This is a genomic window from Chitinophaga filiformis (genome assembly GCF_900102545.1).
Lineage (GTDB): Bacteria > Bacteroidota > Bacteroidia > Chitinophagales > Chitinophagaceae > Chitinophaga > Chitinophaga filiformis.
Genome location: NZ_FNBN01000003.1, coordinates 775,817 through 891,159 on the forward strand (window position 1 = coordinate 775,817; position 115,343 = coordinate 891,159).

The 115,343-nt window shown below is 43.3% G+C and carries 89 protein-coding genes, 1 tRNA gene and 2 pseudogenes (1 of these 92 cut by a window edge); 49 read left to right on the plus strand and 43 right to left on the minus strand.

Annotated elements, in window-relative coordinates:
• The 3 genes from BLR32_RS15335 to BLR32_RS15345 all read left to right on the plus strand — a co-directional run.
• On the plus strand, window positions 1–38 hold the 3' portion of the coding sequence (locus tag BLR32_RS15335; protein ID WP_143011482.1) for a hypothetical protein. 946 nt of this gene lie to the left of the window's left edge; only the last 38 of its 984 coding nucleotides appear in the window; its start codon lies off the left edge, out of view; the stop codon is at window positions 36–38.
• 114 nt (window positions 39–152) lie between these two features.
• Entirely contained in the window at window positions 153–944 is a 792-nt protein-coding gene (locus tag BLR32_RS15340) for a hypothetical protein (protein ID WP_089833259.1), read from the plus strand.
• Between the two features lie 94 nt (window positions 945–1,038).
• Window positions 1,039–1,404, plus strand: a complete 366-nt coding sequence (locus BLR32_RS15345; protein WP_089833260.1) for a SnoaL-like domain-containing protein — start codon at window positions 1,039–1,041, stop codon at window positions 1,402–1,404.
• 216 nt (window positions 1,405–1,620) lie between these two features.
• Here BLR32_RS15345 and BLR32_RS15350 read toward each other — a convergent pair whose 3' ends face one another.
• The 4 genes from BLR32_RS15350 to BLR32_RS15365 all read right to left on the minus strand — a co-directional run bounded on the left by BLR32_RS15350 (window position 1,621) and on the right by BLR32_RS15365 (window position 8,668).
• Window positions 1,621–3,336, minus strand: a complete 1,716-nt coding sequence (locus BLR32_RS15350) for a RagB/SusD family nutrient uptake outer membrane protein (RefSeq protein WP_089833261.1) — start codon at window positions 3,334–3,336, stop codon at window positions 1,621–1,623.
• A gap of 18 nt (window positions 3,337–3,354) precedes the next feature.
• A complete protein-coding gene (locus BLR32_RS15355) occupies window positions 3,355–6,630 on the minus strand; it encodes a SusC/RagA family TonB-linked outer membrane protein (protein ID WP_245705438.1) in 3,276 nt (1,091 codons plus the stop codon).
• Window positions 6,631–6,831: 201 nt separating this feature from the next.
• Window positions 6,832–7,989: a FecR family protein gene (locus BLR32_RS15360; protein WP_089833262.1), complete on the minus strand. Its 1,158-nt coding sequence runs from the start codon at window positions 7,987–7,989 to the stop codon at window positions 6,832–6,834.
• 70 nt (window positions 7,990–8,059) lie between these two features.
• Window positions 8,060–8,668, minus strand: coding sequence for an RNA polymerase sigma factor (locus BLR32_RS15365; protein ID WP_089833263.1), 609 nt, complete (start codon window positions 8,666–8,668; stop codon window positions 8,060–8,062).
• A 236-nt stretch (window positions 8,669–8,904) separates the two neighbouring features.
• On the opposite strand from BLR32_RS15365, the gene BLR32_RS15370 reads away from it, so the two are divergent.
• Window positions 8,905–9,444, plus strand: coding sequence for a DinB family protein (locus BLR32_RS15370; RefSeq protein ID WP_089833264.1), 540 nt, complete (start codon window positions 8,905–8,907; stop codon window positions 9,442–9,444).
• 51 nt (window positions 9,445–9,495) lie between these two features.
• Here BLR32_RS15370 and BLR32_RS15375 read toward each other — a convergent pair whose 3' ends face one another.
• Complete coding sequence (locus BLR32_RS15375) at window positions 9,496–10,836, minus strand: SGNH/GDSL hydrolase family protein (protein ID WP_089833265.1); 1,341 nt, start codon at window positions 10,834–10,836, stop codon at window positions 9,496–9,498.
• An 838-nt stretch (window positions 10,837–11,674) separates the two neighbouring features.
• On the opposite strand from BLR32_RS15375, the gene BLR32_RS15380 reads away from it, so the two are divergent.
• Window positions 11,675–13,102, plus strand: coding sequence for an alpha-L-fucosidase (locus tag BLR32_RS15380; RefSeq protein WP_089833266.1), 1,428 nt, complete (start codon window positions 11,675–11,677; stop codon window positions 13,100–13,102).
• Window positions 13,103–13,167: 65 nt separating this feature from the next.
• Here BLR32_RS15380 and BLR32_RS15385 read toward each other — a convergent pair whose 3' ends face one another.
• Window positions 13,168–13,434, minus strand: a complete 267-nt coding sequence (locus BLR32_RS15385) for a YciI family protein (protein ID WP_089833267.1) — start codon at window positions 13,432–13,434, stop codon at window positions 13,168–13,170.
• A 194-nt stretch (window positions 13,435–13,628) separates the two neighbouring features.
• On the opposite strand from BLR32_RS15385, the gene BLR32_RS34045 reads away from it, so the two are divergent.
• The 4 genes from BLR32_RS34045 to BLR32_RS15400 all read left to right on the plus strand — a co-directional run bounded on the left by BLR32_RS34045 (window position 13,629) and on the right by BLR32_RS15400 (window position 16,527).
• A complete protein-coding gene (locus BLR32_RS34045) occupies window positions 13,629–13,784 on the plus strand; it encodes a chryseobasin-related MNIO class RiPP peptide (protein WP_176842297.1) in 156 nt (51 codons plus the stop codon).
• A 38-nt stretch (window positions 13,785–13,822) separates the two neighbouring features.
• Window positions 13,823–14,947, plus strand: a complete 1,125-nt coding sequence (locus BLR32_RS15390; RefSeq protein ID WP_245705439.1) for a multinuclear nonheme iron-dependent oxidase — start codon at window positions 13,823–13,825, stop codon at window positions 14,945–14,947.
• 108 nt (window positions 14,948–15,055) lie between these two features.
• Complete coding sequence (locus tag BLR32_RS15395) at window positions 15,056–15,823, plus strand: SDR family oxidoreductase (protein ID WP_089833271.1); 768 nt, start codon at window positions 15,056–15,058, stop codon at window positions 15,821–15,823.
• Window positions 15,824–15,942: 119 nt separating this feature from the next.
• The gene (locus tag BLR32_RS15400) at window positions 15,943–16,527 is read left to right on the plus strand and encodes a Crp/Fnr family transcriptional regulator (protein WP_089833273.1); all 585 of its coding nucleotides are present in this window, start codon (window positions 15,943–15,945) and stop codon (window positions 16,525–16,527) included.
• An 81-nt stretch (window positions 16,528–16,608) separates the two neighbouring features.
• Here BLR32_RS15400 and BLR32_RS15405 read toward each other — a convergent pair whose 3' ends face one another.
• Window positions 16,609–17,232 carry a hypothetical protein gene (locus tag BLR32_RS15405; RefSeq protein WP_143011483.1) on the minus strand — a complete coding sequence of 208 codons (624 nt, stop codon included), beginning with the start codon at window positions 17,230–17,232 and terminating at the stop codon, window positions 16,609–16,611.
• Between the two features lie 362 nt (window positions 17,233–17,594).
• Between BLR32_RS15405 and BLR32_RS15410 the strand changes: the two genes are divergently transcribed.
• From BLR32_RS15410 to BLR32_RS34050, 14 genes are all read left to right on the plus strand, one after another.
• On the plus strand, window positions 17,595–19,958 hold the full coding sequence (locus tag BLR32_RS15410; RefSeq protein ID WP_176842298.1) for a TonB-dependent receptor: 2,364 nt from the start codon (window positions 17,595–17,597) through the stop codon (window positions 19,956–19,958).
• Between the two features lie 73 nt (window positions 19,959–20,031).
• Window positions 20,032–20,217, plus strand: a complete 186-nt coding sequence (locus tag BLR32_RS15415; RefSeq protein ID WP_089833279.1) for a hypothetical protein — start codon at window positions 20,032–20,034, stop codon at window positions 20,215–20,217.
• Between the two features lie 163 nt (window positions 20,218–20,380).
• Complete coding sequence (locus tag BLR32_RS15420; protein WP_089833281.1) at window positions 20,381–20,563, plus strand: hypothetical protein; 183 nt, start codon at window positions 20,381–20,383, stop codon at window positions 20,561–20,563.
• 156 nt (window positions 20,564–20,719) lie between these two features.
• Window positions 20,720–20,911 carry a hypothetical protein gene (locus tag BLR32_RS15425; RefSeq protein WP_089833283.1) on the plus strand — a complete coding sequence of 64 codons (192 nt, stop codon included), beginning with the start codon at window positions 20,720–20,722 and terminating at the stop codon, window positions 20,909–20,911.
• Between the two features lie 173 nt (window positions 20,912–21,084).
• The gene (locus BLR32_RS15430; RefSeq protein ID WP_089833285.1) at window positions 21,085–22,410 is read left to right on the plus strand and encodes a radical SAM/SPASM domain-containing protein; all 1,326 of its coding nucleotides are present in this window, start codon (window positions 21,085–21,087) and stop codon (window positions 22,408–22,410) included.
• The gene (locus tag BLR32_RS15435; protein WP_089833287.1) at window positions 22,391–23,233 is read left to right on the plus strand and encodes a hypothetical protein; all 843 of its coding nucleotides are present in this window, start codon (window positions 22,391–22,393) and stop codon (window positions 23,231–23,233) included. Before BLR32_RS15430 ends, BLR32_RS15435 begins: the two co-directional genes overlap by 20 nt.
• Before the next feature lie 35 nt (window positions 23,234–23,268).
• Complete coding sequence (locus BLR32_RS15440) at window positions 23,269–23,472, plus strand: hypothetical protein (protein ID WP_089833289.1); 204 nt, start codon at window positions 23,269–23,271, stop codon at window positions 23,470–23,472.
• A 6-nt stretch (window positions 23,473–23,478) separates the two neighbouring features.
• Window positions 23,479–23,694 carry a hypothetical protein gene (locus BLR32_RS15445; RefSeq protein WP_089833291.1) on the plus strand — a complete coding sequence of 72 codons (216 nt, stop codon included), beginning with the start codon at window positions 23,479–23,481 and terminating at the stop codon, window positions 23,692–23,694.
• A 42-nt stretch (window positions 23,695–23,736) separates the two neighbouring features.
• Window positions 23,737–26,037, plus strand: coding sequence for a peptidase domain-containing ABC transporter (locus BLR32_RS15450; protein ID WP_089833293.1), 2,301 nt, complete (start codon window positions 23,737–23,739; stop codon window positions 26,035–26,037).
• 12 nt (window positions 26,038–26,049) lie between these two features.
• On the plus strand, window positions 26,050–26,781 hold the full coding sequence (locus BLR32_RS15455; protein ID WP_089833296.1) for a putative HlyD family type I secretion protein: 732 nt from the start codon (window positions 26,050–26,052) through the stop codon (window positions 26,779–26,781).
• Window positions 26,782–26,888: 107 nt separating this feature from the next.
• On the plus strand, window positions 26,889–29,963 hold the full coding sequence (locus BLR32_RS15460; protein WP_089833297.1) for a lantibiotic dehydratase: 3,075 nt from the start codon (window positions 26,889–26,891) through the stop codon (window positions 29,961–29,963).
• Window positions 29,964–30,249: 286 nt separating this feature from the next.
• Window positions 30,250–31,053 (plus strand): sensor histidine kinase, encoded by an 804-nt coding sequence (locus BLR32_RS15465; protein WP_176842299.1) that lies wholly within the window; start codon window positions 30,250–30,252, stop codon window positions 31,051–31,053.
• 24 nt (window positions 31,054–31,077) lie between these two features.
• Entirely contained in the window at window positions 31,078–31,806 is a 729-nt protein-coding gene (locus BLR32_RS15470) for a LytR/AlgR family response regulator transcription factor (RefSeq protein WP_089833301.1), read from the plus strand.
• Window positions 31,807–31,936: 130 nt separating this feature from the next.
• Window positions 31,937–32,086, plus strand: a complete 150-nt coding sequence (locus BLR32_RS34050) for a hypothetical protein (RefSeq protein WP_176842300.1) — start codon at window positions 31,937–31,939, stop codon at window positions 32,084–32,086.
• A gap of 170 nt (window positions 32,087–32,256) precedes the next feature.
• Here BLR32_RS34050 and BLR32_RS15475 read toward each other — a convergent pair whose 3' ends face one another.
• From BLR32_RS15475 to BLR32_RS15505, 7 genes are all read right to left on the minus strand, one after another.
• Window positions 32,257–33,855, minus strand: a complete 1,599-nt coding sequence (locus tag BLR32_RS15475) for a T9SS type B sorting domain-containing protein (protein WP_089833303.1) — start codon at window positions 33,853–33,855, stop codon at window positions 32,257–32,259.
• Window positions 33,856–34,023: 168 nt separating this feature from the next.
• Entirely contained in the window at window positions 34,024–34,335 is a 312-nt protein-coding gene (gene ppnP, locus BLR32_RS15480; protein WP_089833304.1) for a pyrimidine/purine nucleoside phosphorylase, read from the minus strand.
• Window positions 34,336–34,401: 66 nt separating this feature from the next.
• Window positions 34,402–35,268, minus strand: a complete 867-nt coding sequence (locus BLR32_RS15485; protein ID WP_089833306.1) for a DUF2911 domain-containing protein — start codon at window positions 35,266–35,268, stop codon at window positions 34,402–34,404.
• Between the two features lie 133 nt (window positions 35,269–35,401).
• Window positions 35,402–35,971, minus strand: coding sequence for an HD domain-containing protein (locus tag BLR32_RS15490; protein ID WP_089833308.1), 570 nt, complete (start codon window positions 35,969–35,971; stop codon window positions 35,402–35,404).
• Between the two features lie 214 nt (window positions 35,972–36,185).
• Window positions 36,186–36,752, minus strand: a complete 567-nt coding sequence (locus BLR32_RS15495; RefSeq protein ID WP_089833310.1) for a dihydrofolate reductase family protein — start codon at window positions 36,750–36,752, stop codon at window positions 36,186–36,188.
• A gap of 208 nt (window positions 36,753–36,960) precedes the next feature.
• Complete coding sequence (locus BLR32_RS15500) at window positions 36,961–38,424, minus strand: serine hydrolase (RefSeq protein ID WP_089833312.1); 1,464 nt, start codon at window positions 38,422–38,424, stop codon at window positions 36,961–36,963.
• Window positions 38,425–39,193: 769 nt separating this feature from the next.
• Window positions 39,194–39,910, minus strand: a complete 717-nt coding sequence (locus BLR32_RS15505; protein WP_176842301.1) for a glycine-rich domain-containing protein — start codon at window positions 39,908–39,910, stop codon at window positions 39,194–39,196.
• A 113-nt stretch (window positions 39,911–40,023) separates the two neighbouring features.
• On the opposite strand from BLR32_RS15505, the gene BLR32_RS15510 reads away from it, so the two are divergent.
• Complete coding sequence (locus BLR32_RS15510) at window positions 40,024–40,908, plus strand: hypothetical protein (RefSeq protein WP_143011484.1); 885 nt, start codon at window positions 40,024–40,026, stop codon at window positions 40,906–40,908.
• A 233-nt stretch (window positions 40,909–41,141) separates the two neighbouring features.
• The gene (locus BLR32_RS15515; protein WP_218124198.1) at window positions 41,142–42,188 is read left to right on the plus strand and encodes a DUF2167 domain-containing protein; all 1,047 of its coding nucleotides are present in this window, start codon (window positions 41,142–41,144) and stop codon (window positions 42,186–42,188) included.
• 138 nt (window positions 42,189–42,326) lie between these two features.
• On the opposite strand, the gene BLR32_RS15520 is transcribed toward BLR32_RS15515, so the two are convergent.
• The 3 genes from BLR32_RS15520 to BLR32_RS15530 all read right to left on the minus strand — a co-directional run bounded on the left by BLR32_RS15520 (window position 42,327) and on the right by BLR32_RS15530 (window position 43,899).
• Window positions 42,327–42,554, minus strand: coding sequence for a helix-turn-helix domain-containing protein (locus BLR32_RS15520; RefSeq protein ID WP_089833321.1), 228 nt, complete (start codon window positions 42,552–42,554; stop codon window positions 42,327–42,329).
• A gap of 3 nt (window positions 42,555–42,557) precedes the next feature.
• Complete coding sequence (locus BLR32_RS15525) at window positions 42,558–43,037, minus strand: DUF2975 domain-containing protein (RefSeq protein WP_089833323.1); 480 nt, start codon at window positions 43,035–43,037, stop codon at window positions 42,558–42,560.
• A 163-nt stretch (window positions 43,038–43,200) separates the two neighbouring features.
• Window positions 43,201–43,899, minus strand: coding sequence for a DUF1826 domain-containing protein (locus BLR32_RS15530; RefSeq protein ID WP_089833326.1), 699 nt, complete (start codon window positions 43,897–43,899; stop codon window positions 43,201–43,203).
• A gap of 134 nt (window positions 43,900–44,033) precedes the next feature.
• On the opposite strand from BLR32_RS15530, the gene BLR32_RS15535 reads away from it, so the two are divergent.
• Window positions 44,034–44,396: a VOC family protein gene (locus BLR32_RS15535; protein ID WP_089833329.1), complete on the plus strand. Its 363-nt coding sequence runs from the start codon at window positions 44,034–44,036 to the stop codon at window positions 44,394–44,396.
• Window positions 44,397–44,483: 87 nt separating this feature from the next.
• Window positions 44,484–44,948 (plus strand): MarR family winged helix-turn-helix transcriptional regulator, encoded by a 465-nt coding sequence (locus tag BLR32_RS15545; RefSeq protein WP_089833331.1) that lies wholly within the window; start codon window positions 44,484–44,486, stop codon window positions 44,946–44,948.
• Between the two features lie 137 nt (window positions 44,949–45,085).
• Here the strand turns inward: BLR32_RS15545 and BLR32_RS15550 are convergent, their stop codons facing one another.
• Window positions 45,086–46,903 (minus strand): glycoside hydrolase family 2 protein, encoded by a 1,818-nt coding sequence (locus tag BLR32_RS15550; protein ID WP_089833333.1) that lies wholly within the window; start codon window positions 46,901–46,903, stop codon window positions 45,086–45,088.
• Window positions 46,904–47,264: 361 nt separating this feature from the next.
• Here BLR32_RS15550 and BLR32_RS15555 point away from each other — a divergent pair, with 361 nt between their 5' ends.
• From BLR32_RS15555 to BLR32_RS15565, 3 genes are all read left to right on the plus strand, one after another.
• Window positions 47,265–47,984, plus strand: coding sequence for a helix-turn-helix domain-containing protein (locus BLR32_RS15555; protein ID WP_245705441.1), 720 nt, complete (start codon window positions 47,265–47,267; stop codon window positions 47,982–47,984).
• Between the two features lie 79 nt (window positions 47,985–48,063).
• Entirely contained in the window at window positions 48,064–48,483 is a 420-nt protein-coding gene (locus BLR32_RS15560) for a DoxX family protein (protein ID WP_089833335.1), read from the plus strand.
• A gap of 10 nt (window positions 48,484–48,493) precedes the next feature.
• Window positions 48,494–48,865, plus strand: a complete 372-nt coding sequence (locus BLR32_RS15565; RefSeq protein ID WP_218124199.1) for a dimethylsulfonioproprionate lyase family protein — start codon at window positions 48,494–48,496, stop codon at window positions 48,863–48,865.
• A gap of 412 nt (window positions 48,866–49,277) precedes the next feature.
• Here BLR32_RS15565 and BLR32_RS15570 read toward each other — a convergent pair whose 3' ends face one another.
• Window positions 49,278–51,713, minus strand: a complete 2,436-nt coding sequence (locus BLR32_RS15570; RefSeq protein WP_176842302.1) for a M4 family metallopeptidase — start codon at window positions 51,711–51,713, stop codon at window positions 49,278–49,280.
• 458 nt (window positions 51,714–52,171) lie between these two features.
• Between BLR32_RS15570 and BLR32_RS15575 the strand changes: the two genes are divergently transcribed.
• The gene (locus tag BLR32_RS15575) at window positions 52,172–53,218 is read left to right on the plus strand and encodes a WD40/YVTN/BNR-like repeat-containing protein (protein ID WP_089833340.1); all 1,047 of its coding nucleotides are present in this window, start codon (window positions 52,172–52,174) and stop codon (window positions 53,216–53,218) included.
• A 145-nt stretch (window positions 53,219–53,363) separates the two neighbouring features.
• Here BLR32_RS15575 and BLR32_RS15580 read toward each other — a convergent pair whose 3' ends face one another.
• The 5 genes from BLR32_RS15580 to BLR32_RS15605 all read right to left on the minus strand — a co-directional run bounded on the left by BLR32_RS15580 (window position 53,364) and on the right by BLR32_RS15605 (window position 62,897).
• Window positions 53,364–56,549: a T9SS type A sorting domain-containing protein gene (locus BLR32_RS15580; RefSeq protein WP_089833342.1), complete on the minus strand. Its 3,186-nt coding sequence runs from the start codon at window positions 56,547–56,549 to the stop codon at window positions 53,364–53,366.
• A gap of 567 nt (window positions 56,550–57,116) precedes the next feature.
• Window positions 57,117–58,394 (minus strand): hypothetical protein, encoded by a 1,278-nt coding sequence (locus tag BLR32_RS15590; protein WP_089833346.1) that lies wholly within the window; start codon window positions 58,392–58,394, stop codon window positions 57,117–57,119.
• Window positions 58,395–58,787: 393 nt separating this feature from the next.
• A complete protein-coding gene (locus BLR32_RS15595) occupies window positions 58,788–59,537 on the minus strand; it encodes a phosphatase PAP2 family protein (RefSeq protein WP_089833348.1) in 750 nt (249 codons plus the stop codon).
• A gap of 133 nt (window positions 59,538–59,670) precedes the next feature.
• Entirely contained in the window at window positions 59,671–60,492 is an 822-nt protein-coding gene (locus BLR32_RS15600) for a DUF4249 domain-containing protein (protein ID WP_089833350.1), read from the minus strand.
• A 29-nt stretch (window positions 60,493–60,521) separates the two neighbouring features.
• The gene (locus tag BLR32_RS15605; protein ID WP_089833352.1) at window positions 60,522–62,897 is read right to left on the minus strand and encodes a TonB-dependent receptor; all 2,376 of its coding nucleotides are present in this window, start codon (window positions 62,895–62,897) and stop codon (window positions 60,522–60,524) included.
• A gap of 398 nt (window positions 62,898–63,295) precedes the next feature.
• On the opposite strand from BLR32_RS15605, the gene BLR32_RS15610 reads away from it, so the two are divergent.
• Window positions 63,296–64,342 carry a sensor histidine kinase gene (locus BLR32_RS15610; protein ID WP_089833354.1) on the plus strand — a complete coding sequence of 349 codons (1,047 nt, stop codon included), beginning with the start codon at window positions 63,296–63,298 and terminating at the stop codon, window positions 64,340–64,342.
• A 1-nt stretch (window position 64,343) separates the two neighbouring features.
• On the plus strand, window positions 64,344–65,066 hold the full coding sequence (locus BLR32_RS15615; protein ID WP_089833356.1) for a LytR/AlgR family response regulator transcription factor: 723 nt from the start codon (window positions 64,344–64,346) through the stop codon (window positions 65,064–65,066).
• A 253-nt stretch (window positions 65,067–65,319) separates the two neighbouring features.
• Here the strand turns inward: BLR32_RS15615 and BLR32_RS15620 are convergent, their stop codons facing one another.
• Window positions 65,320–65,670, minus strand: coding sequence for an EthD domain-containing protein (locus BLR32_RS15620; RefSeq protein WP_089833358.1), 351 nt, complete (start codon window positions 65,668–65,670; stop codon window positions 65,320–65,322).
• Window positions 65,671–65,779: 109 nt separating this feature from the next.
• On the opposite strand from BLR32_RS15620, the gene BLR32_RS15625 reads away from it, so the two are divergent.
• From BLR32_RS15625 to BLR32_RS15640, 3 genes are all read left to right on the plus strand, one after another.
• A complete protein-coding gene (locus BLR32_RS15625) occupies window positions 65,780–66,151 on the plus strand; it encodes a winged helix-turn-helix transcriptional regulator (RefSeq protein ID WP_089833360.1) in 372 nt (123 codons plus the stop codon).
• A gap of 155 nt (window positions 66,152–66,306) precedes the next feature.
• A complete protein-coding gene (locus tag BLR32_RS15630) occupies window positions 66,307–66,579 on the plus strand; it encodes a hypothetical protein (RefSeq protein ID WP_089833362.1) in 273 nt (90 codons plus the stop codon).
• Window positions 66,580–67,157: 578 nt separating this feature from the next.
• Window positions 67,158–67,676 carry a hypothetical protein gene (locus BLR32_RS15640; protein ID WP_089833366.1) on the plus strand — a complete coding sequence of 173 codons (519 nt, stop codon included), beginning with the start codon at window positions 67,158–67,160 and terminating at the stop codon, window positions 67,674–67,676.
• A 396-nt stretch (window positions 67,677–68,072) separates the two neighbouring features.
• Here BLR32_RS15640 and BLR32_RS15645 read toward each other — a convergent pair whose 3' ends face one another.
• A complete protein-coding gene (locus tag BLR32_RS15645; RefSeq protein ID WP_089833368.1) occupies window positions 68,073–71,171 on the minus strand; it encodes an error-prone DNA polymerase in 3,099 nt (1,032 codons plus the stop codon).
• A 755-nt stretch (window positions 71,172–71,926) separates the two neighbouring features.
• On the opposite strand from BLR32_RS15645, the gene BLR32_RS15650 reads away from it, so the two are divergent.
• Window positions 71,927–72,733: a sigma-70 family RNA polymerase sigma factor gene (locus BLR32_RS15650; protein WP_089833369.1), complete on the plus strand. Its 807-nt coding sequence runs from the start codon at window positions 71,927–71,929 to the stop codon at window positions 72,731–72,733.
• Window positions 72,734–72,807: 74 nt separating this feature from the next.
• A complete protein-coding gene (locus tag BLR32_RS15655) occupies window positions 72,808–73,632 on the plus strand; it encodes a toll/interleukin-1 receptor domain-containing protein (protein ID WP_089833371.1) in 825 nt (274 codons plus the stop codon).
• A gap of 339 nt (window positions 73,633–73,971) precedes the next feature.
• Here the strand turns inward: BLR32_RS15655 and BLR32_RS15660 are convergent.
• From BLR32_RS15660 to treZ, 5 genes and pseudogenes are all read right to left on the minus strand, one after another.
• Window positions 73,972–74,746, minus strand: a pseudogene (locus BLR32_RS15660) (ISAon1 family transposase).
• 126 nt (window positions 74,747–74,872) lie between these two features.
• Window positions 74,873–75,163: pseudogene (locus BLR32_RS34720) on the minus strand (ISAon1 family transposase N-terminal region protein); the annotation flags it as partial.
• Between the two features lie 95 nt (window positions 75,164–75,258).
• A tRNA-Leu gene (locus BLR32_RS15670) sits at window positions 75,259–75,342 on the minus strand.
• Window positions 75,343–75,404: 62 nt separating this feature from the next.
• Complete coding sequence (gene treY / locus BLR32_RS15675) at window positions 75,405–78,041, minus strand: malto-oligosyltrehalose synthase (protein ID WP_089833373.1); 2,637 nt, start codon at window positions 78,039–78,041, stop codon at window positions 75,405–75,407.
• Window positions 78,028–79,854 (minus strand): malto-oligosyltrehalose trehalohydrolase, encoded by a 1,827-nt coding sequence (gene treZ / locus BLR32_RS15680; protein WP_089833375.1) that lies wholly within the window; start codon window positions 79,852–79,854, stop codon window positions 78,028–78,030. The genes treY and treZ overlap by 14 nt, the downstream gene beginning before the upstream one ends.
• 209 nt (window positions 79,855–80,063) lie before the next feature.
• Here treZ and BLR32_RS15690 point away from each other — a divergent pair, with 209 nt between their 5' ends.
• Window positions 80,064–81,881, plus strand: a complete 1,818-nt coding sequence (locus tag BLR32_RS15690; protein WP_089833379.1) for a glycoside hydrolase family 13 protein — start codon at window positions 80,064–80,066, stop codon at window positions 81,879–81,881.
• Window positions 81,882–81,958: 77 nt separating this feature from the next.
• Window positions 81,959–84,091, plus strand: coding sequence for a glycogen debranching protein GlgX (gene glgX / locus BLR32_RS15695; protein ID WP_089833382.1), 2,133 nt, complete (start codon window positions 81,959–81,961; stop codon window positions 84,089–84,091).
• 8 nt (window positions 84,092–84,099) lie between these two features.
• Here the strand turns inward: glgX and BLR32_RS15700 are convergent, their stop codons facing one another.
• Entirely contained in the window at window positions 84,100–84,603 is a 504-nt protein-coding gene (locus BLR32_RS15700) for a GNAT family N-acetyltransferase (protein ID WP_089833384.1), read from the minus strand.
• 62 nt (window positions 84,604–84,665) lie between these two features.
• Here BLR32_RS15700 and BLR32_RS15705 point away from each other — a divergent pair, with 62 nt between their 5' ends.
• The 5 genes from BLR32_RS15705 to BLR32_RS15730 all read left to right on the plus strand — a co-directional run bounded on the left by BLR32_RS15705 (window position 84,666) and on the right by BLR32_RS15730 (window position 91,867).
• Complete coding sequence (locus tag BLR32_RS15705; RefSeq protein ID WP_089833386.1) at window positions 84,666–85,172, plus strand: YdeI/OmpD-associated family protein; 507 nt, start codon at window positions 84,666–84,668, stop codon at window positions 85,170–85,172.
• Between the two features lie 30 nt (window positions 85,173–85,202).
• Entirely contained in the window at window positions 85,203–86,036 is an 834-nt protein-coding gene (locus BLR32_RS15710; RefSeq protein ID WP_089833389.1) for a CvfB family protein, read from the plus strand.
• A 588-nt stretch (window positions 86,037–86,624) separates the two neighbouring features.
• Window positions 86,625–89,954, plus strand: coding sequence for a glycosyl hydrolase family 18 protein (locus tag BLR32_RS34240; protein WP_218124200.1), 3,330 nt, complete (start codon window positions 86,625–86,627; stop codon window positions 89,952–89,954).
• Window positions 89,955–90,038: 84 nt separating this feature from the next.
• Window positions 90,039–90,374 (plus strand): T9SS type A sorting domain-containing protein, encoded by a 336-nt coding sequence (locus BLR32_RS15725; RefSeq protein ID WP_245705442.1) that lies wholly within the window; start codon window positions 90,039–90,041, stop codon window positions 90,372–90,374.
• A 71-nt stretch (window positions 90,375–90,445) separates the two neighbouring features.
• Window positions 90,446–91,867 (plus strand): T9SS type A sorting domain-containing protein, encoded by a 1,422-nt coding sequence (locus tag BLR32_RS15730; protein ID WP_089833394.1) that lies wholly within the window; start codon window positions 90,446–90,448, stop codon window positions 91,865–91,867.
• 74 nt (window positions 91,868–91,941) lie between these two features.
• On the opposite strand, the gene BLR32_RS15735 is transcribed toward BLR32_RS15730, so the two are convergent.
• The 8 genes from BLR32_RS15735 to BLR32_RS15770 all read right to left on the minus strand — a co-directional run bounded on the left by BLR32_RS15735 (window position 91,942) and on the right by BLR32_RS15770 (window position 106,192).
• The gene (locus tag BLR32_RS15735; protein WP_245705443.1) at window positions 91,942–93,069 is read right to left on the minus strand and encodes an efflux RND transporter periplasmic adaptor subunit; all 1,128 of its coding nucleotides are present in this window, start codon (window positions 93,067–93,069) and stop codon (window positions 91,942–91,944) included.
• A gap of 1 nt (window position 93,070) precedes the next feature.
• Window positions 93,071–96,286: an efflux RND transporter permease subunit gene (locus tag BLR32_RS15740; protein ID WP_089833398.1), complete on the minus strand. Its 3,216-nt coding sequence runs from the start codon at window positions 96,284–96,286 to the stop codon at window positions 93,071–93,073.
• Window positions 96,287–96,290: 4 nt separating this feature from the next.
• Window positions 96,291–97,691, minus strand: coding sequence for a TolC family protein (locus BLR32_RS15745; RefSeq protein WP_089833399.1), 1,401 nt, complete (start codon window positions 97,689–97,691; stop codon window positions 96,291–96,293).
• Window positions 97,692–98,227: 536 nt separating this feature from the next.
• Window positions 98,228–99,037 (minus strand): SDR family oxidoreductase, encoded by an 810-nt coding sequence (locus BLR32_RS15750; RefSeq protein WP_089833400.1) that lies wholly within the window; start codon window positions 99,035–99,037, stop codon window positions 98,228–98,230.
• A 356-nt stretch (window positions 99,038–99,393) separates the two neighbouring features.
• Complete coding sequence (locus BLR32_RS15755) at window positions 99,394–101,352, minus strand: Ig-like domain-containing protein (protein ID WP_089833402.1); 1,959 nt, start codon at window positions 101,350–101,352, stop codon at window positions 99,394–99,396.
• 32 nt (window positions 101,353–101,384) lie between these two features.
• The gene (locus tag BLR32_RS15760) at window positions 101,385–103,829 is read right to left on the minus strand and encodes a T9SS type B sorting domain-containing protein (protein ID WP_089833404.1); all 2,445 of its coding nucleotides are present in this window, start codon (window positions 103,827–103,829) and stop codon (window positions 101,385–101,387) included.
• A 282-nt stretch (window positions 103,830–104,111) separates the two neighbouring features.
• Window positions 104,112–104,411: a protease inhibitor I42 family protein gene (locus BLR32_RS15765; protein WP_089833405.1), complete on the minus strand. Its 300-nt coding sequence runs from the start codon at window positions 104,409–104,411 to the stop codon at window positions 104,112–104,114.
• Between the two features lie 110 nt (window positions 104,412–104,521).
• The gene (locus BLR32_RS15770) at window positions 104,522–106,192 is read right to left on the minus strand and encodes a DUF8189 domain-containing protein (protein ID WP_089833408.1); all 1,671 of its coding nucleotides are present in this window, start codon (window positions 106,190–106,192) and stop codon (window positions 104,522–104,524) included.
• A 631-nt stretch (window positions 106,193–106,823) separates the two neighbouring features.
• Between BLR32_RS15770 and BLR32_RS15775 the strand changes: the two genes are divergently transcribed.
• The 3 genes from BLR32_RS15775 to BLR32_RS15785 all read left to right on the plus strand — a co-directional run bounded on the left by BLR32_RS15775 (window position 106,824) and on the right by BLR32_RS15785 (window position 109,411).
• On the plus strand, window positions 106,824–107,174 hold the full coding sequence (locus BLR32_RS15775) for a hypothetical protein (RefSeq protein WP_089833410.1): 351 nt from the start codon (window positions 106,824–106,826) through the stop codon (window positions 107,172–107,174).
• 93 nt (window positions 107,175–107,267) lie between these two features.
• The gene (locus BLR32_RS15780) at window positions 107,268–108,245 is read left to right on the plus strand and encodes a DUF2157 domain-containing protein (protein WP_089833412.1); all 978 of its coding nucleotides are present in this window, start codon (window positions 107,268–107,270) and stop codon (window positions 108,243–108,245) included.
• Window positions 108,242–109,411, plus strand: coding sequence for a hypothetical protein (locus BLR32_RS15785; RefSeq protein WP_089833414.1), 1,170 nt, complete (start codon window positions 108,242–108,244; stop codon window positions 109,409–109,411). The genes BLR32_RS15780 and BLR32_RS15785 overlap by 4 nt, the downstream gene beginning before the upstream one ends.
• A gap of 49 nt (window positions 109,412–109,460) precedes the next feature.
• On the opposite strand, the gene BLR32_RS15790 is transcribed toward BLR32_RS15785, so the two are convergent.
• The 3 genes from BLR32_RS15790 to BLR32_RS15800 all read right to left on the minus strand — a co-directional run bounded on the left by BLR32_RS15790 (window position 109,461) and on the right by BLR32_RS15800 (window position 113,471).
• Window positions 109,461–111,134 (minus strand): C25 family cysteine peptidase, encoded by a 1,674-nt coding sequence (locus tag BLR32_RS15790; RefSeq protein WP_089833416.1) that lies wholly within the window; start codon window positions 111,132–111,134, stop codon window positions 109,461–109,463.
• Between the two features lie 355 nt (window positions 111,135–111,489).
• Complete coding sequence (locus tag BLR32_RS15795; RefSeq protein WP_089833418.1) at window positions 111,490–112,500, minus strand: fatty acid desaturase family protein; 1,011 nt, start codon at window positions 112,498–112,500, stop codon at window positions 111,490–111,492.
• 62 nt (window positions 112,501–112,562) lie between these two features.
• Window positions 112,563–113,471 (minus strand): lysophospholipid acyltransferase family protein, encoded by a 909-nt coding sequence (locus tag BLR32_RS15800; protein WP_089833420.1) that lies wholly within the window; start codon window positions 113,469–113,471, stop codon window positions 112,563–112,565.
• 209 nt (window positions 113,472–113,680) lie between these two features.
• Here BLR32_RS15800 and BLR32_RS15805 point away from each other — a divergent pair, with 209 nt between their 5' ends.
• Entirely contained in the window at window positions 113,681–115,024 is a 1,344-nt protein-coding gene (locus tag BLR32_RS15805; protein WP_089833422.1) for an alpha-L-fucosidase, read from the plus strand.
• Window positions 115,025–115,343: the final 319 nt, after the last annotated feature.

Below are 115,343 nucleotides of genomic sequence, written 5' to 3' on the forward strand. Positions count from 1 at the left end.
TGCAAAAAACGGCTACTATAAACCTTTATGGGGAATAATCCAGGTGTAGTCTTAAATAATAGAAAAGAAGACCGTCTCAAATAGTTCTGAGACGGTCTTCTTTTTTAAGCTAATACCAGTTAACATCAGGAGCCGATTTTTAAACGAAAAGTATGGAAATGCAGCTTTTCTGCATCTGGTTTATAAACTGCCTCATGGATTTCCTGTTTATTCTGCTGTTATCCCTTCGGAGCTATGCTCCACCAGTCACTATTCACGTAGTGGTAGCATTATGCGACAACAAATACCAGGGCATCGTACCCGTGCCTGCTAAGATCGGAAATGGACAGGATCCTGCGAATAATCTTTATTGGGGATGTGGTTATGGTGTCAAAACATTCCTGAAAAAACAGCCGGACTGGCAACTGGTAAAACTGATCAAACAGCCAGCGGCATACATTCACGAACGCCTCATCTTCAAACATCGCAGCTCAGGTGTTTACCTCGTTGCTGATGCTTATGACGGCGCCCGCATGAAGGAAGCTATCACCAATTTCCTGCGTTATGCAGCAGGGCGGGATTGTACCCCCATTCCGGTAGATAATGATACGGTGCCCGCAGGTGGTGATGCCCGCTTGATCTGTTTCGTGGGGCATAACGGGCTGATGGATCTGACACTGCCGGCTTATCCCGTAAAAGCAGATAGCCGCCCCCGTGATGTAGCTGTCTTCGCTTGCTACAGTAAATCCTACTTCTCAGAGCCTATTCGCAAAACGGGCGCAAATCCGCTGATCTGGACTACACATCTCATGTCTCCCGAAGCCTATACGCTGGATGCAATGATAGACAGCTGGTTACAAAAGGAAAAGTCTGGACTCATCCAGGAAAAGGTGGCCCGGACTTATAATCAATATCAGCACTGCGGATTGACAGGGGCAAGGAGACTCTTTTCCACAGGATGGTAAACTAAATAAAATTTTCCCCTGCCGTCAACCCTACTGACATAGGGTTGTCACTCCTGTCATTCAACTTTGTCCTAAATACTAAAAACGGACATATATGACTACACAGGAAATTGCAGACAAATATTATGAGCTGGCTTGTCAGAATAAATACGTCGAAATACAGGATGAGTACTATGGCGACAATGTAATATCCGTAGAACCGGAACATGCGGCCTTAAAAGGAATGCAGATCGTTACAAAAGGGAAACCAGCGGTTGTTGCCAAAGGCGTAGCTTTTCGTGAATTAAGAGAAGAGCTTCATAGTCAATCTTGTAGTGAGCCCCTGGTTGGAGGAGATTTCTTCAGTGTGATACTGAAGAGGGACATCACTTTTAAGAATAAGTCCCGTGTACAACTCGAGGAGATCGGTATATTCCAGGTTAGCGAAGGCAAGATTATATTGGAACAATTCTTTTATTAATCGTAGGGTCTATTATAAACAAAGGCTTCATGTCTGATGATATGAAGCCTTTATCTTATTCAATTTTGTGACACCGGTAGCTAAGCCACCCAATAAAGGCCGGCAGAGAGGGTAATAAAAAAAGGCCGGAGAAATTCTCCGACCTTGGACCAGTGTACCTGGTAACGTGGGTTGAAACCTGCCAGATATGAAACCTGTAACAAAGCTATTTAGCGCTTAGTAGCCGGGATTCTGTTTTAATATCCGCGAAGCGTTCAGCACATTCTGACCTAGAGGGAATATTGTCGTATGATCATCTGCATCCGGTTTTTTATCCCACCATGTGCCTGAATGAAAAACACCCCAGCGTACCAGGTCTGTTCTTCTTCTGCCTTCTACAAGGAACTCACGGCCCCATTCATCCAACATTTCCTGATCTGTCAGCTGACTGCCATCGGCTTTGTACAGGCTGGGTGAACCAGCAGGATAGTTACGTGTTCGTACTGCGTTCAGCAAGGCGGCTGCACCTGCCCTGTCTTCAGCCCTGTATTTACATTCGGCATAAGAGTAATAGATTTCTGCCAGCCTTATTTCTGCGTAGGCAGAACTTATTTTATTATCATCATTATTGGGATAGTAAGGATATTTTATTGGAAATACGCCTGAGTTATGGTCGCCATGGTTCATATTGGACTCTTTATCGCTGATCTTGGTACCCGGCGGTGTGTTCAGGAACATACCTACCTGATCACGTAAGAACAACGGATAGGGCCCTTTATTACCTCTCACGGTGTCTGTATGCCCATCTGCGTTTACGTAAGGCAGATAACCATACAGGAACATACCTTCGCGCTTGCTGTTGCCCAGGTTTTTGTATTTTTTAAGACGGTAATCGTCAGGATAGCGCTGGAACTTTATGAACGGTTTACCCATTGTGAAAGTATACTCTACACTGTCCACATCCCGGCCTGGCTGTAAAGCATACTTAGGGTTTGCTTCGCCGAAATCTGTAAAGCCAAGATAGCGGGTGGCCTGATAAGGCATCATCCAGAAGTACATATCACTAGAATACTGCCAGTGTGTGAGTCCGAAACTTCCAGGGAAGCCAAAGAGGGTTTCTGCAGATTGACTGTTGTTATAATCAAACGGAGCGTCCCATCTGCTTTCCAGGGCATAACTACCATATTTGCCGTCAATGATATCCTGGCATACAGTTGCGCAGTCAGAGAACCTTTCCTTGCCGGTATATACTTTGGCATTGAGATAGAGGCGAACTAACAATGCAGCCGCACCTCCTTTTGTCCACCGGCCGATAGCGTTTGTACCCAGGTCCTGTCGGGTAGGCAGGGCAGGAATAGCATCCTTCAGTTCCTTTTCAATGAAATCAAAAGCTTCCTGCGGTGTTACCTGTGGTCCGGATTGTGTTTCTCCTTTTACCTTGGTAACAATCACCATGTTCCTGTAAAGATCAAGTACGCGGATATTGAGCCATGCCCGCAACGTTTTCAGTTCTGCAATGTAATCATCCAGTTCTGCCTGGGTAAGGTTGAACTTACCCGGATTCTGAATGCCCTGCAGATCTTCCAGGGAGTTGGTGGCCAGGTTGATGCCCTGATAGAGCGCATTCCAGGCGTCGCTGGTATAATTGTCGTTGGGAGTCCAGGTATGATAGTGTACCCGCTGATATTGCGCGCCGTCATACCAGTCGCCCTGCCTGTTGAGCGTCATCAGCTCATCTGTGCTGTTCTCCTGCAGCATGAAGGTAGAGCCACCCTGTATGCTCCAGTAAGAGTGTTCAAAGGGGCGGAGAAAGTCGCGTATCACATCCGCTTTCGTTTGCAGAAAGTTATCGGAGGTGATCCTGTCGTATAGTTTTTCATCGAGATTAGTACAGCTGCCGCTTAGCAGTAAACCTGCCAGCAGAATAGAACAGCTTTTTATATTGCGTAGCATTTTCAGACGGATTAGACTTTAGAAATTAAGTTGAAGACCAAAGAGCAGCTGCGTAGTAGCTGGATAGTAATTCAAACTGCTGTTGACCCCTGGATACAAACCATTCACCGGAATAAGATCAGGATCTCCGCCGGTAAATTTCGAGAAGGTATACAGGTTCCTGGCTGTCAGGTATACACGCAGGGTGCTGAGATACCTGAACCGTACAGGCTGTGTATATCCCAGTGACACGTTATCTATCTTCACAAAGCTGCCGGATTCCAGGAAGTAGTCAGACAGGGCTGAACTGGTGGATGCGCTGGTCAGCTTTGAATATTTGCTGCCATCATAGGCGGTGGTCAGCACGTTGGCGTCCGACTGCGTTGCAGGCGTACCAAGATAGAATGCCACCGTGTTGAATACCTTGTATCCAAAAGAGCCACGCAGGAAGATGTTCAGGTCCCAGTGTTTGTACGTAAACGTATTGCCCATGCTGGCAGTGAATTGTGGCAGCCCATTGCCTACAAACTGTTTGTCGTCATTATTGGCCTTATCTGCCGTGATAATCTCTCCTTTTTTATTGTATACCAGCAGTGCACCATTGTCATTTACTCCGGCTGATTTCAGTGCATAGAAACTACCAATGCGTTTGTCTTCCTGTAAACGCTGCAGGTTACCAGGACTACCTGGTGCTGGCATGCCTACTACATCTATGTATTTCTGTCCCTTAAAAAGATCGTTGGAAAAGGAAACGAATTTATTGCTGTTGCTGGCGCCTGCAAAGGAAAGGTTGTAGGCGAAGTCCTTTTTCTTTATCACGCTGGCATTCAACTGTAACTCTATGCCGGAGTTTTTCATAGTACCCACATTGGCATAGGTCTGACCCTGGATGTTGGGCGGATTGGACACTGCGTAATATCCCAGCAGGTCTTTATTCGTGCGTATATAGTAGTTGAGGCTACCGGTAATGCGGCTATCCAGCACTTCGAAATCCATGCCCAGGTTAAAGTTCAGCGCTTTCTCCCAGTGCAGGTCGTAGTTGGTATTCTGGCTGGGGCCCCATACCTGGTAGGTAACGCCGTTGAATATGTAGTATCCGTAACCACTATAGGTATCCAGCGACAGATAATTATCGAAGTCCTGGTTGCCGGTTTCTCCATAATCGGCCCTGAGCTTCAGTTCATTCAACCAGGAAATGCCCTGCATGAATTTTTCCTGGCTGATCCGCCATGCAGCTGATACAGCCGGGAAATATCCCCATTTGTTATTGCGTCCGAATTTGGAAGAACCTTCCCTTCTGACGCTGGCAGCTAAGAAATATTTCTGATCCAGGTCATAGTTCAAACGGCCAAAGAAAGCTACCAACCTGGAGTCGTTCTTGTACGAGCCAACATTGTTCTGACCTTCTTCCAGGTTCCACAGACCAGAGCCCAGGTTATTCCAGGTCAATACATCAGACGGGAAATTTTCATTAGAGCCAGACAGGCCGGAATAGGTAAACTGCTGGAAGGAATAACCGCCGAGCAACCTGATAGCATGTCTGTCAAAATTCAGGGAATAGTTGCCAATCCACTCAAAGCTCTTCTGGTCACTCTCATCATATTTCTGTGAACCGGTATTCCTGCCAGTTCCGCCATTGATAGGAGCTACGTTGGTATTGGTGCTGGGCGTAAAATGCATTTCGCGGAAAACGGAGTTCACCTGACCTACCGTGAGGATAGTATTCAGGTTCTTCAACAGGTTTATTTTGAAGGATCCATTGATGTCCAGGTATTTGATATCCTGTTGCGCTAATACCGTTTTGGCTGCCTCCAATGGGTTGTTGGAGAAGAAGCCGGTTCTGATGTACGCGTATTTACCTGTACTGTCATAGGGAGACAGCGTAGGGTTTAGCGTCAGCGCATAATTGAAGCCTGAATAATCCGCCATATTGGTTTTGGCCATTCTGGGGGCAACATTCAGGTTCACGCTGTACAGACCATTGGCTGAACTGTGGTTCAGGTTGACGCGTGCGCCATATTCCTCTTTGGAAGAGCGGTAGTCAATACCATTGGCCTTCCGGTAATCGACAGACGCCATAAAATTGGTACGATCTGAGCCACCGGAAAACTGTAAGGTATGTTTCTGTGACAGGGTAGGGTTCCTGCTTACCGTCTTCAGCCAGTCGGTATTACCACCATGATCCACACCGCGGTTGTGTGCCAGGAACTCATCCCTGGAAAGCACAGACAATTTATTGGTGATGAAATCCAGGCCCATATATCCATCATAGAACAGACGGGAGTCGCCGGTACCTTTTTTAGTTGTGATAACGATTACGCCGTTGCTGCCACGTGTACCATATATGGCGGAAGCTGCACCGCCTTTCAGCACATCTATGGACTCGATATCGTTCTGGTTCAGGTTATCTATATTTCCGCCGGGAACGCCATTGATGACATACAAAGGTCCCAGACCTGCATTCCGGGAGGAAACGCCGCGCAATTGCACACTGGGGGTAGAGTTAGGATCTGCTGCAGCGCTATTGGCGATTGTAAGACCGGCCACTTTACCCTGCATGGACATCAGTGCGCCGTTGCCACCAACTGACAACAACTCTTTGGATGAGAGATGGGTAATGGCGCTGGATACTTCTTTTTTGTTTAGCGTACCATAACCCACACTTACCACATTCACGCCACCGAGGGTTGTACCGGACGCGGAAAGGGCTACCGTGATCTGGTTCCGGTTGCCTACTGCAATAGATCTTTCGGTATACCCGATATATGACACCAGTATTGTAATATTAGCGGCTGCATGTTGCAGGGTAAATTCCCCCTTGTCATTGGTAATGGCGCCATTGGTTGTGCCTTTGATGGCAACAGTAGCTCCGACCAGCGGAGCGCCGTCTTCATCAGTTACTTTTCCGCGGAGGAGGAAACTGGCAGGGGCTGTCGTGTCCCGCTGCTGCTGGCGGGCAGCTTCAATCAGCACCACTTTTTCCTTGATAGTATAGGTAACCGGCAGCCCTTTCAGGCTTTCATTCAGTGCAGTTGTAAGCGTGGCATCTTTAATATCTATGCTGATAACCGTGGATTTATCCAGCACAGTTTCGTTCCATAGAAACGAATAATCAGTACGGGCCTCAATATACCTGAATACCTTTTCAAGTGTGATCCTTTTGGATGATATGGTCAGGTTTTGAGAATAGCCGGTAGCACATACGTGCAATGAGCCTAAAATTAGCAGAACAGCAGTAATTCTCATAATCAATAGCAGTTTGGCAGGCAAACGCCTTCCCCTGGCAGCTACTTTGCCGCAAGCGAGTAGTTCCATACTTTTGTGAAAGTGGATTTAAAAGTTAAACAGTCAATTCAAGCAATCTTGGTTGGATAACGGAAAATCCATCCCGGCGGGTCCTGACGGCAATCGGGATCCGCTTTTCTATTGTTCTCCGTTCGTGGATAAAAAGTCGGCTAATACTCCATACGTGGTTCGGTTTAATTGTGGAAAAAATATGTTCGTGGAAATGGACCCTTAAGGCAGTATTGTTATAGTTTTATCGCTGATATTATAGTGTACCCCATTCGCTCCTAAAAATTCCATTACTATTGATAAATTAACGTTCCTGTGGAGAGAGCCTCCGATATGGATATCAGGGACTGTTCCCTTATAAACTACGTCTACATCATACCACCTGGATATCTGCCGCATCAGGTCAGCAAAATTGGTATTGTCGAAAGACAACCTGCCCCTTGTCCATGCGGTGATCTGGTCTGTATCTACAGTTTTGGCAGACAGGTGGCCGTTGTTTCTTTCCATACGTACCTGTTGTCCCGGCCTGAGCACCATTTCCTGCGCAACGGTGCGAAGCTTTACAGCGCCTGTGAGCAGTGTGGTCCTGGAATTATCTTCATCGCTGTAGTCGGTCACATTAAATTGAGTACCCAGTACGACCACTTCTGATTTGTTAAGCTGTATCACAAATGGCATCTCCGCCGTTTGCGATACTTCCAGGTAGGCCTCGCCGGATATCTCTACTCTTCTTTCCGTACCTGCGAACACAGTAGGGAACCTGATGCTGCTGCCGGCATTCAGCAACACCTGTGTGCCGTCAGACAATACCAGTTTAAACTGCCGGCCCCGTGGTGTGGTCACCATATTATATACAGGTACCGCGTTTCCTGCAGTGCCATTCTTATGATAATTGAGTCGTCCTTCTTCTTTCAACAGACGGGCATTGCCTTGTTGTGCCAGCACCCCATTGGCAGAGCTATCCAGCAGTATCTGGTTGCCATTGGCGAGTGTCAGTACAGCTCCATTTTTTCCGGGAGGGGCATCAAAATGAGGGGCCGCCGTTACATTGATGGGCACAGGCTTATCACGCTGCAGCGAAATGGTCACCAATAGCAGGATTACTGCCGCTGCTGCAGTTACCGCCGCTGCTTTCCACCAGCCAAATACTCGCTTCTTCTTGTCCAGCCTGTTTTCCAATAAGGCAAATACAGCTGCAGGATCATATTCCCTGGTATGAACGGCATACGCCGGATCCTGGAATGTCTCATCCAGCCATTGGTCTATGACTTCAGGATAGCCGCCTTCATCGATGTACGCGTACAGCTTTTCCAGTTCCCCGTCCTGCAGGGTATCGTCCCGGTATCGTTTCAATAACTGTTCAAATTCGGCCTTATTCATTGTAGTATGTCACAGGACATGCCCGTTATCTGTAATAGACGGATGAGCAGTAAAAAGGAAAACATGGTTTTCAAAAAAAATAAAAAAAAGTACGGCTGAGGTGTAATAGTGCAAGGATCAATAAGCTGCCGGTCTCCTTCATGAGTGATTTTCTTAATATCAGTAAGGCGCGTACCATATAGGTTTTGGAGGAAAGGGGCGATATTTTCAGGCGCCCGGCAATTTCTTTGTGGCTCAGTCCTTCCAGCTGACTAAGGGTGAATACCTGCTGCAATTTTGGTGGCAGGCTGCCGATGGCGGCTTTCATTTTTTCGCTAAGTTGCTTCTCCTCCAGAATTTCCTGAGGGGAGATGCCTTTGGTGGAAAAATAGTGCTGCAGGAATTCACGGTTGGATTCCCGGAATATGGTGGTTCTCAGTTGATCGCGCACCAGGTTGCGGGCAATTGTATATAGATAACTATCAAAATTTCTGACAGCTGGCAGCTTTTGCCGGTGGTCCCAGATCTTTAGAAAAATGTCCTGGGTCAGATCTTTAGCCTGCTCCGGAGATTTTGTCAGATGCAGGCAGGCGCCGAATACCTGGTTCCAATAAGTTTCAAATAAGTACTGATAGGCCTGCCTGTCGCCATCCGCCACAAGCTGCAACAATTCCTGATCTATATAATTATTATTGTCCAATAGTTAGCACCCAAAATTAGGCACTATATAGGGCTTTTTTTTGCATTTGGCAAGTGGAGAGAGACCAAAACCTGAAATCACCAATATTGGTTTATTATACTTTAATACTTCTGCAGCTTCTATAAGGGCCTTTGCCATTGATGAAAAAAGGGTGTCTTCGTTTTTTTCAGCATGGTACAGTTCATTGGTGTCAAGTATCTATATTTGCTACAACTTCAACCCTAAAAACCTCACTTATGTACAGACTTATTCTCCTACTTAGCTGCTTATACTTCCAGCAAGCCGTTGCTCAGGTGAAGGAAGCCAAGGCACCAGCTACTCTGAAATCTGTCTTATTAGCGCAATTTAAAACCACCTGGAACCAGCAGGAATGGTTTGTGCCGGTTGCCAAAGGAATAGAAGGTATTACAGCGGAACAGGCCTCCTGGAAACCTTCAGATTCCAGTCATTCGGTTGGTGAGCTGGCATATCATCTGCTGTTCTGGAATAAGCGTTTACTCAATGAGTTCAATGGAAAAGACAAGGGCGCATTCAGCGGCAACAATAATGAGACCTTCGATGCCTTTACAGAAGCTTCCTGGAATGCTACCGTTGAGCAATTGAGGGAAGTGATGGAAGGTTGGGAAAAGGCAATTGCAGCAGCTGATGACGCAAAGCTTCAGGAGTGGTATGCTAATATTGCGAACATGAATGTGCATAATGCTTATCATACGGGACAGATTCTCTATATCCGTAAGCAGGCGGGGAATTGGAATGCGGAGAAGGGAGTTAAGTAAATAGCAGAAGGGAACTGTTATCCCCTTCCGCTATTATTTAAATTACCACAATTACTGCACTCGCACCGATGACACCAGATCATTCGCATTGGGGCTTAGCGTCGTAAAATTAGGCGTATCGCCCGTTCTTGTCCATGACGTACCGCTAAAGTTATCATCTGCATACATAATCAGGGTTCGCCCTGCAGGCACTTTTACAGAAGAAGCCCAATCATTCGGCATACCTCTCGCAGCTAGTTGTGCCAGGGTGTAATTGCCTACAGGCAGCACCTGACTGGCAGCACCACCATAGTTAATGTCCTGATAAAATGTAACGCCGCTGTTCGCTGTACCGGTCACGTAAGGTTGCAGGATAGGCTGTAGCAGATTAGCCGCTTTGATATTGCCCGCTACGCTGGGATGCAGGCCGTCTGTGTAATCAGCATTCGTCAACCAGCCATTGGTATCAATGTAATGTACTTTATTGTCGCCAGCAGCAATGCGGGCATTTACAGCAGCTACTGTAGGGGTAACAAGGTAGCCGTTGAAGGTGCGCATTACAAAGATCTCCACATTCGGGAACTTTGTACGAATATTAGTCAGGAAGGTGATATAGCTGTCACGGAACTGATTTTCCGGTACGTGGCCGTTATCATTGGTGCCCAGGTTAATAACGATCACTTTAGGTGTATATCGTGTGAAATCCCAGGCTGGCGCAGTATTAAAAGATGGATTCTGCAACTTGAAATACTGTACGTCCATACCCGGACCATTATCACCGCTTACCAGCCGTATACCTGGGTAAGCGATCTGTGTGTGTTCGGTATGTAAGAGCTGTTCAGAGCATACCCAACCATAGCCGGACACGTTAGCCTGTTCGTCTGTATAGCCGCAGGTGATAGAGTCGCCGATCCATTCAATCAGTTCGGTGAATGTAGAAGGTGCGCTGGTGGTAGCGCCGGCATCCAGTACCAGCCCCTGGAATTTGAAGACATAGTCATAGTCTTTGCCTTGTGCCACGCTGAGCGTATGGGTACCATTGCTCAATGGTGTGGGCGTAAGATTGATGGTGCCGGAAGCATTGTAGTAACTTATCCAGGGACCATTGTCAATCTTTGCATAATAGTGCGTAGGATACCCCACTTTGATCTTCACGGTAGTGCCGGTAAAGTTTACACGGAAGTAGGCGCCGCCCCAGTAGCTTGCATATTCTGCCGGGTTATTGAAATCCCAGCGGCCGAAGTAGTTGATATTACCATCAGTTGGGTCACCGGCAAGAGCAGCAGCATTTGATGTAAGCTTTGCCTTTAAATTATCGCTGCCGTTTGAAGTAGGTTCCGCGAACTGGGTTTTTACACAACCAAAGTGGAATAATACCAGGATGGCCAGGCTAAATTGTCTTAGCGTTTTCATTGGAAGGAGGTTTTCTTTTTTGATAATGGAGATGGTTTTTCTAAAGGACGTGAAATTACAATTTAGCGTTGCGATATCAGTGCTGAGTTAAGTCAAAGTAGAACAGACCAGAACAGATACAGCTGTGATGGGTTATAGCTGTGGATTTATACAGTTAAATGACGCGGAATACCGGTAAATCTAATCCGGTTAACCCGTAGCAGGAAGGCAGGTGTCCTGGTGCAGAAAAGCGTTACAGTCTTATTATAGCCGCTCTGGGTTGACAGTTCAGGCACAAAGGATTTTATGCTGCTTTTTTGTTAAAAAACAATCATCCTTTGTGAAAATTGAATATTTAATATCATGGATTTATCCATAATTTCAATTTCTATAGTCCACGTTTTTTTTGAAATGTTATGCTAACGTTTGCATAAATAACGTCAACTCTCAAAACCCGGAGAATTTTTCAGCGCATTATGAATGAAAGAATAGAAAGAAAAGCAGGAATAACCAGCAGAAAGGAATGCGCGTAATCCGTTTAAGGCAGTATCTAACAGGTTCCAGCGAGGCCATTATCTTGATGTGATCATTAAAGATATTACTCTGCTGCAGGGGAATGTTTTGTCCTCCTGGCAACCGGTATCAACAATCTCAATCATTTTCCAGTATCAGATAAACAGCAGCTGGATAAATATTGACTGTTGTCATAACGGTTTCAGGTCATACGGTTAATTTTCCCTAAAGGCTCTGTCTGAAATAAAGCGTGGTTTTAACCATTTGATGCTGTATGCAAGTATCAACAATGCAACAAAGCGAAAATTCTGAGTAACCTATATTAATCAATCGTAGAAAATTTAAAATGAAAAAACTTGCTATCCTTTTATTCGCACTATCTCTGACACCAATGCTGCTTTCTGCTCAGCAGGATGCTGGCCATGATAAAAAAATGCAATGGTGGCGCGAGGCGCGTTTTGGTATGTTTGTCCATTGGGGGGTATACGCTGTTCCGGCCGGTACTTATAAAGGCCAGCGCATCAACCGTATTGGTGAATGGATTATGAACCGGGGTAAAATACCGGTGGCCGATTACCAGGAATTTGCCAAACAGTTCAATCCTGTGAAATATGACCCCGATGCATGGGTAAGGATGGCCAAAGATGCTGGTATGAAATACATTGTCATTACAGCCAAACATCATGATGGGTTTGCGCTGTTCGATTCAAAAGCCAGCACCTGGGATATTGCAGATGCCACACCTTATCATAAGGACCTGCTGAAGCCATTAGCTGAAGCCTGTCGCAAATATGGTATCAAACTCGGTTTCTATTATTCACAGGCACAGGACTGGAATAACCCTGGGGGAGCAGCTTCACGCAAGGTAACATCAGAAGGTTGGGCCAATCCTGATTCTGCGCGCATCGATGCTTATACTGCAGCTAATAACGGCCATTGGGATCCTGCGCAAACAACTAAAACTATGTCGCAGTACATCAATGAGGTGGCAGTACCTCAGGTAAAGGAACTGTTGACCAATTACGGTGATGTAGCCGTTCTCTGGTGGGATACGCCTACCAACATGACTGATGAATACGCAGAAAAGTTTAATGAACTTTTAAAGTTGCAACCTAATATTATTACAAACGACCGTCTTAAACGACCTAACTATCCGGGTGATTACAAAACACCTGAACAAAGAATACCGAACCTGAACGAACTGGATGGAAAAGACTGGGAGACCTGCATGACGATGAATGAAACCTGGGGATACAAGAGCTATGCAAACAATTGGAAGAGCTCCGAAACGCTGGTGCGTAACCTGGTGGATATTGCTTCTAAAGGCGGTAACTATTTGTTAAATGTAGGTCCTAAGGCAGACGGTACTTTTCCGCAGGAGAGCATTGACCTGCTCAAACAGGTAGGCGACTGGATGAAGGTAAACGGTGAAGCCATCTATGATACCGAAGCCAGTCCCTTTGGTTTGTTTGCCTGGGGGCGTTGTACCAAAAAGGAGAATGCCGGCAATACCACACTTTACTTTTCGGTATTCGACTGGCCGAAAGATGGAAAGTTGGTGATACCCGGTTTGAAGAGTAAAGTGACGTCGGCTAAATTACTCGCTGGTAACAAAGCACTCAAAACCAGTACAGGCAATGATGAACTGGCGATCGAAGTGCCTGCTGATGCTTTAGATAAGATTGCAACGGTGATAAAAGTGGAAGTAAAGGGAAAAGTAGCAAGCACATTGCCGCAGCAAAAGGAGAAAATGAAAGCAGGAGCGATTGATTAATCAAGCGTGTTCAGCATCATCTTTATCCTGCCGGAAAGTTATCTCTGGCAGGATAAAGATGAACTTCAGCCCGGTAGCATTTCATCCATCCAGTCCCTGATCACGAACGATTTCACCATTCCTTCAAGAATAAACGGATCCTCCTTCACAAACTGTTCTGCCGCTGCCCTGGTCTTGAATATTGCCATGTTTCCTCTGTCGGCGAACGGCCCTACGCCAATTACCTCACCACTCTCGATATACTTGTCCAGCACAGCCTTGTGTCTGGGATAAATGCTCATAATCGTCTCCATAGAGGCTCCGGAGGATTCCCCGATTACTACTGTTTTCATGTCTGGTATTTTTCACAATATAAAACAAAGACAGGATACAGGGGCTGCTGGCTGGATGTTGATAAAATGCCCGGGTCCCTGTAACCTTTTTTTTGTTGCATCGTTTAACAGTTGACAATTCCCAAGACCTATAATGACTGGTAGCCGTAGATGGGACAATAACCTATTTCCTCATTCATCTTAAAATAAAAGAAATGAAGCTATCAAAATCTCTACTGGGCGCCATCCTGATTGGCATTGCTATTGAAACAACTGTCGTTTCCTGTGGAAAAGACGACCAGCCGAAGCCCAAAGAAAAGCCCAAGCAAGATCAACCGCTGGCAAACTGCCCTTTCTGTGGTATGGGTTGATCACTGAAATCTGACATTTACGCTGTAATTTCAAAAAGGTGCCTAAAGTATTATCAGCCGTTGCCTGTAATCTGGACGCGAACGTTCTAGCAGCATGTTTGCCTTTGATGGAGGAATCCAGGGTAGAAGCCATAGAATGGTCTTTTGATGCATTATATAAGGTAAAAGAAGTGCCTTCCTGGTTCCGGGAGCTACTGACAGCCTTTAGCCAGGAGAAGCGGCTAATCGGCCATGGTATCTTCTTTTCTCTATTTTCGGGTAAGTGGTTGCCTGAGCAGGAAAACTGGCTAAAGCATCTGGCGCAGACCGCCGCCGAGTTCCAGTTTGATCACATTACAGAACACTTCGGGTTCATGACAGGTAAGGATTTCCATCATGGCGCGCCCCTGAATATTCCTTATACTACTACTACGCTCAATATTGGCAGGGACAGGTTGAAGCGGATCTACGAAGCCTGCGGGCGACCGGTAGGTCTGGAGAACCTGGCCTTTTCATATTCACTGGATGAAGTAAAACGGCATGGCGCCTTTTTGGAACAGCTGCTTGAACCGGTAAACGGATTTATTATCCTCGATCTTCACAATCTCTACTGCCAGCTCCGGAACTTTGATATCTCATTTGATGAGATGATTGCCTTGTATCCATTGGAAAGAGTCCGGGAGATCCATATCTCAGGTGGCAGCTGGGACGATTCTAACGCTGACCCAAAGCGCAGCATAAGGAGGGATACGCACGATGATGCCGTGCCTCCTGAAGTATTCCAATTACTCGAAATGACCATCGCACGATGCCCACATCTTAAATACGTTGTGCTGGAACAACTGGGCAATGGACTGGCAACAGAAGAAAGCAGACGTTGCTTTTACAATGATTTTTTGCAGATGGAGGAGATCGTTCGGCGGAATAACAACGAGAATGGTACAGATGCCTCCGATCCCTTTATTCCGCTATTCCCCCTATCAACAGGTACCGTTGTTGAAGATATGACACTATATCAACAGCAGTTGGAACTTTCTTCTATCCTTGAATCATCTGCCTCTTACACAGAGGCTATATACGCACTCACGCAGTCCTCCCTGGCTAATTCTGACTGGAGAATAGAACAATGGGAACCTTATATGATTGAAACCGCAGTTAAGATTGCACAGAAGTGGAAGAAGTAGGGAGCGCCATAGAGAGATAGTGACATTTATCACGTATGTTATTTGAGAAATGTCCTTGGAGGCGGCGCCTATACTACCTGAACTTTGCCGTGATAAAAAAACAATATCATGAAGTTAAAGAATAAGGTAGCAGTGATTACAGGAGGCAATAGTGGCATCGGATTTGGTATCGCAGCAGCATTTGAAAAGGAAGGCGCCCTGGGCTCAATCGTAGGCAGAAAACAAGCAGCATTAGACCAGTCGGTAGCAAGCCTGGGCAGCAATTTTATTGGGATCAATGCTGATGTGACAAAAATGAAAGACCTTGACCGGGTATTCAAAGATACTTCCAGCAAATTTGGCAAGATAGATACCATTGTTGTAAATGCGGGAGGTGTGGTAGAAGGTGCGGAGCTTGGCTCCATTGCTGTTATCACAGAATCGGACTTTGACCGTTATATGAACCTCAACTTAAAGAGTGTATACTTCACCATTCAAAAAGCATTACCCTACATGAGAGACGGTGCGTCTATTGTGCTGATTGGTTCTATAGCCGGGCATCGCGCCTTTCCCGGTCAAACGGTATATGCCGCGGCTAAAGCTGCCGTTATCTCTTTTGCCCGCGGAATATCGTTGGATCTATTAGATAGAAAGATAAGGGTAAATGTACTCTCTCCCGGAACTATTGATACTCCTGTCTTTGGGAAATTTTTACCTGCTGAACAGGTGGATCCAGTTAAAAATATGTGGGTCGATTTAATTCCTATCGGTAGGATAGGGCAACCATCAGATATAGGAAATGCAGCTGTGTTCCTGGCTTCGGATGAATCATCTTTTGTGGTGGGTACTGAAATTATAGCGGATGGTGGTGTATTAAACATGACAATCCTGAAATAAATTACTAATACCTGCACAGTTCAGAAGCCCTGTACGTAACGGAGTTTCTTTATATAAACCTCCAGCCAGGTATGGCATTTGTGCCAATTATTCTATTTTTGCCACAAATCTGCCTGTAAATGTTTGACGTCCTGGTGAAATATCTAAGGGAAAAAGGCTCTCTTACTAATGATGAAATTGAGCAGTTTCGTGCCAGTTCAATAACAAGAAGATTTCGTAAAAGACAATACCTGCTACAGGAAGGAGATATTTGTCATTACAATTCTTTTGTTGCAAAGGGGTGTATGCGTATGTATCGCGTGGGCGATAATGGAGCTGAGCACATGCTAAGGTTTGCTATCGAAACCTGGTGGATGGCTGACTATGAAAGCTATAATTCAGGAAATTCATCAAAGAATAATATCGATGCTTTGGAGGATACTGACTTAATAATGATCAAAAAGAATGATTTTGACGCGTTGGTAAATGCAATCCCTAACTTTCGGATTTTCAAGGAAAAGCTTGAAACAAGGAGCTATGATGCGAGCCAAAACCGCATATTAAGTAACATTAGTGATACCGCAGAAAAGCGATACGAAAATTTCATCCAAAAATATCCTGACATTTATAACCGTGTGCCACTCCACATGATAGCATCCTATCTGGGGCTGACACGGGAAACGTTAAGCCGGATCAGAAAGCAATATGCAAAAACAGATAAGTAAATTATATCCGGTACTAAAGAACGCATTATTTGTGTAGGTAACAGAGGCGCTGAGTTCAGGTTGCTATAATGGGGGGACTAGTTATAAACCCTCTTTTTTCGCCAGCACTACACTATAGTCTAACATCCAACCCGATATTGAGCTGTTCTCCGAAGGACGCAGCCAGAACTTTTCGATATAGTTTTTATGAGTTAACTCGAAGGTTTTCCTGCCTTTAAAGTCAGGTGGGAGACAAGGAAAATATTTTGTAGTCAAAAAATTCATTATTTCCATTCCGGATGTATCAGCCAGTTCTGCGTCGATAATCCACTGACAATCTAACCTGAATATCCTTCCTTGTTTGTCAGCAGAAAAGTATAGCGCCCCAAGTATCGAACCAGTGGACAGGGTAACATCATAGTAATCGTCCAACGACAAGTAATCTTTAATGATTGGAAAATACCTGTCGTATTTCCCATTTGGATCATAGCGATAGGAAAAGGTTGTATCGAATTGCTTTACGTTCCCTCCAATGGTCAGTAAGGGTTTGCCTTTATATTGTAAGCAAACGGGATCCGTGTAAGTAATTGTTGTGTCGAAACCTTCTGCTAAAAAGATACTGTCCAAAAGGGTTGGCTTTGCTTTTGGGGTGCTGGCATGTTTGCTGGTATGGTTGCCGGTACATGAAACTGCCAGCATACAAATTGCGAGTAATAACTTTTTCATTAAAATGGGTTGTAGTGCTTTCGGACTTATTTCCATTCAGAAATACGGCTAAACGCCCAAATATACACAACTCATATAAAATATTACAATAAACTGTTCCCCTTTTGTCGGTGCCCGGCAAAGCGTCTGGTACCCGTAGTAGCTTCGAACATTCGGCTTTTCGACCGAAGTTTTATCCCCCAAAAAATCAGCTTCATCGAATTATTACCCCCTCCTCGTCGAAAAGCCACATATACTCATCGAAGTCGTTTTCTATTCCTGGGAATGTTTTAGAAATTCAGTTCAGATAAGGATAACTGCTTCAAATGACATGGTCATTTCAATTTTTACTTATGAAAAGTATCGTCTTTTATTTAGTGAGTATGTTTTTTGCTATAGGGGTTAGTGCCCAGGCAGTTTCTGTTGGGGGAAGAATTATTGATGAAACCGGACAGCCGGTTGCATTTGCCTCTGTTGCTATACTAAAAGGCGCTTCGATCGTTGGCCAGAAAATAGCTTCCGAAGATGGCAGTTTTAAGTTAATGATTGACAGTGTAGGCAGGTATGAAATAAAAATCAGACATGCGTCATACGTAGAGTTTTCGAAGGAAATACAGCTGCAGTCATCACTGGATTCAGAAGTACTTGTTTTAAAGAAAAGTGAAAAACAGCTACGGGAGGTAACAGTAACCGCCAATAAACCCTTCGTAACGAGAAAGATAGATCGTGTTGTAATGAATGTGCAGGATAATGCCATTGCAACGGGAAAATCTTCTATGGATCTATTCCGTCTGGCTCCGGGCGTCTTCGTAAATAATGGCAATATCTCTATTAATGGTGTATGGGGAACCCGCGTAATGGTTAATGGAAGAATGCTTAACCTAAAGGGAGATGATTTAAAGAACTACCTGGCGAATTTGAAATCAAACGATATTAAATCCATTGAGATTATTGCCCATCCTCCGGCAGAATATGATGCAGAAGGTAGTGGCGGTATTATTAATATCGTGCTGAAGAAAAACCTGAATAGTGGCTTGAATGGTTATATAGGTGCTGATTATTCTATCGGTATAGGAAAATACCCTGCCTATCAGCCTTATCTGAGTCTGAACTACAGAAAGAAGAAAGTTGGTTTAAGTGGAAGTTATTCCTATGGACGGGAGAAGAACTTTCAGGACATTACCCAGGACAGGAGTTTCACCGATAATGGACAATACCATTCTACTACATCTTCAACCGGGTGGCGAAATTCGAATAACGTCAAACTCGGCGTCACCTACGATATTAGCAATAGGGAATACCTGGCTATTGACTATACCGGTCAGTTTGGATGGTATAAGGATACTACTCATTCAGTAACAACTATAAACTATCCGGTTCAGCAGAATAATACCCTTTCTGATGGGATCTTTCCTTCCTATACAAAAACAAAGTTTTCGAATATAGGCCTGAACTATGGCATCACAACAGATTCTCTGGGCTCTAAATTTACCCTTGTTTCAGACTATACCTATAATGATAGGAATGGGATCAGTGGCACCTATAGCAAAACATTTGATTTCAATAAGGCCGTAATTGCGGACACTGTGTTTAATTTTCTATATCCCAGTATTGCGAAAATATTCACGGCAGATGTGAAGTATAACAAAGTGTTTAAGGGAGGAAAGAGCCTTTCTTTCGGAGGAAAAGCTACTGTTACTGACATTGATAATGATAATGCCTATGAGAATTATTATAATGGTGAATGGGGCCATATTCCCGGTCTTGGATTTAATTATAAATACAGCGAAAAGATCTATGCAGGCTTTGTCAATTTTAGCGGAAGTGTAGCGGGTATAGATTATAAACTGGGACTCCGGGGTGAAAACAGCGATATTTCCGGTACCTTAAAGGGAGGAGGACAGGATACCGTTGTAGCACGTAATTATTTTAACCTTTTCCCATCCCTCTTTTTAAAGAAGAATCTTAATAAAGACGAAAGCAATTCGCTTACGCTTTCCTATAACAGGCGAATTAAACGTCCTTCTTACTTTGAATTGAACCCATATAAATATTTTATTGATAACTATACCGTACAAACAGGTAATCCATTTTTGAATCCGCAATTCACCGACGCTGTTGAACTGGGCTATACTTTTAAAAGTCAATATTATATCGGCGTAAGTTATTCTCATACAAAGGATGTTATTAACCAGGTAATTGAGAATGACCCCGCTCTCAAGCAAATGACAATACTACGGAAGAATACAGGTAGCAATACCGTATATACCGGCACATTCAGTATTCCTGTTAAAATAACTGATTGGTGGAATACCAGTAACAACCTGTTGTTGACCTATACAGCATCTGTTGCACCTGAGTTTTCTATTAAAAAGGGATCCCTGGTACTGCAAACAGAGCAGGATATCATGCTTGGAAATGGATTTGGCGTAAATCTGAATGGGTTTTATACGCCGAGGGTTGTTACCGGCAATATTGTCACCGGACGTATCGCAAGTATTGATTTTGGTATACAGAAGAAGCTCCTGAATAATAAGCTCACTTTAAAAGCATCTATTAGCGATATTTTTTACACCAATAACTTCAAGGCGACCAGCTACTATAACGAATCGGTTATCAGGATAAGACAGAAAGAGCAAAGCCGTGTGCTTTCAATTACATCAGTATACAACTTCAACCTGGGGAAAGCCTTCAAATCAAAAGAGATAAAAAGTAGCAATGCTGATGAAAAAAGCAGGCTAAAATAAAATATTGGTTGCAACAATATGGGGATGCCGAAAACCATTACAAAGAGTAGGCACAACTCTCAAATTTAAAACTATGTCTACAGAAAAAAAATCAGCTGTTGATAAAGCTGCTGAATCCCTTGAAGTTGAAAAATTGACTGAAAGTGAAGCAGGCAAGTTAGAAGGAGGTTTTTCAGATGCTGTTTCTGAAAGTGATGAGAGTGGGGGAGGACTAAATATTTCCAAATGTTATTGCACTGGCACGCCTACAACAACGTGAGCATAACAATTTTAGGCTGGTAGAAGCCTTCAACTCAAAAAAGCAACAAAAAAGTAGCAATGCTGATGAAAAAAAGCAGGCTAAAATAAAATATTGGTTGCAACAATATGGGGAAGCCGAAAACCATTACAAAGAGTAGGCGCAACACTCAAAATTTAAAACAATGTCTACAGAAAAAAAATCAGCTGTCGAGAAAGCTCTCGAATTCGAAAAATTGAGTGAAAATGAAGCAGGTCAGTTAGCCGGAGGATTTTCAGAAGCTCTTTCTGAAAGTGATTCCGATGACGGCGGATTTGAAATTAATATCTCAAAATGCCACTGTACTTCTACGCCTGAAACAACATGAGGATATCAGCTTTAACCTGGTAGAAGTCTTTAATTCAAAAGCGACAAGAAGTGGCTGTGCTGAAAAGAAGGCAGGCTAATTGATATGCTTGTTGCAACAATATGGGGTCGCCGAAAACCATTATAAAGAGTAGGCTTAACCTTCAAATCTTACGTTATGTCCACAAAAAAAGAATCAGCTATTGAAAAAGCTGTTAAATCCCTTGATGTTGAAAGACTGACTGAAAACGAAGCCGGTCAGTTAGCCGGTGGGTTTTCAGAAGCAGTGGATGCTGAAAGCCTCAGTTCAGGAGATATCAATATTTCAAAATGCCATTGTACTACTAACCCAACGAAACCCACAGAATAGATCTCTATGGCGTGAAGCTGTTAGTATAGATTTCTGCAAGGCATTCCTTACACTTATAAATGAATAGCCTGTCAGACTATGAGAAGATAGGCTATTCATTTTAAGCTACAATCTGCTATTGTTCGGCTACTGATCATCTTGTTTTGTTTTTTATTATACTTAAATGATGTATTATGAAGAAAAGTCAGTTTAACACCAGTCTGGTTTATGAAAATAAAAATTATATCTATAATGCATTCAGCAATAAATTCATTGCCATAGATCCGACCATTTCTGACATTCTAGACGCTATCAGAACGCCGGAGCATATAGAGGAGCTTTCAGAATATCATCCAACATTGTATAGTTCTCTTTGCAAAAATGGATTTTTTGTAGGGGATGAAGTGGATGAAATTCAAAAGGTGAAGGATTTAAGTGCTAAAGTCGATAAGAACGACACGCATTTCGAATTGATCGTTAACCCTACCATGAACTGTAATTTTAAATGCTGGTATTGTTACGAATCGCACGTGAAAGGGTCGAAGATGAATAAAGAAACGGTTAATAAAACCTGTTCTTTAATTGCAAATATCATTGAATCTAATCCCAACCTCAAATCTTTCCATATTGCATGGTTTGGTGGAGAGCCGCTAATGTATTACCGTGATGTGATTGAACCTATCATGGATTTTGCGGAAGACTTCTGTGCCCTGCATAATATTTATCTTTCCTGCCATTTTACAACCAACGGATTCCTGCTTACAGATGATATTATCCAATCATTAAAGAAATATACAATTACCGGTCTCCAGATTACACTGGATGGTAATAAAGAAACACATAATACCGTAAGGTATGTAAGTGCCACCAGGGGATCGTATGACACTATTATTGAAAATATAGTGAAGTTGTGTGAGAACGACTTTCACGTGGGGATAAGGGTGAATTATACCAGCACTAATATGGATGGTTTTGAAGAGGTCTTTGACGATCTGTGCACTATCTCTAATGAGAAAAGGCATAATGCTACCATATCATTTCATAAAGTCTGGCAGGTGAGCGATGACAAAGCTATGTCTGACAGGGTGCTAAGTCTGATCAGGCTGGTGAGAGATATCGGATTCGTAGCAGCAGAAGGGGCTATCCCTGATAGTGTAAGACACTCCTGTTATGCTGATAAAGTAAATAACGCAACAATTAATTATAACGGTGATGTGTATAAGTGCACGGCGCGAAACTTTTCACCAGATGCTAAGGAAGGTGTACTGACTGAGGATGGCAAGATCGAATGGAATTCAAAGTTCCATACTAGGATGGATATTAAATTTAAAAATAAGCCCTGCCTGGAATGCCCTATTATGCCATTGTGTAATGGAGGTTGCTCACAGCATGCTATGGAGAACGCAGGGAAAGATTACTGTGTATACGATTTTGATGAGAATAAAAAGAAGGATATAGTAGTGAAGAAACTGATGAATATCATTGATAAAAGGAATAGTAATGAATACAGCCACTATTAATATAGCGAGTGAGGACTTTTTCTCTAACATATATTCCAGGGAAATCCTGGCAAAGGTGGCGTGCGGAGAAGAATTATCAGGATATAATTACTATGAATCAGTTTTTCAAAATGCTTTAAACCTTGCCAAAAGTAAGCAGTTAGAAGAGAGTATCCGTGTTTTTGAAGAGGGAGAGAAGCGGCTTGCAAATGAAAAGAAAGGATCAGATCTGAACGCTGTTCTGTCTGACTGTTTGTACCCTAAGAAAGCTTATCTATACTATAAGTTAAAACGTATGTCGCTTGCCCGGCTGCTGACTTATAAGTCAATAATTACAAATCAGGGGCTGAAGATATCCAGGGGATTTGGTTTCCTTGTGTTTATCCAGATTCAACAATACCATAACCTTGCCAGGATATTTTTTGCTGAATCAAAGCCTAAAGATGGCATTCAGTTGAGCTACCGGCTGATATGGTTTCTTCTAACCAAAGAATCGGCTGGCGTGAAATACCTGGATAAAATAGAGCATCCTGTACAGGAAGAAGAGTCGCAGTTGAGGTGTGCTATGACTTACCAGGTGCTGTTTGAATTATTACGTGTGCTGGCGAAAATGAAGAATGATGTAGCCCTTTATGTGAAATCGCTGATAGTTTTCCTGAAAGAGCTCATTCAGCAATTTACTGCAAGCAACGACATGGAGCATACGCTGCGGAATTTTTTAATTGTATTCTCCGGCATAGACCTTCAGGACCGGAGCCGCTATATTAATGCTGCCAATCATTTTTTACAAACGTCAAAAGACATGTTCCCTAATACTGAAAAGGTGATTAAATTATTCTATTGATTGGGAGTAGTATTTAACCCAGTAAATCTGTTAAAATGAAGAAGCTAAAAGATTTATTTAGTAGAAATACCAAACCTGGATTGGAGCAGTGCACGGCTTTCGAGATAAAGAAAGAAGAGTCGGATGCATTGTATGGAGGGTTTAAAGAATATAAGCCTCCTATTTATGAACAGGATGATGCCGCTAATCAGTCATTCAAAACTACCGATTTGTTAATTGATATTAATCAAACTAAATAACGTGTCATGTCACAGAAGAAAAAAAACAAAAAAGACAAACCCAAAGACAAGAAAGGCAATATCGTGGATATTGATAAACTGAAGTCATTTGGAATTATTAAAGGCAAAGGTGAGGGTGAAGGTGATGGCGATATAGAGGAGATCGATGGCGGTGATATTTCGGGTGGAAAGAATGATGATGATACTACTGTCGATACACACTGGCCTACCACAGGGGAGTAATAAATGGCTGAATACGGCAACTGATTTTTAAACTCCAATGCAATGGCTTTATTTAGTAAAAAATACAAGTTTTATAAACAGTTGGACTACATGGATTGTGGTCCAACCTGTTTACGTATGATTGCTGCCTATTATGGGGAAGAGTATTCACTGGATTACCTGAGGGCGAATTCATATATCACTAAGAATGGTGTTAGCTTATTGGGATTAAGTGAGGCTGCAGAGAAAATAGGGTTCAAAACGCTGTCGGCGAAATTGACCTACGAGCAGCTTACACAACAAATCCCTCTTCCGTGCGTATTGCATTGGAACCAGGAACATTATGTAGTGTTATATGGAGTGGAGAAGAAGAATCTTTTCCGTCCGGTGGAACGGTTAGTGATTGCAGATCCCGGCCATAACCTGGTAAGGGTGGAAAGGGATGTGTTTGAAAAGTGCTGGGTTAGTTCGGCCGACAAGAAGGGAATTGCTTTGCTGATAGAACCTACTCCTGAATTCTATCGAATGGGAGAGGAGGCGCCAACTGTGAAGAGCGGATTCGGTTTCCTTGTGGGGTATCTGAGGCCCTATAAGCGATATTTTGTTCAGTTGATCCTGGGAATGCTGCTCGCGAGTCTTATTAGTATGTGTTTCCCGTTCCTTACGCAAAGCCTGGTTGATTTTGGGGTAAGTCGTAAGAATATGAACTTTATATATCTGATCCTGCTTTCCCAGTTACTGCTTTTCCTTGGTGGGATAGCGGTTGATCTTATCAGGAACTGGATACTGTTGCATATAAGTACGCGTATTAGTATCAGTATTATCTCCAATTTTTTGATCAAGCTGATGAAACTGCCCATCAACTTTTTTGAATCAAAGAATGTGGGCGATATTACGCAGCGTATCAATGATCATAAGAGAATTGAGTCTTTCCTGACAGGATCAACACTCAGTACATTGTTTTCTATCATTAACCTCTTTGTTTTCTCATTTGTACTATCCATTTATAATACAAAATTATTGGTGGTCTTTGCACTTGGTAGTGCGCTATCCATCTTTTGGATTTCTATCTTTCTGAAAAGAAGGAAGAATATTGACTATAATCGTTTTCAAAGAGCCAGGGAAAATCAGAACAGCTTGTTTGAGATTATCACCGGCATGCAGGAAATTAAGCTTTATAATAGCCAGAAAGCAAGGAGGTGGGAGTGGGAGCGTATTCAGGCTAAATTATTCAAGGTCAATATTAAAAGCCTGGCATTGGAGCAATACCAGGGGATAGGCGCCTCGTTCTTTACCCAGCTTAAAAATATTGTGATAAGCTATCTGGCGGCTAAACTGGTGATCGAACAACAGATCACCCTCGGTGTAATGCTCAGTATTTCTTACATCGTGGGGCAGATGAACAGCCCCCTGGACCAGATTATTTTATTTATAAAGAACGTCCAGGATGCAAAGATAAGTCTTGACAGGCTTAACGAAATCCACAGCAAACCTGAAGAAGAGACAAGCGAAGATCTTATCGGGTATAACGAGAATAAGTGGCCAAGGGAACCTGAAAATAGTTCAGATGCTTTGTATTTAAGCCATGAGCTGTTTACCAAAAGCATCCGGAGAAACACCGGCGATGGCATTACTATTTCTAATCTTTCTTTTAGATATGGATCGCCTAAAAGTCCGCTTGTGCTGAAGAATATCAGCATGCATATTCCCAAGGGAAAAGTGACTGCCATAGTGGGCGCCAGCGGAAGTGGGAAAACCACTTTACTGAAATTATTATTGAAGTTTTATCCGCCTGCTGAAGGGCAGATCTTAGTAGATGAAGTGAATCTACAGGATATATCTGCTCAGTTGTGGCGTAATAACGTTGGAACTGTAATGCAGGATGGGTTTGTTTTTTCCGACTCCATCGCAAGGAATATTGCTGTGGACGGAGAAAGAATTAATGAGGAAAGATTATACGAAGCAGTTAGGATTGCCAATATGCATGAGTTTATTGCGAAACTGCCTTTGGGATTCACTACGCGGATCGGCAATTCCGGATCTGGTTTAAGTGGTGGCCAGAAGCAGCGTTTATTCATAGCCCGGGCTGTATATAAAGATGCAAAGTATTTGTTCTTTGATGAAGCTACCAGTGCACTTGATGCAAATAATGAGAAAGTGATCATGGAAAACCTGAACCAGTTTTATAAAGGAAGAACGGTCGTGGTAATAGCGCATAGGTTAAGTACGGTGAAAAATGCTGATCAGATCATTGTGATGAAAGATGGAGAGATTGTGGAAGAAGGGCATCATAGTGAATTGACAAAAAGCAGAGGGTATTATTTTGAGTTAGTTAAGAATCAATTAGAATTAGGTGCAGCATAAAAAAGTAAAAGTATGCCAGAGAATAACCAATCTTTAGAAATCAGGAGTAATGAAATGGAAGAGGTAGTTGGGAATATCCCCACCTGGATCGTCCGTTGGGGGATCACTGTTTTATTTGCAGTGGGCATATTGGGTTTAATGATTGCTAACCTGATTCGTTTCCCGGATATACTTCATGGAACGGTGCTGATGCAGAGTGAAAACCAACCTGGGAAAGTCACTATAAGAAGGACGGATGAAAATTCCAATTTCAGGTTTAACTACCTTGTAAAAAATGGAGATCAGGTTGCTCCCGGTGATACATTGCTGACACGTTACGATCCAAAGGAAGGGAAAAATTATTATACCATTACTCCAATGGCAGGTAAAATTTATATCACTAAGGGGATAGATGAAAAGAATACATTGGATCAGATTATATGGGTAGTACCTAAATCGTCCAAGGCTGAAATAAAGGTGAAGTACAACAGCAAGCGTGCCGGTAACGTAAAAGTAGGGCAATCTGTTAAAATTGAACTGGCAGACTTCCCAAGTAATGAATATGGATTTTTGGAGGGAACTGTTTCTTCCATTCTTCCTGTACAGATGGATGGCGAGCACCTTGCTTATGTTGAGCTGAAGCAGCAGAAGATCATCACCTCTGAAAAAAAGGAGATACCCATATTACCGGTGATGGAAGGAAGTGCTGAGATAGTGTTAAGTGACAGAAGTATTTTTCAGAGAATTTTTGGAAGTATATTTTAATTGATCCGCGTAGAACCTGTTTGAGGAATTGTAATTTTTGCATATATTGTTTTTGGTAGCCCATTTCTACGTATACATTATCTGCAATCCAGTACTTAACGAATAATATGCAGGACGGATCCTTTAAAGACTATGGTAAGGTTGTTATAAGAACGCCCCTATACTCTTATGCTTGTTTATTTGATCAGCAGAATAAAACACTCGATCTTGACAAGGTTGTTTTTAGCATGCTGGGAGACCCTGTATTTGTTGAAGGCCTTTACTGGAGTTCTCCGCAACTTTATGAAACGGTACTGGAATTTAAAAACGGAAATCTCGATACTTCGAAGCACCATAAACTGATGCATACTTTAAAAAAGTATGCTATTCGTGCAAGTACACGGTCCACTCCTTATGGCATTTATGCAGGATGCACTTTAGTTGATATAGATGGTTGTGGAGAGCGGGCTGATAAGATCAGTGAACGGAAGGTACGCATTGACATGGGCTTATTGCAGCAGATCATAAAAAAGGTAGAGAAACATCCTGCCTTATGGGTTCATCTGCGGTACCAGGTAAATGACTCTTTATATCATATCGCAGGACAATACCGTTTTATAGAGACCATCGTTGAGGATGGTAAATATCAGCATCAAATCAGTTCTATTGATCACACAGACTTGCTGGAAAGGATTATTGCACTGATACGTCAGCATAAAGCTGTTACTATTGCCCATATGTATGCTGCACTTGGCGAGGATAACACTTATGAAGAGTTTGAGGCATTTGCAGGAGAGTTGGTAGAAACGCAGTTCCTGGTGAGTGAATTACAGTTGGGATTGACTATTGGAAATGAGTTGGAACGTATCCATAGCGTGCTGGAAAGATTAATGAAACTGCCTGTTGCAGCAGTAGCGCCCTTTCTTAATTTGTTTGAAGAAATCCAGCAAGTACTGAGGAAATTTGAAGACCTCCCTCTTGGCGTTTTGCCGGTCGATGATATAGGTCATTTGGAAACGATACTTAAGGGCCTGGATATTGAGGTGACGCAACGTCATATTTTTCATGCTGACCTGAAGCAACCAGCACCTGCCCGATTTGTGTTCCCCAGGTCGGACCTAAAGGAAATGGGGAAAGCAATTGCCATATTAAGTAAACTGTCTCATACCGTATCTCCGGTGGAAGTGCAGGTAGACCGGTTTAAGAAGAGGTTTACTGAAAAATATGAAACCCAGGAGGTTTCATTGGCGGAGGTATTGGATCCCGAGTTTGGTATTGGATTTCCAGCTACTGACAATATTGGTAATGTGGCGCACAACTCATTAGCGGAAAAAATGAATTTGCCTGCTAAAAAAAAAGTAGGCAGAAAAACCAGTGAATGTAATGCCTGGCTGCAGGATAGAATAGAATCCTGGGATAGGAGTACCTTGAGAAAGGGAATCCAACTCCAGGACAAAGATTTTGAGAAGCTGGAGGATAAATCAGACCAGCTTGCCAATTATTTTACTGTAATGGGCGCCTGTCTTCCTTCGGGAGATATGTTGTTGCAGCATATTGGGGGCGCACATGCCAATATATTATTAGGCAGGTTTGCGCATCTGGAAGAGGAAATGAATGCTTTTTGCAGGGAACTTGCCGACGATGAGATGAAAGCAAATAAACACATCGCTTTTGCTGAGATCATACATATTCCTGAAGGCAGGGTAAGTAATATTGCAAGAAGGGAACGGTTTTACGACTATGAAATTCCTTTCCTGGGAGCCAGTGCATTGGCTGGTGAAGGGCAATTGACCATTGAGGATATGATGGTTTCTATTCAACGGGACGAGATTATTCTCCGCTCACGCAAATGGAATAAACGTGTCATTCCAAGGCTATCAAATGCTCATAATTACGCAAACAGTTCTATTGCGGTATATAAATTCTTAGCGTCACTGCAGCATCAGGGAAAGTCGGGTTTTGAAATTAATTGGGGATCCCTGGCGCAGTATAAGCGGTTTTTACCACGTATCAGTTACAAGCATTTCATCTTACATCGTGCTACCTGGTTTCTGCGGGAATCTGACATGCAGGATATTATGCAGGCTGATGATCAGCTGGCAGCACTCAGACTTTTTTTATCCAGGTGGGAAGTGGCAAAATTGGTATGTTTCTGCGAAGGTGATAATGAACTATTCATTGACACAGAGAATGAGACTTATTTGCAGGTGCTGCTAAAAGAGATGAAGGGATGTAGTACGGTAAAACTGGTGGAATGGTTATGGGATAACAATATGCCTGATGAAGGCAAGAACAGAGAGCCATTTGTGCAGCAGTTTATTCTTCCCTTAGCTAAGCAGAAGCCAGTGAAGATACATTCAATTGCAAAGGAAGAGGAGGGGAAAACTCAGCGTGTTTTTGAGCCTGGTAGCGAGTGGGTATATTTCAAAATATTCTGTGGTGCAAAAGCGTCAGATACCATCCTGTTAAAGGTGGTAAAGCCTGTTATCGATTTTCTCGTGAAGAAGAAAATGATCGATCGGGCCTTCTTCATTCGCTATACAGATCCGCATTACCACATCAGGTTCCGGTTGCATTTAGTCGATAACGGAGTGGGGGAGCAGTATGCTGCAGTCACAAAGTATATTTATGATATATTGCATCCATATTTGGAGGATAAGCTGGTTTGGAAGGTACAGCAGGATACCTACCAGAGGGAAATTGAACGTTACGGCGATGAGTATATGTTACTAACAGAAGAGATATTTTTTCATGACAGCCTTTCATTGCTTGCCTGTCTGGAAGAGGAAGACTTTGAAGATGATGAGCAGATAAGATTTTTGACTTCCGTTAAAAATATGGATAACTGGCTATCTTTGTATGGACTGTCATTGGAGGAAAGAATTGCTTTCTGTACGGAGATGTCTGATGCTTTCGCCCGTGAATTTGGACGTGATATAAAGCGGCAGGTAAATGCGCAATACCAGGAATGGAGAAGGCCGGTTGCAGATTTTTTGAATAGCGAGCGATTTAATTACATCTTTGCCGAAAGGACCGTTAAGTTAGCGTGTATGGGATTGCCTTTAGACAATATTTCAAGCTACATACACATGAGCATGAACAGGTGGTTTACTACAGAACAGCGTTTTATGGAATATATGGCATATTCCTTTTGTGGAAAGTATTATAATCAAATAGTGCATCAGAAAAATGGAGCGAAGTAACGAGTTTTCTATATATCCTAATGAGTCAGCGAAGCGGTTGTTGCATATTTTGTACTGGGTGATGATGTTGTTTTTTATCATGGCAATCACATCATACTCTTTCAAGGCCAGTGTCTTTAATACTAAAAGCGCACTCTTTTCGACTGGCGTATTGTTCAATACTATCCTGATTCACTACTTTGTATGTTATTTTGGTTTTCAGCATATAAGGAAAAGAAGGTGGGTCTTAATGATACTGGATATCCTGGCCATTTACTTAGTATCATTATTGATAACAACCAGTTCTTTGAACCTGTTAAAGTATCTGTTTCCTGAAGACGCAGTTATTACCAGGTTATACCAGAATTTTGCGGTGAATAGTTTCAGGAAGGCTTTTAATGGGGAGCTGCTCCTTTGGATACTATCCTTAATAATATGGTTTAATACCTTCGGGATCATTATAAAAATAGGTAAAGATTTCCATGAAAGTTCCCTTGAAAAGCTAGCTATTGCCCAGGAAAAGAATTCCATGGAAATAAGCTTTCTGCGGGCACAGATACAGCCACATTTCTTATTCAATACACTAAACAGCATATATGGGCTGATCATTCATAACGAGGAAGCGAGCAAAGTGGTTATTCAATTGTCCAATTTACTACGCTTTTCTTTATATGATAGTGCAAAAGAACACATTACGCTTAAAGAGGAAATAGAATTTTTGACTAATTACCTGCTTCTTGAAAAAATGCGGTACAAGGAAAGTCGGGTGCAGATAGAGTATGATTTTGAACAGGTTGAAAACAAAGAAAAAATTATTAAACCCCTAATTTTAATTAACTTTATCGAGAACGCCTTTAAACATGGGATAAATGCTACTATCAGGAGCGCATGGATTAAATTGTCTATGACAGAGAAAGATGGCATTTTGACTTTCCATTCTGCAAATAATAAACCCGTTGCAGCCACAGGCAAAAGGAATAATGAATCAACAGGTGGTCTTGGTCTTAAAAATGTAAGACGCAGGCTTGAGTTGGAATATCAAACGCGCTACAGTCTGGACATAAAAGAAACAGACGACGTTTATGAAGTGGCGCTGATATTAAAACTATAACCTATACCCTAACCCAATTTTACAATGAAAGTTCTGATAGTTGATGATGAACCCATTGCCCAGCAGATCCTGGAAAATCTATCCAGGAAAGTAAGTTATTTAAACATTGTGGGTATTTGTGACAATGCGATAATGGCATTGGAATCAATACAGGAAACGCAGCCGGATTTAATTTTTCTGGATATACAGATGCCGGAAATGACCGGATTGGAAATGTTGCGTATTCTTCGTCAGAAGAATATCCTGGTGATTTTTACCACTGCATTCCATGAATATGCCCTCGAGAGTTATGAGCTGGATGCGGTAGATTATCTGTTGAAACCTGTTGCTTTTGAGCGCTTCCTCAAAGCAGTTACCAAGGCAAATGAACTTTTTAAATTGAAGCAAATACAGCATTCTTCCGTCGCTGCCCCTAAAAGTGGCGAGACAAAGAACTATGTATGGGCTAAAGAAGGGCGTAAGCGGGTGCAGATATGTATAGAAGATATTATCCTGGTGCAGGCGTTAAAAGACTATATGGAATTACAAATGCCAACCGGGAAAGTTATTTTGAACATTACCATGAATAAAATAGAGGAATTGCTGCCTCCCCCTTTTTTTTTACGTGTTAATCGTTCCTGTATCGTTCGTAAAAGCGCTATTAAATATATCCAGGACATGCACATTGAAATTAACCTGCCTACGGTTAAAAGGATCCCTATTGGCCCCACCTATTGGGAAGACGTGAAAAAACATATAGTTGAATTGTTTTAATATATTATAATGGGTAGCGGTCCCATCTCTGTCGAAGAATAGATGTGTTTGGTCGAAAGAATTATGCGTCTTTTTTATAAAAGACAAACTTAGGATAGTCTAATTAATCCTAAATCCTAAATCAAGTTCTATGTCGACCAAAAAACTCCAAATCAAAAAACGTGTCGTTTGCAAATGCAAAATCGAAGAACGACCTGTAGTTGTTAAAAATGGCCGTGACGCTAAAACGGCTCCTGACACCACCGTTACCATTCCTCCTACTGGTTTTACTACTATTTGATTGCTGGTGAGGCTGATATTTGCCTGATTATTAGATGATTATTTTCAACGGTGGACAGTCATACTTTTTCCCCTATATTCTATCGCCTACCTTAAAATGAAAGAACTAAAAACTGAAACGCCGGAGATATTGTCTTCGGCGTTTTGTCATAATGCTATGCTCTCTTTCCCTTATAGGATCATCATCAGCACACCTGTTTGTTTGATTGGTTGCCTGCTACTGTTAGTGTAGGTGATGGACCAGACATAACTGCCGGCCGGAAGCGGCATTTCTTTCAATTTGCCATTCCAGCTGGAGTGAGGATCGTTGCTTTCGTAAACCAGTTGGCCCCAACGACCGAATACCGAAAGTTTATAATCAGTGATCGCGTCTTGCAGTTTGATGCGGAATACGTCGTTATTACCGTCTCCATTTGGGCTGAAAGCAGTTGGTACATAAACTGCACAGTCTCTTAGGTTTCTATCGATGTAGGCCTGCCCGTCAACAGTACAAAGATGGCTGTCAGTTACTGTATACTGGTATGTTCCATCATCCAGGTTAGTGAAAATACTGTCGGATACGGAACGCCCGGAATTGATTGAATAGCTATAAGGATATGTTCCTCCGGTAGGAGTGAGGATGATCTGACCATCTGAGGCAGTGGTGCATATAATAGCTTTGGTTTGTACATTCTGTAACTGTAAGGGTGCTGGTTCAGGCACATTCACGCTTACCTGTGTAACGCATCGTTGATCCTCTAACTGCACGATGTGAAGGCCTGCACGCAGGTTGTTAAATACGCCGGAAGTATTGGAAGTCTGATTATCAAGAGTGTAGGTGTATGGAGCCTGTCCGTTGCTGGCAGTTATCTCTATCGATGCGTCACTCATACCGTAGCAGCTGGCGCCTGTAACGCTTTGTACCGTTGTAAAATCCAGTGATGGAATAACAACTTCTCTCTTGGAGACAGTTCCCGACGATTTTCCCGTTACAGTCAGTTGATAGGTTCCGGCAGATAGATTGCTTACACTGGAGGTCGTATAGTCTCCCGGTGTCCACAGAAAATCATAGTTTTCCGTCTGATTGCGCATGTTCACACTGGCAAACCCGTTGGAGTCATCCGGGCATGCGCCCCCGGTGGTAATATCCAGCTGCAGTGTCTCAGTGATTGGTGACAGATTGTCAATAAATGTAACAACATTCACCGTGTCATTTCCCACCTGTGCAGAAGTAATACGGATATACTGAAGATCTTTTGAAGGAGTGAAGAAGGCAGTAAATCTTTTCCAGTCATCATTATAGATCCTTCCCGAGGCATAAAGAAGTTCTTCTTCTGCTCTCCTGGCGGCACTGCCCCAGATTACCAGTGACCCATAGGCTACTTCCTCATGCAGTTTTTCTTTAACTGGCATGCGAAGGTCAAATGAAAGCATATATGTCTTACCTGCATACAAGGTCCCTGCCAATTGTTGTCCTATAGCCTGCGAGTAAAATTCCAGTTGATTTTCCGGAACAGAATACATGTTATATCCATACCTGCAGTACATTTCTATCCAATGTCTGCCATGGCTGGCCGGTCTGGAAGGTTCGTAGCCGGATCCGGGCCCGGTATTAGGAAATGGTTTATCGCTGTCCCAGTCTACTGCAAGAACGGTGGCCATATCGTCTTCTGCCTCAAGTGATGGATTTTTCAATTCAATGACTTGCTGGGCATAAGTGGTAAAGGATAGCAGGAATAAGAAGATAATATACAAGGCATGTTTGTACCAGATGTTATTTACACGGTCCATTTTTATCAGGCATAGGTCTTATAGGTCAAATATAATGATGAATATACTTAATTTAAGTAGTTTCATTCATTTTAATGAACCAGAAATAGGTATCTGATACTAAGGTTAACAGAGGATTAGTGCGAACAAGGTTGTATTTTCCCAGGTTTAACTGGTTGTCCTGGGTCGCTAATTATAGTAGCAGATATATGCTACATCAGCATCACATATTACTTCAAATGACGTGTGTGCAGCAATTTCAAAACTATCGCCCTTTTTATGACTAAGCCAGTCCCCACCGCTCACCTTTGTACTCATGTTACCTTCAATAATTACCATCGTTTCCGGCGAGGCAGTATTAAATACATAGGTTCCCTTTTTCATAACTCCGACGGTTGCTTTCCCTTTCCCTGTCTCGATACCAAGGCTTTGCACTTTTCCATCAAAATATACGTTATGCGAAACTTTATCTGTGCCTGAAGAATTGTTTGGACTGCTCATAGTATTATTTGTTAACCGTCATTATTTTTTTGATACGCTAAATTAATTTATCGCCTTCTTATCTGTCTATTTTTTTAGTTTGCTTGTAAAAAACTCAATTCGCTTCTTATATTCTTCTTCACTTTGTTGCTTTGTCTTTAAATCCCAGTCGTTTCGTTTTTGGTCAACTGAGATAGCAAGATTTGCACAGTCAATTGCTTCCTGATATTTCATTTGTTTCTCCAGGATGTCAATTTTTTGCCTATAGTACCAGGATTCATTTCTCTTTCTAATAGCTTTATTAATGAGAAGTAGTGCTTTGTCCAAATCTTTGTTCAGGTAGAAATAATACTCAGCAGCCGCTGCATACTCGTCCGGATCCTTTGACTTATCTGTTAATAAGTTTTGTTGTATAAAGTCGTTCGCTACTTTATCCGATTCTGTTTCTACCTGAAATGAAATTTGGGTCTTTTCCCATGCTATGTAAACAACAGCATTGTTTGGAATCACGTCAATGTCTATTGTCAATGATTCGTAATACCGGTCTGTCAATTGAGGCTTTACCTTGAAACGAAGTAAATCCTTTTTTTCGTTATAAGATGCTACTCCATATAGCGTTGTATCTGTGTTCAGTATTACAGTCCATTCATTTGTAGCAGGAATCGTAAATACCGAGTAAGTTCCTTTGTTTATTTTTTTATTATCAATAATAACTGGTTTGCTGAATGTGATTTTGGTACAATTCCCCGCCCCGGTCCTCCATAATTTTTCATTTTTGACTAATTCACCAAATATTTTGCGCCCCCGGGCTGCGGGACGTTCATAATCAACAGCAATGTTTGTCATTCCAATTGTTTGTTCGATTCTTCCCTTCGGACTTAAACTCGGAAAGATTGACTGGGAAAAGGAATTGGTTACCGTTATTAGAAAAGCTAGTGTTAAAAGTGTTTTCATGTTGTGTTTTTGAGAACATGATCTTAATGGTATCCTACCACGATAGAATTTCTGCTATTATACTTTTTTTTAGTAAGCACAAACAAAGAAGCCGGGAAATTTATGTCCCACCTTTGCCATCGTACCAGGACTGTTACATGTTCGAATCAGAAAGATACGTTTTATACTGCTCGATCTTATCGAGTAGTCTGTTAGCGAGATATGGATTCGCTTCTTGGAGTTGAGCGTGTATCTCCTGTGCTTCCGCTATGTATCTCATTTTCCTCTCATTATCCCAATAATATGGCGGTTTATATAAGTTACAGATCCTGTCAGCCATTTTAACCGCCCATACTTCTTTGGGCTGTTGCCGGATACGTTGAAGGCTATCTTGCATCTGTTGTTCTTTGGGCAAAGTGTTGTTTTTTGTTAAAGCAAGTACACCGGCAGCTACGCGTTTGCCATAAATTTCAGTCAGTGCTTCCTCTGTAAACTCCGTATCTTCTACTGTATCATGTAGGAGGGCACAGGTAATAGTCAACTCTCCGTCAAATGTGTCTGTTTGCTGTAATGCATAAAAGACTTCAAATACCACGCTGCCAATGTGATTAATATATTCAATCTTAAGGTCTTTTTCATGTCCCCCGTATGTTTGTCCGTGATGCAAAAGGGTAACCTTTTCCCATATAGACTGTAGATCGTCGATCGAGATAGTTGTTTTCATGTAGTAACAGTTGTTTGTAAATATATGAATAAGTCTCACAACAGAGAAGGGAATGGGCATGAACAGTTTTAAGCTCTCTACAAAAAGCTGTTCTGTATCTGAAGATTCCAGCAATTGATAGATGACCGGGCAAAAATTGTTATCGGCCTGCTATTAAATTTAATGATCAGACGCCCCGGGTTAATTTCGAGGCAGCTTCTTTTATAAAGGACCTTTAAGCCTTCATATAATGCACACATACTACCCCGTTAGCGAAGGACTTTGAGCTTACCAGTGTGAGCTGTGTTGTCTCTGGAACATTTTTAAAAAGTGGTATCCCCTTGGTTAATATAACCGGGTTTACAAACAGCCAGAATTCATCTATTAAATCATATTGCAATAATGAGTGTGTTGCTGAAGGACTACCAAATATAAGTATCTCCTTACCGTTCTGCCGCTTTATTGCTTTTATGCGCTGTTCAACATCTTCACTAATGAAAACAGTATTTGGCAACTGCTCGTTCTGCCTGCTTTTAGACAATACAATTTTTTCTGCTTTCTTATACCAGGCGGCATGCTCTATGTCGTGCTTGCTGGCGCCGGGTTGGTCAGCAGCTGTTGGCCAATAACCTTCCATCATTTGCCAGGTAACGCGGCCATACAATGCGGTATCACTATCGTTGACGCGGTCACCAACATGGTCGAATATCTCTTCGTCAACTTTTATCCAATCCATTTCGCCGTTAGGACCGGCTACATATCCATCCAAAGAAACATGAAAAAACGAAACAAGTTTACGCATACGCTCCGGGTTTAAGTTTAATTATTGTAAGCAAACTTACGACGGGCAGCCGACTTCGACAATGGCCAATTGGGACAATCATCAGGGCTGTTCCCGCCATGAAATTTGCTAAACAATAAACCCGCTCATAGAGCAGGTTTATTGTTTTCTATTGCCTACTACCGGTATGTTTTCGAACCAGGTGGTATTGATTATTGAATACTTTCCTCTATTTCCCAGATCTAAGCAGCTTTAAATGTTGATCTGCATTTTTGTTTTGAGGATTTAATTTTAGTGATTGATCATAATTTTTTATAGCTAATTCTGTATTACCTAAGATTTCATAAATCTCGCCCAGGCTATCATATGCATTAGCACTGTCAGGATATAAATAGACATTCAACTTGAATATCTCCAATGCATCCTGGATCCTTTTTTGTGAGAGCAGTTTATACCCCAGGCTATTTATTTCTTTCTCTGCAGCAGTAAAACCACTTTTTGTTTTCTTCAGCTTCTTTACTTCTTCTATTGCATTTTTATAACCCGATTGATCTAATGAAATTTTCAAATTTTTCAGTGAAGGAGACAGTCCAAAGCCATTCGCTTCTTTCATATCTGGAATAAACAGGCCCGCCAGTTCATCAATGAATACATCCGGGGAACCACCTGACAGGTTTGTAAGCACAATAATTGAAAGATCATCATTTGGGTAAACAAATAACGCCGAACGGTTACCGCCAACAGGCGCCAGCGCGGGATGATCAGTTCTTTTTATAACCGGCCAGCCTGCAGCATAACCATTTAATAATCTGCTAAAGCCACGAGTTTCACCATTATTCAGTAGGGCAGGTGTCCAAAGTGCCTTAAAGCTGGCGGGTTGTTTCAATAATTGCATGCTTTGTAAGGCTATAACCCAGTTTGCCAGTTCTCCCGCTGTGGAACTCATACCTGCTGCTGTCTGTAAAACAGGAGGAAGCGAAAAGAACATGTTTGTTAGTTTCCCTTTTTGATACTGGTAACCGCCAGCTGCATGCATTACAATGTCTTTTGTGGCACCAAAACCTGCTTGTATGGTCTTTGGCATACCTACTTTTTCCAATTGCTCTTTTCTAATAAACTCCTGGAACGACATGCCGCTTAATTTTTCAATAATGCGACCGAGCAGCAAATAATTGGTTTGGTTATAACTGAATTTTTCTCCAGGTTTAAAGTCGTTGGGCATTTGAATGACCTTGCTCCATGCTTCCTCAGGATTGCTGGCTATTAAAACTGATTCCTCTTCGTCTATAATGTCCGGAATACCTGAAATATGCGATAAGAGTTGCTGGACGGTTACCGGCTTCCACGTATCGGGTATGTCAGTAAGGTATTGGGAAACAGGTGCATCCATTCTTATTTTTCCGGCTTCCAGTAATTGCACGATTGCGACGCCTGTAAATGCTTTGGTGATTGAATTAATGGTAAAAACAGTCTTATCACTTACCGGAATTGAATCCTGCAGATTGGCCAGTCCGTAATTGCCTGTTTTAATAATTTTTCCATGTCTTACAATTGCCAGTTGTAAGCCTGGTATTTTGCGTTGTTGCATTTGGTTCTGCACAAAAAGATCAATACTGTCTGCTTGTCCAAAAACACTGCTGGCAAGAAAGAACATCATCACTGTAATAAATCCTCTTTTCAAGGAAAAAGTCATAGAGTAAAATTTGAATAAAGATGAAAAATTAGTTCTCACTACTACAATAGGCGCCGGTGAGAATATGTTGCGCATAGTTTATTAAGGCCCGACTTACATTGCTGTTTTTAGGTATAAATCATCAGATGAATGATTACAAGAAGCAACTACCGGGCAATAGCAGTAAAGGGATTTTATTAAATAGTTGGAGGTTAAAAGCGAATAAATTGTGCGTCATGTAACGGTTTTGATATTTATCTAAATAGACGCATATTTTTTCACAAATGCAAATTGTATAGTATAAATTGATTGCAGGGCGTTAATATAAGATTCACCACTTGAGGAATCGAACCTGTTATGGCCTGAAAAATAGAAGTTTAGCATCTTCTTCTTTCGGGTCGGCATAGCATCAATTTTTTTTATTCCATAAACGCAGTAGGAGCACATTAAGCACAGTGAGCAAGCATAAATATAAGATGGGTTTATGATGATACAGGCCCTGGCAGATCCGGCTTAGGGATATCAGAACGGTTATCCATAAGAAGACGAAAGATAAATTATCTACCTTGGTCGAGCTATATCTGCCGGCAAGATACAGGAGCAAATGGCCACTTACCATGTGAACAACGTACCAGGCAAGAAACTGTTTGCCTGCGAGATGATATGGGAACCAACTGGTTAAGAACATGCCGCCATATAAACAAGGTAATAAGAGATAGCCTGCTATAGCCAGTAGGTAGTCTGTTTTATTCATTGGTACTACATTTCTTTGTTTCATAAGTCTGTTTAATCAACTTCCACATCCTCCGCATCCACCACCGCACCCGCTACCACATCCACTGCTGCAGCTACTTCCGCAACTACTGCCACAACTGCTACCGCCGCTCTCATTCTTTTTTCCTTTGTTTTCTCCTGAACCCACTATAATCGTCCCGATGACTATCACAAAACCCAGAATAAGAGGAACAAACACGGTAGATGCCTCATTGCAGGCGGTAAGAAAGAAGAGTGGCAGTAGGAGTGGAAGGAAGAATGCTTTTTTAAGTAACCGGAGGAGAAAGTTAGAGTTGGAGTATTTGTCATCCCAGCATTCAGGTGGTGGTTCCGTGTGAAATGTGTTGCGGTAAAGCTCAAGCGTATCTGTCCGCCAGTTTTCATGTTTGTTTCTTTCCTGTGGTCCGCCTGCCGAGGGATGGTGATGGATATTACGATGCAAGGTTTTTCCGCAAAATTCTTCCCAGTAGCTCTTTGTGTAGATCAGGTGCAGATGCCATACCTCATCGATCACTTTGGAAGGGGAGGCTCCCTGTGGCGAGATGCAACAGAGGAAGATGAACTTCCGGTATTCTTCAATGGCTTTCAAACCGAAATTGTAGTCCCATTTGTTCTCCCGGGCAAGCCTACGTGAAAAGGGAAGCCGGGCATCAGGGGCATCAAGGGGAAAGGATAAGATCCTTTGCCATAGCAGCTCCTGTTCTTCGGGCGTAAGTGCTGCTGTTTGATTCATAACTGTTTGTTTCATTTGTTTGTTTTTTCACTGATACAAAGCTCGCCCTGTTCGGGAAGACGGGCGTATTGGAATTATCCTTTTGGGACTTATTTTCGTATTAAAATCGTATTATGACAACAGACGAACTGGTGCATCTCGAACGGCTAATGAATTACATTGCCCACCATTTTATCAGGAAGAGCAGCTGGGAGGATGTGTCAAAGGCGGAATGGCTTTATATCTCAGCCGAATTCAACAAGTTAATACAAAAAGGTAAGCAGCTGCAGGAAGAAGCAGCCTTCCTGGGGGACAACTATTTTTATGAGCACCTCATCATTAAAAGGCTGAAAGCTGCAAAGACAGGAAAAGCATTGGCCGGCATCAGCAGTCCTAATTTCGGGAAAATGAATACCATAGCCGGAATTCTGGGCTATGACAGTTATATGGATTTCCTCCGGAATGCCGCTACCGTTTTCAGTTTCCACGAGCTCAGGATCAATATTCCATTGGGAGTGGTCAACACTGCATTATTGGACCACCTTACAGGATATTGGTATTGCTATAACAGTAATCTCCCACTGACGGGCCCCGGTGCTAAAGAGGAAAGAGTAAGGCGTTCGGCCATGGAGATTTACAAATCAGGTGATGAATACCTGGTGGAGCGCAGTGGTAAGGACAATCATATGTATTACGGCAAGATCACCGCCTATGCCGACTACATTTTCATTATCATGAACAGTACTACTTTCATCCGCCAGAGGCATTTTATTGGCCGGGTAAAAGATGCTACCCGTAAACTGAAGCAGAAGGATTTCAGTGTGAACCAGATGAATTTTGTAAGTACCTGTGTTAGTTTCAGTGAAGATCCGGTAGCGCTGAACGAAATATTTGACCGTGTACCCGCAGGAGATTTTGAGAAGTTATCCGTTGATTTACCCCTAAGCAGCCCGGATTTGCCGGCTCATATCCTGCAACAGCTTAAGAATAAAGGCCTGCACCAGATCTCGGATTATTGATTGTGAACTTAAGACATATACGGAGATTGAAATTGAAGTCTTCCCCGAGCACTTTGTTGTAGCAGATAGGGTATACCTGTTTATTCATACAACATTGCAAATTATTTCCCTATATTTGTCCCCGTTTGAGGACAATAACGTTTAATATTCAGGTTTACCCCTTTAAAGAAATTATCGTAAACAAATCCCTTTATCGAACTATAACCGAACACTACATGCTAAAAACTTTGTACATGACTGTACTGTTGCTGGGTGCATTGACCCTGAATGCAGCAGTCCCCACTAAAGATTCTACCGAGATCTATAAGGAACAAATAGAACACTACGTTGATTCTGTCAGAAAAGCGCAGAAATTTGAAACCGGCCTTATTAACCTTCCAGGCGGTAAAGCCACCGTTGACGTACCCAAAGGATTCAAATTCCTCAATCAGGAACAGAGTAAATGGGTGTTGACAGAACTTTGGGGCAATCCTCCTTCCAATGCGGAGAACGTACTGGGTATGATATTTCCGGAAGACGCCGATCCTTTTACAGACGGCTCTTATGCTTTCGTTGTTGAATACGAAGACATGGGGTTCGTAAAAGATGATGATGCAGAGAAAATTGACTACGACGACATGCTGAAGAGCATGCAGGCTGATGAAAAGGAAACCAACGAAGCGCGTACAAAGGAGGGGTATCCTACCCTTCATATCGTTGGATGGGCACAGAAGCCCTATTACGACAAGGAAAAGAAAGTGCTGCACTGGGCCAAGGAAATCAAATTTGGCGGCCACGAAGGTGCTAATACGCTCAATTACGACGTACGTGTATTGGGACGTCATGGTATTCTTTCCCTGAAGGCCGTTTGCACTATGGATGAATTGCCACTCGTTAAAGCCAACATCGACAAGGTATTGAATATGTCATCCTTCACCAGCGGTAATGCCTATAGCGATTTTGATCCGAAGATTGATAAGATAGCGGTATGGACCATTGGCGGACTGGTAGCAGGTAAGGTACTTGCGAAAGCCGGTTTATTCGCTGTTTTACTGAAGTTCCTGGCGGCAGGCTGGAAATTCATCGCTATCGGTTTTGTTGCCTTTATCGGCTTCCTGAAAAACCTTTTCAGCCGTAAGAAGAAAGAGAAAGGCATTGATACCAGTGACCTGGCTCCTAACGATGAACAGCAGCATGGAGTTGCTGTGGAGGAAGAAGCACAGGCTGCGGAAGGTCTTGCAGCAGATCATACCCCTGCTCCGGAAGCAGGTAATAATGATGTAACATCTAACAATGTATAATTGAAGTTAATCCTTATACAAGCCCCCATAAAGCTGACTTTATGGGGGCTTGCTATTGAGTGGGCTTTATTGTTTGTCAGCGCAAGAACGTTTGGAGTCAACCAGTATCAGTTTCACCTGCTGTTGCAAAACCGTTTGTCAGGGATTCGTTGTTTCCTTTTCAGTATTTACAAATTCCAGGATGTCGCCTGGTTGGCAGTCTAATGCCTTACAGATTGCGTCTAATGTGGTAAAGCGAATTGCTTTTGCCTTCCCCGTCTTTAAGATAGAAAGGTTAGATAATGTTAAATCAACTCTTTCAGAAAGTTCATTTAGAGAAATTTTTCGCTTTGCCATCATCACGTCTAGGTTTACAATAATTGGCATAGCTTAAATTGTTAAGTCGTTTTCAGATTTCATATCTATGGCATTTTGCAATATTTTCTCAAATATTGCTGCGGCGGTTGCAACTACGGCAGAAACAAAAGTAGTTACGATGCACATGGCAATAAAGCCCGCAGGATCGTCATCTTTATTATGGGCTATCCTTATGTATATTCCTGCCGCCACAATTAAAACACTCAGTACGATTGCACAATACTTTATGCTCCTTAAAGCCTTGACTGAGCTGGATGAGAATACTTTATTCTGTCCGATATATCCCAGTAATCTGAACGCCTTGTATAACGCAACAAAAAAAGCGATAGATGCTGCGTATCCGTATAAGATGAGCGGGTCAGTGTAAATGCTAAACAAGTCTAAGTTTGTGGCTCTTCCTTCGGTTAAGGGAAGCCGGATCAGAATGGCAAGTGCCACGATAGCGATAAGCACGATGACTGCCTGAAGAAATATTATTGAAATTCTTTTCATAGTGATGGTAGGAATTTTAGATTACACTCCAAAAATAATAAATAATTATCGATAAACAATAAATATTTAGTGTTTTTTGGAAAATAAGGGAAAGGAATGTCTTTGTCCTGTCAACTGATTGACAAATTCAGCATTTGAAAGGCAGCACTATTAAGGGGTTATGTCAACAGATCAGCAACAACCTGTTTTGTCCAGGTTTTTCTTTTGGTGCACGGTGAATACAAGGAGGAACCTGGCTGTCAGGATGATCAACTGCCAACCTCCATAGGTGACCAAGGCCTAAGCTTATCGGGTGGGCACCTGGTTTAGCCTGATAGTGCAGATCAAAGAAATGTTCACTTAAGAACGATTCAAAACCTTCGTCCGCTCCATGATATAGTTTTTTGAGTTCATCACGTATTTCTGGAATAAGCACTTTCTTTTCGCCTTGTGAATTGGGCAATATTTCACTCGACGCGCCATAGTAAGTGCATAAAAAGGTATCGGTTGGTATAGGTGAGCGATCTACGTGAAAAGAATAAACATCGGTTGGAAAGAAGGGGTAAGTATCATCACGATCATAATATTTGATCACATTAAGGATGGGCGATGCACCATGAGCTTCCAATAGTTGCCAGTCATTTAAAAGAATTTCACGGGCCAGTTGCCCTTGTTCACTCAACTGAAGTGCACGAAGTTCCTCTTGTTCAATTGTCGTTATATTTCCGCTTGGCACTACCTTTTCAACAATTTCACCAAAATCACCTGTTAACTTACGCGTCCAGCATATCGCATTAATTTGTCCATTAAATGGCGTAGCAACAAGGTCCTGGAAATTCGTGACGCAGTGAATTTGATTCTCAGCATAAGATAAATCTATCATGCCATAAATATACAATCATTTGACAATGAAGGATGAGGATAGCTATCGGTAAAGCCCAGGAACGGATAATTTGAAAATAATTAGAATATTGTTGTCGCGTATACTATATTTGCGACAACAAAAAGATACACAAGATGAGAAAATTAGAATTTGCATCACTTCAGGTAAGGGACCTTGCAACCTCAAAAGAATTTTACACCACGAAACTAGGGTTTGAGGAAGCAGGGATACCCAATCCAGAGGCCTGCATTTTTAGATACAACAAAGGGGAGGCAAGTTTTGCCATTAGAACACCTATCGCCAACCTGGAAGGAAAGGAACTGGGTATCGGCACTTCGCTCTGGTTCGCAATCGACGAGGAAATAGAAGATCTGCAGGCCCGGTTATTAGCAAAGGATGTGACACTGTTGGGGCCAGTCAGGGAAACACCTTTCGGGAAAATCCTTGTTGCCAAAGACCCCGACGGATACAACATCACCTTTCTGAAGTCAAACTAATTATGGGCTATCCATTCCGTTTTGGTTTCTTCGAGATCAACCGGCATGACTTTGGACTGATTTCTTCACAGATGCTACAAAAAGAATATGCCGAAGAAAATTGAATTTCATTTTAAAAAGCCGGAAGATAGCCCCGGGTATCTTTTGGGGCAGCTGACCATGTTATGGCAGCGGAAACAAAAGCGTGTCTTAGATCCTTTGGACCTGACACATACCCAGTTCGTCCTGCTCTGTGCACTAGCCTGGTTATCCCGGGAAAGTGATACGGTTACGCAGGTTGATATCGCCAATCTGGGTAATGTGGACAGAATGATGGTATCAAAGGTATTAAGGACGCTGGAAGAGAAGAAATTCATCACCCGGCATGAGCACCCGACAGATACCAGGGCGAAGACTATCAAACTGACGCCGGATGGAGAAAAGGTACTGCAAAAAGCCATTGTCAGTGTAGAAACTGTCGATCTGGAGTTTTTTAACAAGCTGGGAAAAGATCTAACGACTTTTAATGCAACAATGGCTGCGCTGATTGAACAGAATAACAAAGAAGTATAGGTGGATATCACGATCGGTGGCTAGTGCGACGATGACTGTGAATCTCGGAATAACAGCGTATGGCTTTCTAATTTGGATAGCCATATGCTGTTATTTATCTTTTTCTCCTTCGGGCCGTTTGTTGAATAATTTATTAATCATTTCCTATTTAGCTCATTCCCTGCATTTATCACTGCCTCATTCACTGCTTTTACCCTTTTTATATCCATTTTCTCTACAGCCCTGTCATAGGTCAATATACCATTCACCTCATGTTCAACATCTGTCGTCTGCGTGTATACTGCAATACTTAAGCCCTGATATCGCATCAGCTGCTCCACCTGATCCATCAGGAGTACATACCTGTCGGTCAGTCTGTCGCTGGTAGCCTCATAGTCATAAGCGTTATTCTCTACCGGCCACATATGTCCCCGTACAAACAAGCCGACACCACCAAACTCGCCAAGCGATGCAGCGCGTTTGCCGTCGGGCTTTGATGCTCCATATGGACCGACATAAATGTGCGTATCGACAAAATCCCCATTCCCAGGATCTCCAGCTGCCTTTTGATAACCAGGATTATTATTAAATCCTGAATTGCCGTTTACCAGTCTTGAGGGATCGAGCTGTTTCAGCCAGTCAGTAATCTCTTTTACATCAAAAGCGCCCCAGTTCTCATTGAATGGCACCCAGGTAATGATAGAAGGTGAATTATAGAGATCATCGATCATGGCATGTAATTCCTTCCGGAAAGCGCTTCTTACCTTTGCAGTGTCCTCATGCTGATACCAGATAGCCGGCATATCCTGCCATACCAGCAGACCAAGTTTATCCGCCCAATAATAAAAGCGTTTGGGCTCAGTCTTCATATGTTTTCTGATTAAATTGAACCCCGCCTTTTTGGTAAATGCTATGTCGTACTTTAATGCCTCCTCTGTAGGTGCCGTGAGAATACCGTCAGGCCAGTATCCCTGATCGAGTAATCCAACCTGCATTACAAACTTATTGTTTAACAACGGTCTTATTACGCCGTTCAGACTACCAAGTTTAATATCGCGCATACCAAAGTAGCTCCTGACCTCGTCAGTGACATTCCCCTTGTTATCCATCAGGGTGATGTTAAGATCATACAGAAATGGGTTATCCGGCGACCACAACTTAGGATCCTTTATCGGAATATATAATTTGGTTCCGGAGCGTCCTGAGACCTGAGACACCATTTTTGTTTCATCAAATGCAGCAGCCCGCACCTGTGTTGCATCAGCATCTACAAACACTTCAAGTCTGTTGTTGACCAGATCAGGCAATAGCCGGATGTTTTTAATGTAATGTTCATCTACCGGCTCCAGCCATACACTTTGCCAGATGCCTGAAGTAAAAGTATAATCTCCCCGTGGGCCATTCTTACCGGAGGGTGTCCTGCCATCATTGGCATCATATGCTGCAACGACGATTGTATTGGTGCCTGCTTTTAAAAATTTCGTGATATTTATATGAAAAGAACTATAGCCACCGGAATGCGATCCTGCGTTTTCACCATTGACGAATAAGGTTGCGTCATGATCAACTGCATCAAAATTCATAATAATCTGTTTGCCTTTCCATGCAGTAGGAATTTCAAATGTCCGGCGATACCACATATTTATCTCCTGGGTACGCTCAATGCCTGAAAGCACTGATTCCGGACAATAAGGAACCAGTATCTTTTCAGTTTTATCATTAAAACTCGCTGGCTTAACGGGATTCAAAGCGCTGGCAACATGTTTACCACCAATATAATCCCATTTCCCATTTAGATTCATCCACTCCTTGCGTTCCAACTGAGGACGAGGATATTCCGGAAAAGGAGCTGTGGATTCCATTGCCGCCTTAGTCCACTGAGTAGAAAGTTTGGGTTGCTGCGCTAAAGAAGGTTGAACAAGGATACCGTGGAATAGTATGAGTCCCCAAAAAAGCAGGCAGTTTTTTACTGTCATTATAAAATATATTAGGTCAATGTTACTCTTGAAACAAAATACATTTTTTTCTTAAACATCAGGATACTTTTACTGGCATTTCCGAACTGGCCAAGCCTGATTGTCAGTGGGTTATATGGATCATGAGAATGATTGACAGTTATTTAGGCTGCAACACTCACTGCATGACCAGTATTACATGTTGTTCTTCAGTTGCTATCTTGACAAGTTGGATTCGGTGATATTGATTATATTTGAACGAAGCTGGTTAAACCCTGCGACAAGCGACTATCAATGGTCCACCGCTAACTATAAACATATCGGGATGGTTAATATAAAGGATTTCGACAGTATTCCTGATCTGCTAAATCCAAGACGCGTCATGAAATATCTGCTCGTGTATTGTGAGACCGGTCAGGTAAATATGACAGTTGATGAAAAGGATTTTTCTTTAAATAGCGGTCAGATCATTACAATCACTTCCGGACAAATTCACAGATTTAAAGATCCCTCATTCGCAAAAGGCTTCATACTTGAGTTTACGTTAGACTATTTTGGGAAAGACGATAATGACATTGAACTCATTTTTCATAATGGACTATTCTGTCATTTTGCTATGAACGAGGTGATTACGGTCGACAACAATGTTATCGAACAGGAACTTCGTCTTATACAAGCTGAGCTAAATGAACAGCCCTATCAATATCTTATTTCAGTTCATTCGCGTATTAAATTAATACTGGTATCTATCAACAGGGCGAAGGTTGATCGGGGCGACGAGATCTGGAAACCCAATGCTTTGTTCCTGAAATTCCTGGAAGCCGTAAGAGATAATTTTGAGCATAATTACCCTGTTTCAAGATTTGCCCAAATACTCGGCACCACGGAAATGAAATTGAACGAGCTTTCGAAGATCCATGCCGGCAAGACAGCACAAAATGTTATTTATGGCCTGATCACTTCCGAGGCCAAAAGACTCCTGACATATGAAGACCTGACTGTAAAGGAGGTCGCCTATAAACTCGGCTTTAACGATCCGTTTTATTTCTCCAACTTTTTTAAAAAACAAACAGGTATCTCTCCCAGCCAATATCCTTTATAAATATTACATGCTTTTCCCAGGATTCTCTATTCTTTAGTCCTCCTCCGGATGCCATCTTTGTAGTGTTAAATTATTCATCATGAAGATTCTACAAGACATTGCATCCTTATCGTTACGATGTGCATTATCGGCTGGTTTTTTGTCGGCAGTTGCAGGCAGGTTGGGATTATGGGGCAGGCATTCCTCGGGCTGGAACAAGTTTTTGGACTATACAGCACAGGTGAATTCTTTTGCACCTCACAGCCTGATTCCACTACTCGCAATTACAAGTACCGTTTTGGAGCTCACATTGGGCGTCATGCTGCTCATTGGCTTTAAAACAAATTATGCCGCACTGGGCGCCGCCATATTAACGTTCTTATTTGCACTTGCCATGACCCTGTCATATGGTATTAAAGAACCGCTGGATTATTCTGTATTTGTATTTAGCGCAGGTGCATTCCTGCTGGCGACTATTCCATATTACAAATTGAGCATTGACCAATTACTGATTAAATAAATATCCAATTATGAAAAATACCGCTATCAGTACTGATATTAACGATTATGTTGTAAGAAAAGAACAAAAAGAATGGCAACCGTTGGTTGAAAAAGGTATCCATTATAAGGGCATTTCAGTAATATCCCTTCATTACGATCAGCTGAAGGAACGATCAACGACTATTCTGTTAAGGTTTGAACCAGGAGCTTCCTATCCGTATCATAACCATCCGGCAGGGGAGGAAGTGTATGTATTAAGTGGAACCGCCATTTTTGAAAATGTTGAATTATCGGAAGGGGATTATTTATATACTCCGCCTGGCTTCAGGCATTCCGTTACAACAACAACAGGTTGCACTTTGCTGTTTATTGTTCCGGAGGAGGTGGAGATATTAGTGTAGTGTCAGGCTCCAGTTTGTTTATTTTGAAGAATTTATTTGCTGATACGGTTACTGATATATTAGAAAGGTGTGAAGGGAGACTGCAAGTTTATAGTTATTATTTACGTCCAGCGAAGTATGGAGGCGCTATTCCAAAGGCGGCGCCGCTATTTTTTGCTATATTAGTACTTAGTATTTTACAAACAATCGCACACTTAAAGCGAAACTATAAATTATTGCACCGGCGCCAATGTGGAGCAAAAGCAAGTACATGGATTTTAAAGCAGGGATAAGTAAAATTGATGACCACCTAAGACAGTTCCATCGCGGGCTCAAACGATAATAAACAAAAACGCCGGAGATTTAATCTCCGGCGTTTGTCATCGTGCCCGGTAGCGATAAGTTTTTAAGCCGATTATATTCGATTACACTATTATTGACCAATAATTAGCTGCTGTCTTTCTTTAGTTTTATCGTAATCTATTTCTAAATAATAAACGCCTATTCTCAGTCCACCGACATTAAGCTGAGCATTATTTACATTAGCGTATTTCTGTTTTCTTAACAAATTCCCCATTTGATCGTAAATACTGATGCTGGTGATCTGCGGAGCCACTGTTGCTTTTTGAGCCATTGGATCTGTATTCGATTTCGGCTGTATATTCACAGTACTGACTGCAGGATTAGGTGATACTGTAAAAACCAGGGAACGCGGACAGGAACTGTAAACTGTTACACCATCACGTACTGTCTCACCACAGGCGTTAGTAGCTGTAATATTGACGCCACCGCCACCATATACACTCACATAGGAGGATGGAGAGCTACTGCTATATATATTAATTGAGCTGCCGGATGTAGGTGTGGAGGTCCATGAATAATTACTAAGAGGCATATTGGGAGAGCAGTTGACCATCCAGCCCTGCCATGCACCATTACATGGTCCGCTCTGGGTAGAGGTAATATTCATCCTTGATACTGTACTTACAGCCTTTGTAGCAAAAATACAGTTCGGCAAGCTGGCGGTAAGCGTAAAATTGCCTGGGGAAGTCTTCGTTAAGGTCACGGAATTACCTGAGGCATTAAGGGTAACGTACCCGGCAGGTGCAACAGTCCATGTAACTGTTTGTCCGGCTGGTACACCGCTTACTGTATAAGTGGAGGATGAACAGAAGGCTGCTACGCCGGAAATTACCAGATTCGCATTAGGTGGCGCGGCACCTATACCAACAGCATACCAGGCATCGGTGACTGCTTTCACCTGACAACTACCGGCGCCATATAACTCGGTAGCGGCATTGATGGTAGCTGTTCGTGCGTCAGCATACTGGCTTTGCGACTGGAGTTTACCAGTAGATTCTGCGTTCCATATAATATCAGCAGCAATTGAGATTCCCTGACCTGTTACGGAATAGCTATTCCCAAGGTCATTGGTGCCACTGCCACCCTGACTTAAAAGATAAAACCAGTGACTGAGTACAGTACTGTTTTTATGCGGTTCATTATTATAGTCCCAGTAGGTGCCATGGTAGGTATCAGGATAAGATAATGAATTGGGATCAATCATAGAGCGAAGGCAGGGTTGTCCGTTTTTCATGATTTCATCTCCTATCAGCCAGGTTTGTTTATAAGGTGTTGCATAGTATTCTATTACCGCACCCCATATGTCGCTGAGGCCTTCATTCATTGCCCCTTGTTCGCTGAAACCACCTGGAAGAGCGGCAGTAAACTGACAGATGCCATGTCCTATTTCATGGGCGATTACATCAAGCGAGGTGACTGCTTTAAATTGAGTAGTTCCATCCCCGTAAGTCATACTATGCATGGTAGGGTCCCAGAATGCATTGTCATTGTTGGAAAACTGGGAGTTTATTCCGTGCAGATCTGCATGTACATAACCAAATAATGTACCGCCCAGATTATCATAACTATTCCGGCCCCTCACAGAGGCCCAGTAGTCAAACACTTTCTCCGTACCCCAGTGAACATCATGACCGGCATTGGCGGTGGTCCAGCCGGTACCTCCATTACTAAAGTCTGCCGCTGCCGAATAGTTGCTTCCGTTTTGCATGTCCAGTGTCTGTATCTGTGCACTGAGTGAACCAACAGTTCTGGTTTCTCTAAGACGGTAACCTCCGGTGTAGGAGTCGAGGGTAACACTTTGCCAACCATTGTACAAGGTCGTGACAAATCCGGGGGTATTCGCGTCCATGATTAGTTGCTCCTTTCCAATCACATTTCCGGTAATAGCATCTACATATACGTTGTTGTCACTCAACGGCGCTACCGCATAGATGTGAAATTTGTAAGCCAGCCGGAACGAGTGGGTGATACTGTCATCCTTGATGATTACCAGTTCTCCTTTAGGGTAAAGGGTTGCTTTGGGATCTTTAGCTACTTCCTGATACCTTTTTTGAGTGAATTCATCTTCCCATCCGTAGGTCCTGGCATGAATAAAACCCAGTGCATTTTTCAGGGCAGTTTTTTCATCCACCTTCACCTGCACTGAGGGTTTGCCGATGTCCTGAAAGAAGCCATTAGCTGATTCAATGATACCATTCTGTGAATGTACAGCATAGGTACCGGTGGGTACTTTGTACCCCTTATAATACTGCTGATAAAGGCGATGATCACGGTCTTTATCTGTAATCACCTTATCAAGTCGCAGACTATCGCCTAATGACATCTTCAGGGTTTGTTTCATGAAATCCTGTGCGTTCGCAACTGGTTGAGGGCGTTTTTTTGTGTCCAGGCGCATAAATTTCACCTTACCGTTGCTGGCGGTATCCATTTGCAGGATACCCTGTTGCGCCCATAAACTTGTCTGTAATAGCATGAGGCATGCGATGAGTGTAAATTTGCTCTTCATAAGTGGAATATTCATTGAGGGTTAAAAATAAGGTCCTTAAGGCTTCGTAATAGGTATAACAACAATCGCTAACGTGGCATAACGTAACTAATATAACGAATAAATCGGAATTACAATTTATTTCAAGATATTTTTGTATGCCATTCATAGTGATTTCAAGAACCAGGCTGCATTATTATACTCCATACTAAAAGCCACGCGGACCAGAGAGATAAACAAGGTTAGTATCAACCCGAACAGGCATTTGCGTTCCCAGGGAGGAGGTTTCGGCTACCAAACACAGTATTTACAGTTTATTTACAAAGGTTACATTTTTATTTACAATCCAATTCCCATCAGCCGAAAAATATCAAAGTAGTTTTGCTGAATCAACTTTGATAGCATATGAAAAATAACTGCCCTACCTGCTATTTTATGTTGATTATTAATCACTATGTTTTACTCTAAATTTTAAAAAAATGAAAAGATTATTTGTGTTTGTCCCGGCTGGGCTTCTGGTATTATTTCTATTAAATTCTTTTGTGCTAAAAGAAAGGGATGCGGCCAAAGTAATTAGAAATAAATCAGCGCTTGTAAATATCGTTTTCAAATCTACCGATGGAGGACAAACATGGCAGGACATCAGCAAAGGGCTGCCAGAAAATTTGCGGGAAGATGGTATCAAGGGAAATAGGTTCTTTGCAAATGATAAAGGGCTGTTTTTAAGGATTGGAAACGGACTCTATCACAGTACACCAAATGCCACAGCGCCTTTTTGGACCAAAGAGATTCTCCCTGACGGAGATAGCAGCATGTCCTCTGGTAAGTCCGGGGTATCTGCCTTCAATTACTGGGGGGTAAATTTGAAAACAACAAGCGGAACGAGTGTATGGTCGCCGATATTCGAAAATTATCACGAGCCACGAATACGCAGCGTTTTCGAAACAGCCGCAGGTGCAATTTTTCTCGGCACTGACAGAGGCTTTTTTAAAACTACTAACAATGGACAAACCTGGAAACATGTTCATACCGGAGACCTGGTAGGGCATTTGGCAGAGTTGGATGGTGTACTGGTGGCGATCAGTATGAGAAAGATAATAAGATCGACCGATAATGGCGAAAACTGGTCGGTGGTGAGCAGTGGTGACGGTGTGGCTTTCGATGTAAAACAGATCAAAGGTGGATTCGCTGCTATCACTTCCAGTTCGGCGTCTGATACCAGGGGGCTAAGCACGTCCTATGACGGTGGTAAAACCTGGCAGCCCATTGATGCCGGCCTTCAGGACAAAGTTTTTATTGATTCAATATGGCGGACCTGGAATGATCGCCCTAATATGCAAGCCTTTATGACTCCCATTATCCAGGTTGGTGAAAACTTCTTTTGTGCTCATCCTGACGGCATTTTCAAATCGTCAGACAAGGGAAAAACATGGACATTATTACTTCCTTCTATAGAAAAGAAGGTCTTCAATGTATTTGTTTCAGGCAACGTGATCTATGCCATACCCAGCAAGGGAGGATGTTGAAAACTTAGGTTAACATTTGTTCCATGGCGGACTCAGAAGAGTATGGAAAAAGAAAGGTCGGAGATATCTCCGACCTTTCGGCTAGTGTGCCTGGTTATTGGGAATGCTTCCTGCGAAGCATTCCCAATAACTGATGAGAAATTTTTTATTCTACGATGAGCTTCTTGGTGAAGCTACCTGCATTCGAAATTATCCGCACTATGTAGAGCCCTGTCTTAAGCTGCGAATTGATCTGTATCCTGTTACCACCCTGAGCATTCCTTGTATAAACCAATCTGCCCAGGTTATCATAAATACTTACGACAGCATTTTTTGCAGATCCCGGAAGAAGGATCATAAACTGTCCGCCATTGGAGGGGTTTGGATACAGGCTAACGGCATCCTCATTGATTATGTTCGCCTGCAATGCCATTCTGGCTCCCTGGTCCGGAACGAACGGGGAGAGATAGTTTCCGGCGATCACCTGTTGTGTAATGCCGGGGCCCTGCCAGGCTACAGCTACATTATCTCCTCCACTGGCTTCCTTCTGAAGCACTTCGATGTAATATTTTTGGCCGGCAGTGAGGTTAATGGTAACAGACTGCTGTGTGCTGTACTTATTCCATTCTCTCGAATTCGTCCATCCGCTCACGTAAGCGATCCTGGATGCGTTAGCCGGGTTCTCATTGGTGCTCAGGTATAGCTCGGTGTTATCATCGCCCGCTACCCAGAAGGTGTAGCTTCCGGTTGCAGACGGATAGATATATCCGCGGATCCTTGCTCCATAGTTATCTGCCCAGTTTGTGGGGCCCTCCAGGCTGGTGAGCTGCCCACTGCCGGTAGGGTTGTTTGGATAATTGGCGCTGGAGGTCAGGTTGCTGATAGCAGTTCCGCTGATTCCCGTCCAGTATTCTCTCAGTATAGAACCGGTAACAGTGAGGCTAAAGGCCTGCGAGCTTTGACATCCGCCGCTATTGGTATAGGTGGCCACATAGTTACCTGCCTGGTTCGCCTGGATATTCGAAATGCCTGCTTCACGGGTAGTAGCAGTAAAATTATTCGGCCCACTCCAGCTCCACGATCCTCCCTGCACAGGCTGCGGGCCAAACAGCACACTGCCACCTGTACTTAAAGAAGCGCTGGCTGTCTGCTGCCAGCTTCCGCCATTAAGCTGTACGTACGGAGTAATGGCAGAAGGCGTACAAGCTCCTGATTCGATAGAAACCAGACCTCGTCCTACTGTACTCATATATACACGTCCGAATACGTTCATATCTCCCATTACAAAATTGCCGTTCCCCGGACCACCCCACTCATGGGCGTCGTCGTTTATGCGTGTCCACGAAGCGCCTTGGTCTGTGGAACGGAAAATACCTTTAACTCCGCCAACAGTTCCCCAAATATAAACGGCAGGATAGGTAGCCCCCGTTGCGGCTTTACCAAATCCAACAGCTCCGCAATAAGTAACATTGGAAACAGTCGTCCAGGAAGTTCCATTATTTGTAGTATACGTTAGTCCATTCGACAGTGCCACCCACACATGTCCTTCATTACCGGGAACAGCCCTCGCACGACGTGAACCACCTGAACCGGGATTGGATGACGATGCGGTAAAACTTACACCTTTGTTGGTACTTACTAGTAGCTGTCCGCTACCGGGATTATAAATGTAAAATTTATTGGCATTTACGTAATCTGCTATTGGATGAGCATCCTGAACGTTAGTAACTCCTGTACTTGTCCATGATCCTCCATTATTTGTTGAATAATAAGTTGTACTTCCGCCGCCTGGACAATGAAGTGTCGTATTTCCATCCGCTGACAATGCTACTTTACCATAACCGCCGCCATTAGTAGCAGCTGCCGGCGTCCAGCTTGTCCCCTGATCGGTAGAGTAGTATAATTTATCCGTAGCTCTTACTACTTTATTGATATTATTTGCGGCAAAGGCTATACCGTTATTAGAAGTAACGGTAGGAGTATGTACCTGTGCCGGATAAGCATAAACATCTGAATACGCTGCTCCATATTGGTCTCCTACTGCTGAAATAAATTTACCACCAGGAATACTTATGGCATCAAGTACAACCGTTTCTTCCATTCCCTTTACATCAAATTTCCAGGAAGTGGTGGATGCATTGATATCATCGCAGGTAAAAAGTCCATTACCAGATATGACCCTTACTCTGGCGGTATTTAAAGGATCAAAGTCAATGCTGCCTGTCCAATGTATCCCACGGCTGGTGATCCAATCAATGCCATTGGTGTTTAGCGTACTTGTGGACGACAACTTTGAGGTCCAGGTACTTCCCCCGTCGGTAGATAAGAAAATAAAATCTGCCCATGTGTTGCCAAACTGGTTGTTATTCCAGACGTTGGTAGTTGAAGCAATAATCCTGTTAGTGTTTGCCGGATCAACACATATGCCGCTATAAGGATAATTATTCCCATTTGGAGTGATGTTGGTCCAGGTTCCCGTAGCGGTAGCAAGTTTGTAAACTCTTCCGCTGCTACCGTTTGATGGCCCCTCAGCATCCGCCATTGCCACATATAAAGTAGAATTATCAGACGATAAAACAGCCCTATGGGGCATAAATGAATTGTCGGGCTGAATTGCAGTGAAAGTGCTGCCTCCGTCGGTACTCTTATATATATTATTGCCTCCGGTGCGGGAAACTCCTATATAAATAGTTTTGGTAACTCCTCCCGAAACACTGGAAGGGTCAAACACTACAAAGCAGATTCCGTTCCCATTGCTTGTTGTTGTTACTCCATTCCAGGCCAGGGTCCAGCTGGAGCCTCCGTTGGTACTTTTCCATAAACCATTTGCTCTTGTGCCGCAAAAAAGGATGTTACTGTTATTAGGATCCACTGCCAGGCGTTCTCCGTTGGATCTTCCCAGTCCATTTCCATGAGCAGTGAATTGTGAGGTTACTACCACTTCAGTAAATGTATTTCCCTTATCTGTGGATTTCAAGATCGCTGTTTTTCCTCCGTTAAAGTAAGAAGTTCCTGCAAGGATATATAGATTGTTTGCATTCTGAGGATCCAGCGCCAGCGCTTCCACCCCCTGGTATGTAGTTTGATCCTCTGAAGTCCAATCGAGTAAAGGAAGCCATTTTGAATTTACTGCATCCCAACGGTAAGCGCCTCCAACATCTGTGCGGCAGTAAATATCGCCTGATGTTTTATGACTTATAATTCCTGATACAAAACCGCCTCCACCCAAGGCTACATTACCAAAGGTTTGTCCAATCAGTTTTGTTTGTGAAAAGCAAAAAAGAATCAGCAAAAAGGCCCCTAAAAATCGTGGTCGACAATAAAAAGGGCTGAAATCGTTAGTTTTTGTCATAAATATGGTTTTTTAATAATGAATGTGGTTTATAGTGCTTCTCTCGTTGCAAAGGTTGATTTAATAGATCTTGAGGCGCGCCAGGCTGCCTGACGAACGATCTGACGATATGACATTACATGGAAATAGACCAGGGAAGGTTATCGGCAGTAAACATATTTTCATAACGGGCAATTCTCTCTTTATTGAGTGCTGTAAAACTACCGGATGTTCTTTGAGGGCAAGGCGGTTAAATGTTACAGATTGTGGTAACAAATGTTGCAGCCCCGGATTTTTATACGATTTTTCCGGTTAAACTCCTTTTAGGGTCCTTTACAAATTATGAAGGAGTCAACAAAATTCTTTCTTCTAAAGACTGGCTGAAAATTTCGGAGCTATTGAACCCGGCTTATATGCAATTTTGGCACTGGAGATACCACTTTTCCGGTAACCGGAGGGCTATTTCAAACGGATGGAGCATGTGGTCACCAAAGCAGAATGCCCCGAAAAACGGGGCATTCCAGGTCTTATTTTGTCTACCAATATTCAAATTGTTGTGAAAGAATAGTTTAGATGGTAGGTAGGTTTTTATTTGACTTCCAAACTAAACTGGCTATATTCTCCCCTGGCGTTTTTCTTCACGATCGTATGCATACCTTTATACAGCAACAAAGGGCGTACATGTTTATTATCAACATAAACCACGTCAGTAGCTATAGCATTTTCGTGCTCCTTCTTCAATTCTCCGGGGTTATAAGCACTGAATACACAACCACAATCTTTCATTAGTGCGGGTTTTAACCAGGTGACTACCCTCTTTTCTACGTCCTTAAACAGAAAGCCAGGGCGCCCGAGGGAGTCCTTAAAGCTGGCATTGAAAATGGAATAATCTACCGGGTAGAAGTCACCATAGTAATTCCAGGTCCTTTTAGTTATATTGTCGACTAATACAAAGGCCTCAGCCCTGCGGATCGTGTCATTGGTCAATGTATCAATAACAATTTGTTTTTCATTTAACTCTGTCTGATCGATGGTAAGGACATCTTCATAATTGAGGAGCCGGCGTAACTGGCTGCCCATCATCGGACCCGACTCATTGATGTGAGCATAGCCGGCATGAATGATAAACCTTGATTTTGGATTGGCACGGATAACTGCCAGAATATTTTTCGCCTGTTGTTGTTCCCTTAATGATGTAAATACATTTTGTATTACTTCCCCTTTCTCATTTTTTATAATCATTGCGGAATCCCTGGGTTGATAACTAATATATTTCATAGAACCATTTTTGTCAAGCACGACGCTGTCGTCCCATGTAGGCCGTACTATATACTCATAGGCCCTGACTTTATAACCCTTCTTTGCCGCATACCTGATCAGCGAGGCATAAGTCGGTTCATTCAGAAAATGGCCTTCGTCTTTTACAGGATAAGCTCTTTTATCCAACTGGTTGTTGGGCAGGATACCTTCCGCAAGGAAAACATTATAGCCCTGTTGATATAAGGCACTTAAAAGCGATTTAGTAAATAGTCTATGCTGCGGGCGGTAATGTGCTTCATTGATCAATATGATTCGATGTTTCGCTGCTTCTCTGAGAATAAGTTCGCGGGCATCAAGAACATGCTTATTATGAAGCGTAATTCGAACAGGAGCCTTTGGTGTAACGATCGAATCTTCATATACCATACTTTCATGGTAATATCCCGCAACTGACAACGCGGACAGATTCGTTTCTGCAGCAGCAGGCGACCTGTTGTTCCGCGTGATAATGGAGTCTGCAAAATCATAGCAGGGATTGCCAGATTCGTGCTGATCTGCCGATAATGAAATGATAAGACAAAGAAGAGGAATGATAACGAGTTTCATTGGTGTGGTTTATATTTAAAACCTGCACTGATATATTCAGCTTGGTTGTTTTTATAATACAGTACCAAACGATCCTCCGATTCCGGGAATAACGCCATCATCAACAACATATGAGAAAATCCCGTGATCGTGACATTCGTTTAAGATCAGGGAATAAGGAAATAGTCGCTATGAGTTGCACGAATTGGGGATGTTGGTCGATAATCATGAGTAATCCTGTAAATTAACGGACCGACTATTGAAATAGTATATTTTTTGGTAATAACTTTTATATATACACTCCGCTACCGGCACTTAAAATGCAGTTCATAAGTATTGCATGACCTCCCAATTGATCATCGTTTAATTGCCAATGTACCTTTTATTGGGGAGTCTACAGTTTAGTTGCTAATATCAGAATATCATTGATAATCCCAACCCATATTCCCTTCCATTATAAAATGGCATAACCATACCATTTAGGTCATCTTTATCTTTAAAAAAAGTTTTTTTAACAAATGGATGTACCCAATAAGCGATTTTGGTACTTAAGATCCCTATCCCTGCACCGGTGGCAACATCGGTAAGCCAATGCTTTTCATTGGTCATTCTTAAAAGCCCTGTACCTGTAGCGACCACATAGCCTGTGATACCGTACCAAAACGATACATCTTTATATTCCTGATATAAAAATTCAGCTCCCAAAAAAGCGTTAGCAGTGTGTCCAGAAGGGAATGACCTGGTGTTCGACCCGTCTGGTCTCTCTACATTTGAAGTATTTTTAATGATGCTAATTGAGGACCCCATAATGATGTAGGCCGTTGCCATCAGGATGGTTCTGTCTTTAAAATTATTCTTTCCATGGATACCGAACGCATTTAAGGCATATACAGATAGGGACGGCGCGTATTGAGTAAAATTGTCAATTTTAACTTTTCTAAAATGTTGCGCTCTCAACTCCATTCTTATACTGGTATTAACATCTTTCAAAGCAGGGCTTGCAAGGCCAATAACGCCATATCCGATCAAAACAGTTGGAATGATGAGCGATCTGTATTTGAGTCGGACGTCGCCTTTGTGATCTGTTGAGTCAATTAAAGCGTTCTGTCCATTAACCCTTAAGGCGGAAAGGAATAGGAAAAGGACAATTATTATCTTACTCATTTTTTACCTAATTACGCATAGCATACTGTGTCGCTAAGCATTATGATATTGCTTAACGTGCTCTAATTATTGAGTGAGCGAAGTTTCGATCAGGCAGATGACCTGTGACCTTTACTCCGCTCACTAAACCTGGTTATTTGATCGTATAGCTTTTAGTAGCTACTTCTGCCAGCCTGAAGTATCCCAAAGCGTAATTTTTGCTATTGGTCTGATTGACAATATTTCCGCGAACGGCACTTGGTATAGTAGGGAAAGGATTACCATCATTACCCGAAGCCACTATCAATTTGAACATGTAGTTGTAATAGTTTTTCGAAATCCCGTACAGTTTAATGTCTACCTGGTCCCCTGTCTTTAATTTTTCATGCGAATACGATTCCTGATTTAAATTACCGTTGGTGTGTTCATCGTCTTCAACTTCCAGTTCGGGAAACACTGAATGAGGCTGGGTAATGCTGTTCAGATAAGAATTATTCTGATTGGCATCATCCTGATAGTAAAATGTTATCTCGATCTCATCACCGGCCTCGCCTCCCTTGTTATTCTGATCAATGTTATCCTCGATCTTAGAGACTGGGGTAAAGGTTTCTGAGGCGGTGTAGGTTTCTCCGTTCAAAACGATCTTTAAGTTATAGGTCTGGCCGATAACAGGAACAAAATTGCTGCAGATGTATTGCCCTGTTCCGGGCGTTTCTACAAAGTTAAAAACAGTATTTTCCGCGTTGGTTACCGTAATCACTGCTCCCGAAACACCCGGGAATTCGGAACTGTAATAACCAGTTGTTGTCGACAATACGATCTTCTGTTCATTGCCCGCGGTATTTTTTACCCAGTCAATAGAGGCATCCACAACCAGTCTTGGCGCTGCTGTTTTAAGATCCGTAGTAATAACCTTCTCGCATCCTGTTACAAGCAATGCTACAAATGGTACGAGCATTATTTTAAGTAGTTTCATGTGTATCGTTTTAAAGTTGGACGGTTGTTTTAAAGTTTCACGTTGTAAGCTACGCTTGGAACAATGCCGAAAATGGATATTCTTCTTGTCTCGCTTCTTCCTGTTTCTTCTTTCTGTCTGAAAGAGTAGGATGCCGCGTTGTTCCTGTTGTAAAGATTGTAGATGCTGAAATTCCACTCTCCCTGCCACCCTGTTTTCTTGTTGGGTTTAGGTGTGTAGGTCGCAGAGACGTCTAAACGGTGGTAAGCAGATAAAGAATTCTCATTTCTTGCGCCGTAACTCGCAACAGTAACACCCTGGTATAGATATTTTCCATTGGGGAATGTCGCTGCTTTTCCTGTTTGAAAATTGAGAATAGCTCCAAAAGACCATTTCGGACTTACTGAATAAGCGCCTGTAACAGATAGATTATGCAATTTGTCATAATTCGCCCTGTACCATTCTCCGTTGTTGATGCCCGGCTCATCTGCATTTCTGCCCGGTGTTCTTTGTTGCGCTTTAGAAAGTGTATAGGAAACCCAGCCGGTCAGCTTACCTGTATTTTTTTTCAACATCAGTTCCAGGCCATAAGCCCTTGCTTCGCCATTCAAAAGCACTCTTTCTATAGCATCGATCCCTAACAGATCTGCGCCGTCGATATAATCTGCCTTATTCTTTATCTTTTTATAGAATGTTTCAGCTTCCAGAGAATACCTGTCGTCTTTGAAATTGTGGAAGTAGCCCAGTGCTACCTGGTCCAGGATTTCTGGTTTAAGGTATTTGTCAGATGGGGCCCATATATCAAGCGGGCTTGCAGATGCGGTATTAGAGATCAAATGAACATACTGGCTCATTCTATTGTAGCTCGCCTTTATAGAATTATCATTGTTTAGCGAGTAAGCAATGGCGAACCTTGGTTCCAGGTTGCCGAAGCTGGCTATTTTTTTATTTTTCTTATAGTTGATCGTTCCGGTTGGATCAGCCTCTTCATAAATATGAAAATCCTTATTGTAAATGACCGGCTGATCATTGGCATAGGTATAGACTTCCTGCGCGCCTACTCTTTGGAAGTTGCTGTAGCGGAGTCCATAATTCACAGATAATTTATCGCTGAGGCGTTGGTCGGCACTGATATATGCTGCATTTTCATAAGCGTACTTTTTGGCTAACTGGTCCGGATTGATTGCTGAACTCACTCCATACGGCTTGATCGTTCCGGGATTGAAATCGTAATAAATTGCGTTAATACCGTAGTTTAAAGTGAGGTTATTCGAAGCATAATGTTTGAAATCATATTTGAAATTGTAATTTTTTACCTCTGCTTTCCAGTCCATACCGATGGTCTTGATCTTGATCTGGTAGTCATAGTCACTGTAAATTGCAGATGCATTGGAGAATATCTTATTGGAGAATATATGGTTCCATCTGAGATTGAAAAGTCTGTTACCATAGGTGTTGATAAAACTGTTATTGAAATTCAGGTTGTCAGTGCCAAAGTATCCTGAAACAAATACGTTGTTCTTATCATTGAATTTGTAATTGAACTTGGTGTTCAGATCGTAGAAATAGGCTGAATTGGGTTCATTGGCCAATTTTAAAAAAAGATGGGCATACGATCCTCTTCCCGCGACAACGAAAGAGCTTTTACCCTTAGCGATAGGACCCTCAACAAGCAATCGGCTGGAAACTAATCCGATCCCGCCGTTAACATGGAACTTCTGGTTGTTTCCTTCTTTTTGATAAATATCCAGTACCGATGATATACGTCCTCCGAAATTAGCGGGTATGCCGCCCTTGTATAGTTTCAGGTCTTTGATCACATCTGCGTTGAAGACAGAAAAGAAACCGAATAGATGCGAGGTATTATAAACAACGGCTTCATCAAGCAATACCAGGTTTCCATCAACAGATCCTCCCCTTACGTTAAATCCCGTCGCACCTTCCTGGGCATTGGTTACCCCGGGAAGCTGTAAGATCGACTTCAGGACATCTACCTCACCCAAAACGGCCGGCATCTTTTTGATGGTGGCGATCGATAGTTTATTGGTACTCATTTCAGGTTTGCGGATGTTCGCTTGCGGCGTATTGGCTTTAATTAAAACTTCATCCAGCGTCTTACTGTTTTCCGTCATCCCGAAGTTCCGTTTTGTGTTTTCGGTCAGCGTGATACTTTCCTCCAGGCGATCGTAACCCACATAGCTTATGATAATGGTGTAAGTTCCTTTAGGCAATGTTGTGGAATAAAATCCGTAGGAATTGGTCGTAATACCTACTTTCGCTTCCGGAATGTAAATGCTTACGCCAATGAGTGTTTCGGTATTGGACTTGTTAGTGATCGTGCCGCTGAGGGTGACTTTTTCCTGTGAATAGGCATGGAATACCGAGGCAAAAAGGAATACCAGTATGAATAGGATTCTGCTTTTCATTTATAAAAGTTTAGAATTAAATGCTATATTTTCAGCTAAACTATATTTTTACAGAACCCGCAATTTTTATATATACGAAACGTATTTCTTAATATAGAAAAGCAGCTTTTACGTATAGTAAAATAAATACGACTTAAGATTTCAGCAAAGAAGCGATACAGAAGGCCCTCTATAGTAATAGCATGCTTCAGATCGTGTTGCAGCAAGTCTAAAGGTCAGGAGAACTGCCGGCCCGGTATATAAACACGCAAGGGATGATGAGCTGCAGGTCATTATTCAAACCCCCAAAGGCAGTATACCACCTGTAAACCTTATTTTGGTATATTATTAATGGGCTTTCGTATAGTAAGTTTTTTTATTTCTGCTGTATCACTTGATTTTGCCCTAAATTTAGCCTTATGTATAAACCTATACACAAAAAAACGATGGATGCCAATTGGATGCTTCAGTTAGTTATTTCAGAAAAATACCGGTTTCAAAGGCATCTGTTGCTGATCGCCTTTTGTATTTTGGTTTTGTATTATAGTCCGGCAGACTATGTAGAACCTTTCGAAACCTACAATCGACTGGTTATTTTTTTCGAAATAATTCTGTTGGCCTACGGTAATATGTATTTTTTCGTTCCTAAATTCCTTTTTAGAAACAAATACCTGAGCTATGGCCTCTTCTTGCTTTCAGGCATGGTCCTTTCGTATTACGCTCACGAAGTTTTTGCTGATTCGTTTGAACGGGATCTATTGCCTAACGAGGATGATGACATTAACTTTTTTACCTTTTCCTTTATGACATTAGTGCTTATTGTAGCCTCAGCCGCAGTTAAGTTTTTTCAGCGGTGGATATCTGATGCACGGCTGATCCATGATCTGGAACTGGCAAATGCCAATGGTGAACTGGAACAGCTCAAGAATCAAATCAATCCACACTTTCTTTTTAACATGCTTAATAATGCTAACGTACTAATCGAAGATGATCCTAAAAAAGCGTCTCAGGTATTGGTGAAACTAAGTGACCTCCTTCGTTATCAGCTTTATGACAGCTCCAGAGAAAAGGTTCTACTCACTTCAGAGATCCATTTCTTAGAAGACTTTCTGAACCTGGAAAAGGTCAGAAGGGATAATTTCAATTTTTTAATATCAAAGGAAGGCGAATTGAGCGGTGTTCAGGTTCCTCCCTTATTATTTATTTCATTTGTCGAAAATGCTGTAAAGCATAATAACGACGCTGCGAAATTATCCTACCTGAATTTGTATTTTGATGTATGTGATGATGAACTTTTTTTCAAATGCGTAAACTCGAAACCAGCGTTGAAAGCAGTAAGTAAATCTGGAGGATTGGGTCTGGCCAATATTAAACGACGATTAGAACTGCTGTTCCCATCTTCGCATGATTTGATAATAGAAGACAATTTGGAAACGTACTGTGTCACCTTAACTTTAAAACTATAAAATGAACTGCATAATAGTAGATGATGAGCCATTGGCAAGAAAGGCGATCGAAAAACTGGTTCATCAGACAGAAAATCTGGAAGTTATCGCATCATTTAACGGCGCAGAAGCTACTAAAGCTTTTCTGGCAACAAATGCCGTAGACCTGGTGTTTCTGGACATTCAAATGCCGGGAGTGAATGGGATAGAATTTGCAAGAACCATTCCCAAAAACACCTTAGTGGTGTTTACCACAGCTTATCACGAATTTGCTGCTGAGAGCTATGACGTCGATGCTATTGACTACCTGATCAAACCAGTAAAGCTGGAGCGCTTTCAGAAGGCGGTCGAAAAAGCAAACACGTATTGTAAATTATTCCGTACTGATCATGCCAGCAGTAATATAGAAAACATAACTACTGATTATATTTTTGTAAGATCAGAACGCAGAATATTCAAAATACATTTCAGCGATATACTTTATATTGAAGGCTTGAAAGATTATGTGATCATTTACTTAGGGAATCAAAAAGTGATCACGCTTATGAATATTAAAACTATTCATGAATTGCTTCCAAAAAGTTTTTTTGTTAGGGTCAGCAAATCGTATATCATTAACGTAAACAACATAGATTCTGTAGATAATAATACAGTTTACATAGGGAAGAACGAAATTCCGATCGGTAATATTTACCGGGATTACTTCTTTAATGAATTTGTAACGAGGAAAATTTTAAGTAAGTGATAAATTTATAAAGAAGTATGTTGGTGGGAAAGATAGCGACCAGGACAAGGAAGTATCCTGGAGAGCGCTGACTGACCTGCACGCGTTTATAGACATCGGACTAATAAATGAGCAGAGACATCCCGACAAAAGTTTGGATGTCTTTTTTATATCTTATTCTTTACGTAGCCTCGCAGAAAATAAGGCGCCGGAGAGACTAATCTCCGGCGTTTGTTATTAAATGTCGCTGACGGATTTATTATTCTACTCACTATTATGATGTCATTGCATCGACTACAATTTTTTCGTTGCAGACCAGGCTTATTACCTCATTTAACTTGAAGAAATTACTTTCGTCCGGATGTACCTTCAGTTTGTAATTTTCGCTGGAAAAAAATGCAGTGAAATCTTCCATTGAAGAGAAATAGATATCGGTAATAGCATCGTATTGAGGCGCCGGAAATCCTTCTATTTCGGTCGGGTGGGAGACTACATATTTTTTAACGTACTTTTGAGATTCAGGAATGGACATAAATAACGGCGCATGATGCTGACGATGATAGCGAGTGAATTCTTCTCTGCTCATCCCGTCATTCCGGTGAATTAGAAATGTGAATTTCAGCATGTTTTTTATTTTATATGCAAAGCTATTTTTAAGCTGACCAACAGTCAATACCGGACAATTTTATGCGGGTATTTTTACTAACGCCTCTTTCAACTAATTTTATAACTTCATGTATAAGAAGAAAACACCGATTCAAATAAATTGTGGTCTACATTTCTTTAAAGAATTATTGAATGGAAAATGGAAGTTGATGCTTATTTATTATGTTTCCCAGGGATTTCACCGGCCTAGTGAATTACAACAAAAGATACAAAATGGTGATCGCAGGGTGTTGGATAAACAGTTAGGAGAACTGGTGAATCATGGTTTTCTCGAAAAACAGGTGTACAATACAAAGGTGCCTAAAGTTGAATATAAGTTGACTCAATTAGGTAGTGACTTAGTTCCGCTTATTATAGATATGGAGAAATGGGGAGAGGAGCACAGAGAGGATCTTGAAAAAGGATTGAAGAATGATCCTAAGTTCATGGATGTCTTATAAAAGATGCTTTAGGTATTGTCAATAGCTTCGATTTGCTCTGACAGTTCGTTACCATTTCGTCTAAACAATAGCTGATGCCAAGGGCATGAGCGTATCTGACATTGAGGAGCAGATCAAAGATGTCTACAAATTTGATGTATCCGAATTAATTAGCCTTGGATCAGAACTATCGACAGTTAATAGAATTTCTACTCCCACAGGGACTTTTGGAGTATTTCGACCTTATTAAAACGACTCAATCGCCCAATGGGCTTCATATTTACCTGGAAGAGAAGGATGAGCTTCCTTCCGAATATAATGACCGTAAGCTTCATTCAAAAGGCGCACGTCAGTTGTCACTAAGGCTAGGTGAAATATTCCGGCTGAGTAAGACCAGGCAGGAAGCCTTTAAAAAGTTAGCACTCTGGCATGCAGACGTAGAAGAATGAGGGCTAGCCTCGTTTAAAACGGATCAAGTTGAAAACTTGGGGGATTGCCATCAACATATAATTTAACAAGCCTAAAAAGAAAAAAGTTTACGTCCCTCACGCTTCTCATAGCATTTCTAATTGATTTTACCTTAGCATTAAATGATTCAGCAGCCGCATTGGTAGCGCGCTGTTCTTCTTTGCTGCCCCATATTCTGAACACCCTGTTTCGCTCTATCTAAGAACCTCCAAACCGGGAAGTTTTATATCCCCCTCGCATCGCATTCCTGAACCGAATGGTTTGATAATTCGGAACTACCAGACACATCAAAATGATAGACTACACGAGACAAATAGTCTTTCCGCAGCGTTCTGATAGCTATCTGTCGGCCTACTGTCGGTTTACCATCGGCCTGGAATCGGCTTACTATTGGAGTAGTAAAATAATACCAAGAGGTTATTTAAAGGGTACCTATATATCGATTGGATATTGAAGTGACCTCTAAATACTATTGTGATGCCTGGTTGCATAACTATTTGTATATTAGTCGCACTAAGACAACAAGCTTTTGTATCTATAACCTCAAAAAACCTTTTTTATGGCCATTGTTAAAGATAATATTCTCATGCAGCTTGTACGGGGGACCCTCGGCAAGCATTACATCATCTACGAACGGAATGGGCAGATCATTATGGCGGTGAAACGCGGCCCTTCCAGGAAAAAGCCTACACAAAAACAGTTGGAAGCAAGGGAGAAGATGACCATTGCTTCGGCACGTGCGCAGGTTATGATGGCCGATCCGGAGATAAAGGCCTACTATCAGTCGCTGGCCGGGCCTGGTCAGAATGCCTACAATATGGCAGTGAAGGACGCTTACCGCAGTCCTGAAGTCCAGAATATCAGGATAGAAAAGGAGGAGGTAGTGGTGACTGCCAAAAATGAGTTCCGGGTAGCAGAAGTGGAGGTAAAGGTAATAGACGCTGAGGGTGTTATCATAGAAAGCGGTCAGGCTGTTTTGGGCAGGAATAGAGTCGATTGGTATTATAAAGCAACTGTGTTGCCTGCAGGCGGTAAAGTCATTATAATAGCGGAAAATTACCGGGGTGTCAGACGGTGAAGGAGTTGCTGCTTACATAAAACCGTCTTCACTGTTTAGGAATAGCTTCCTGCTGGTTTAGGAGTTTTGTCTGCATATTCCTGCATATTCTTCAATTTGCCAGTACAGATTATTTTGACATGTATTGCTCCCACTTTAAAAGTAGGCAGGCGTAGCCGTGTCTTCTATGTTGACTGCTGGTTGGTACGCACTTACTTTTTATTAACCATCCCCCAGGTTTTCAACTTGATCCGTCGGTACGCTTGATCCAAAACTGAAGTTGCTTATTGAGCTGCAAAACAACAACTTTTTAACCTTCCCCCCAAGTTTTCAACTTGATCCGGTAATTCTACATTCTGAAGCTGTGATTAAATACGATTCTTTAAGTGTGGCTTACGTCCGATGATTTCTTGAAGTTTATTTAAGTAAATGGCCGAATAGTTTGGTCAAATCATGTAGTTCATTCACATTGATGTGTATAATGCCATGCTTACGTGCTACTTTCCCCGTAATCATTAACAATCGCGATTTAAGTATAGTTTTTCTTTGTTTATTGAAAAGAACTCGATTCATCAATAACATTGAGAATCCAGTTTCGTCTTCCATTTTAGTAACATACAGCTCGCCCTCAGAATCTAACAAAGGTAGATCAATAATTAGCCCTGCCATTTTAACAATCTGGTTATCACTGACCTTTTCCAGTTGCCTCACTGATAAAATGTTCAAAAGATCTAACTTTTCTCGAATTAAACTAACAGGATGTTTTTTGATTAGAGGAGAAATTGTCTTATCATCATCATGCTTCATCCAATTTGAGTCCTTACGCATAGTCATAGGGAGTATTGTTGTCGTCCCTTGCACCTCATCGAACTGCTGATTCTCAAACAAACCAGCTTCCATGCTTTTGAGCATAGACACTTCATTAAGAGCCTTTAGCCGATTTAATCCGATAGATTGGAAAGCGTTCTCACTTGCCAATAACTTAATCGTAAAAACAGTAATTCCGATATTTCTGAGAGCCTGAATTCTTTTATACCCACCATTTTTTCGCCCCGCTATCAATAATTTAACATCATTATATCGAATTCCTCTAATTTGCCTGAATCCAAGTCTAAGTGATTGATATTGTCCTTCATCATGTTCCAACGTATTATCCCAAAAAGAATAATTAATATCAATTGGGTTGACTTTCACACCGCTCTTTTCCGTATCAAGTATAAGTTTTATTGACTGCCCATCATCTACTGACATGCTATTTAGCAATGATACTGAAAACACATCTGGATAATAACATTTGATCCAAGCAGCGATATATGTAAGGAAAGCATAACCGGCCGCATGATGTTCCGAAAAACTATAACTACCGAATGCCACTAATTGTTTAGCTATTTGTAAAGCATATTCCTCACAATATCCGTTATTCATCATACCTGTTACCAATTTTTCTGTCCACCAATTTGCCGTTTCTATAAACTTGTCAGATGTTACTCTCTGCCGCATTTGATTCGCTTCTCCGACAGTGAATCCAGCTGCAATTATAACCACTCTCATCATCTGTTCTTGGAACAGAGGAATGCCTAAAGTTCGACCTAATATTTCTTTCAATTCTTCGGAAGGATACTCAATTTTTTCTTCACCATTGCGGCGACGCAAATAGGGCAAGACCATATTGCCTTGAATTATACCTGGTCTTAAAATGGCGAGAGCTATTACCAAATCGTAGTAATTCGAAGGTTTAAATAAGGTGAGCAAAGAGTGCTGTGCCTGACTGTCAATCTGAAATAAACCAATCGTATCTCCATGTCCAATCATTCTATATACCTCATAATCATCAAGAGGAATATTGTTCAGACTATAATTTCTCCCATAATGTTGCTCTAGTAAGTCAAACGCCTTTCTAATACTTGTTAAAACACCAAGACTTAATATATTTATTCTTGTAAACCCCAATGCGGCGATATCATCTTTATTCCACTCAATATTAGTCCTATCCTTTGCAGATGCTCTAAGCACAGGACATAACTCAGTCAATTTTCGGTTTGTTATTATAACTCCTCCTGAATGTTGCCTAATCTGTCGCGGAAACCCTGTTATTTGGATACTTAGTGACAACACTCTCTGTAGCAACAAGTCTTCCGGGTCCAATCCCAACGCTCTTAGTTGTTTATCTTCAAATGGTCCTGTCGTAAATTGCTCAACATAAGAAGAAATCAGCTTTATAATATTATCATCTAGACACATTGCTTTGCCAACACATTGAATCGCAGTTTTCCGTTGAAACTGATTAACAGTTGCAATTATAGCTGCATGTTCCCGCCCATATTTATTATAAATATATTGGATTATTTCTTCACGACGCTCATGCTCAAAATCTATATCTATATTAATCGGAACGCGTATTTCTGACGATATAAAGCGCTCCGGTAGCAAATCGAACCAAGTTGGGTTTATAGATGTAATACCTAAACAAAAACACACCGTAGAATTAGCCGCAGAGCCTCTACCCTGATAAAAAATTTTTCTGCTCCGCGCAAAATTTACGATATCATACACTTTCATAAAAAAGTCAACATACTTCATCTCATTAAGTAACCTAAGTTCATACTTAATAGAATTTTCCACCGTTTTCGGCAAATCCACTCCGAAGATTTCTTTTGCACCATTCCAAACCGCCTGAGTAAGTTCATGATATTTGCTTTCGCTATTATTGGTAATTTCCTCTTTATAAACATGCACCAAATCATCTAGAGAAAACTGGCATGCACTTGCAATTTCAGCAGTTCGAATTATGGCATCTGGATGCTCTTTAAATAAAAACTGTATTTCCTCTTGCCTTTTCAAATAACGTTCCGCATACATTTGTAATTTAATACCAGCATCTTTTATTGTGGATTCTTCTCTAATGCATGTCAAAATAGCCTGTATTTCTTGTCGCTCAATGTTGTGATAATGTACATTATTCGTCGCAACTATTGGAATAGAAAATGAAGCCCCCAATTGAAGCAGCCAATCGATTTTAGAGTCAGCTTCAAACTTGTCTTTAGTTATTGAAAGGTATAAATCTTTTCTAAAAACTGCCTGATACTCTGCAATGTGCTTTTCAAAATCTCTTTTACATTCAAGATTCAATGTTGGAATATCTGGCGACACTATTATAAACTTCAATCCTTCCCCATGCTCATACACATCCCGCTTCATAAGATGGCATTGGCCTTTCCCTGCACGATAATTACCAATAGTAAGTAATTGAGATAATCGACTATATGCCGCCATGGTTGTTGGATAGGCCAATAAACTAGGACCGTCAATAAGATCAAGACGGCAACCCACTATAATACGAATACCTCTATCCCGCGCTGCCATATGAGCCCGAACAATACCTGCCAAACTATTACGATCGGTAATTGCTATGCTATTATAGCCGAGTGCTGCAGCGCAGCCAACTAATTCTTCCGGATGAGACGCTCCTTGAAGAAAGGAAAAATTTGAGGTTACTTGTAATTCTACATATTCCATATATCCTGCGTCATTAAAATTCAAAATAAATATGCTGTTTCAAACCCTTAGCAAAATACTAAAAATATTAGCAAATCGAATACTTGCATTAAACGAGTCTGTCAATACAGGCAGTTAAATGATTAATAATCAAATAAATTTGGTTCGTAACCGTTCCAGTTCCGGGCACAAAAAAAGCAAGACCTGCTATTAGAGCGGTCTTGCTTTTTTAGACATTTTTTCTATCATACTTATTCCTTCATAATCAAGCCATAAGGGTTCGATTCCTATTATGGTCTGTACCTATCGAGTTGTACAGCGAACACTTACGATCTTTAGTTCTGAAAAATTTCAACAGCCCTCGTTAGAATATTACAATAGCAGATGAATAACTTAATGTCAATTATATATTGTTTGCACATGCTATCAAACATATAAATCGTATAAATTTAGTTTGTGGTAGCCTCCAAAGACACCTTACATACCACAATTTCTATCTAAATCTTTTTTCAAATAACGGAGATGAAAAGTGAATATCTTTTTTCAATCATTTAAACATCAAGTTTATACCAAGTGCGCGGTACACTTCCCTTCTGATACATCTGGAACATCGTCAAACAAACTTTCAAGAATGATAGCCTGATCTTGGGTTGCACTAATGAACATAATAAAAAGTAGAAATTCCATAAAAAACCGGATTTTCCCTGTACCGCAACAGGTTTTTTCCTGTGTATTGATCAAATAAATTTGCTGAAGACCATATCAAAGTAAAACCGATGTCTGTCCTGATTAAAGCACCTACTAATATTAAGCCCTTGCTAGAGGAACACTTTGTGCTATTTATCCAAGGAGATGAAAAGGGAGTAAGCTATATATATAATCGACTATTCCCGCGGCTGTTTAATTACTCCTACGCAATAATTAAAAACAAGTTTGAGATTAGTTCGATTATCCATAATGCATTTCTAAATGCATGGATGCATAAAGAGAATATGAATAATATGCTCCATCTACAACGATACTTATTCTTATCTGTGAAATGGGGGTGCTACAAATACCTCAATAGTAATTATCATAGAAAACACTCATCTTATCTTCCTTATGATTCATTGATAAGCGGACAAATCGATGATAGTTTGGAGGAATACGATGTAAAATATGAAAGTAAAGAATTATTAACGCTTATACAGAATGCCATTCCTTATCTAAAACTTAATAGAAAAATGGTAATGAAGTTGGCAACGTGTGGATTAAGTCATCGACAGATTAACGAGGCTGCCAGTTCAAAATACAAAAACTTCACGGATGAGTTTTGTCTCAAAATGAAAGTTCTAAAAAACATTACTAAAAGGATAAAAAAAATAGAAACCGCAAACGAAAGAAAATCCGCCTTATCTGAACTAGGAATACAAGATTACTTAAATCCTTTACAACGTAAAATCTTCCACAGATATTATGAGAGTAAGTATAGCTTGAACAAAATAGCCGAGGAACTAAATATATCGCCATTGAAAGTTTTACAACAACATTTTTACATAATTCGCTTAAGTGAAAAACTTAAAAGAAAGTTATCGCATTCATAAACGTAAAAAGAGCAATCAAAATCTTATATATAAGTATATTTCCCACGTCTTTATTAACTGAAAAACTGGTATATATGAAAAACAATTCAACAAAATTTTATTTATTCAATTGTTCTTATGCGGAAAGAACCAATGAGTTAGGGTTTATTCAAAAACTACTTGCGAGTTTTAATCATGATGAATTAACTGGTATAACTTTACTTGTTAATAATAACCCATATAATTTTGAATTTTTGATGTTGTTGATTTTTGAGCAAAATGATATGGCCTTTGATAATTGGCTGAGTATCTATTACCCAAATAAAAAGGTAAGCTATTTGTTTAACTATTCTATGGATGAAATTGTGGCAAACCTATTGAATAAAAAACAATATACGTCCTATTCCTTTAGTTTCTTTGAGCAAGTACAGAAAGTTTTGACAGAAGATTCAAACGAGATATTTATCTTTCCTGGACAAAAAAAAGTTGAGGAAAAATGGGGGAAGCCGGAAAAGATATTCAAGTATAAAGTATTTCTGTCTTACTCCTCAAAAGATAAAGAAATTGCTGAAGCTATTTTCAAGGAACTTCAGAAAGAGGAAGTTAAAACATGGTTTGACATAATAGAGGTGAAATATGGAGATAGTATTCTGGATCGATTAAATGAAGGACTAGCACAATCAGATCTTGGGGTACTGTGTTTCTCAAAAAATTTTTTGGCTGCAAACTGGCCTAAAAGGGAAATGAATTATTTCCTTCATGAACGAATGTCATCCAATAAAATTAATTTCCTAATCTTAAATTTAGATCTGGATTTATCAGACTTTCCTCCATTATTTCGAGACTATAAACATATCAATCTAAATCAAGAGAATTGGCTTGAAGAACTAATTAATAGAATACGGGAGCTTAGTCGTTAACATCAAAAAACAAATATGGAAAGTGTTGCAAAATATACGTGTTGAAGGTACATCGTTCCGCACTAAGCATAATAGTTTCAAAAGCTCGCCTATTAATTTTATATTTACTTTTTATTTTATATAAATATTCGCTTTCAATGCCGTCGATACTCATTTTAGATATTCACAACAAATAATTTACTGATAACCAATAATAATCGGTTCGTAAATTTACCACTACTGGGCACGTAATGGCTCTGTAATCAATTGATTTACAGAGCCATTTTTAATTTATGCTTGTCAATTTTTCACAGGTTTTAACCCTTTTTAGGATCAAGTTGATCCGTTGACGTCCCTTACTCATCTCATAGCGTTTCTAGATGATTTTACCTTCGCATTAAATGGTTCTGCCGTCGCATTGGTGGCCCGGTTATTAAAGAAGTTCAGGATACCCAGATAATGGTTTTGTACAGTCCTGGACAGGGTTTTAAAAGATTGTATTCCTGAGGCGTCTACATCATTATACCATAGTGCGAGTCTTTTAAAAGCTTGTTCTTTGCTAGTACATATTCTAAACACATCTCCCAGGCCCAACGACAGTTGATATGCTTTTTGGATAACAGGATATCTGGTAAATAATAGTTCCGCCCTTTGCTGCTGCTCTCTGGTCCATAATCGTGGCTGTTTGAACAGTAAGTACCTGCTTCGGGCCAGAAGCTGTTTGATAGTATCTCCATTATGCAGCACTTCTGGCTGATAGGGAATCTTTTGCTTTCTAGCCTGTTCATAGCCCTTATTCTCTTCTTCAAGGGCTTCCCATCTATATTTTATACGGGTTTCCTGTACTGTGTCAAAGGCTAGTTGTTGAACATGAAAACGGTTAATAACACGGTCAGCATTAGGAAAGGCTTGCAGACATATCGATCGTTACTTCCGATACCTTCCTGCGAAGCCGTTTTGGGATCTTGTTTAAAATATTGATCAGATAGTCTGCCTGTGTTCCTTTAATCATTGCTACAATAGAGCCCCTGCGTCCTTTCGCAGCTTTATTCGTAACTATCGTATACAATTCTCCACTGGAAAATGCCGTTTCATCAATGCTAAGATAGGGGCCGATATTTTGCTCAAAGACCATCCAGTGCTCAGCATGATCCTTCTGCTCCCATTGGTGATAGTCGTTAAATGATTCTTGTATTGTTGTTGCAATTGTTTGCCGTCCACCTGAAAAAAGTGACCTAGTTGTACAGGACTAATAGGATAATTATCCAAATATCCCTTTTAAAAAAAGACCGAATTCTTTTGTCATTCGTGCTCCTGCTCTTACGAGCTTCCAGTCTCTGGTTACTACTTCTCCGGTCGATTGTCTCTCCCAGCGCCTGCGTTTAATGCACAAGGCAACCTTATGACCACGTATTGAAAAGTCCTGTACTTGTATTTCTGGTAAAAAAACCTTTGAGTGCAGTAATTGATCTTTGTATTCCTCTGGGACAATATTTTTCTCTTCCAGGAAGATATTAATTCCTTTGGAATCCTTTGTAGTATTGGTTAACTCGAACCAATTTAGATTTGAATATTAAACGCTTACAAAATAGAATAAAATAGCGTAAAACAGAAAATCCGCTACTAGAGCGGATTTTCTGTTTTTTGTGCCCAGAACTGGATTCGAACCAGCACACCCTTGCGAGCGCTGCGACCTGAACACAGTGCGTCTACCAATTTCGCCATCTGGGCATCTGTTTTCCGTGTCAGGGAGTGCAAATGTAGAAACTTTTTTAAAACCAACAAATTTTTTTTCAAATTTCATTTGTCAGCAATCCCACCGGGAAAGTTTTAAACACATCTGCTACTAATATCTGCCCTTTACTATCTAACATTTCATCGGTGAAAATGTTCCGCCATGCGGCAGGAGCGCCCGTTGGCAACAGCACAGAAGCCGTCATATCCGGTTCTCCTGGAAGCGGAATGATGACGATCACCCATTGCTGCTTTTGCACTCTGGCATAGGCTGCTACCTTCGCAGAACTGCATTGCAAAGGAATATAATCCGCCTCCAGGAGCAGATCCGCATGCTCCCGGCGGAAGTTCAACGCCTTCCAGGTCACAAACAGTTTCTCCAACCCCTCTTGCCGGTGTTCGGCAAGATAGGGGAAGAACCCGGGAGCCTTTTCTTTTGCAATGATCGTTTCAAGACATTGTTTACGGAGGGTATAGTCTATCGGCCGGCGATTATCAGGATCCACATAGCTATAGTCCCAAAGTTCGCAACCCTGGTAAATATCCGGGATACCTGGAGCGGTTATCTTGATCAACACCTGGGCCAGGGAGCTAATGAAAGCATATTGATTGACTCTGTCAAGGAGGCTACGGACCTTTTTCACGAAGCCAGCTTCATCTGTTAAAATCTGCTGTATAAAACTAACACCGTTGTTTTCATATGTCTCTTCCGGAGACGCCCAGGAAGTATTCACCTTCGCCTCCCGTACTGCTTTGATAAAATATTGCTGTAACCGCTCAATATATTCCGGTGTAACAATCCCATTGGCCGGAAAACCTGCAATAATGGACTGATAGATAAAGTACTCATCGGCATGAGTTAGTGTATTGACATACGGGCGATTTAACTCCCTCCATTGCTCAACCTGTATCCGCCAGTCGTCTGGCATAAGCGACAGCATATTCAGGCGTATACGGCCATCTTCTCCACGTTTGGTATCATGAGTAGAAGTGGCATTGAGAGAGGAAGCTGTATGCTGCTGCCGGGCAATCAGCCGCTGGTGAAAAGTATTCACAGAAAAACCTTCTATCGCCGGACTATCACCCACCTCATTATGTGAAAGCAGGGCATTGTACACATAGAACGTGGTATCCTCTACGCCCTTGGCCGTCACAGGGCCTGTAAATTGCATTAACCTTTGCAGAAAGAGCAGCCTGTTGCGCGCTTTATCCGCATCGTGAATATCCTCCCACAGCGATTCCAGCAGCGCTATTTCCGACTCTGCAACACGGTTGACGGACCGCATTTTTACAAAGGTCTCTCTGATAATCTCCTGCGCATAATCGTCCAATGGCCATTGGGAAGGGTAGAGCCGGTAGATTGGCAGACAGGCAATAAACAAGGCGATTGCCTCTTTCAGGTGTTCGCGGTTAGTGCGCGCATCTGCCAGTTTAAGGGTGTAACAGTAACGGACCAGGTTCTCCCATTCACCACCCATATATCGCTCCAGGATTAGCCTCTTTTTCTCATATACGACATCATTATATCCAGCCACGTCAGGCAGCAGCTCATGGTAAAATGATTGTAATTGCTGCTCACCGGAAGGATTGGTCAGTAAATGATTCGTGATAGACAGGAACTCGTACCCGCTGGTACCCTGTAATGCCCAGTCAGATGGCAGTGTTTCCTCATGTTCCAGTATCTTTTCAGCAACGATATAACAATTACTGCCGAACAGCATCCGTAAACGCTCAATATAGGCAGCCGGATCACGCAAGCCATCTATATGATCTATACGGAGTCCCTGTATCAGTTCCTCCCGATACAGGCTATGCAGGAAGGTATGGTACTCATCAAACACCGCCGGCGATTCCATTCTAAGCGTGATCAGCTCATTAACAGTAAAGAAGCGGCGATAATTGATCTGTTTATCAGCTTCCTGCCAGTTACATAAATGATAGTATTGCTGTTGCATGAGTGTTTTCAGCAGTTCCCTGTCATCATTGACCCGGGCAGCAACACCCTCCAGTAAAGCCCGATTGGCTTTTGCATACAATTGATGCTTCGCATGCTGCCAATCATTCAGCGCCGCTCCCGACATAGCTTGCTGATAGAGCGCATCCAGCAAAGCATTTACAGGCATTGTATCACTATCCATCAATGCAGATTGCACTACATCATAGGCGGAGGCCGACAATGGATATTCCTGTTCAAAATAGCTAATAGCATAGCCTTTGTCTGTCAATACCAGTTTTATCTCATCATCAGCAATGCATGTCTCCAGCGCTTTCCCCAGGAACGGAGCCATGACTTTACCGGATAGTTCGGGAGCAGGATGTTGCCAGTCTATATCGAAATACTCGGAATAGGGGGATAAGGGCCCTCTCTCCATTACATCATACAAACGGGTATTGGAAGGATGAAAGGCCATGTGATTAGGTACAATATCCTGCAGCCAACTCATGCCACGCCGCTGTAGTATTTTCTTTATCTCACGTAACTGCCCAATAGTACCAATAGCAGGATTGATCTGATGCGGTTCCGTTACATCATAGCCATGCATACTCCCAGGTGTGGAAGTAAATATGGGCGAAGCATATACGGTGGAAATGCCAAGCAAATGAAGATAATCCAGGATCTCTTTTAACGCTTCGAAAGTAAAACCTGCATGTAGTTGTAAACGGTAAGTAGCAGAAGGTGGATTATTTGACTTCATATACGATAGCTGAGTGTGGTTGTAATGAAATGGTTGCTGGTGATGTTTCCTGATCTGGAGCCTCACTGCCTGGTCCGTTCCAGACAGCTGCCGCAGAATCGAATTTTTTCTCCAATGATCCTTCCTCGTTATATATGTATTGAACCGGATGTTCACTGAAATTGAAAAGCAATAACAGCTTGCTATCTTTCCCCGAACGTTCCACTACCAATAAATGCGTGGACGGTGTATGCACCTTTACACTATCGCGGGAGGTGTATCGCATTGCCTGTCGCGTTTTCCTGAAAGCAATCAGAAAACGGTACAGCTCTGTTAAAGCAGTAGCTGTCTCAGAAGTTGTTTCCCAACTGAGCGTGGAGTTGTTAAAGGTCTCTTCTGATTGCGGATCAGGTACTTCTCCTTCCCATGCAAAAGAGGCAAACTCTTTTCTACGTCCCTCCGTAACAGCGGCTATCAGGTCTTTGTCACTATGACTGGTGAAAAACTGGAACGGTGTTGTTGCTCCATATTCTTCTCCCATGAATAGCATAGGAATATGAGGCGATAGTAATAAAACGGACGCTGCCAGCTTTTGTGCTTCAAAAGATATCAGTGTATTTAGACGCTCACCCAGCATGCGGTTACCAATCTGATCATGGTTTTGCGCAAAGACAACAAACTGCTTGTAATCCCTTCCGGTAGGATAAACGCCAAAATTTCTTTTGCGTACAGTTGAATATTGCCCGGTATATACGTATGAATCACGGAAGGCTTTCGCCAATGGAGCTAGTCCGCCGAAATCTGCATAATAGCCGTTCAGGTCACCTGTTAGTAACACGCGTAATGCATGATGAAACTCATCTATCCACTGCGCATGTATGCCATAGCCGCCTTCGGGACGGGGAGTGATGTACCGCGGACTATTCAAATCTATCTCAGCAATGAGCAGTTTCTTTTTATCCAGGGTAGCTTGTAATTCATCCACTTTTTCTGATAACTCAGCCATAAAATGTTTTGCACTACAATCCCAGATAGCGTGTACCGCATCCATTCTTAAGCCGTCTATGTGGAACTCGTCCAGCCACATTAATGCATTCTGTAGATAATATCCCCTTACTGCATCACACCAGGCATCATCAAAATTGAGTGCCGGTCCCCAGGGTGTTTTATATTTGTCAGTAAACCAGGGACCATATTGAGAGAAATAGTTGCCTTCCGGCCCCAGGTGATTATACACCACATCAAGTATAACCGCAATACCATGCTGATGTGCTGCATTGACAAGCCGCTTTAACCCCTTTACGCCACCATAGGAATGCTGTACCGCGAATGGATAGACACCATCATATCCCCAGTTACGACTGCCGGGAAACTGCGCAACAGGCATGATCTCTATGGCAGTAATACCCAGTGAACGCAGATATTCCAGGCGGTCAATGACACCCTGAAAATCATGGGTGGGAGAGAAGGTGCCTGTATGGAGTTCATAAATGACCAGCTCCCGCAGGTCAAGGCCTGTCCATGTATGATCTGTCCATTCAAAATGGGTATCTGTTACTTCCGATGGACCATGTACACCCTCAGGCTGGCAACGGGATGCCGGATCAGGAAGCGGAGGCCCGTCATCGGGTATGTATTTATAACGTGTGCCTGCCTGTACATTATCTACCTCCACATGCCAGTAGCCATGGTCATCACGTACCATAGGATATGAGGCCTGCTGAGGTTGTAGAACGGACAATACCATTTGATTCCGAAAGGGCGCCCAAACACTGAATTTACATATGCCCCCTGGCAGCAAAGCAGCCCCGGCAAAAGTATAATTGCTTGTCAATGTATCTTTTTGCAGGTAAAGTGAAAATAATATGCCAGCATAAACGATACCCGAAAGCTCAGATATGCGTCGCTTATAATGTGGAAAGAATGCGACGGTATTTCTACAGTCTGGTGGATAAAAATGATCTCTTTCAATACGAAGACAACAGATTTAACCTGTGCAGGATTTTTGCATAAGAGAAAGACATTAACCCGAAATATAGGTCTATGTCGAATAAAATAGTCAGCGATAAAAACTGGTGGAAGGAGTCTATTATTTACCAGATCTATCCCTGGAGTTTTAAAGATAGTAATGGTGATGGTATTGGCGATCTGCAGGGCATCATATCTAAACTGGATTATATAAAAAGTCTGGGTATCGATATGGTCTGGTTAAATCCTATTTATAAATCTCCTAATGATGACAACGGATATGATATCAGCGATTTCTATGACATCATGAAGGAGATGGGAACAATGGAGGATGTTGATACGCTTATAAAAGGATTGCATGACAGAAAGATCCGCCTGATGCTGGATATTATTGTGAACCATACCAGCGACGAACACCCATGGTTCACCGAGGCAAAGCAATCACGTGATAGCCGTTACTATAACTATTATCACTGGTGGCCGGCTGAAAAAGGGAAACCTCCTCACAGGTACAGCCACTTCGATCCCAAAGGTGATGCATGGACCTATAATAAGGCTACAGACTCTTATTATCTTCATTACTTCTCCGAAAAGATGCCGGATCTCAACTGGGAGAATCCGGATGTGCGTAAAGCCATCTATGATGTAATGCGTTTCTGGTTTGAAAAGGGTGTAGATGGATTCAGGATGGATGCTATCTGCTACATCTCAAAAGATACCTCATGGCCGGAAGTGGGAAATATCGTAAAGGAAAAATTCAATGCAGACTGGGCCGGCTATTATGCACATGGTCCGCACCTGCATGAATACTTACAAGAAATGCATCGCGAAACGCTTGACAGGCCCGATGTAGTCACCCTTGCAGAAGCCTCTGGTATCACCAAAGATGAGGCCTTGCAGTTTGTAAAGGAAGATCGCAAAGAGCTGCATATGCTGTATCATTTTGAGGGTGTACAACTAGGCTTTGCAAAAGAAGGGTATAAACGGCTGGAGCCGGGAGGTTTGAACCTGGTAAAATTCAAGCAGCTATATACAGATTGGGATAAGGTATTTGAAAAGGATGGCTGGGGAACAATCTACCTCAGTAATCATGATCAGCCGCGTATGGTGAGCCGCTGGGGGAATGATGAAGAGCAATATCGTGAGGTCTCTGCCAAGTTACTGATTACCTTCCTGCTTACCATGAGAGCTACCCCTATTTTCTACTACGGCGATGAACTGGGAATGACGAATATCCGCTTTGAGAAAATCGAAGACTACAAGGATATTGAGACAATCAATATGTACAAGTATGTGAAAAGCCAGGGAGGAGATACAGCGCGCTTTCTGAAAGATGCACAGATAACGGGCAGGGACAATGGCAGGACTCCCTTTCAGTGGGATGAATCTCCCAATGCCGGTTTTACTACCGGTAAGCCCTGGCTGAAGATCAACGACAACTATAAACTCATCAATGCCGCTCATCAGGAAAAAGATGAACGATCCATCCTCCGGTATTTCCGTCAACTGGTGCTGCTGAGGAAACATAAACCTGTACTCACATACGGCGCATATGAACTATTGGATCCTGATCATCCGCAGGTATATACTTATACCCGTACACTGGATGAAGAGAAACTCCTGATCGTGCTCAACTTTTCAAAAGAGGAGGTGTTGTATAAATTGCCATTCGTGCTGGACATCGGTACGGAACCTTTGGTAAATAACATGCTCTCATTCAGGCTTGAGAATAATGAAGTAACATTATCGCTTTATCAGGCCCTGATCTTTGGTCCGCTGCCAGCAGATCTGCCGCCCCTGCAGGACGAAGCAGCCGCTTTTAGTGAAGAACTGCCTGCCGGAAAAATAAAAGAGGAAAACTCAAGCCTGGAATCCAATGAGCTGGCCATCTGAAAATTGATTAAGTAATATACTCCGGAGTTTTCTCTTTTATGTAGCAGGAAGAGAAAGCAGGAGATCAATCATCCATTATGAACCAAACTGTTGTTTATCCCGGAAGCCCTTTTCCATTAGGTGCTACCTGGGACGGTAAAGGAGTAAATTTTTCCCTGTATGCAGATAACGCTACAGGAGTGGAATTATGCCTGTTTAATACTACCGATGATGAGGTAGAAGCTGTAAGAATAAAGATCAAAGAGCGATCATACCAGGTATGGCACTGTTATCTGCCGGACGTAAAACCAGGACAGTTGTACGGATACCGTGTGCATGGTCCGTATGAACCACAGAACGGGCACCGTTTCAATGCGAAGAAGCTGTTAATAGACCCTTATGCCAAGGCTATCGCCGGTACGATCAACTGGAGTGATGCTTTGTTTGGTTATAAGATGGGTGATCCGGAAGAAGACCAGAGTTTCAGTGATGTGGATAGCGTGCCATTCATTCCCAAATGTGTTGTAATAGATGACTATTTCGATTGGGAAGGAGACAAGCCTCCAAAAATTCCTTACAACGAATCTATCATCTACGAAACACATGTGAAAGGATTTACCAAACAACATCCGGATATACCGGAAGAGATAAGAGGTACTTATGCGGGAATGGCTCATCCTGTTACCATCAATTATCTGAAGGAATTAGGTATTACAGCTGTTGAGCTGATGCCTGTACACCACTTTGTGGCAGACAGACACCTGGTGGACAAAGGACTCACCAATTATTGGGGATATAATACGATCGGCTTCTTTGCTCCTGATGCGAGGTATGCAGCAAGTGGTGTATTGGGGCAACAGGTGACCGAATTCAAACAGCTGGTGAAAGTACTTCATCAGGCAGGTATTGAAGTGATCCTGGATGTAGTGTATAATCATACGGGAGAAGGGAATCACATGGGTCCTACCTTATCTTTCAGGGGGATTGACAATGCATCTTATTACCGGCTTACTGAAGACAAACGCTTCTATATGGACTACACCGGTACCGGTAACACGCTGAACGCGTACCTGCCTAATGTATTGAGGTTAATGATGGATAGCCTGCGCTACTGGATACTGGAAATGCATGTGGATGGATTCCGCTTTGACCTGGCATCTGCCTTGGCCCGTGAACTGCATGAGGTGAACCGCTTGAGTGCCTTCTTTGATATCATCTATCAGGATCCTGTTATCTCACAGGTAAAACTGATAGCGGAGCCCTGGGACATTGGCGAAGGCGGTTACCAGGTAGGGAAATTCCCACCGGGATGGGCAGAATGGAATGGCAAATACAGGGACTGTATCCGTGATTACTGGAGAGGGGCCGACAGTATGCTGGGTGAGTTCGCAGAAAGATTTACCGGCAGTTCTGACCTTTACAAGAATGATTACCGCAGCCCGACTGCCAGTATCAACTTTGTAACAGCGCACGATGGGTTTACACTACATGACCTGGTGTCTTACAATGATAAACATAACGAGGCTAACCTGGACGATAACAGAGACGGTGAAGATCATAACCGGTCCTGGAATTGCGGAGCAGAAGGGCATACGGAAGATGAAACAGTATTGGCCCTGAGACGGAGGCAACAACGTAATTTTTTTACTACCCTGTTATTGTCACAAGGTGTTCCGATGATCCTGGCAGGTGATGAATTTGGCCGTACTCAGGGGGGTAACAATAATGGCTATTGTCAGGATAACGAATTATCATGGGTTAACTGGAACGAGATGGATCATGACCTGTTACAGTTTACCCGTCAGCTGATTGCCCTGCGGAAAGCACATCCTGCCTTTTGTCGCAGGCGCTGGTTCCAGGGGCAGCCTATTAAGGGCATCGGCCTGGAAGATATTGCCTGGTTCCTGCCGGATGGTACTGAAATGTCGGATGAACACTGGAGTCACGATTTCGCAAAGTCGATGGCCGTATTCTTTAATGGAAAAGGATTGCATGTCTCCGGTCCGAAAGGAGAGCAGATCGTGGACGATAGCTTCTATATTATTTTTAATGCACATTATGAACCGCTCGAATTCAGGTTACCGCATGAAAAGTATGGGCATAACTGGAAGAAAATGCTGGATACAAAAGATCTGCAGGTAACAGCCGGAGAAGAAGTGTATACCGGTGAAGGCGTGATAAAAGTAGATGCGCGTTCAGTAGTGGTGCTACAGCATAAACTCATGCACTGACAGATGACTTAATTAATGAAATACATGAATGCGGTGCTGTTCCCGGGCAACTGTACCATCTTCTCGTGGTGCAGGCCTATCTTGTTAAGGAGGGTGATAGCATGTATATTTTTTTCTGTCGTAATAGCTGCTACACGGGGCAGCTTCAGTGTTATCAAAGCATAGTCTTTTACAGCACTGGCTGCCTCGAAAGCATAACCCTTGCCAGTATATTCAGGAAGAAATGCAAAACCTATGTCTACTTCTTCCAACCCGGTCCTTTTAATCAATCCCGTCATTCCTACGGGAGTATGCTCATCTTTCAGCGCTACCATATATAGTCCGAATCCAAAGCGGTCATAACTGGCCAATGGTCCGTTTACCAGGTAGTTGCGGGCGTCATCTATTCCCCTGATATTCCTGTCGCCGATATATGTCAGCCAGATCTCCGTGTTTAATAACTGGAAAATAAAAGGGGCATCGTCAATGGTAAACTGGCGGATAATCAATCTGGATGTTTCACAGACAAGCATAAGGCAATTTCTATAATTGTTAAATTTCAAAGCTATTAAGTAAGTTAGCAAAAAAAAGCAAGATGGTTAAGTATACCGCCACCATGTTGAAATTTGACAAGCAGGGAGAGAAAACAGGATGGACATATATTGTTATTCCTGAGGATCTTGCACAACAGTTGAAGCCGGGGAACAAGAAGTCTTTCCGAGTAAAGGGGAAGCTGGATAAACATGCAATCGAGGCGGTGGCATTGATGCCAATGGGGGATGGCTCGTTCATTATGCCGGTGAATGCGGAGATGCGCAAGGCGATCGCCAAAAGGGCAGGAGCCCAGCTGACGGTACAGATCGAAGAGGATGATAACCCGGACCCTGTTTCATCGCCGGAACTGATGGAATGCCTGGCGGATGAGCCGGAGGCACTGGCGTTCTTTAACAGCCTTGCCAAAGGGCACCGGAACTATTTCATGAAGTGGATTGAAAGTGCCAAAACTGAGCCTACAAAAGCCAAACGTATTGCACAGGCAGTAACAGCCCTGGCGCGGAAGCTGGATTACCCCTCAATGATGAGAGCGAACAAGGGAAAGTAATCGTACCTTTGCGGCTAAATAAGAGATTACATGTATAAAGTAGGTGAATACAACCTGTTGCGGGTTAAGAAGGAGAGTGAGTTCGGTTTGTTCCTGGATGGGGGAGAACAGGAGATCCTGATGCCTAAACGCTTCGTGCCAGAGGGGGCAAAAAAAGGAGATGAGCTGAGAGTATTCATTTATCATGATTCGGAGAACAGGCTGACGGCTACCAACCAGGAGCCATATGGTATAGTAGGAGATATCGTTAACCTGAAAGCGACCGGTGTGACAGAGCAGGGCGCCTTCCTGGACTGGGGACTGATGAAAGACCTGTTTGTGCCTGCGTCCAAACAGATCAGCAAAATGCATCCCGGACAGGATTACCTGGTAAAAATCTACCTGGATGAACTGACGAACAGGGTGGCTGCGACAGAAAAAATAGACCCCTATTTAAGCAATGAAAACCTGACGGTAAAAGAACTTGATGTTGTAGATATGATCGTATACCGTCGTTCCGAAATAGGTTTTGTAGTAATCATCAATAACCAGCATACAGGTATCCTGCATTACAGTGAAGTGTTTGGTCCTGTAGATATAGGAGATAAACTGAAAGGCTTTATCAAATCCATCAAAGGTGATAAAATAGACGTAGTAACCGGCAAACCTGGTTATGACAGGGTAGAAAGTGAGGCCGATAAGATACTGCGCCTGCTGAAAGAAAATGATGGCTACCTCCCTTACCATGACAAGTCAGATCCGGAAGAGATCTATGAGTTCTTCAGCATGAGTAAGAAAACTTTTAAAATGACTACCGGCGCCTTGTATAAACAACGTAAGATCATCTTCACCCAAACAGGTATTAAACTGGTTGATGAAGATTAGTTGTTGCTAAGGTCAACTCATCAAAATAAAGCAAGAGCTGTATCAAATTACTTTTGACACAGCTCTTTTCATTTAATCAACTAGCGTCATAAATATTAATAGCGACAGCGGAAGTAGCACGCGGTTTAAGATGGGGATATCGGGCCTTCGGCTCTCCGGTGCCACGACCCGATGTCGTCCAATCCATATTCAGCCCCTATTCGCCTGGCAACGCCCGATAGTCTTCCAGAGAGGCGCCGACCCACATCCCATACTGAAACCGGAGCAACTCAGCGTAGTAGAAAAGGAGTTATATTAAACTACTTTGGTCCAGCCCTTGTTTTATTCGGATACCTGATGGAGTTGGGTAGTGATTTAAGCTGTACCCCTCATCTCTTGAATGAATACTTAAACATTGAACATCAGTTATTTAATCCCGTCAGCTAAAAAAAGCAATCGTTTGCGTGGTACCCATTCCTTTCTTGTGCGACATCTATGTTAAGCCTGGCTTTACCTAGCCGGTAGCCACGCCATTATTCTATGTGAAAACCTTAAATGCCCTCTATGAAGATCCATTACACGAACCGGTTGTGCGTAATTCCACAAAATTTGCGTCAACTAAGACTATTTTGTTCACTGCTTTTGCTCGCCCTGTGCCTTGGGGCCGGGCAGGCCTACTCCCAGTTGACCCGCCTGCGGGCCGATGGGAAACGTATTGTCAATGCCAGTAACCAGGAAGTGATCCTTAAAGGGATCAACGTTGGTGGCTGGTTATTGCAGGAAGGTTATATGATGAAACCCGGTGGCGGCGGTACCCAATGGTCCGTTAAAAAGCGCCTGTACGATCAGGGGCAGAGCGATGCTGCTGTCGAAGCTTTTTATCAGAGCTGGCGTGACAACTTCATCACCAAAGCTGACGTCGATTACATTGCGTCTCTGGGTTTTAACAGTATCCGTCTGCCCCTGCACTATGATCTGTTCCTGACACCTGCACAACGTGCAGTCAGAAATGGCGTTGCACGTAACTCATCAACCTACAACAGCTATGTTAGCTCGCTGACCTCCTGGTACAACAGCAACACCCTGTTTAATGACGCTAACCTGGAAGGTTTCCGTCTCACGGACAGTTTGCTGAAATGGGCTGCTGCCAACAAAATGTATGTGGTATTGGACCTACACGCCGCTCCTGGTGCTGCCGGTACTGATGCTAACATTGCAGATGCATTTGTGGGCAACGACCTGTGGAACAAATCTATTTATCAGGATATCACAGTACGCTTATGGCAGCGTATATCTGCCCGTTATATCAACGATGACAGGATTGCGTTCTATGACCTGATCAATGAGCCTAACAATGTACCAGCCAACCAGACTATTCATGCGCTGTTTGAACGCCTGATCAACGCTATCCGTGCACAGGGCGATACACACCTGCTCATGATCGAAGGTAATGGCTGGGGTAACCAGTATAATTACCTGGAACCATTTACATTCACTAACAGAAGTAACCTGGTGTATAACGCTCACCGTTACGGTACTTCTACTTCTCCTACTACCACTGGTGGTGATCCTAACCAGATCAATGAACTGGGTACCATTAACAATTTCCGTAACACTCACAACGTACCTGTAGTGGTAGGTGAAACCGGTGAGAACAGCGCTGACTGGCTGCGTGCTAATATCGCTGCAATGAATACTGCCGGAGTGGGTTGGTTCCACTGGACTTACAAACGCTTCGATGCTGGCGAGAATGCCGCATTACTCCGTATTCCTCCTCCTTACCTGGTAGATGGTGCCGCTAACATGAGCGCTGTATTGAACAATATCAAATTTGCCAATAACGTAAAGAACGTGAATACTATCGCAGCAGTAGCTCCTGGTAAAAGCTCTGCTAATGCACCTATCGGTAAAACCGTATGGCTGCAGGGCTTCAATGGTAAATATGTTACATCCAAAAATGGGGTAGGCGCTATGTGGTGTGATGCTGATGCACCTCAGGCCTGGGAACTCTTCCAGGTAGTGGATGCCGGCGACGGCAAAGTGGCGCTGAAAGGTAATACCGGTAACTACGTTTCTTCTGAAAACGGAGAACAGGCTATTACCTGTAACAGACCAACCATCCAGGGATGGGAGAAATTTGACTGGATGGAAACTGCCGACGGTAAAGTAGCACTCAGAGGTAGCAACGGACTGTATGTTTCTTCTGAGAATGGTACACAGGCAATGACCTGCACAAGACCAACGGTACAGGGATGGGAAGCATTTGCGTTTGGTATTGCAGGTACTAATCCTCCTGTTGAGAATCCAGACACCAGCGTAAACAATCCTACACCTACTCCTAATAAATTCAAGGTAGTGGGTTACTGGCCAGGATGGGCCGGAAGTCCCAACACTACAGTAGTGCCTTACAATAAACTGACGCATATTAACTATGCATTCATCCTGCCTAACAACAACGGTACTTTACAGGCACTGGATAATCCTGCTGCCCTGCAGGCGCTGGTATCGCAGTCACATGCTGCCGGTGTGAAAGTATCTATCTCTATTGGTGGATGGAATGATGGTAACGATCAGGGTTTTGAAAACCTGGCTGCTAATGCAGGTTCCCGTACTACTTTCGTAAATGCAGTCATTGCTTTTGTAAACCAGTACAACCTGGACGGTGCAGATATCGATTGGGAATATCCTGACAACGGAGCCTCTGCTAATAACTATGTATTACTGATGACAGAACTGTCCAACCAGCTGCATAGTCGTGGTAAATCACTGACTGCTGCCGTAGTGGGTGAAAATGGCGCCAGCATCCTCAGTAGCGTATTCCCGCTGGTAGATTATCTGACCCTGATGGCATATGATGAAAATGAATACCAGCATTCTACTTACAGCTATGCACAGCGTTCACTCGCTTACTGGACAGGTCGTGGCTTACCTAAGGAAAAGGCTATCCTCGGTGTGCCTTTCTATGGCAGACCTACCTGGGAGTCTTATGCACAACTGTTGCAGAGAGGAGCAAGTCCGAATGCTGATACTTACCAGGGTGTAGGTTACAACGGTATTCCTACTATCAAGGCTAAAACTAACCTGGCATTCGATCAGGGTGGTGGTATCATGATCTGGGAGCTTTCTCAGGATGTAACCGGCGCTAATTCCCTGTTGAATGCGATCAACCAGGTGGTATTACAGAGAGGTGATACAACTACTACGCCTGATGATCCGGGTCAGAATCCTAACCCGGGTACAGCTCCTATCGGAAAAACAATCTGGCTGCAAGGCAACAATGGTGGCTATGTAAGTTCTAAAGGTGGTGTAGGCGCTATGTGGACAAATGCTACTGTTGTACAGGGCTGGAATCAGTTCCTGGTAGTAGACGCGGGTAACGGTAAAATTGCATTGAGCAATAGTGGCCTGTACGTGTCTTCTGAAAACGGTGAAAAGAGCATTACCTGCAACAGACCAACTGTACAGGGATGGGAAGTGTTTGATTGGATCGATAACGGCGATGGTACTGTTTCCCTGCGTGGTAACAATGGTATGTATGTTTCTTCTGAGAACGGTGTAGCGGAAATGACCTGTACCAGACCAACTATCGATGGCTGGGAAAAATTCAACTACGGTATCGTTGGTACAGCAGCCGCTAAGACAATGGCAGCTGTACAGCCGGCAGATAAAACAGACCTGAGTGTTGAAGCGAATGGCAGCCTCCTGGTTTATCCTAACCCGGTTGCAAAAGGCAGCACACTGGTTGTAAATGTGAAAAAATACAATGCATCTGCTTCGGTGAATGTAGCTGTTATTGATGTGAACAGGAAAGTAGTGGTTTATAAGAAAGCCAATGCTGCTGTTGTGAACATCCCTACAGGCAACATGGCCAGCGGATTTTATATACTGATGGTAACTAATGGTAAAGATACTTATACCAGCAAGGTACTAATCCAGTAAGATATCTATACAGGAAGGACTATCACAAGGGTAGTCCTTCCCTTTGTAAGTCATTTATTTTCCCTCATGATAACCATTAATAGAATGCGGAAATTCTACATGCTGGCGCTGATGGCCGGTAGCCTGGGACTCGCCCCTCAAAGAGCACAGGCACAAGCTCCTGCTACCTGGCAGGAACACTGGTTTGAACACAGCCAGGTAGTATCCAGTATGTTCCCCTGTGCTGTGAAGCCTGGGGAACATGATGCTACCACTCCGCTGAATATTTCTTTGTTGGATGTAAACAGGACCGCAGTGGTCTATAAGAAAGCAAATGCGTGCGACGTTTCTATTAGCACCGGTAACGTAGCCGGTGGTATTTATGTACTGGTAGTAACAAACGGTAAGAAGTATTACACAAGGAAAATAGTTATACAATAAGTCCTTTTTATTCATATAACGCTGCCGGATGAATGGTCCGGCAGTTTTTTCTCACAATTCAACCCGTTTTTATGCAAAAGTTCTACGCATTGGTACTCCTGGCCTGCCTGGCATTTCCCGTTATCCAGGTAAAAGCACAAACGCCTCCTGCAACATGGCAGGAGCACTGGTTTGAACACAACCAGAATGTTTCCCGTGTCTATTATGACAATGACCTGGCCCTTTATTTCGACAGTGACGTAAGCACTTCCGTCACCTGGCCCCGTCAGTATCTTGGTGATGTATGGCGCTATACCAAGAAGACCTATGGTTCCTTTGGAACTGATCCGCACCTGTTTGCTATTTTGCATACCGGCAAATACAGCGGAGGGCATCCATCCACTTATTTTGATGCCAGTCATGACAACAGGAATGTGATCGACGCCGGCGCTGGTCCGTGGACAAGCGCTACGCAGGGCGATTACAATCTGCTTACACATGAAGTGGCCCATATTGTTGAATTAGGAGGAAAGAACATGCACAATTCTCCTGCCTTCGGCATATGGGGCGACAGTAAATGGGCTGAGATCTTCATTTACGACGTTTACAAAGGCTTAGGCCTGGAAAGCAGGGCAACATCTGCTTACAATGATTTCACTGCCAGCCGTGACGATTTCCCCAGAGCTAACACGGCCTGGTTCAGGGACTGGTTTTATCCGATCTATAGCCAATATGGAGGCGCACAGGTATTGAACCGTTATTTTACCCAGCTGTCCCTGTATTTCTCAAGATCCGGTACTAACTACAACAGCATGAACATGGGTGAGTTTGTGCATTTCTGGAGCGCTGCTGCAGGTGTGAACCTGAAGTCGCTGGCCACAAACGCTTTCGGCTGGACCAGCCAGTATGAATCACAGTTTATACAGGCGCAGCAGACCTATCCTTTCACCTATTCCACACCACCGCCTATAGCGGTAAGCCTGTTCCAGGACATTAACTACGGTGGTTACGGTGTGTACCTGCCAGTGGGTAGTTATAACCTGGCCCAGCTAAAAGCATATGGCGCCCGTAATGATGATATTACTTCCCTGAAAGTAGCGCCGGGATACAAGATAGTATTGTATGCTGATGATAACTTTTCCGGCGCCAGTACCACTGTTACGTCAGATGTACCTTTACTGGATGTGGCTACCTGGAATGATAAGGTATCTTCTGTCATCATCTCGGCTCTTTCTCCGGCAGAAAAAGCCTTGGCAAAAGAAGAAAGCACCGGTATCAATGTATTCCCTAATCCATCTGTCAGCGGTGGTACCCTGACTGTGCAGGTAGAGAAATATGATGCGTCAAAACCTGTACAGGTGCAGTTACTGGATGTGAATAAGAAGGTGGCAGCATTTAAGAAAACAAATACACAGCGCGTATCTCTTGCTACCAGCAATATTGCCAGTGGGTTCTATATCCTGGTGGTAACAAATGGGGCGAAGGTATATACGAAGAAAGTATTGATCCAATAGTATTCGGCTCCCTATATATATGTAAAAAGGCTGTCCGCATGTGACAGCCTTTTTCGTCGATTTACATCCTTTCTTTACTTGCCTGTTTTGACATGCTTCAGTTCTGCGCCGTCTCTTAACTCTTCGGTGGCGGCAGCTACAATCGTGTCGCCCTCGTTGAGATTACTGCCGTATATTTCAATTTTTCCGTCTGCTTCACGTCCGGTCTGCACCTGCACTCTTTCTGCCTTACCATTTACCACCCTTACTACGAATATGTTCAGCGTAGAATTCACCACTGCAGTCTTTGGAACCAGGAATGTACTGTCAGTGCTGTTCATTGGAATGTTCACTTCTGCGATCATACCGGGAAGCAGTTTTTTATCATTGTTGATCACATCCATTTCAATACGCTGTGAACGCAGTCTGGTATCCAGTGCGCCGGAAAGGCGGTTTACCTTTGCAGTGAATGACTGACCGGTGAAAGCTTTGACATTGAATTTTACTTCACTGTTGTTAGCCAGGTAGCTGGTATATGCTTCCGGCACAGAGATCACAAGACGCAGTTTTTTTTGCTCCTGCAGGGTAAATAAAGGGAATTCAGAGCCTTTCCCGGTTGGACCGACATAGGCGCCCGCGCTCACATTTCTTGCGCTTATAACGCCTGAAAATGGCGCTCTGATCTCCAGGTAGTTCCTGTTGTCAGTGATCTCCCTGTAAGAAGCCCTGGCGGCATCCAGTTGTGCCTTATCTGAATTCTGACGGGCCAGTGCGATATCCAGGTCGTTTTTGGATACGGTGCCCGGTGTAAGGCTGGTATTGTACAAACGGTCATAGTTTGCTTTGCTGGCCAGGTATATTGCCTCCTGGGCCTTTAACCTGGATTCTGCGCCTGCCAGCTGAGAGCTGATCTCAGGTGCTTCCATAGTAGCCAGCAGCTGACCACTGCTTACTTCAGATCCTACATCCACATGCAGCTTTTTTACGAAGCTGCTCACCTTTGCATAGATATCTACCTGCTGGTAAGCGATCAGCTCACCAGGTATCTGCAGGGAGGAAGACAATTTTCCCTTCTGCAGGGAGATGGCAGATACTGCTGCCTCTTCCGGCGCTGCCGACTCTGTTGTTTCTGATTTACCCTCTGTGTGGCCGCAGCTGCTCAGCAGCATAGTGGCTGGCAAACTGCATAGTATTGTGATAGCAAGTGCTTTTAGACTGTTCATATTATTCATGTAAGGATGGTACATAGTTTTTACTTTCTTTATCTTCCGGATCGAGTGATACCGACTGTGTGGTCGTCTTACCCTGCGCCCAGGCAAATACCAGTGGTAAAATAAAGAGCGTGCTGAAGGTAGATGCAATCAGACCACCTATCACCGCACGTCCCAGCGGAGATGTCTGATCGCCGGATTCACCCAGGCCACTGGCCATCGGGATCATACCTGCTACCATCGCAAGGCTGGTCATCAGGATAGGACGAAGACGTAATGCTACGGCTTCCTTCGCAGAAAGCAACGCATTACCATTGCCCAGGCGTAATTGCTCGGCATTGGTGATCAGCAATACGGCATTCGATATAGATACGCCTACTGACATAATGATACCCATATATGATTGCAGGTTCAGTGTAGATCCGGTGATAAGCAGTAAGGTCAGTGAACCGATCAATACCGCCGGTACAGAAGCCAGAACTACCGCCGATACTTTGAACGACTGGAAATTGGCTGCCAGCATCAGGAAGATCACTACCACCGCTACCAGCAATCCTGATTGCAGACTGTCCAGTGTTTCTGTGAGTGTTGAACTCAGACCGATCAGTTCTACTGTCAGACCACGTGGCAGTTCGCCGATGGAAGCAATCGCTTTGTTCACATCGTCAGTAGCTGTACCAAGGTCTATATTGCTTGTATTGGCAGTAACAGAAAGTGAAGGAATCGCCCCCAGGTTGTCTGCTTCACCATAGGTAGTATCACGGGTGATGGTGGCTACATCGCCCAATACCGGTCTGCTGGCATTCCTCAGCAAAGGAATTTCTGCAATATCCTGGATATCCGTCATCTTGTTTTCCGGTACCTGTACCTGCACGCTGTAACTGAGGTTTGCTTTCTCATCTATCCAGATGTTCTTCTCTGTATAACGGGAAGAGGAGGTTGAGGCAATCAGTGAGCGGGAAATATCACTCACGTCCACTCCCAGCTGCGCTGCACGTACGCGGTCTATCGTGATCTTCAGCGCGGGATATTTGGTAGATTGACCAAGTTGCACATCCCTGAGATAGGAGATCTTTTTCAGTTTCTCAATCACTTTCTCTGCATACTGTTCGTTGAGCTGTTTATTCCTGCCCGAAAGCCTTACTTCTATCGGTGTAGGAGAACCCTGGCTCAGGATCTTATCCGTCAGCTCTATTGGTTCAAACGAAGGAGTAACACCCGGCAATTCTGCCCTCATCCTTTCCCTGATCTTGTCTTTCAGCTCATCCATATTCACCTTATAATCCTCTTTCAACGCAACCTGTATTACTGCTTCCTGTGGTCCGGGCATGAACAGGTAAATCGGGCTGATGGAGAATTGTCCGGGGTGTTGTCCTACATAAGAAGATGAAATAGATACATTCTCTGGTCCTACAATGCTTCTGATAGCGTTAACCGTTTTTATCGTGATCTCTTCTGTTCTTTCAGCGCGGGTACCCTGTGGTGCGCGTATCCTTAACTGGAACTGGCTGCCATTACCACGGGGCAATACGTCCCTTCCTATTGTATTCAGCAACAACACAGCCAGTCCGATACCTGCTAACAGGTAAACTGATACGATCAGTTTACGGACAGGCATGACACGCTCCATGAAACGCATGAAGCGGTTACGTATTCTCTCAAAAAAGGAAAGCTTACCATTACTGTTTAAGTCTGCTCTTTCCGCGAGCTCTTTCTTACTGAGGATATGATCCGGCTCATGACCTGCATGCGGATGTGCCTTCATCAGCCAGTTGGCCATGATAGGTACAAAGGTCTGTGCCAGGAAGTAAGAAATGATCATCGCAAAGCCAATCGCCAATGCCAATGGCAGGAACAATGATCCCGGGATACCACCCATGGTGAATGCCGGCGCAAATACTGCCAGGATACAGAACAGGATGAGCAGTTTAGGGAAAGCGATCTCCTTACAGGCATCCCAGATGGCCAGCCCTTTCGGTTTACCCATGTCAAGGTGCTGGTGTATATTCTCAATCGTCACCGTACTCTCATCCACCAGGATACCAATGGCCAGCGCCAGACCACTCAATGTCATAATGTTGATAGTCTGTCCTGCTATCTTCAGACAGAGCACCGCCGCAATGATAGAGGTAGGAATGGTCAGTATCACAATCAGCGCACCTCTTGGGTCGCCGAGGAAGAGCAGTACCATCAGACCTGTGAGGATCGCACCAATGGTACCCTCACTGATCAGGCTTTTTACAGCGTTGATCACATATACTGACTGGTCAAATTCATATGTCAGTTTTACATCTTCAGGAAGCAGTGACTGGAACTTAGGCAGCGCCTTTTTCAGTTTCTGTACAACTTCCCAGGTGGATGCATCACCCGCTTTGGCCACACTAAGGTATACAGATCGGCGTCCGTTCACCAGCGCGTAACCAGCGGTAATATCTGCACCATCTTCCACAGTTGCTACATCACGCAGGTAAAGGTTTTGTACGCCACCCTTGAAGAGAGGAATGTTCTCAAAATCTTTTACAGTGCGGATAGCAGTATTGGCTGGCGTGATGAAGTTGATATCACCGATACGTACGTTACCGGAAGGAGAAGTCTGGTTGTTGATACGCAGCGCTTCCACCAGCTGGTCTGGCGTCATATTGTGAGAGCGGAGCAGTTCAGGATCTGCCTTGATCACCACTGTACGTAAGTTACCACCGAAGGGAGGTGCAGATACCAGACCCGGAATAGAGGTAAAGGAAGAACGTACATAAGTGTTGGCAAGGTCCAGCAGCTCGTTATTGTTACGTTTTTCACTGCTCAGTACCAGCTCGCCTACAGGCAGGGTAGAAGCGTCAAAACGGATAATGAATGGAGGCTGTGAGCCCGGTGGAAAAATGGCCTGTATACGGTTACAGAAAGCGCTTAGTTCTGCCTGTGCCTGCGCCATGTTTGTACCGGGATAAAAACTCACCTTGATGAGCGTAAGGCCCTGTATATTTTTTGTTTCAATGGTTTTAATACCATTTACATAAAGCAGGACGTTGATATACTGTTTACCGAAATATGCCTCCATCTGGGTGGGGGTATATCCACCGAATGGGTGCGCGATGTACATCACCGGCAGGTCCAGCTTGGGGAAGATGTCTACCTTGATCGTTCTTACGGCGCCTATGCCGAAGAAGAAGAGGGCAGCCACTATTACCAGTATGGATATTGGTTTGCGTAATGCTGATCTTATCAGGTTCATTTAATTAGAATTCATTGATGAATAGAGAGAAATTGCCGGTAGCGGCAGCTTTCAGTAACAGCGCCTGCCATACATTGGTGTAGGCAATATCACGGTCTGTTTCCGCGCGGTTCAATGTGTAGAAGACCTGTGTTACGTCTACAATGGTATTCAGCCCGTTCCTGTACAATACCGTTCTTTGCAGGTAAGCTTCTGTTGCCGCATTGACCTGTATAGGCGCTTCCGCATAGTTGGTCAGCGCATTCTGGATCCTCGTGTCCGACAGGGTTAACTGTGCTGCCAGTTGCTGACGTACCAGTTCATATTCATCCTGTAAGCCCTTTGATATGAATTTCTGGGAAGCTGCCTGGTGTTTTACTCTCAGCGGGGAGGTAATATTCCAGGTTACGCCTACCCCCAGCAGGTAATTGCTGCGGTTAGGTTTTACACCATCCCAGTAACCTTTATTGTATGCTGTCTGATCTGTTACATAGCTGGCGTCGAAACCGGAACCCCTGGTCTGCATAACTCCGAAAACAGAGAATGCAGGGAAGTTCAGGGTATGTATGTAACGTGCCTGTTCGTCACTCAGCTTAATACGGTTTTCGTAGTATTTCAGTAAAGGATGCCCTTGTACCACTCCATTGATACTGTCTGTCAGCGCTGTGGGAATGCGGCTGATGAATACTGTATCGAGTATGAATTCGGTTGCAGGTACGCCCATGAGGACTGCCAGTTGATTAGCCTGCGTCTGTTCCACATCCTTTGCCTTTGTTAAAGCGATCTTCGCGTTGGATACTTCCGCATTTGCCAGTGTAGAGTCTACACCGGGAATTAAGCCATTCTTCGCCCTTGTTACCACTACAGAGCGGAAGGTGTCTGCACGTTCCAGGTTGTTCTGCCATGACCTGGTAAGGCGTTGTGCCGCCAGCAGGTTAAGATATGCTCCGGCCACCCTGATCGACTGCTGGAACTGCTCCTGTTCCCAGTCTGCCTGATCTCTGGCTACGGCTGCCTGCGCTGCCTTGATCTTCTCTTTGGCGCGGCCGAAGGCGAAGAAATCCCAGTTGATATTGGCGAGATAAAGTCCGCCGAATGCAGCGTTCCAGTTCTGGGAGGGCAGGGTAGGGCCTGCTGAGGATACCGCAAGACCATTCAGACCATAAGAAGGCCCGAATTGCCCGTTTACAGTACCATAATCCTGCTGGGCAGAAAGGTTCAGATTCGGGAGATAATCCCGCTTCGCTTGTGTGGCGGTGGACTTAGAGGCATTCAGGTAATTAGCCTTGGCCTTGATCGATCCGTAGTTGGCGAGTGCAGTCTGTACCGCTTCTTTCAGCGTCAATACCTGCTGTGCGTGTAATACTTCCATTGATCCGTGCCATAGCAGCAGGAACAGGATCACGCTGATTCTTTTTGTTTGCATGATTAAACTTGAACATTAGACCATAGCACTAATGTTGTCTTTCAGGAAATAATGCGTTGGCTTCTTCCTTCTGTAACATTGTGCTCCCTGTTGATTCCTCGAAATTTATTTGCATGGTACGCCATCCACCGGCATAGTCATATGAATCTTAAATTACTGATGCTGCCGGCCAGCTCCATATTATCTTCAATGAGCAGTGCTCTCATAGCAACTGCATAATTTGTTTTAAAGTTTGAAGGAACCTTGAAGCAATTATTTTTTTGATCGTTTTATAAAAAAAGAACCACTCGTCATACGTGGTTCTTTTTTACTGTCTTTTGTCCGTTGAGTACCTTCAAAAATTCGAATGTAAAGTTGGAAAGAATCCGGCTCGTTTTATTGTTTCATTCAAATGAATAGTTGTAAAATTCAAAGTTTTTTATGGCCGGAGCCGACCTGGTCACAAATAAAAAAAAGGCTGACTAATGCCGCAAGTGGCTATTAATCAACCCTGTATAAAGTATAGCAGTTCTTTGTCAGCGATTATGACCGTTCCTTTATTTTATACCATAATGGTCATTCATCAGTTTTGCAAACAGTCGGCCCGGGAGGATTGCCTTCAGTGTCGGCACAATGGTTTGTCCAAGGGCGCCTACCAGGTAGTTGTGAGCGGGACTGGATTTGCTAATGATCCTGGATATCTTTTGGGCAACAACATCCGGATGACTACCGTTTTGCTCGTCCCTTCCCATATTAACAACAGCAGTATCGAAGTCCTTATTCAGCTTCTCATTCACGATCGGGAACGGTAGCTTTTCGCGGTTGTCTGTAAAGGCAGTCTTGAAATCGCCCGGATTTACAACAGCCACTTTTACGCCGGTATACAGTAATTCCATACGTAGACTCTGTGAATAGCCCTCTACCGCAAATTTGGAGGCGCAGTACATACCCTGGTAAGGTAGTCCGAACAAACCTCCCAGGGAGCTTACCTGCACTATCAGACCGCTCTTACGCTCGATCATGCCGGGTAGAACAGCGCTGTTCACCCGTACCATACCGAAGAAATTTACTTCGAATTGCCTTTTGGCCTGTTCCACAGGTACGCCATATAATGGTCCTACAATGCCGTTACCCGCGTTGTTGACAACGACGTCGATATGTCCCTCGTTTTTGATGATCTCTGTTATAGCATTATTTACTGAAGTATCATCAGTAATATCCATTTGAAGCGGTTTGAAGGGAACGTCCTGAATACGTTTGATATCCCGGCTGGTGCCATAAACGGTGTGACCTTCTGCGGTAAGTGTCCTGGCAGTAGCTAAGCCCAGGCCTGTTGATGCGCCGGTTACAAGAATTACTTTTTTCATTTGTCAGATCGGATTCGAAACTTTTGAGTATTTATAAAGAACATCCGCAAAGGGATTGGTCCATAATGTGCCTTCCTGATGTTGTTTTTCTTAATATGAATGGTGGAGACGGTTCTACCGCTCTGCAAAATGTCCCCTGTAGTTCTTTTCGTTGTCTGCTCTGTGCCCGTATCCGGTATCAGTAATGGATCTGACGGCGCAAAGATGAGCAGAAAACATTTATCTCATTGTTAAATATTTACCGGGAAAGGTACTATCTTTTTTAGTAGTAAGAAATGGGCTATATAAAAAGAACGGGCATCCTTGAAGTATTACTACTTCAGGAATGCCCGGAATAAAACGGGTTTGTGGGAGGTTTATCGCAGGAGGTTGATGGCCCCTTTTCTTGTCAGTTGGGTCTTATTATTCAATGTGATCCTCACAGTATAAGTATATACGCCTGTTGGCTGTAGCTTACCATTATAGGTACCATTCCAGCCTGTCAGCTGATTGGTCTGGTAGATCAGTTCTCCCCACTGGTTAAACACCTTCATGTCAATAGCAGAGATAGTAGTGCCTTCCGGTTTGAAATAATCATTCTTGCCGTCGCCGTTAGGTGTAAATGCATTCGGGATAAATATTTCCCCTGGTTTAGGCTTAGCCGCGGCAAGGCCTGGTAAACTATTCTGACAGCTGATAGGCCCCAGAGCAATTACTTTGATAGAGATAGATTCCTGGTTGGTAATACCGCTCACTACGTGTGATGTGCCGTTGTTTCCGGAACTTGGTGTAATATAAGCACCGCCGTCTACGGAAACGATGTAACCTGTTGCACCGGGTACAGGGTCCCAGGTGAAAGTGACTCCGCTGGTAGTGATAGCTCCTGCTTTTACCACTGGTGTAACAGCCCGTTCAAAAGGCGTAACGGTCACCGCTGTTCTATCACTGCTGCAAGGGCCATTTACGGCTTCCACATACCAGGTAGTTGCTGTACTCACCGCCGGTGTGGTATAAGTATTTCCCTGTCCTTCCACATCGCCGCCGGATGGATATGTATACCAGTTGTAAATAAAAGGAGTGGTAGCGTTGTCTATTTTCAATACAGCAGTACTGTCAGGGCAGATGCTCTGTGCCGATACAAGTGGTGCTGCTGGCTTTTTGGTCACTGTCACTTTAATACTATCTATTACATGGCATCCATTCTGATCTTCGCCGATCAGTTTGAAAGTCGTGGTGGTGTCTGGCGTCACCGTGAAACTGGAGTCTGTGACATTGCCGGGTTCCCAGGTATAGCTTCTCATACTACCGCCTGTAGGGATTGCATACAGTTTGGTCGTCGTGCCGGAACAGATATTATCTGGTTTAGCCAGCGCCTTCAGGAGTATCATGGATTCCTCACTAACATCTGTTGTAAAATCCCACGGACAACCATTCGCATCTGTTACCGTACAGGTATAGCTGCCTGTTGGCAAATCTGTAGCTGTTTCTGTGGTTTGCACGGGTGTTGTGTTCCAGGAGTAGGTGAGCGGAAATGCACCACCGGTAGCTGTAATAGCGATACTACCGTCATTATTACCGCAGGTAGCTTTCGTTACATCAGAAGCTACAGTGACAGGCACATAAGCTTGTCCTGACACTGCCAGGAAAACTGCCCTGGATACGCCACTTGGCGCGCCGCTTACCAGATATTCTATCGTAATAGATGCAATGCTTTTCGACTGATTTTCACAGGCAGGAGCAATATCAATGCAATAGATTCGCGGATCGTTGCTGCTGAGTCCTTCTACATTATACGGTCCGGATGGCAGTCTTTGGATACGGCCATAGCTGTCGAACACAGGATTGATACCACCAAACCAGTCAAGAATGCTGGCCACGACCTGCGCTGATGTTGTGCCGTCTGTATAATTGAAAGTGATGCCCAGTGTACTGTTTTGTTCAGTGGAGAAGCACAACAGGCTTATCTTACTATATGCAGCCGGTGTGGTAAACGTCAGTGTGCCGGTACCGAGGGTATTGGTCACGCCGCCCAGTTTGGAAAGATAGAGCACATTACTGTCTGCATAATCGGCCATCTGATAGGTACGCAGCCCTGTAGTAAAAAGACCATCATTCGGTATACCTGCCTGCAAGCCATTGGTGGCAGCAAAATCAAATGTGTAAAGGATTTTTTGCTGGATGTCAAGTCCGGTAGTGGTTACAGCCTCGGCATTGGTACCTGTTTCAGCTACTCCGTCATTGTTGAAACCTGTTACGGCAATGGGCGTATAGGTTTGAGCGTATAACCTGCAGGCGCATATTACCAGCATGGAGGCAACAATAAGAACACGTTTCATTCAATTGTATTTTTGGTTGATACTAAATTTTATTATCGTAGCAGCGCTACCCATCCTGTGTAGGGCTTTTCATCTGCTGCTGTTTTGATGACATAATAATAAGTGCCTGCCGGCAATAGTCTGCCTCCACGCGTGCCGTCCCAGGGAGTATAACCGATACCTGTGAACACGATTTGGCCCCAGCGGTTATAGATCTCTGTTGTAGCGGCAGGTCTTGCTTTCAATCCATCTATGCTCCAGCGGTCATTGATGCCATCTCCATTCGGACTGAAAGCATTGGGTATTTCAAGTACCAGGTCAGGTACAATGATGTACCACGCATGACTGATACTATCTGTACAGCCTATTTCATTCTTTGCATACAATGTTACTCTGTAACTACCGGGCAACTCATACTTATGCTGTGGATCTTCAACTTCGGAGAGCGTTCCATCTCCGAAATCCCAGTTATACGCTGCTGCAAACTGTGAGGTGTTGTTAAAAGTGAAGGTGCCGTTCTTGAATTCTACCGGATAATTTGTTCCCGGTGCAGCAGTGAACGCCGCAACAGGAGGAGGCAGTATACTGATCAAAGCCGTTTTGGTAACACTTGTTGAACACTGTCCCTGTGCAATCGCCTTTAATGTAACAGTGTATGTGCCGGGGGTATTGTAACTATACACTGGATCAGTATCACCTGTCTGGTAACCGTTTCCGAGCGACCATTCATAGGTGTCTGCTTGCTGTGAAAGGTTATCAAAACTGATCTCTGTTGGTGCACAACCTGTAATAAGATCTGTTGTGAAATCAGCTACCGGCATGGGAATAGCAGTTATTGTAACAGGAGTAGCTGTATCGGCGCATATATTATCCTGAATGATCAGACTGACTGTGCCGCTTCGCTGATAGGTAACGGTATAAGGCCCGAAACCGCTGCCGCTTTGTACTGTGCCACCGCCCCAGTTCCAGACGGGAGTGGCGTTACCAGCGTAAGTGCCTGTGAAGTTGATGGTAGTGGTTTCACCTGCGCATACAGGTGTTTTGCTGACAGAGAAACTGGCTGTAGGCGGCTGTGACACCATGATAGAATGTGTAGCGATATTGGACACACAGCCATCTTCCGTTACCTGCAACTGTACCGGGTAAATACCTGCCGTATTAAAGCGTATATCATACGGACCTGCACCTGTACCATTTTGTACAGTGGCGCCCGAGAAATTATGCCAGTCGTAGGTAGCAGCAGCTCCCGCTGTACCTGTGAATGTCAGCGTATGGTTGGTGCCCAGGCATACTACATCTGGCAGTACAGAGAAGTCGGCAACAGGTGTAGGTTTAACAGCAACTTCCACGGTGTCTTTTAACTGGCAGCCGAAGGCATCCTGTGCGGTAACAATATAAGATGTTGTATCTGTCGGACTGACGGAGACTGTACTGCCGGTAGCGGGGCCTGGCGTCCATGAATAATTAGTTGCAGCACCGCCCGTTGCTGTCACTGAAAGAGTGGCTGTTTCTCCTGCACAGATCTTAGCGGGGCTGGCTGCTGCTACAAGTTTTACAAGTGACAACTTATCTACAGTATCTGTAACAGCAGTGATGCAATTGTTCCCATCTTTAATTGATAACGTGTAAAAGCCTGCCGCCAGCCCCGTAGCAGTAGGCGTGGTCTGTACAGGAGTAGTATTCCAGGAATAGCTCAAGGGAGCAGTACCGCCGCTTGCGGTTACCGCAATACTGCCGTTCGCACCTCCGCAGATGGCATCTGTAACAGTGTGGGTATACGTAAGCGGTGTATACTGTACGCCGGAAAGCGCCATGATCAGTGCTCTGGAGCTGATATTAGGCCCCTGTATATAGAGAAAGGAAACAGACCTGATCAGTTTTGACTGATCAGCGCAGGGAATATTAAAGTCAAATGCGTACATCCGTGGATTAGAAGGAAGGCCATCTACAGTAGGGAAGGTGGTGGTGCGCGTCAGCCTGCCCATACCACTGAATATAAACGGTGTTCCGAAAAACCAGTCTTTGATCTGCAAGGTGCCCGCATTAGCGGATGTACCATCAGTATAGTTCAATGTCACGGTGACGGTACTATTATTTTCTGTACCAAATGCCAGGATGCTCAACTTGCTGAAACTGGCAGGAGTGACCAGGGTAAGCGTGCCTGCAGGCAGGGAGTTAGCAACGTTTCCGGCGGCAGAGAGATATAAGGCATTCAGGCCGGTGTATGGATTCATCTGGTAGGTGCGGGTTCCGCTGACAAAGGTGCCGGAGTTGATAATGCCTCCACCGATTCCATTCGTTGCTGCAAAGGCCTGCGAATGCAGAATATGGTTACTACCGTCTATTACGGTAGAGGTAACAGCGACGGCATTAGTGCCTGCTTCAGCTACGATGTCGGCATTGAACCCGGTAACAGGTACCGGTGTATAGGTCTGCGCAGACAATAACTGTATGCCGGTATGGATGAACAATAGGGTAATTGTAAAGATGCGCTTCATGAACGGTCATTATAGATTTCGGTCTTTTATAGATTTTACTAAGCTCAATGAATTGGCAGGGTATAGGCTTATAGCCATGTACAATGCCGGAGGCCCCTGAAGGAAGCTTCCGCCAGCAACAGTTAACTTTCACCAGTAAATACTTATGGAGAAGAAAAAAGGGTGGGTACAGGGATATATATTTTTTATTTAAATAGTTAAAACGGTTAAGGGATAGGCTGTTTTTACAGCTACCGGGTTCTAAAGAGGGGCATTTTTATGGGAGTTGGATTTAGAAAATAATCAGGTAACAGTTATTTCCAATCTTCTGGCATTAATGGGCTGACCTTCTTTTTCCCATATGCGCCTTTGTTCAAAGGTAACGCTTGCATGCCCCGGGGCCTTTCCGTTAATGACAAAGGCCTCTTCATTACTGGTGCCTACGTCCTGCCGGAAGGTATCCACCGCATGATCGTAAGGTCTTACATCAACACAATTGGTATTACTGCTTTGGTAGAACCATTGGAATCCCGCAGTTCCAAGACCAGGGAGAACAACAGTGAGGGATGTCCCTGCTTTTATTTCTTTAGCCTCGCTTTCCATAGTTTAAGGTTTTTAATAAAATGCGAATTACAGTCACTATGCTTAAGTTCCGGCAATCATCGGGCCAGAAGATGAGATAGTTAACCGTAATTCGCAGTTATGAGTGCTATTTATACGTACCATTTATGATACATAGCCGAATCGGTGCCTTGCACGAAGCAGTCGAGTCGTCCGGCTGCCCATGAAGATACGCCTACATCAGAGGAGAGGATACCTCCGAGGTTTTCGTCTCCGCTCCATTTGGCGCCATCCCACCATTTGTGCATCATATTGTAGGTTTGTCCGGGGAAGAATACATCTATCCTGTTAGCCCCCCATGATACAGCAGCAGGACTGCCGAACATATTAGACTGCAGGTCTTCCCATCCGCTCCATTTGGTATCAAACCATTTGTGCCAGAGGTGATTGTTCAGGCCGCGTGCAAAACAATCCAGTCTGCCTGGCGCCCAGGAAGATACTGCTGGTGCAGAATTGATAACACCTCCAAGGTCTTCCCATCCATGCCATGCACCATTCCACCAGAGATGCCACATAGAAGAGTTCATGCCTCTGGCGAAGATGTCGATGCGGTTTGGTCCCCAGCTTACGCAGGCTGGTTCGGAAGATAACAATCCGCCGAGATCTTCCCATCCGCTCCATCCACCCTGATACCATTTGTGATACAGGTGATGGTTGAGACCCAGGGCAAAGATGTCCAGACGTCCGGATGCCCATGAGCAGATAGCAGGAGCTCCCTGTATTTGTCCGCCGAGAGATTCCCAGCCATTCCAGGAATTACCATTCCACCATTTGTGATAAACAGCAGAATCCATACCGCGCACCACTACGTCGATGCGGTTTGGTCCCCAGGAAACTGCATTAGGTCGGGATGATAATAATCCGCCCAGGTTTTCATATCCGTGCCATCCATGTTGTGGCGCAGGAAGTTTAATACCACTGGCAGTCCAGAATGGGAATTCTGTATCTATACCGGCTTGTCCGTAAGCGATTTTAAAGAATCCTCCTTTACCCCATCCGGTGCCCCAGGAGTTCTTACAGATCCAGCAATGTTCTGTTTCTGAATAACCGATTACTGTTACGCAGTGCAGACCGTAATCTGAACCACTGACATGTTTGTACACCCCATCTGCATAAGAGAAGAAGTCTTCGTACACATGCATAACAGCAGAGCAGGGACCGTTGTTGGAAAGATAGTTTTTCCTTTCGGTGATATTGGCAATGGTAGTAGAGTTAGTGATCTTTACTGCTCTTGCATCACGGTTAGGACCGACTTTACATGTAGGAGGTTGTTTCCAGATATTGTTGTCCGGGAAAGCTGTTTCATAAGGGAAACATGCTTCATCCGGAATACCCCTTGATTTAATCTGGCTGAAAGCATCAGTAGGCCACCATCCTCCGCAATTTGCGCCATGCGAAGAACAGAAATGGAGGTCTGCTTCTGAGAGATTGAGCAATTGTCCTTTTTCAATGGACGCCATTGCTTCTGTAACTGAGGTAGTGCAGAATGAAACGCAGGAGCCGCATCCACCCTGATCTTTCACGGGGGTGATATGGTTACCGTTGCGGTTGCGCCAATCCACCTCCTGTGCAAAATTGGCAACTGGAGCAGCAGCGGCGCGCTTGTTCATAACAGCGGCAAGTTCCTCAGTGTTTACAATTACACCCAGCAGGGCTTTTTGCTGAGGATCGGGCAGTTGGGAAACAGTTGTTTCTCTTGCCTGCCACTGGGTATCGGCCTTCTGAAGGTCGGCTACCAATTCTGAGATCTTGATCTTAGACATTTGAATGGTATTAGTTTGGAGTGAACAGAATAACGATCCGAAATTCAATGCTGAATTTAGCAGTAAGTAAAAGTGCCAAAGAAATGCACGTGCAGGATTTACCGTTGATGTTGTTACATCATCATCTTCACAAAAGAGACATTAAAATGTGTTGCCAGTCTGGTGGTCCCGATAGAGAAAGAAAAAAATAAGGTTCTTGAGGTGCTTTTTTACGTAATAAAGTGGAATACTTCCATGCTTGCGATGACAAATCTATATGATTGTCAGAAGTTTTAAAAATATATTTTAACATGCTAACGATTGCAGGAAAATAAAATTTATTCATTGTATAAATATGTGGTATCGTCGGAATGCTATAGTAAACACGTGATATAAATCATACGCATGTAGATGAAAAAAATAAATACTTATTAACCTGCAATTAACTAAATCCTGTAAATTGTTTTTTAAACTTGTGTACAATTATATTGTATGTGATGTATATAAATACCATTGTTTGTAAGATGAAGAACTGATTAACCATTGTTCCCGATTTCCTCTTACATCATTAATCATAGTTTCCTGAACAGTTTGCCTGTGGCGGTGTTTGGCTGTTTAATCGTTCGTGAATGTTGAAATAAAAACTATCCATATGGAGAATTCAGTAGTAAAAAAGAAACCAAAAGCACGTAAACCTAAACGCAGTAAAGCGTACCTTTTTTCACCCAAGGTGATAAATGGAAAGGATAGGCAGTATGTATTTAATTTCCCTTTACTTTCTGTAATGACAAAAGAGAATGGTCAATACATGATTGAGAATGACATGCTTGCTATTATCGGAGTTGGAAGAACCCGTGCAGAAGTTGCACAGGATTTTGCCGATGTGTTTGATGATATCTATCAGTGGTATAACGAGCTTCCCGAAGATCAACTCACTCCCAAAATGCTGCGAACAAAAACGATTTTAAACAACACGATCAAAAGCGTCATTGTTGCTCCGTAATGTGCAGAGAAGTAGCTGAAAACAGGTATTTTGATATTTATTCCTTGCTGATGTGAAGTTATTGTTATACTTTTTCACATCATTTCGAATGTTATGGATATTGACTTGTTTGAACAACTTCAAAAAGAGGGAACTATCTCCGCTGCATCAGCAGAAAAAGTACGCACCATCACAACAAGCAGGCTTTTCTCTGTACACTGGGAGCTAAAGACCATCCTGTACCTGGGCGTTTTGTTACTAAGCGGAGGCTTGGGAATATTGATTTATAAGAATATCGATACCATAGGTCATCAGGCTATTCTGCTGGCGATAGCATTAGCTTGTGGCGGTTGTTTTTATTATAGCTTCCGCCATAAGCTACCTTTCTCCAGGGAGAAAGTACCTGCGCCAAACAGCTTTTTCGACTATATCCTGCTATTAGGTTGTTTGCTGCTGGTCACCTTCATCACCTATCTGCAGGTACAGTACAATGTGTTTGGCACCAGGTATGGTGCCGCTACTTTTATCCCGATGCTGGTGTTGTTTTTCTCAGCATATTACTTTGATCATCTCGGAGTATTGAGTATGGCAGTTACCAATCTGGCTGCCTGGATGGGCGTAACGGTGACGCCGCTTCAGCTGTTAAGTAACAATGACTTTTCCAGCTATACACTTATATACACCGGACTGGTACTGGGGGCTTTGCTGATAGTAGCGGCTTTATTGAGCCACCGTTTACAGTTCAAAGCCCATTTTTCATTTACCTACAGCAATTTCGGTACACATATTTTCCTCATTGCAAACCTGGCGGGCATGTTTGCCGCATATGACGGACCGTATGGATTATGGTTCCTGTTGTTAGTTGCGGCAACCATTTTCTTCTATAGTCAGGCGATGAAACAGCGTTCCTTTTATTTCGTGTTGATCATTACATTATATGCTTATATAGGATTGAGCTTTATCGTAGTCAGGTTGTTGATGGCGACAGGAAGTGAGGGTGGCATTTACGCCGGACTATTGTATTTCATTATGTCTGGCATAGGTGCTATTATATTGTTGATTAACGTTAATAAAAAACTGAAGACAGCATGATCGCATATAACAGTCAGTCATTGGATAACCTGTATGTACAGGAACAGGCGGAAATGGCAAAGAGGGTAGACTGCATTACAGCAGAGGAGTATAACGCCATCATTACCGCACATCCGGCAGTTCTCTATACACCTAATCCCTACATGCGTGTCGGCATTTTTATACTGACAGCCATTATCCTGCTATTTTCTTTTGGATTTTTTTGCCTGTTGTCAATGTCGGGAGGAGAGAGTGCTTTTACCTTCCTGTGTCTTCTTTTCGGCGCAGGGTCTTATGCATTGGCTGAGTACATGGTACGTGAAAAGAAACATTATAAATCCGGCGCTGACGCTGCTTTGATATGGGGCGCAGGTATCTTTTTACTTTCGGCATTGGGCATTGCAACCGATGCTGATGCACCTGTATGGGTATGGAGTTGTGTGGCACTGATGCTATCACTCTTTTTTGTATTGCGCTTTGCGGATGTCAGTATGAGCATTGTAGCGCATTTATCTTTGCTGGGCCTGATCTTTTCCGGATGTGAAAAACTGGGGAGTATTGCGAAGCTGATTATCCCGTTTGCGATTATGCTGGCATCAGCAGGTGTATATTTTCTTTCGGTAAAACTGATAGCAGTACATACATACCGGCATTATAAAAAATGTTTGCAGATGTTGCAGGTCTGTGCACTGATCACGCTTTATATAGCCGGCAACTATTTCGTTGTAAGGGAAGTAGGCAATGAAATGTTCCATATGGATCTTCACCCCGGCCAGGATATTCCAGGAGGATGGCTCTTCTGGATACTGACTGTTATGTTGCCATTGATCTACATTTACGCCGGCATCAGGAAGAAAGACAGGATACTGATCTGTACAGGATTGTTGCTGATTGCCGGTATTGTGTATACAATCCGTTATTATCATAGTGTGGCTCCACTTGAAGTGGCAATGACCCTGGGTGGCCTGATGATGATAGGCATCGCTTATGCACTGATCCGTTATCTTAAAACACCGCGTCATGGTTTTACAGAAGCATCTTCGGACGAAAGACATGCAATGGAAGCATTACAGATAGAATCGCTGGTAATTGCACAAACCATGAGCCATGCTGCTACCCCACGGCCAGATCAGTTTGAATTTGGCGCTGGTTCAGGTGGCGGTGGAGGGGCTTCGGGCGATTATTAACAGGTGACCGCCCGGTCAATAGAGCGGCCACCTGCTTTGTGGTGTATCATCAGACGGTGAAACGGAAATAAGACCATTCAGACCAGGAACAATAACGGTCGCCTACTTTTGCTCTTACGCGCCAGCGTCCTGGTTGGGCGCCTACGAAATTATGAGTGAAGGTAGTGCCGGTAATGTTGTGGTATACGCCAAAACTGCGGAAAGATTGAGCCGCCCACTGACCGGCAGTGATAGCGCCAAAGGCGTCTATTTCCAGTGAGTAGGTAGCTCCCGGTATATTCACCGGCGCCCAACGAAAGGTCATCGTGCGTGGATAGTGATTGAACACTGATCCATCAGCAGGTTCCTGCAATCCTGGTACCGCTCCTTTCCACCAGGTAAGGGTAGGATCTCCCAATATACTCATACCATAGAACCATTGTCTTTCACCCAGGTCATGATCTGCACCACGGGCCTGCCACCATTGTGTAAGCGCAGATCCTATGCAACTACCTTTGCCAATAGGTTCATAAAAATCTGCAAAGAACAGCATGGAGCCTGTTTTAGTACTACCTACTACGGTCAGTCCCATATTCGTTTCTCCACCGGTTTTATCGAAGATATACCAGCCACCGAGGTAGTCACTTTCAGTGAAGCGTGCTGTGCTACAGCAGAACAGGTTAAAGAAATTAGCGTTTGGACAACGCTCATCCCGGAAATAAGACCTGTCGATCCACTCCGTAGTGCCCTCCGCCGGAATCCGGAAGGAATGTACATAAGGGGATGAATGGGAGCATAATTGTACAAAGGAACGGGTCCTGTTAATTTCGGTCTTGTACAGATCTGCATCTGTAATGTCAGGATTGGTGTATTTCGTGATATAGGCAGAAGGAGTCATCAGGTCCATTTCGCAATCGTCAAAACCGGTCCAGTCGTCTTCCACATATGCCAGAGCAGAGCGGGAGTGCCCCAGTGAGCCTTTACGGAACAGGTGATTGCGGTCAAAATAGTTGTTGATCAGCGCTACGTCATTGCCGTTTAATGTAGGCGTCCAGATACGCCCCACCCAGATCTCAGGCGTTACATTTCCGCTTACTGCGTTATACCTGCCATCTCCGTCGGCATCTGTCCAGGTACCGTTGGTATCCATGTAGAAAAGATCGCAGGGGAACTCCGCATGTGCGCCGTAAAAATCGTCATCCATTTCAAACCATGCTACCGGAATAGCACCCACCATCACAACACCGGCAGGAGCTTTGTCGCGGATATAGTTCCTGATATAGGCGGGTTTACCTCCGTGTACCACATGGATGGTTGCCCAGAAGCCATCCCGGCCCAGGTCCAGTACATAACGGTGGATACGGTCCTGCACCTGTGTAAAGATACTGGCGTGCACCATTACCAATACCTTCCCACGGGTAAACCGGAGCTTGTTATAAGTATTAAGGTAGCTTTCTCCAGCAGGATAAGAGGGGCGGGCCTTTTCTTCAATGAGAGGTTTCAGCTCCAGGAAGTTCTTGTAGCGCAACAGGTAGTCGTTGTAGGTTTGCAGCTGTATGTTTTCTTTGTCAGTCAAGCGCAGGTTACGGACACTTTTATAAGCCTGTCCGAGTTTATAGTTACGGCCCACAGCTTCAAGGTTGAAGATGGTCCTGTCCTGTACAACCTGAGTACGGATATGCTGCAGGTCAATAAGTGCCTGCTTTTCATCTGCTGATGTTTGGTTTTTCTTTTCCTTTGACATTTTGGGGTTATTTTGGTTGTTAATGATGAAAACAAAGGTAAGATGTTGAAATGGAGTCGATTAGGTAGGAAATACGTGTTTTCAGCGTATTTATACCTGAAATGAAATTGTATGGCAGCGGCTGGTTGGGGCTCTCTGGTCCTACATCAGGCCTGCTGTTCTATAGCGATGACTATAGAACAGCCTATAATCCTATGCTACGGAGCCTATAGGTTAAGGTCACACTATAGTCGTATCGAGTACATACTAAGACGAGACCTATCCGCGTGAGACATATCTCGCTCAGACTTACTTTGATCCTGGATACATAAGGGAAGGTTCCCTTCCAGGCAGAAAATGGTGGCAAAAGATGATATTAGACAGCCATTGCGCGTACTCGTGCAGGCTGAGTCTGTAATTGTCTGATAGTGATCATTTTATTAACCTCCGGGCTCCAGATCTTCAGTTTCAGGCACGCCAGAATGGCCTTGGGAGACAGGGAAGTGGTCTTCGCCTGTTGTAGTTCAGGAATAGCCGCCATTGCTTCTGGCAGGCGGTAAAAAGGTATACGGGAGTTCAGGTGGTGAATGTGATGGTAGCCGATATTGCCGGTTACCCATTTCCAGAAGGAATTCATGCGCATATAGCTGGAAGACGCCATAGCTGCATTGTCATGGCACCAGCCTTCTTTATCCCTGAAGGTCACGCCAGGGAAATTGTGCTGTGCGTAAAACAGGTAAGCGCCAATAGCGCAGGCGATGAAAAATGGTATGATTAACAGCAGCAGGAGGCTAACCCAGCCCATAAAAACAACAATCAGTGCACCGGCGGTGAAATGTAACACCAGTGCCAACAGGGAATCCATATGCCGGGAAGGGCTGCTGGTAAATGAACGTAGGCTCATACCTACCATAAACATGCTGATATAGCCGAACAGGATGGTTACCGGATGACGGGCAGCCAGGTAAGAGCGTCTTTCAGCAGGAGTGGATTCCAGGAATTTCTGCTGTGTCATTATAGGAAAAGAACCAATGCTGGCCGTGAACAGTTTGGAATTGTGCGCATGATGATAGTCGTGCGAGCGTTTCCAGATGCTGGCGGGAGCCAGTATAAACACCCCGAAGGCGCTAAACAATACTTTTGCCGTTTTAGATTGGTAAAGAATTGTATGATGCTGATAATCATGATAGATCACAAACATCCGGACAATTACCAGTCCTGACAATATACTGCAAAGAATACGTAAAAGCAGCCAGGGAAGGAGGGCGGTGCCTGCAAAAAGTCCAGCCAGTATCACCGCAGTGGAAAGGGTATAGTACCAGCTTTTCCAGCGGGTCTCTTTCGCATATGGTTTTGTAGCAAGGATCAGTTGTTTTCCTGTTAGCATTGGTTCAGTAAGTAATAAATGTGTAGGTGTAAATTTTATTGGTATAGGATAGTTGTTGCTGATCAGACGGCGGCTACCTGAGGAACAGCTGGCTGTTTGGTAGCTTCAGGCCGTTTATGTTTCCATCTTCTATGGCTCCAGAGCCAGAATTCAGGATGAGCGCAAATGTCATGCTCCAGTGCCTGCGTATGAGCCGTGGTAATCTCTCCATCTTTAGTAGATGCCGGTTCATCAAAGAGGGTGCGGGCGGAAATCTCGTAATAGCCGCGTTTTACACGCTGTACCTGTACATATACTACCGGATAGTTCATTTTGCGGGCGATCTTTTCCGTTCCCTGGAATACGGGAGTGTCCTGGTTCAGGAAGGTTGTCCAGTAAGCGCTGTTGGGCGCGGGTGTCTGGTCGGCAATAAAAGCAGTAGCGTCCAGCTCACTTTTATGTGCCACCATGTCGCGGAAAGTATCTTTCATGCTGATAAGACCGGTACCAAAACGGGTACGCATGCGGTACATCAGTCCATTGAAATATTTATTGCTGAGTGGATGATAAACCACATATAGGTGGTGTTTCCCCTGCAGACTGAAAGTATTACCTGCCCATTCCCAGTTGCCGTAATGCCCCATGACGATCATAATGCTACGGTTTTCGGCCGCATAACGGTCAAACAGTGCCTGTGCCTCCGGCGTAAGCTTACAGCGCCTGATGGCAGCAGCACGGGAAATAGTCAGTGTTTTGAATGTTTCCAGCAGCAGATCGCAGAAATAGCGGTAAAAACGGCGGCGGATCTGCTCAATCTCCTTTGCGGATTTATCGGGGAAAGCGTTTTGCAGGTTTTGAAGTACTACCTTTTTACGATAACCAATTACATAATACAGTAAAAGGAACATTACGTCACAGACGCCGTAAAATAACGGGAATGGTAACAGGGATATAAGATAGATAAACGGTAATACGATATAATAAGTCAGCATTGGTTCAAAAATACAAATTAAAAATTAATATAAAACAATGCATTTTAGTTGTATATGCAGTAGAAATCTGTTTCAATTGTATCGAAACTGAGTTTCAATTGTATCATTAACGGATATTCGTCTTTTAACCCCTATCCGCTTACCGGATTTTGCTTGTATTTGCTGGCATTTCTCTGTATTATTATTGCTCATGCAAATGTGAACCAAAAATGTTGAGACGAATTTTACTGGCAGTTTCCTGTCTTCTCGTGTGTATAAGTATCAACGCACAAAAAACAGCCAACGATCCCGCGAAAGAAAAATGGTTTATGGACCTCGGATTGGGAATGTTCATTCACTGGAGTGTGGATGTACAGGTCGGCGCTGTGATCAGCCATTCTATGGCGGGCGCTTCTGACGATTACCTGGAACGTTTTACGACAGAATTACCCAAAACATTCAATCCGCACAAGTTCAACCCGGACGATTGGGCGGTGCTGGCGAAACTGGCAGGTATGAAGTATATCGTCTTCACGGCTAAGCATCATTCCGGCTTCTGTATGTGGGATACCAAAACGACGCCTTTCAACATCATGAATACCCCTTTCAAAAAGGATGCGACCCGCGCCATCTTTGATGCTTTCCGCAAACAGGGGATCGCTATTGGTGTTTATTACTCTCCCGAAGACTTCTATTATCTCTATAAGCATAAAATGCCTATCGGCAGAATGCAGTTGCCACAACATTTCCCGGAAAAGAATCCCGGTCTGATGGCGTATGATAAATCGCAGCTGAAAGAACTGCTGACAAACTACGGTAAGATCGATTTTATCTTCTTTGACGGGCCAGCCGAAGGACTGAAAGAATACGCCTGGGAACTGCAGCCGGATATTGTAGTGACCCGCGGACAAATGAACACACCTGAGCAGGAGCTGCCAGATGCTATCATGCCTGGTCCATGGGAGGCCTGCTTTACCATGGGCACCGACTGGCAGTATAAACCTACCAATGATCCGCAGAAATCAGGTACAGAAATGATCAATATGCTGATAGAAACCCGTGCAAAAGGTGGCAATCTTTTGCTGAATGTTGGTCCAAAACCGGACGGAGAGATCCAGATAGAACAGGAAGCCCTGTTGCGAGAACTGGCACTCTGGAACCTGGCGAACGGAGAGGCGATACAAGGCGTAAGGCCCTGGCGTATCGCGAGGGAAGGCAATATATGGTTTACCCGCGGAAAAGATACCAGTACTGTATACGCATTTGTGCCTGGTGGAAAAGACTGGAAATATGGCGAAAGAAAGGACCTCGTGATCCGTACACTGGAAGGTACACCGCAAACCAAAGTGTCTATCCTTGGGTATGCCAGTGAACTGGTAGAGTATAAGGAAGGGTTTGATGCGGGGATTTATTCGCAGTCAACGCCTGTGGGGCTACTGATCAGTGCTGTGAACGGACAGCGTTTTTATACTGACAGAAAATGGCCCAACCCTGTAGTGATAAAAATAGAAAATGTCAGATACAGACCCGTATCCGCAAATTATAAACAGAGTACCATTGATGGTGCAAAGTAGGAAGCGCATATTCCCCGCAGGGCTACATCAGCGAGATATGTAGTGCTGCGGGAATTTTTATAATACTATCGGCATAGTATATACGTTGCGTTATTTTCGATGCAGATCAGCCTCTTCTGTTGATATGATAAATGGTATATTGAACACTAAATCCACACGGTAATATCCGCATAAATGAATGATGCCCCGGCATTTATGCAGTCAGGCTGCCGGTGCTAAAATATTTTTAGTTTAATCAAAGTTCCCTATTTTTGTCTTACTATTCACATCTATCCTAGCTTCACATGTAACCGACCGTATTTCAGAAAAGCGACGTAGC

Bases quoted from the DNA above. Each gene is read 5' to 3' on its own strand.
- BLR32_RS15340 (WP_089833259.1), top strand. From the start codon at position 153: ATGGAAATGCAGCTTTTCTGCATCTGGTTTATAAACTGCCTCATGGAT.
- BLR32_RS15345 (WP_089833260.1), top strand. From the start codon at position 1,039: ATGACTACACAGGAAATTGCAGACAAATATTATGAGCTGGCTTGTCAG.
- BLR32_RS15350 (WP_089833261.1), bottom strand. From the start codon at position 3,336: ATGCTACGCAATATAAAAAGCTGTTCTATTCTGCTGGCAGGTTTACTG.
- BLR32_RS15355 (WP_245705438.1), bottom strand. From the start codon at position 6,630: ATGGAACTACTCGCTTGCGGCAAAGTAGCTGCCAGGGGAAGGCGTTTG.
- BLR32_RS15360 (WP_089833262.1), bottom strand. From the start codon at position 7,989: ATGAATAAGGCCGAATTTGAACAGTTATTGAAACGATACCGGGACGAT.
- BLR32_RS15370 (WP_089833264.1), top strand. From the start codon at position 8,905: ATGTACAGACTTATTCTCCTACTTAGCTGCTTATACTTCCAGCAAGCC.
- BLR32_RS15375 (WP_089833265.1), bottom strand. From the start codon at position 10,836: ATGAAAACGCTAAGACAATTTAGCCTGGCCATCCTGGTATTATTCCAC.
- BLR32_RS15380 (WP_089833266.1), top strand. From the start codon at position 11,675: ATGAAAAAACTTGCTATCCTTTTATTCGCACTATCTCTGACACCAATG.
- BLR32_RS15385 (WP_089833267.1), bottom strand. From the start codon at position 13,434: ATGAAAACAGTAGTAATCGGGGAATCCTCCGGAGCCTCTATGGAGACG.
- BLR32_RS34045 (WP_176842297.1), top strand. From the start codon at position 13,629: ATGAAGCTATCAAAATCTCTACTGGGCGCCATCCTGATTGGCATTGCT.
- BLR32_RS15395 (WP_089833271.1), top strand. From the start codon at position 15,056: ATGAAGTTAAAGAATAAGGTAGCAGTGATTACAGGAGGCAATAGTGGC.
- BLR32_RS15400 (WP_089833273.1), top strand. From the start codon at position 15,943: ATGTTTGACGTCCTGGTGAAATATCTAAGGGAAAAAGGCTCTCTTACT.
- BLR32_RS15405 (WP_143011483.1), bottom strand. From the start codon at position 17,232: ATGAAAAAGTTATTACTCGCAATTTGTATGCTGGCAGTTTCATGTACC.
- BLR32_RS15410 (WP_176842298.1), top strand. From the start codon at position 17,595: ATGTTTTTTGCTATAGGGGTTAGTGCCCAGGCAGTTTCTGTTGGGGGA.
- BLR32_RS15415 (WP_089833279.1), top strand. From the start codon at position 20,032: ATGTCTACAGAAAAAAAATCAGCTGTTGATAAAGCTGCTGAATCCCTT.
- BLR32_RS15420 (WP_089833281.1), top strand. From the start codon at position 20,381: ATGTCTACAGAAAAAAAATCAGCTGTCGAGAAAGCTCTCGAATTCGAA.
- BLR32_RS15425 (WP_089833283.1), top strand. From the start codon at position 20,720: ATGTCCACAAAAAAAGAATCAGCTATTGAAAAAGCTGTTAAATCCCTT.
- BLR32_RS15430 (WP_089833285.1), top strand. From the start codon at position 21,085: ATGAAGAAAAGTCAGTTTAACACCAGTCTGGTTTATGAAAATAAAAAT.
- BLR32_RS15435 (WP_089833287.1), top strand. From the start codon at position 22,391: ATGAATACAGCCACTATTAATATAGCGAGTGAGGACTTTTTCTCTAAC.
- BLR32_RS15440 (WP_089833289.1), top strand. From the start codon at position 23,269: ATGAAGAAGCTAAAAGATTTATTTAGTAGAAATACCAAACCTGGATTG.
- BLR32_RS15445 (WP_089833291.1), top strand. From the start codon at position 23,479: ATGTCACAGAAGAAAAAAAACAAAAAAGACAAACCCAAAGACAAGAAA.
- BLR32_RS15450 (WP_089833293.1), top strand. From the start codon at position 23,737: ATGGCTTTATTTAGTAAAAAATACAAGTTTTATAAACAGTTGGACTAC.
- BLR32_RS15455 (WP_089833296.1), top strand. From the start codon at position 26,050: ATGCCAGAGAATAACCAATCTTTAGAAATCAGGAGTAATGAAATGGAA.
- BLR32_RS15460 (WP_089833297.1), top strand. From the start codon at position 26,889: ATGCAGGACGGATCCTTTAAAGACTATGGTAAGGTTGTTATAAGAACG.
- BLR32_RS15470 (WP_089833301.1), top strand. From the start codon at position 31,078: ATGAAAGTTCTGATAGTTGATGATGAACCCATTGCCCAGCAGATCCTG.
- BLR32_RS34050 (WP_176842300.1), top strand. From the start codon at position 31,937: ATGTCGACCAAAAAACTCCAAATCAAAAAACGTGTCGTTTGCAAATGC.
- BLR32_RS15475 (WP_089833303.1), bottom strand. From the start codon at position 33,855: ATGGACCGTGTAAATAACATCTGGTACAAACATGCCTTGTATATTATC.
- ppnP (WP_089833304.1), bottom strand. From the start codon at position 34,335: ATGAGCAGTCCAAACAATTCTTCAGGCACAGATAAAGTTTCGCATAAC.
- BLR32_RS15485 (WP_089833306.1), bottom strand. From the start codon at position 35,268: ATGAAAACACTTTTAACACTAGCTTTTCTAATAACGGTAACCAATTCC.
- BLR32_RS15490 (WP_089833308.1), bottom strand. From the start codon at position 35,971: ATGAAAACAACTATCTCGATCGACGATCTACAGTCTATATGGGAAAAG.
- BLR32_RS15495 (WP_089833310.1), bottom strand. From the start codon at position 36,752: ATGCGTAAACTTGTTTCGTTTTTTCATGTTTCTTTGGATGGATATGTA.
- BLR32_RS15500 (WP_089833312.1), bottom strand. From the start codon at position 38,424: ATGACTTTTTCCTTGAAAAGAGGATTTATTACAGTGATGATGTTCTTT.
- BLR32_RS15505 (WP_176842301.1), bottom strand. From the start codon at position 39,910: ATGAATCAAACAGCAGCACTTACGCCCGAAGAACAGGAGCTGCTATGG.
- BLR32_RS15510 (WP_143011484.1), top strand. From the start codon at position 40,024: ATGACAACAGACGAACTGGTGCATCTCGAACGGCTAATGAATTACATT.
- BLR32_RS15515 (WP_218124198.1), top strand. From the start codon at position 41,142: ATGACTGTACTGTTGCTGGGTGCATTGACCCTGAATGCAGCAGTCCCC.
- BLR32_RS15520 (WP_089833321.1), bottom strand. From the start codon at position 42,554: ATGCCAATTATTGTAAACCTAGACGTGATGATGGCAAAGCGAAAAATT.
- BLR32_RS15525 (WP_089833323.1), bottom strand. From the start codon at position 43,037: ATGAAAAGAATTTCAATAATATTTCTTCAGGCAGTCATCGTGCTTATC.
- BLR32_RS15530 (WP_089833326.1), bottom strand. From the start codon at position 43,899: ATGATAGATTTATCTTATGCTGAGAATCAAATTCACTGCGTCACGAAT.
- BLR32_RS15535 (WP_089833329.1), top strand. From the start codon at position 44,034: ATGAGAAAATTAGAATTTGCATCACTTCAGGTAAGGGACCTTGCAACC.
- BLR32_RS15545 (WP_089833331.1), top strand. From the start codon at position 44,484: ATGCCGAAGAAAATTGAATTTCATTTTAAAAAGCCGGAAGATAGCCCC.
- BLR32_RS15550 (WP_089833333.1), bottom strand. From the start codon at position 46,903: ATGACAGTAAAAAACTGCCTGCTTTTTTGGGGACTCATACTATTCCAC.
- BLR32_RS15555 (WP_245705441.1), top strand. From the start codon at position 47,265: ATGAAATATCTGCTCGTGTATTGTGAGACCGGTCAGGTAAATATGACA.
- BLR32_RS15560 (WP_089833335.1), top strand. From the start codon at position 48,064: ATGAAGATTCTACAAGACATTGCATCCTTATCGTTACGATGTGCATTA.
- BLR32_RS15565 (WP_218124199.1), top strand. From the start codon at position 48,494: ATGAAAAATACCGCTATCAGTACTGATATTAACGATTATGTTGTAAGA.
- BLR32_RS15570 (WP_176842302.1), bottom strand. From the start codon at position 51,713: ATGAAGAGCAAATTTACACTCATCGCATGCCTCATGCTATTACAGACA.
- BLR32_RS15575 (WP_089833340.1), top strand. From the start codon at position 52,172: ATGAAAAGATTATTTGTGTTTGTCCCGGCTGGGCTTCTGGTATTATTT.
- BLR32_RS15580 (WP_089833342.1), bottom strand. From the start codon at position 56,549: ATGACAAAAACTAACGATTTCAGCCCTTTTTATTGTCGACCACGATTT.
- BLR32_RS15590 (WP_089833346.1), bottom strand. From the start codon at position 58,394: ATGAAACTCGTTATCATTCCTCTTCTTTGTCTTATCATTTCATTATCG.
- BLR32_RS15595 (WP_089833348.1), bottom strand. From the start codon at position 59,537: ATGAGTAAGATAATAATTGTCCTTTTCCTATTCCTTTCCGCCTTAAGG.
- BLR32_RS15600 (WP_089833350.1), bottom strand. From the start codon at position 60,492: ATGAAACTACTTAAAATAATGCTCGTACCATTTGTAGCATTGCTTGTA.
- BLR32_RS15605 (WP_089833352.1), bottom strand. From the start codon at position 62,897: ATGAAAAGCAGAATCCTATTCATACTGGTATTCCTTTTTGCCTCGGTA.
- BLR32_RS15610 (WP_089833354.1), top strand. From the start codon at position 63,296: ATGTATAAACCTATACACAAAAAAACGATGGATGCCAATTGGATGCTT.
- BLR32_RS15615 (WP_089833356.1), top strand. From the start codon at position 64,344: ATGAACTGCATAATAGTAGATGATGAGCCATTGGCAAGAAAGGCGATC.
- BLR32_RS15620 (WP_089833358.1), bottom strand. From the start codon at position 65,670: ATGCTGAAATTCACATTTCTAATTCACCGGAATGACGGGATGAGCAGA.
- BLR32_RS15625 (WP_089833360.1), top strand. From the start codon at position 65,780: ATGTATAAGAAGAAAACACCGATTCAAATAAATTGTGGTCTACATTTC.
- BLR32_RS15640 (WP_089833366.1), top strand. From the start codon at position 67,158: ATGGCCATTGTTAAAGATAATATTCTCATGCAGCTTGTACGGGGGACC.
- BLR32_RS15645 (WP_089833368.1), bottom strand. From the start codon at position 71,171: ATGGAATATGTAGAATTACAAGTAACCTCAAATTTTTCCTTTCTTCAA.
- BLR32_RS15650 (WP_089833369.1), top strand. From the start codon at position 71,927: ATGTCTGTCCTGATTAAAGCACCTACTAATATTAAGCCCTTGCTAGAG.
- BLR32_RS15655 (WP_089833371.1), top strand. From the start codon at position 72,808: ATGAAAAACAATTCAACAAAATTTTATTTATTCAATTGTTCTTATGCG.
- treY (WP_089833373.1), bottom strand. From the start codon at position 78,041: ATGAAGTCAAATAATCCACCTTCTGCTACTTACCGTTTACAACTACAT.
- BLR32_RS15690 (WP_089833379.1), top strand. From the start codon at position 80,064: ATGTCGAATAAAATAGTCAGCGATAAAAACTGGTGGAAGGAGTCTATT.
- glgX (WP_089833382.1), top strand. From the start codon at position 81,959: ATGAACCAAACTGTTGTTTATCCCGGAAGCCCTTTTCCATTAGGTGCT.
- BLR32_RS15700 (WP_089833384.1), bottom strand. From the start codon at position 84,603: ATGCTTGTCTGTGAAACATCCAGATTGATTATCCGCCAGTTTACCATT.
- BLR32_RS15705 (WP_089833386.1), top strand. From the start codon at position 84,666: ATGGTTAAGTATACCGCCACCATGTTGAAATTTGACAAGCAGGGAGAG.
- BLR32_RS15710 (WP_089833389.1), top strand. From the start codon at position 85,203: ATGTATAAAGTAGGTGAATACAACCTGTTGCGGGTTAAGAAGGAGAGT.
- BLR32_RS15725 (WP_245705442.1), top strand. From the start codon at position 90,039: ATGCGGAAATTCTACATGCTGGCGCTGATGGCCGGTAGCCTGGGACTC.
- BLR32_RS15730 (WP_089833394.1), top strand. From the start codon at position 90,446: ATGCAAAAGTTCTACGCATTGGTACTCCTGGCCTGCCTGGCATTTCCC.
- BLR32_RS15735 (WP_245705443.1), bottom strand. From the start codon at position 93,069: ATGAACAGTCTAAAAGCACTTGCTATCACAATACTATGCAGTTTGCCA.
- BLR32_RS15740 (WP_089833398.1), bottom strand. From the start codon at position 96,286: ATGAACCTGATAAGATCAGCATTACGCAAACCAATATCCATACTGGTA.
- BLR32_RS15745 (WP_089833399.1), bottom strand. From the start codon at position 97,691: ATGCAAACAAAAAGAATCAGCGTGATCCTGTTCCTGCTGCTATGGCAC.
- BLR32_RS15750 (WP_089833400.1), bottom strand. From the start codon at position 99,037: ATGAAAAAAGTAATTCTTGTAACCGGCGCATCAACAGGCCTGGGCTTA.
- BLR32_RS15755 (WP_089833402.1), bottom strand. From the start codon at position 101,352: ATGAAACGTGTTCTTATTGTTGCCTCCATGCTGGTAATATGCGCCTGC.
- BLR32_RS15760 (WP_089833404.1), bottom strand. From the start codon at position 103,829: ATGAAGCGCATCTTTACAATTACCCTATTGTTCATCCATACCGGCATA.
- BLR32_RS15765 (WP_089833405.1), bottom strand. From the start codon at position 104,411: ATGGAAAGCGAGGCTAAAGAAATAAAAGCAGGGACATCCCTCACTGTT.
- BLR32_RS15770 (WP_089833408.1), bottom strand. From the start codon at position 106,192: ATGTCTAAGATCAAGATCTCAGAATTGGTAGCCGACCTTCAGAAGGCC.
- BLR32_RS15775 (WP_089833410.1), top strand. From the start codon at position 106,824: ATGGAGAATTCAGTAGTAAAAAAGAAACCAAAAGCACGTAAACCTAAA.
- BLR32_RS15780 (WP_089833412.1), top strand. From the start codon at position 107,268: ATGGATATTGACTTGTTTGAACAACTTCAAAAAGAGGGAACTATCTCC.
- BLR32_RS15785 (WP_089833414.1), top strand. From the start codon at position 108,242: ATGATCGCATATAACAGTCAGTCATTGGATAACCTGTATGTACAGGAA.
- BLR32_RS15790 (WP_089833416.1), bottom strand. From the start codon at position 111,134: ATGTCAAAGGAAAAGAAAAACCAAACATCAGCAGATGAAAAGCAGGCA.
- BLR32_RS15795 (WP_089833418.1), bottom strand. From the start codon at position 112,500: ATGCTAACAGGAAAACAACTGATCCTTGCTACAAAACCATATGCGAAA.
- BLR32_RS15800 (WP_089833420.1), bottom strand. From the start codon at position 113,471: ATGCTGACTTATTATATCGTATTACCGTTTATCTATCTTATATCCCTG.
- BLR32_RS15805 (WP_089833422.1), top strand. From the start codon at position 113,681: ATGTTGAGACGAATTTTACTGGCAGTTTCCTGTCTTCTCGTGTGTATA.